The sequence below is a fragment of the Streptomyces hundungensis genome, from assembly GCF_003627815.1.
Classification (GTDB): Bacteria; Actinomycetota; Actinomycetes; order Streptomycetales; family Streptomycetaceae; genus Streptomyces; species Streptomyces hundungensis_A.
In genome coordinates this window covers 1,029,227-1,143,390 of record NZ_CP032698.1, presented here as the reverse complement: position 1 = coordinate 1,143,390, position 114,164 = coordinate 1,029,227, and the positions used below count along the sequence as shown (strand labels likewise).

At 71.6% G+C, this 114,164-nt stretch carries 102 protein-coding genes and 1 pseudogene (2 of these 103 running past the window's edge); 59 read left to right on the top strand and 44 right to left on the bottom strand.

Annotation, left to right across the window (positions count from 1 at the left end; genetic code table 11):
- Both DWB77_RS05175 and DWB77_RS05170 read right to left on the bottom strand, forming a co-directional pair.
- Positions 1-868, bottom strand: the 5' portion of a protein-coding gene (locus tag DWB77_RS05175; protein WP_120727380.1) for a YihY/virulence factor BrkB family protein. Its footprint begins 203 nt before the window's first position; 868 of the gene's 1,071 nt are visible here — the first part of the coding sequence; its start codon is at positions 866-868; its stop codon lies off the left edge, out of view.
- A gap of 170 nt (positions 869-1,038) precedes the next feature.
- Positions 1,039-1,695: a class I SAM-dependent methyltransferase gene (locus DWB77_RS05170; protein ID WP_120720108.1), complete on the bottom strand. Its 657-nt coding sequence runs from the start codon at positions 1,693-1,695 to the stop codon at positions 1,039-1,041.
- Between the two features lie 360 nt (positions 1,696-2,055).
- Between DWB77_RS05170 and proP the strand changes: the two genes are divergently transcribed.
- Positions 2,056-3,615 (top strand): glycine betaine/L-proline transporter ProP, encoded by a 1,560-nt coding sequence (gene proP, locus DWB77_RS05165; protein WP_120720107.1) that lies wholly within the window; start codon positions 2,056-2,058, stop codon positions 3,613-3,615.
- 8 nt (positions 3,616-3,623) lie between these two features.
- Here proP and DWB77_RS05160 read toward each other — a convergent pair whose 3' ends face one another.
- On the bottom strand, positions 3,624-8,381 hold the full coding sequence (locus DWB77_RS05160) for a hypothetical protein (RefSeq protein WP_120727378.1): 4,758 nt from the start codon (positions 8,379-8,381) through the stop codon (positions 3,624-3,626).
- A gap of 202 nt (positions 8,382-8,583) precedes the next feature.
- Between DWB77_RS05160 and DWB77_RS05155 the strand changes: the two genes are divergently transcribed.
- A complete protein-coding gene (locus tag DWB77_RS05155; protein ID WP_120720106.1) occupies positions 8,584-9,774 on the top strand; it encodes an MFS transporter in 1,191 nt (396 codons plus the stop codon).
- 42 nt (positions 9,775-9,816) lie between these two features.
- Here the strand turns inward: DWB77_RS05155 and DWB77_RS05150 are convergent, their stop codons facing one another.
- Positions 9,817-11,553, bottom strand: a complete 1,737-nt coding sequence (locus DWB77_RS05150; protein ID WP_120720105.1) for an MFS transporter — start codon at positions 11,551-11,553, stop codon at positions 9,817-9,819.
- Between the two features lie 253 nt (positions 11,554-11,806).
- Here DWB77_RS05150 and DWB77_RS05145 point away from each other — a divergent pair, with 253 nt between their 5' ends.
- Positions 11,807-12,952 carry a winged helix DNA-binding domain-containing protein gene (locus DWB77_RS05145; protein ID WP_120720104.1) on the top strand — a complete coding sequence of 382 codons (1,146 nt, stop codon included), beginning with the start codon at positions 11,807-11,809 and terminating at the stop codon, positions 12,950-12,952.
- Between the two features lie 74 nt (positions 12,953-13,026).
- Here DWB77_RS05145 and DWB77_RS05140 read toward each other — a convergent pair whose 3' ends face one another.
- The gene (locus DWB77_RS05140) at positions 13,027-13,767 is read right to left on the bottom strand and encodes a helix-turn-helix transcriptional regulator (protein ID WP_120720103.1); all 741 of its coding nucleotides are present in this window, start codon (positions 13,765-13,767) and stop codon (positions 13,027-13,029) included.
- A gap of 141 nt (positions 13,768-13,908) precedes the next feature.
- Between DWB77_RS05140 and DWB77_RS05135 the strand changes: the two genes are divergently transcribed.
- The 8 genes from DWB77_RS05135 (at position 13,909) to DWB77_RS05100 (ending at position 20,320) form a co-directional block, all read left to right on the top strand.
- Entirely contained in the window at positions 13,909-14,790 is an 882-nt protein-coding gene (locus DWB77_RS05135) for an NAD(P)H-binding protein (protein ID WP_120720102.1), read from the top strand.
- Positions 14,791-15,048: 258 nt separating this feature from the next.
- Complete coding sequence (locus tag DWB77_RS05130) at positions 15,049-16,329, top strand: phosphatase PAP2 family protein (RefSeq protein WP_120720101.1); 1,281 nt, start codon at positions 15,049-15,051, stop codon at positions 16,327-16,329.
- A 254-nt stretch (positions 16,330-16,583) separates the two neighbouring features.
- Entirely contained in the window at positions 16,584-17,333 is a 750-nt protein-coding gene (locus tag DWB77_RS05125) for an SDR family oxidoreductase (RefSeq protein ID WP_120727376.1), read from the top strand.
- Between the two features lie 129 nt (positions 17,334-17,462).
- Positions 17,463-17,636, top strand: coding sequence for a hypothetical protein (locus tag DWB77_RS05120; RefSeq protein WP_120720100.1), 174 nt, complete (start codon positions 17,463-17,465; stop codon positions 17,634-17,636).
- Between the two features lie 234 nt (positions 17,637-17,870).
- Positions 17,871-18,128, top strand: coding sequence for a hypothetical protein (locus DWB77_RS05115; RefSeq protein ID WP_246033415.1), 258 nt, complete (start codon positions 17,871-17,873; stop codon positions 18,126-18,128).
- Between the two features lie 397 nt (positions 18,129-18,525).
- A complete protein-coding gene (locus tag DWB77_RS05110) occupies positions 18,526-19,431 on the top strand; it encodes an NAD(P)H-binding protein (RefSeq protein WP_120720098.1) in 906 nt (301 codons plus the stop codon).
- Complete coding sequence (locus DWB77_RS05105) at positions 19,431-19,796, top strand: darcynin family protein (protein ID WP_120720097.1); 366 nt, start codon at positions 19,431-19,433, stop codon at positions 19,794-19,796. Before DWB77_RS05110 ends, DWB77_RS05105 begins: the two co-directional genes overlap by 1 nt.
- 44 nt (positions 19,797-19,840) lie before the next feature.
- Positions 19,841-20,320: an SRPBCC family protein gene (locus tag DWB77_RS05100; protein ID WP_120720096.1), complete on the top strand. Its 480-nt coding sequence runs from the start codon at positions 19,841-19,843 to the stop codon at positions 20,318-20,320.
- 158 nt (positions 20,321-20,478) lie between these two features.
- On the opposite strand, the gene DWB77_RS05095 is transcribed toward DWB77_RS05100, so the two are convergent.
- The 4 genes from DWB77_RS05095 to DWB77_RS05080 form a co-directional block, all read right to left on the bottom strand.
- The gene (locus tag DWB77_RS05095) at positions 20,479-20,994 is read right to left on the bottom strand and encodes a hypothetical protein (RefSeq protein ID WP_120720095.1); all 516 of its coding nucleotides are present in this window, start codon (positions 20,992-20,994) and stop codon (positions 20,479-20,481) included.
- Positions 20,995-21,004: 10 nt separating this feature from the next.
- Positions 21,005-22,156, bottom strand: a complete 1,152-nt coding sequence (locus tag DWB77_RS05090; protein WP_120720094.1) for an ABC transporter substrate-binding protein — start codon at positions 22,154-22,156, stop codon at positions 21,005-21,007.
- A gap of 183 nt (positions 22,157-22,339) precedes the next feature.
- Positions 22,340-25,219 carry a helix-turn-helix transcriptional regulator gene (locus tag DWB77_RS05085; protein ID WP_120720093.1) on the bottom strand — a complete coding sequence of 960 codons (2,880 nt, stop codon included), beginning with the start codon at positions 25,217-25,219 and terminating at the stop codon, positions 22,340-22,342.
- A gap of 248 nt (positions 25,220-25,467) precedes the next feature.
- A complete protein-coding gene (locus DWB77_RS05080; RefSeq protein ID WP_120720092.1) occupies positions 25,468-27,636 on the bottom strand; it encodes a M4 family metallopeptidase in 2,169 nt (722 codons plus the stop codon).
- A gap of 378 nt (positions 27,637-28,014) precedes the next feature.
- On the opposite strand from DWB77_RS05080, the gene DWB77_RS05075 reads away from it, so the two are divergent.
- The 3 genes from DWB77_RS05075 to DWB77_RS05065 all read left to right on the top strand — a co-directional run bounded on the left by DWB77_RS05075 (position 28,015) and on the right by DWB77_RS05065 (position 29,798).
- Positions 28,015-28,497 (top strand): response regulator, encoded by a 483-nt coding sequence (locus DWB77_RS05075; protein WP_120720091.1) that lies wholly within the window; start codon positions 28,015-28,017, stop codon positions 28,495-28,497.
- Positions 28,498-28,582: 85 nt separating this feature from the next.
- Entirely contained in the window at positions 28,583-28,819 is a 237-nt protein-coding gene (locus DWB77_RS05070) for a DUF5133 domain-containing protein (RefSeq protein ID WP_120720090.1), read from the top strand.
- A gap of 124 nt (positions 28,820-28,943) precedes the next feature.
- Entirely contained in the window at positions 28,944-29,798 is an 855-nt protein-coding gene (locus DWB77_RS05065; protein WP_120720089.1) for a GAF and ANTAR domain-containing protein, read from the top strand.
- A gap of 82 nt (positions 29,799-29,880) precedes the next feature.
- Here the strand turns inward: DWB77_RS05065 and DWB77_RS05060 are convergent, their stop codons facing one another.
- Complete coding sequence (locus DWB77_RS05060; RefSeq protein ID WP_120720088.1) at positions 29,881-30,330, bottom strand: SRPBCC family protein; 450 nt, start codon at positions 30,328-30,330, stop codon at positions 29,881-29,883.
- A gap of 192 nt (positions 30,331-30,522) precedes the next feature.
- On the opposite strand from DWB77_RS05060, the gene DWB77_RS05055 reads away from it, so the two are divergent.
- The 6 genes from DWB77_RS05055 (at position 30,523) to DWB77_RS38390 (ending at position 37,240) form a co-directional block, all read left to right on the top strand.
- A complete protein-coding gene (locus DWB77_RS05055; RefSeq protein WP_120720087.1) occupies positions 30,523-30,942 on the top strand; it encodes a phage holin family protein in 420 nt (139 codons plus the stop codon).
- Entirely contained in the window at positions 30,939-31,385 is a 447-nt protein-coding gene (locus tag DWB77_RS05050) for a DUF3618 domain-containing protein (protein WP_120720086.1), read from the top strand. Before DWB77_RS05055 ends, DWB77_RS05050 begins: the two co-directional genes overlap by 4 nt.
- Positions 31,382-31,648 (top strand): DUF4235 domain-containing protein, encoded by a 267-nt coding sequence (locus tag DWB77_RS05045; RefSeq protein WP_120720085.1) that lies wholly within the window; start codon positions 31,382-31,384, stop codon positions 31,646-31,648. The genes DWB77_RS05050 and DWB77_RS05045 overlap by 4 nt, the downstream gene beginning before the upstream one ends.
- 253 nt (positions 31,649-31,901) lie before the next feature.
- The gene (locus tag DWB77_RS05040) at positions 31,902-33,449 is read left to right on the top strand and encodes a hypothetical protein (protein ID WP_246033414.1); all 1,548 of its coding nucleotides are present in this window, start codon (positions 31,902-31,904) and stop codon (positions 33,447-33,449) included.
- A gap of 37 nt (positions 33,450-33,486) precedes the next feature.
- Positions 33,487-35,148, top strand: a complete 1,662-nt coding sequence (locus tag DWB77_RS05035; protein ID WP_120720084.1) for a peptidase M23 — start codon at positions 33,487-33,489, stop codon at positions 35,146-35,148.
- A gap of 115 nt (positions 35,149-35,263) precedes the next feature.
- Positions 35,264-37,240: a glycosyl hydrolase family 32 gene (locus tag DWB77_RS38390; RefSeq protein ID WP_216826832.1), complete on the top strand. Its 1,977-nt coding sequence runs from the start codon at positions 35,264-35,266 to the stop codon at positions 37,238-37,240.
- A 53-nt stretch (positions 37,241-37,293) separates the two neighbouring features.
- Here the strand turns inward: DWB77_RS38390 and DWB77_RS05025 are convergent, their stop codons facing one another.
- The 3 genes from DWB77_RS05025 to DWB77_RS05015 all read right to left on the bottom strand — a co-directional run bounded on the left by DWB77_RS05025 (position 37,294) and on the right by DWB77_RS05015 (position 39,756).
- Complete coding sequence (locus tag DWB77_RS05025; RefSeq protein ID WP_120720083.1) at positions 37,294-37,515, bottom strand: hypothetical protein; 222 nt, start codon at positions 37,513-37,515, stop codon at positions 37,294-37,296.
- A gap of 155 nt (positions 37,516-37,670) precedes the next feature.
- The gene (locus DWB77_RS05020) at positions 37,671-38,603 is read right to left on the bottom strand and encodes a DUF4232 domain-containing protein (protein ID WP_120720082.1); all 933 of its coding nucleotides are present in this window, start codon (positions 38,601-38,603) and stop codon (positions 37,671-37,673) included.
- A gap of 163 nt (positions 38,604-38,766) precedes the next feature.
- Positions 38,767-39,756 carry a hypothetical protein gene (locus DWB77_RS05015; protein ID WP_120720081.1) on the bottom strand — a complete coding sequence of 330 codons (990 nt, stop codon included), beginning with the start codon at positions 39,754-39,756 and terminating at the stop codon, positions 38,767-38,769.
- 473 nt (positions 39,757-40,229) lie between these two features.
- On the opposite strand from DWB77_RS05015, the gene DWB77_RS05010 reads away from it, so the two are divergent.
- On the top strand, positions 40,230-41,078 hold the full coding sequence (locus tag DWB77_RS05010) for a class I SAM-dependent methyltransferase (protein WP_246033413.1): 849 nt from the start codon (positions 40,230-40,232) through the stop codon (positions 41,076-41,078).
- Here the strand turns inward: DWB77_RS05010 and DWB77_RS05005 are convergent.
- From DWB77_RS05005 to DWB77_RS04990, 4 genes are all read right to left on the bottom strand, one after another.
- Positions 41,053-41,571 carry a peptide deformylase gene (locus DWB77_RS05005; protein WP_120720079.1) on the bottom strand — a complete coding sequence of 173 codons (519 nt, stop codon included), beginning with the start codon at positions 41,569-41,571 and terminating at the stop codon, positions 41,053-41,055. The two genes, DWB77_RS05010 and DWB77_RS05005, sit on opposite strands and share 26 nt — an antisense overlap.
- 147 nt (positions 41,572-41,718) lie before the next feature.
- Entirely contained in the window at positions 41,719-43,215 is a 1,497-nt protein-coding gene (locus DWB77_RS05000) for an IMP dehydrogenase (RefSeq protein ID WP_120720078.1), read from the bottom strand.
- 256 nt (positions 43,216-43,471) lie between these two features.
- The gene (locus DWB77_RS04995) at positions 43,472-43,915 is read right to left on the bottom strand and encodes a MarR family winged helix-turn-helix transcriptional regulator (RefSeq protein WP_120720077.1); all 444 of its coding nucleotides are present in this window, start codon (positions 43,913-43,915) and stop codon (positions 43,472-43,474) included.
- Between the two features lie 71 nt (positions 43,916-43,986).
- Positions 43,987-44,916 carry an antibiotic ABC transporter ATP-binding protein gene (locus DWB77_RS04990; RefSeq protein ID WP_342777914.1) on the bottom strand — a complete coding sequence of 310 codons (930 nt, stop codon included), beginning with the start codon at positions 44,914-44,916 and terminating at the stop codon, positions 43,987-43,989.
- Positions 44,917-45,017: 101 nt separating this feature from the next.
- On the opposite strand from DWB77_RS04990, the gene DWB77_RS04985 reads away from it, so the two are divergent.
- Positions 45,018-45,866, top strand: a complete 849-nt coding sequence (locus tag DWB77_RS04985; protein ID WP_120720075.1) for an NAD-dependent epimerase/dehydratase family protein — start codon at positions 45,018-45,020, stop codon at positions 45,864-45,866.
- Positions 45,867-45,905: 39 nt separating this feature from the next.
- On the opposite strand, the gene DWB77_RS04980 is transcribed toward DWB77_RS04985, so the two are convergent.
- Complete coding sequence (locus tag DWB77_RS04980; protein ID WP_162952439.1) at positions 45,906-46,697, bottom strand: NAD-dependent epimerase/dehydratase family protein; 792 nt, start codon at positions 46,695-46,697, stop codon at positions 45,906-45,908.
- A gap of 206 nt (positions 46,698-46,903) precedes the next feature.
- Between DWB77_RS04980 and DWB77_RS04975 the strand changes: the two genes are divergently transcribed.
- Positions 46,904-51,103, top strand: a complete 4,200-nt coding sequence (locus DWB77_RS04975) for a caspase family protein (RefSeq protein ID WP_162952438.1) — start codon at positions 46,904-46,906, stop codon at positions 51,101-51,103.
- Here DWB77_RS04975 and DWB77_RS04970 read toward each other — a convergent pair.
- The 3 genes from DWB77_RS04970 to DWB77_RS04960 all read right to left on the bottom strand — a co-directional run bounded on the left by DWB77_RS04970 (position 51,100) and on the right by DWB77_RS04960 (position 54,535).
- Complete coding sequence (locus DWB77_RS04970) at positions 51,100-52,590, bottom strand: alpha,alpha-trehalose-phosphate synthase (UDP-forming) (RefSeq protein ID WP_120720072.1); 1,491 nt, start codon at positions 52,588-52,590, stop codon at positions 51,100-51,102. The two genes, DWB77_RS04975 and DWB77_RS04970, sit on opposite strands and share 4 nt — an antisense overlap.
- Complete coding sequence (locus DWB77_RS04965) at positions 52,587-53,204, bottom strand: SIS domain-containing protein (RefSeq protein ID WP_162952437.1); 618 nt, start codon at positions 53,202-53,204, stop codon at positions 52,587-52,589. Before DWB77_RS04965 ends, DWB77_RS04970 begins: the two co-directional genes overlap by 4 nt.
- A gap of 263 nt (positions 53,205-53,467) precedes the next feature.
- Complete coding sequence (locus tag DWB77_RS04960) at positions 53,468-54,535, bottom strand: glucokinase (protein ID WP_162952436.1); 1,068 nt, start codon at positions 54,533-54,535, stop codon at positions 53,468-53,470.
- Positions 54,536-55,309: 774 nt separating this feature from the next.
- Here DWB77_RS04960 and rph point away from each other — a divergent pair.
- Positions 55,310-57,907, top strand: a complete 2,598-nt coding sequence (gene rph, locus DWB77_RS04955) for a rifamycin-inactivating phosphotransferase (RefSeq protein ID WP_120720069.1) — start codon at positions 55,310-55,312, stop codon at positions 57,905-57,907.
- Between the two features lie 60 nt (positions 57,908-57,967).
- Here rph and DWB77_RS04950 read toward each other — a convergent pair whose 3' ends face one another.
- From DWB77_RS04950 to DWB77_RS04925, 6 genes are all read right to left on the bottom strand, one after another.
- Positions 57,968-59,029: a serine/threonine dehydratase gene (locus DWB77_RS04950; RefSeq protein ID WP_216826831.1), complete on the bottom strand. Its 1,062-nt coding sequence runs from the start codon at positions 59,027-59,029 to the stop codon at positions 57,968-57,970.
- A gap of 176 nt (positions 59,030-59,205) precedes the next feature.
- Positions 59,206-60,042 (bottom strand): 2OG-Fe(II) oxygenase, encoded by an 837-nt coding sequence (locus tag DWB77_RS04945; protein ID WP_120720067.1) that lies wholly within the window; start codon positions 60,040-60,042, stop codon positions 59,206-59,208.
- Positions 60,043-60,171: 129 nt separating this feature from the next.
- Entirely contained in the window at positions 60,172-60,807 is a 636-nt protein-coding gene (locus tag DWB77_RS04940) for a LysE family translocator (protein ID WP_120720066.1), read from the bottom strand.
- Positions 60,807-61,118 carry a chorismate mutase gene (locus tag DWB77_RS04935; protein ID WP_162952434.1) on the bottom strand — a complete coding sequence of 104 codons (312 nt, stop codon included), beginning with the start codon at positions 61,116-61,118 and terminating at the stop codon, positions 60,807-60,809. The genes DWB77_RS04940 and DWB77_RS04935 overlap by 1 nt, the downstream gene beginning before the upstream one ends.
- A 43-nt stretch (positions 61,119-61,161) precedes the next feature.
- Complete coding sequence (locus tag DWB77_RS04930; RefSeq protein ID WP_120720064.1) at positions 61,162-61,524, bottom strand: hypothetical protein; 363 nt, start codon at positions 61,522-61,524, stop codon at positions 61,162-61,164.
- Positions 61,419-62,477, bottom strand: coding sequence for an MFS transporter (locus DWB77_RS04925; RefSeq protein ID WP_120720063.1), 1,059 nt, complete (start codon positions 62,475-62,477; stop codon positions 61,419-61,421). Before DWB77_RS04925 ends, DWB77_RS04930 begins: the two co-directional genes overlap by 106 nt.
- Before the next feature lie 109 nt (positions 62,478-62,586).
- On the opposite strand from DWB77_RS04925, the gene DWB77_RS04920 reads away from it, so the two are divergent.
- On the top strand, positions 62,587-63,624 hold the full coding sequence (locus DWB77_RS04920; protein WP_162952433.1) for an Lrp/AsnC family transcriptional regulator: 1,038 nt from the start codon (positions 62,587-62,589) through the stop codon (positions 63,622-63,624).
- A 59-nt stretch (positions 63,625-63,683) separates the two neighbouring features.
- Positions 63,684-64,988 (top strand): M20/M25/M40 family metallo-hydrolase, encoded by a 1,305-nt coding sequence (locus DWB77_RS04915; protein ID WP_120720061.1) that lies wholly within the window; start codon positions 63,684-63,686, stop codon positions 64,986-64,988.
- Between the two features lie 28 nt (positions 64,989-65,016).
- Here DWB77_RS04915 and DWB77_RS04910 read toward each other — a convergent pair whose 3' ends face one another.
- Positions 65,017-66,636 carry a hypothetical protein gene (locus DWB77_RS04910; RefSeq protein WP_120720060.1) on the bottom strand — a complete coding sequence of 540 codons (1,620 nt, stop codon included), beginning with the start codon at positions 66,634-66,636 and terminating at the stop codon, positions 65,017-65,019.
- A 190-nt stretch (positions 66,637-66,826) separates the two neighbouring features.
- Positions 66,827-67,624, bottom strand: a complete 798-nt coding sequence (locus DWB77_RS04905) for an inositol monophosphatase family protein (RefSeq protein ID WP_120720059.1) — start codon at positions 67,622-67,624, stop codon at positions 66,827-66,829.
- A 257-nt stretch (positions 67,625-67,881) separates the two neighbouring features.
- Here DWB77_RS04905 and DWB77_RS37620 point away from each other — a divergent pair, with 257 nt between their 5' ends.
- The 5 genes from DWB77_RS37620 to DWB77_RS04875 all read left to right on the top strand — a co-directional run bounded on the left by DWB77_RS37620 (position 67,882) and on the right by DWB77_RS04875 (position 74,005).
- Positions 67,882-69,867 (top strand): hypothetical protein, encoded by a 1,986-nt coding sequence (locus tag DWB77_RS37620; RefSeq protein ID WP_162952432.1) that lies wholly within the window; start codon positions 67,882-67,884, stop codon positions 69,865-69,867.
- A gap of 15 nt (positions 69,868-69,882) precedes the next feature.
- Positions 69,883-70,638, top strand: coding sequence for a DUF4239 domain-containing protein (locus DWB77_RS04890; protein ID WP_246033412.1), 756 nt, complete (start codon positions 69,883-69,885; stop codon positions 70,636-70,638).
- 119 nt (positions 70,639-70,757) lie between these two features.
- Positions 70,758-71,912 (top strand): hypothetical protein, encoded by a 1,155-nt coding sequence (locus tag DWB77_RS04885; RefSeq protein WP_162952431.1) that lies wholly within the window; start codon positions 70,758-70,760, stop codon positions 71,910-71,912.
- 84 nt (positions 71,913-71,996) lie between these two features.
- The gene (locus tag DWB77_RS04880; RefSeq protein ID WP_120720054.1) at positions 71,997-73,529 is read left to right on the top strand and encodes a patatin-like phospholipase family protein; all 1,533 of its coding nucleotides are present in this window, start codon (positions 71,997-71,999) and stop codon (positions 73,527-73,529) included.
- Positions 73,530-73,663: 134 nt separating this feature from the next.
- Positions 73,664-74,005, top strand: a complete 342-nt coding sequence (locus tag DWB77_RS04875) for an SCO0607 family lipoprotein (RefSeq protein WP_428985100.1) — start codon at positions 73,664-73,666, stop codon at positions 74,003-74,005.
- A 60-nt stretch (positions 74,006-74,065) separates the two neighbouring features.
- Here the strand turns inward: DWB77_RS04875 and DWB77_RS04870 are convergent, their stop codons facing one another.
- Positions 74,066-74,734 (bottom strand): type III effector protein, encoded by a 669-nt coding sequence (locus DWB77_RS04870; RefSeq protein ID WP_120720053.1) that lies wholly within the window; start codon positions 74,732-74,734, stop codon positions 74,066-74,068.
- 128 nt (positions 74,735-74,862) lie between these two features.
- On the opposite strand from DWB77_RS04870, the gene DWB77_RS04865 reads away from it, so the two are divergent.
- On the top strand, positions 74,863-75,291 hold the full coding sequence (locus DWB77_RS04865) for an Hsp20/alpha crystallin family protein (protein ID WP_120720052.1): 429 nt from the start codon (positions 74,863-74,865) through the stop codon (positions 75,289-75,291).
- A 151-nt stretch (positions 75,292-75,442) separates the two neighbouring features.
- A complete protein-coding gene (locus DWB77_RS04860; RefSeq protein WP_120720051.1) occupies positions 75,443-75,877 on the top strand; it encodes a DUF2267 domain-containing protein in 435 nt (144 codons plus the stop codon).
- A gap of 52 nt (positions 75,878-75,929) precedes the next feature.
- Here DWB77_RS04860 and DWB77_RS04855 read toward each other — a convergent pair whose 3' ends face one another.
- On the bottom strand, positions 75,930-76,262 hold the full coding sequence (locus tag DWB77_RS04855) for a MerR family transcriptional regulator (protein WP_120720050.1): 333 nt from the start codon (positions 76,260-76,262) through the stop codon (positions 75,930-75,932).
- A 273-nt stretch (positions 76,263-76,535) separates the two neighbouring features.
- Here DWB77_RS04855 and DWB77_RS04850 point away from each other — a divergent pair, with 273 nt between their 5' ends.
- Positions 76,536-77,405: a SigB/SigF/SigG family RNA polymerase sigma factor gene (locus DWB77_RS04850; protein ID WP_120720049.1), complete on the top strand. Its 870-nt coding sequence runs from the start codon at positions 76,536-76,538 to the stop codon at positions 77,403-77,405.
- 292 nt (positions 77,406-77,697) lie between these two features.
- Here the strand turns inward: DWB77_RS04850 and DWB77_RS04845 are convergent, their stop codons facing one another.
- Entirely contained in the window at positions 77,698-77,859 is a 162-nt protein-coding gene (locus tag DWB77_RS04845; protein WP_120720048.1) for a DUF5670 family protein, read from the bottom strand.
- A gap of 225 nt (positions 77,860-78,084) precedes the next feature.
- On the opposite strand from DWB77_RS04845, the gene DWB77_RS04840 reads away from it, so the two are divergent.
- The gene (locus DWB77_RS04840; protein WP_120720047.1) at positions 78,085-78,258 is read left to right on the top strand and encodes a CsbD family protein; all 174 of its coding nucleotides are present in this window, start codon (positions 78,085-78,087) and stop codon (positions 78,256-78,258) included.
- 98 nt (positions 78,259-78,356) lie between these two features.
- On the opposite strand, the gene DWB77_RS04835 is transcribed toward DWB77_RS04840, so the two are convergent.
- Positions 78,357-79,001, bottom strand: a complete 645-nt coding sequence (locus DWB77_RS04835; protein WP_120720046.1) for a carbonic anhydrase — start codon at positions 78,999-79,001, stop codon at positions 78,357-78,359.
- A 78-nt stretch (positions 79,002-79,079) separates the two neighbouring features.
- Here DWB77_RS04835 and DWB77_RS04830 point away from each other — a divergent pair, with 78 nt between their 5' ends.
- The 3 genes from DWB77_RS04830 to DWB77_RS04820 are packed head-to-tail and all read left to right on the top strand — an operon-like array spanning position 79,080 to position 81,498.
- Positions 79,080-79,883 carry an alpha/beta fold hydrolase gene (locus DWB77_RS04830; RefSeq protein WP_120720045.1) on the top strand — a complete coding sequence of 268 codons (804 nt, stop codon included), beginning with the start codon at positions 79,080-79,082 and terminating at the stop codon, positions 79,881-79,883.
- Positions 79,883-81,166 (top strand): PP2C family protein-serine/threonine phosphatase, encoded by a 1,284-nt coding sequence (locus DWB77_RS04825; protein ID WP_120720044.1) that lies wholly within the window; start codon positions 79,883-79,885, stop codon positions 81,164-81,166. Before DWB77_RS04830 ends, DWB77_RS04825 begins: the two co-directional genes overlap by 1 nt.
- Positions 81,163-81,498, top strand: a complete 336-nt coding sequence (locus DWB77_RS04820; RefSeq protein WP_120720043.1) for an STAS domain-containing protein — start codon at positions 81,163-81,165, stop codon at positions 81,496-81,498. The genes DWB77_RS04825 and DWB77_RS04820 overlap by 4 nt, the downstream gene beginning before the upstream one ends.
- A gap of 174 nt (positions 81,499-81,672) precedes the next feature.
- Here DWB77_RS04820 and DWB77_RS04815 read toward each other — a convergent pair.
- The 3 genes and pseudogenes from DWB77_RS04815 to DWB77_RS04805 form a co-directional block, all read right to left on the bottom strand.
- Positions 81,673-82,031 (bottom strand): annotated as a pseudogene (locus tag DWB77_RS04815) (hypothetical protein).
- A gap of 66 nt (positions 82,032-82,097) precedes the next feature.
- Positions 82,098-82,886 (bottom strand): alpha/beta fold hydrolase, encoded by a 789-nt coding sequence (locus tag DWB77_RS04810; protein WP_120720042.1) that lies wholly within the window; start codon positions 82,884-82,886, stop codon positions 82,098-82,100.
- A gap of 43 nt (positions 82,887-82,929) precedes the next feature.
- Positions 82,930-84,147: an MFS transporter gene (locus tag DWB77_RS04805; protein ID WP_246033411.1), complete on the bottom strand. Its 1,218-nt coding sequence runs from the start codon at positions 84,145-84,147 to the stop codon at positions 82,930-82,932.
- A 217-nt stretch (positions 84,148-84,364) separates the two neighbouring features.
- Between DWB77_RS04805 and DWB77_RS04800 the strand changes: the two genes are divergently transcribed.
- From DWB77_RS04800 to DWB77_RS04775, 6 genes are all read left to right on the top strand, one after another.
- Positions 84,365-85,312, top strand: coding sequence for a LysR family transcriptional regulator (locus DWB77_RS04800; RefSeq protein ID WP_120720040.1), 948 nt, complete (start codon positions 84,365-84,367; stop codon positions 85,310-85,312).
- Entirely contained in the window at positions 85,309-85,875 is a 567-nt protein-coding gene (locus DWB77_RS04795) for an isochorismatase family protein (RefSeq protein ID WP_120720039.1), read from the top strand. Before DWB77_RS04800 ends, DWB77_RS04795 begins: the two co-directional genes overlap by 4 nt.
- Positions 85,876-86,052: 177 nt before the next feature.
- Positions 86,053-86,535 (top strand): hemerythrin domain-containing protein, encoded by a 483-nt coding sequence (locus tag DWB77_RS04790; protein ID WP_120720038.1) that lies wholly within the window; start codon positions 86,053-86,055, stop codon positions 86,533-86,535.
- Between the two features lie 96 nt (positions 86,536-86,631).
- On the top strand, positions 86,632-87,087 hold the full coding sequence (locus DWB77_RS04785) for a hypothetical protein (RefSeq protein WP_120720037.1): 456 nt from the start codon (positions 86,632-86,634) through the stop codon (positions 87,085-87,087).
- A 202-nt stretch (positions 87,088-87,289) separates the two neighbouring features.
- Positions 87,290-88,408, top strand: coding sequence for an FAD-dependent oxidoreductase (locus tag DWB77_RS04780; RefSeq protein WP_120720036.1), 1,119 nt, complete (start codon positions 87,290-87,292; stop codon positions 88,406-88,408).
- Positions 88,409-88,457: 49 nt separating this feature from the next.
- A complete protein-coding gene (locus DWB77_RS04775; protein ID WP_162952430.1) occupies positions 88,458-88,868 on the top strand; it encodes a hypothetical protein in 411 nt (136 codons plus the stop codon).
- Positions 88,869-88,885: 17 nt separating this feature from the next.
- Here the strand turns inward: DWB77_RS04775 and DWB77_RS04770 are convergent, their stop codons facing one another.
- Together DWB77_RS04770 and DWB77_RS04765 are read right to left on the bottom strand one after the other, a co-directional pair.
- On the bottom strand, positions 88,886-89,389 hold the full coding sequence (locus DWB77_RS04770; protein WP_120720034.1) for an SRPBCC family protein: 504 nt from the start codon (positions 89,387-89,389) through the stop codon (positions 88,886-88,888).
- A 123-nt stretch (positions 89,390-89,512) separates the two neighbouring features.
- A complete protein-coding gene (locus DWB77_RS04765; RefSeq protein WP_120720033.1) occupies positions 89,513-90,070 on the bottom strand; it encodes a TetR/AcrR family transcriptional regulator in 558 nt (185 codons plus the stop codon).
- Positions 90,071-90,167: 97 nt separating this feature from the next.
- Between DWB77_RS04765 and DWB77_RS04760 the strand changes: the two genes are divergently transcribed.
- Entirely contained in the window at positions 90,168-90,770 is a 603-nt protein-coding gene (locus DWB77_RS04760; RefSeq protein ID WP_120720032.1) for a DUF2867 domain-containing protein, read from the top strand.
- A gap of 426 nt (positions 90,771-91,196) precedes the next feature.
- On the top strand, positions 91,197-91,916 hold the full coding sequence (locus DWB77_RS04755; protein ID WP_120720031.1) for a lytic transglycosylase domain-containing protein: 720 nt from the start codon (positions 91,197-91,199) through the stop codon (positions 91,914-91,916).
- Positions 91,917-91,955: 39 nt separating this feature from the next.
- Here the strand turns inward: DWB77_RS04755 and DWB77_RS04750 are convergent, their stop codons facing one another.
- A complete protein-coding gene (locus DWB77_RS04750) occupies positions 91,956-92,348 on the bottom strand; it encodes a nuclear transport factor 2 family protein (protein ID WP_120720030.1) in 393 nt (130 codons plus the stop codon).
- Between the two features lie 294 nt (positions 92,349-92,642).
- Here DWB77_RS04750 and DWB77_RS04745 point away from each other — a divergent pair, with 294 nt between their 5' ends.
- From DWB77_RS04745 to DWB77_RS04730, 4 genes are all read left to right on the top strand, one after another.
- On the top strand, positions 92,643-92,843 hold the full coding sequence (locus tag DWB77_RS04745; protein WP_120720029.1) for a DUF6229 family protein: 201 nt from the start codon (positions 92,643-92,645) through the stop codon (positions 92,841-92,843).
- Between the two features lie 134 nt (positions 92,844-92,977).
- Positions 92,978-95,809 (top strand): type 2 lanthipeptide synthetase LanM family protein, encoded by a 2,832-nt coding sequence (locus DWB77_RS04740; protein WP_216826830.1) that lies wholly within the window; start codon positions 92,978-92,980, stop codon positions 95,807-95,809.
- A 218-nt stretch (positions 95,810-96,027) separates the two neighbouring features.
- Positions 96,028-96,651 (top strand): ScbR family autoregulator-binding transcription factor, encoded by a 624-nt coding sequence (locus DWB77_RS04735; RefSeq protein WP_162952429.1) that lies wholly within the window; start codon positions 96,028-96,030, stop codon positions 96,649-96,651.
- A gap of 85 nt (positions 96,652-96,736) precedes the next feature.
- Entirely contained in the window at positions 96,737-97,477 is a 741-nt protein-coding gene (locus tag DWB77_RS04730) for an endonuclease/exonuclease/phosphatase family protein (protein WP_162952428.1), read from the top strand.
- Positions 97,478-97,568: 91 nt separating this feature from the next.
- Here the strand turns inward: DWB77_RS04730 and DWB77_RS04725 are convergent, their stop codons facing one another.
- Positions 97,569-98,171: a phosphoribosylanthranilate isomerase gene (locus DWB77_RS04725; protein ID WP_120720026.1), complete on the bottom strand. Its 603-nt coding sequence runs from the start codon at positions 98,169-98,171 to the stop codon at positions 97,569-97,571.
- 166 nt (positions 98,172-98,337) lie between these two features.
- On the opposite strand from DWB77_RS04725, the gene DWB77_RS04720 reads away from it, so the two are divergent.
- Positions 98,338-99,279, top strand: a complete 942-nt coding sequence (locus DWB77_RS04720) for a Rieske 2Fe-2S domain-containing protein (RefSeq protein WP_120720025.1) — start codon at positions 98,338-98,340, stop codon at positions 99,277-99,279.
- 197 nt (positions 99,280-99,476) lie between these two features.
- On the opposite strand, the gene DWB77_RS04715 is transcribed toward DWB77_RS04720, so the two are convergent.
- Complete coding sequence (locus DWB77_RS04715) at positions 99,477-100,838, bottom strand: lipase family protein (RefSeq protein ID WP_120720024.1); 1,362 nt, start codon at positions 100,836-100,838, stop codon at positions 99,477-99,479.
- A gap of 414 nt (positions 100,839-101,252) precedes the next feature.
- Between DWB77_RS04715 and DWB77_RS04710 the strand changes: the two genes are divergently transcribed.
- Both DWB77_RS04710 and DWB77_RS04705 read left to right on the top strand, forming a co-directional pair.
- Positions 101,253-102,023, top strand: a complete 771-nt coding sequence (locus DWB77_RS04710; protein WP_120720023.1) for a polysaccharide deacetylase family protein — start codon at positions 101,253-101,255, stop codon at positions 102,021-102,023.
- 159 nt (positions 102,024-102,182) lie between these two features.
- The gene (locus DWB77_RS04705; protein WP_120720022.1) at positions 102,183-102,506 is read left to right on the top strand and encodes a hypothetical protein; all 324 of its coding nucleotides are present in this window, start codon (positions 102,183-102,185) and stop codon (positions 102,504-102,506) included.
- A gap of 64 nt (positions 102,507-102,570) precedes the next feature.
- On the opposite strand, the gene DWB77_RS04700 is transcribed toward DWB77_RS04705, so the two are convergent.
- Complete coding sequence (locus DWB77_RS04700; protein WP_162952427.1) at positions 102,571-105,339, bottom strand: LuxR family transcriptional regulator; 2,769 nt, start codon at positions 105,337-105,339, stop codon at positions 102,571-102,573.
- 347 nt (positions 105,340-105,686) lie between these two features.
- On the opposite strand from DWB77_RS04700, the gene DWB77_RS04695 reads away from it, so the two are divergent.
- Complete coding sequence (locus DWB77_RS04695) at positions 105,687-107,426, top strand: putative Ig domain-containing protein (protein WP_162952426.1); 1,740 nt, start codon at positions 105,687-105,689, stop codon at positions 107,424-107,426.
- A 131-nt stretch (positions 107,427-107,557) separates the two neighbouring features.
- Here DWB77_RS04695 and DWB77_RS04690 read toward each other — a convergent pair whose 3' ends face one another.
- Together DWB77_RS04690 and DWB77_RS04685 are read right to left on the bottom strand one after the other, a co-directional pair.
- Positions 107,558-108,106 (bottom strand): NIPSNAP family protein, encoded by a 549-nt coding sequence (locus tag DWB77_RS04690; RefSeq protein ID WP_120720020.1) that lies wholly within the window; start codon positions 108,104-108,106, stop codon positions 107,558-107,560.
- On the bottom strand, positions 108,103-108,570 hold the full coding sequence (locus DWB77_RS04685) for a hypothetical protein (protein WP_120720019.1): 468 nt from the start codon (positions 108,568-108,570) through the stop codon (positions 108,103-108,105). The genes DWB77_RS04690 and DWB77_RS04685 overlap by 4 nt, the downstream gene beginning before the upstream one ends.
- 56 nt (positions 108,571-108,626) lie before the next feature.
- On the opposite strand from DWB77_RS04685, the gene DWB77_RS04680 reads away from it, so the two are divergent.
- From DWB77_RS04680 to DWB77_RS04660, 5 genes are all read left to right on the top strand, one after another.
- A complete protein-coding gene (locus DWB77_RS04680; RefSeq protein WP_120720018.1) occupies positions 108,627-109,559 on the top strand; it encodes a helix-turn-helix transcriptional regulator in 933 nt (310 codons plus the stop codon).
- 249 nt (positions 109,560-109,808) lie between these two features.
- The gene (locus DWB77_RS04675; RefSeq protein WP_428985186.1) at positions 109,809-111,455 is read left to right on the top strand and encodes a SpoIIE family protein phosphatase; all 1,647 of its coding nucleotides are present in this window, start codon (positions 109,809-109,811) and stop codon (positions 111,453-111,455) included.
- Positions 111,452-112,621, top strand: a complete 1,170-nt coding sequence (locus tag DWB77_RS04670; protein WP_120720017.1) for a cobalamin B12-binding domain-containing protein — start codon at positions 111,452-111,454, stop codon at positions 112,619-112,621. The genes DWB77_RS04675 and DWB77_RS04670 overlap by 4 nt, the downstream gene beginning before the upstream one ends.
- Entirely contained in the window at positions 112,618-113,013 is a 396-nt protein-coding gene (locus tag DWB77_RS04665; RefSeq protein WP_120720016.1) for an STAS domain-containing protein, read from the top strand. Before DWB77_RS04670 ends, DWB77_RS04665 begins: the two co-directional genes overlap by 4 nt.
- 177 nt (positions 113,014-113,190) lie before the next feature.
- Positions 113,191-114,164: the 5' portion of a diacylglycerol/lipid kinase family protein gene (locus tag DWB77_RS04660; protein WP_120720015.1), read on the top strand. The gene runs 616 nt beyond the window's last position; only the first 974 of its 1,590 coding nucleotides appear in the window; the start codon lies at positions 113,191-113,193; the stop codon falls past the right edge of the window.

Sequence of the window (114,164 nt, the reverse complement as noted above, 5' to 3'; positions counted from 1 at the left end):
TGAGGCCCGCCAGCGTGCCGTACGTCTTGTTGTACGAGCCGAAGTTGGCCACGTACAGCGCGAAGCCGCCCGACGCCGCCAGCCACAGCAGGACCGCGAGCAGACTGCCCGGGCTCAGCCACCGCAGGCCCTGGCCATGGACGTTGGGGGCGCGCCAGAACAGCAAAGCCACCATGAGGACCACCAGGACCAGCAGCACCGGCCACTTCGCGATGTTCCACGTCATGACCGCGGCGCCGCCCACTCCGATCGCGTCCCCCGCGCGCTGCGCCAGGGGTCCCGTAAAGACCACGATCACCGCGCTGATCGCGAGCAGCACCATCAGCGTGACCGTCAACGCCAGCCGCAGCGGCGTCAGTTTCCACACCGGTCGGCCCTCCGGCAGGTCGTACACGGCGTTCGCGGCGCGGATGAACGCGGCGACATAGCTCGAAGCCGACCAGATCGAGGCGAGCAGGCTCACCACCGCGATCACCCCGCTGGTGCCGCCGTTGTCCTGCAACTGACGGACGGCGCTGTCGAGCAGATCGTGCACCGGGCCCGGCGTGAGATGGCCCAGGTTGTCCAGGAGCGACTGCGTCGCGCTCCTGCCGACGACGCCCAGCATCGACACCAGCACCAGCAGCGCGGGGAACAGGGACAGCACCCCGTAGTAGGTGAGCGCGGCCGCCCGGTCGGGAAGGTCGTCGTCGAGGAACTCGCGGCCGGTACGGCGCAGCACCGCCCCCCATGACCGGGCCGGAAGATCGGTGGGGGCGCCGGGTTCCTCCTCCGGCTCCGCCTCCGCCGTGTCCCGTGGCGCGGTGCCGGCCAGGTGGGAGCGGAATCGGGTCCAGTACGAACTCCGGGTGTGCGAGGTCTCTGTCATGAACACCGAGTCCCCTGGAAGACGCCGCTCACGCGCCCCAGGGCCCGACCACCGCTCGCCCGGCTCGGATGGGGGTGGCGTCACGGCCGCGGGGTAGGTTGACCGGCGCCGTCAGGGTGCGCCCGCCGCTCGGGGGCGGATGAGGTTCCGGCCCGCGCCCCCGCTCCGGGTCAGCGGTTGTGCCACACCAGCGTGTAGCGCCAGAACAGGCGCCGCCGCAGACGGGCTCCGGGCAGCACCGCGCGTGCCTCGTCGACGATCTCGGCGAAGGTCATGGTCGCCGGGCGGGTGGCAGCGGTCATGGAGGCCGGCCGCGCGGCCCTGCGGCCGCCGTGCTTGAGCCAGGCCATGACGACGTTCATCACCAGGGCGGCGACGCCCAGCAGATGGTCGCCGGGTGACTGCGCGCGGGCGAGCCCCACGACGACCAACGTGCCGCCGGGGGACAGGTGGTGGCGAAAGGCGGCGAGGGTCTCGGCGAACGGCAGATGGTGCAGGGTGGCGACGCAGGTGATGACGTCATAGGGGCCCGGTGCGATCGCGCCCGGCGCGTCGCCGACGGCGAAGGTCACCCGTGACGCCGACGGGGTGAGCTCACGTGCTCTGTCGACGATCTCGGGGTCGGCGTCCAGACCCCGCACCGAGGCGGCGCGGCCCGCCAGGAGCCGGGCCAGATCGCCCGTGCCCGAACCGACGTCCAGGGCGCTGGCGAAGCGCCGGGGGAGCTGTCTCATGATCCATCGGTGGTAGTGGGCGTTGTGGTCCCACGGGCGGGCGGCGTGGAAGCGGTCGAGGGCCTGGAAGAAACGGACCGTCAGAGTCGTCATGGCGCAACCCCATCATTCCCGGCTCGGGGTGCCGGAACGGGGGCGCGACCACAGACCCCCCTGCCAACGATCGCGGCGGCGGCGCCGCGAGCCGGCGCGTCGGCCTGCGTCCGCGCCGACACGCCCACGCCGCCCCGCTTGCGCTGCGCGCACCGTGTCCGCGGGGGAGAGTTGATGTACGTATGCCGGGTACGGGACACGCGGTCCGGGGGCCCGGCAGCACTCCGTACATCGCACCAGGCCTGGTGTGCAACCACCGACGACGACGCACAGGTGCCCATGAAATCAAGCAGGCGGGGGCCCACACCCCCGGGTGATCGAGGTCGCGGGTTCGGCTCGGGAAGCCCGCAGACCGAACGCATGGTCCGGACGCTGCTGCGCCGTCGCAAGAAGAGCCTGAGCGCGGACGACGTCAAGGTGGCCGACAAGCCCGCCGTGCGCCGGGCCGTGTCGGCCGCCGCGCTCGGCAACACCATGGAGTGGTTCGACTTCGGTGTCTACGCCTATGTCGCCGCCACCCTCGGCAAGGTCTTCTTCCCGTCGAGTTCGCCGGGCGCCCAGGTCATCTCGACGTTCGCGACGTTCGCCGCCGCCTTCCTCGTCCGGCCGCTCGGCGGGCTCGTGTTCGGCCCGCTCGGCGACCGCGTGGGACGCCAGAAGGTCCTCGCCGTCACCATGATCATGATGGCGATCAGCACCTTCGCGGTGGGCTTCCTGCCGGGCTACAAGTCCATCGGCCTCGCCGCGCCCATCCTGCTGCTGGCCTGCCGACTGGTGCAGGGCTTCTCGACCGGCGGTGAGTACGCCGGTGCCACCACGTACATCGCCGAGTACTCGCCCGACCGGATGCGGGGCTTCCTCGGCAGCTGGCTCGACTTCGGCACCTTCGTCGGCTACTCGCTCGGCTCCGGCATGGTGACCGTTCTGACCGGGCTCCTGACCGAGGACCAGATGGTCGACTGGGGATGGCGGATCCCGTTCTACGTCGCCGGGCCGCTCGGGCTCATCGGCCTCTACATGCGGCTCAAGCTGGACGAGACGCCCGCGTTCCAGGAGGCCGAGGAGCGAGGACGGCGGGAGTCCGCGCGGGGCGGCGTCACCCCCGAGGAGCAAGAACGCCTGGAACAGGCACGCATGTCGGGCAAGGGCCGGCTCAAGGAGGTCTTCACCCACCACTGGCAGGCCATGCTCGTCTGCATCGGCCTGGTGCTGCTCTACAACGTCACCAACTACATGGTGACCTCCTATCTGCCGACCTACATGAGCACCACGCTGGGCCAATCCGAGCTCACCGCGCAGCTCCTCGTCCTCGGCACGATGGTGTTCGTCGCCCTCACCATCACGGTCGTCGGCCGGTCGTCGGACCGCTACGGCCGCCGCCCGCTCTTCCTGTGGGCCGGGGCCGCGATGGTCGTCTTCTCGGTGCCCGTCTTCCAGCTCATCCGCCAGGGCGGCGTCGTCCTGCCCGCCATCGGCTGCGCCGTCCTCGGGCTGTTCCTGGTGTGCTTCGCCGGGACCAGCGCGGCCACCCTGCCCGCGCTCTTCCCGACCCATCTGCGCTACGGCGGGCTGTCCCTCGCGTTCAACTTCTCCGTGTCCCTGTTCGGCGGCACCACCCCGCTCGTGGCCTCCGCCCTCGTCGACGCGACCGGCAATGAACTCGTGCCCGCCTACTACCTCATGGCCGCGGGCGTGATCGGCGTGATCTCGGCCCTGTTCCTGCGCGAAACCGCGGGCAAACCGCTGCGGGGATCGTCCGCGATGGTCGAGACCGAGGAGGAGGCCCGCGAGATGGTGGCCCAGAGCCGCACCCATGCGGGCCGCCGGGCCCGCGACATCTGGCTCCAGCTGCGCCAGGGCCACCTGCCGCACCTGCCCCACCGCTCGGACGGCCGCGACCGCAAGGACCGGCGCGGCTGACGCCCCTCCTACGACGGCGCCATGTCAGGAGCGCCCACCCCGCCGGCCATCGCCAGCCGCGCCCACGCGTCAGCGAACATCTCGTGAAGCGGCGCCGTCGGCAGGACGCGGCCGAACGGGGCGAGGATCTGGTTGCCCCACAGCGGGCGCACCGCGTGCGGGGCAAGCTTCGCGGTCTCCAACGGCAGGTGCGGGGCCTTGAGTTCGGTCCATGGGCCGGGCAGGAACAGGCTCCGGCCGGCCCGTGCCCGCTTGGCCTGAACCACCCTGCCCGTGCCGAGCACCTCGGCGCACACCTCCCTGTGGCGCTTGGCCGACCAGCCGTTCCAGCGCCGCACGGCGCGGTCGGTGGGTGCGGCGAGCGTCGCCAATTGGAGGTAGAGGGCCGCGGCGTCCCCACCGACCCCCAGCTCCCGCGCCACCTCGGCGACCAGGCCCGGGCAGGACTGGCGCGGATCCGTCTCGTACGCCCCGACCGGCACCGCTCCCGACCGCGACCGCCGCATCATCCGCTCCAGAGCGCCACCGGCCAGCAAGGGGGCCACCCGGTCGAGTTCCTCGGCGAGATCGGTGACTTCCCCGACCCGCTGCCACACCTCGGGGTCGGCGGCGACCGCGGGCCGCAGGAAGCTGTCGCCACCGGGTGCGCACACCACCAGCGGCCCCCAGTCGTACGCGGTCGACGGGACCGGGCCCTGCTCCTTACGGGTGTCGGCGGCCACCGGCAGCCGCGCGGGGCCGAACCGCTCCGCGATCCGCTCCGGCGTGTCCTTGACGCGCCCATGGGTCAGCGCCATCAGCAGCTCCGGACGATCCAGCTCGGCCCGCAGCCGCTCGTACAGGGCCGTCGCCCCCGCCACCGCGGGATCGCCCACCGGCCGGTCCGTCCACGCCCACACCAGCGCGCTCGCCAGGTCCCGGTACGCCACGCCCACCCGGGTGCCGTACGGCAGTTGGCGCCCGGCCGGCGGTACGGCCCGCACCTCGACGCCCGTGCTGTACGCCGTCGCCGCCAGCTCCCAGCCGGCCGCTTCCACGGTGGCGTCGGAGGCGGCCTCATACCCGCCCGCGAGGCGACGGGCCCACACCTCACCGAGGCCGAGGGCGCCCTCCAGGGTGTCGGCCGCCTCGTCGTGCACGGGGGGCAGCGCTCCGACCAGCTCCCGCCACACCTCCGCCATCCGCTCCGCGGCCGCCTCGACCCCGCCCGGTGCCCACAGTTCCGCGGGTTCCTCGGGCAGGGCGGCGGCGAGCACGGCCCGGGGACCGGCCGGGCCGAGCCGGGCGCGGAGACGGTCGTACGCGGCGGCCGTCAGCGGCGTCGCCCGGTAGGGAGCCTTGCGCACCAGGGCGGTGTCCTCCTCCCGGTCCGGCCTGCCGACGAAGCCGGCCAGCACGAGCCGGGCCACCGGGCGCCGTACGCCCGTGAGTTCGGCGAAGCGCGCGACCGCCGACTCGGGCACCGGCACCGGGCCGTGCGTGCCGACCGCCGCCACCAGGGCCCGCAGCCGCGCGGTGTCGTCCCGCTCCACCGTGACCAGCCGTGCCTGGACGGCCGTCGGCACCGGGTCGTCACCCGGATCCTTTGACGCGGGCGCCACGAACCAGCGCTGCGCGCCACCGGCCCGAACTCCCGCCGAAGTCACGGGAGTTCCGGCCGCCCGCCATCCGTCCAGGGCTGCGGCATCGGAGGTGCGGCCCACCCACCACCGGCTGCCCGCGCGGGCGAAGGGCTGCTCGGCCCAGGTGTCGAGGAGCGCGAGCAGCGCGGCACGCTCGGCCTCGGGGGTCGGCGCCACCCATGCGCGCCACGCGGCGGCGTCGATGGCGCCCAGCAACTGCGACCAGTCGCACGGCGGCGCGGGCGGCGAAAGCCGGCGCACCTCCTCGGTGATGGTCCCCGCCAAGCAGGCGCCGTCGGCGGCCAGCGCGTTCAGCGTCGCGGGCCGCGTACTGTCCGGCTGCCGCCGCCAGGGGTCACGCTCGCCGTCCTCGACGAGCCCGAAGAGCGCCGGCATCAGCTCGGTGTCCGGCGCGGAACCGCGCGGCAGGGCCGGGGGCGCCTCGGCGAGCACCACGGCCCGCCGGTGCAGCGCGCGCCGACGCTCCTCCACCCGGGCGGCCCGCGAGGCCACGGCCGCGACGGCCCCGGCGAGCACCGGATCCGTGATCCCCGGCAACTCCCGGGCCACCGCCGCGTGCAGCGCTTCCGCGCCGTCGAACGCGGCCGTCAGCAGGGCGTCCCCCGTCTCGTGCCGCACGGTTCTCAGCGCCCGGGAACCGGCCGCGTCCCGGGTCACCAGCAGGTACCAGAACGCCGGGGGCAGGGCGACGCCCGTCGACACGGTGACCCGTCGGGCGGGCCGCCCCTCGGGGTGGCGGGGTGAGCGGTGGCCGTCGAGCTCCCACAGCAGCACGCCGTCGGCCGCGTACGCGCGCACCCCGGTCCGGGTCTCCGCCTCGGCCAGCACCACGTCCTCGGCGGCGCCTTCCGGCGGCGCCCACAGCCCCCAGGGCGACTGTCCCGGGCGGTCGATGTCGAAGCGGGCGGTGCGTCCGTCCACGCTCTCCACCAGGAAGTGATCGGGCGCGTGGTCGCGGTGCCGGGTGCGGAACAACACCCGTGTCCCGACAAGCCCGTTGCGGCAGCCCAGCGGCGAGTCCGTCAACTCGGCCGGGAGCAGCGCCAGTTGAAGGGCTTCTCGCGCGAGAGTCATGCCCTCCTCCGAGGGGTCGTCGGCCACGGCGCGGCCCGGGAAGTCGGGCAGCGGCGCCGGACCCCGGCGCTCCCCGGTGGCCGGGTCCACCACCTCCCAGGCGCGGCCCCCATAGACGGCGTTGGTCCACACCCGGGAGCCGTCGCCGAGCTGCAACTCGTCCCGGTCGATGCCCTCCGTGCCGCCCGCGCGCAGCACCCGCAGGCCGCCGTGCCGGCCGCGACCGTCGGCGGTCTCGAACTGGAAGCCGTACGCCCCGTCCAGCCGGCCGCCGAACGGCACCAGGCCCCCCGTCTCGTCCGGGGTGAACGGCTGGCCGGGGCGGTCGGCCCAGAAGGCGGTGTCGCAGTGGTAGGGGTTGGGCCGTGTCGTCCAGCTCACCAGGAACGAGCCGCCCACGTAGTGAACGGCGAACATCGTCGCGTCCGACGGCACGGTGAAGCGGCACGAACCGCGCTCCCCGTCGGGGCCGACGGCGACCGCCCGGTCGGACCCGAAGACCGTCAGGACCGGCCAGGTGGAGGTCACCCCGGCCACGCCGGGCAGAGCCCGCCCCGCCTCCTCGGGCCCGGCCTGCGCCGCGAACCGCGCGTACACCGTCTCCAGGGCCGGCCAGGCCAGTTCCTCGGGCAGGCCCGCCGCCAGTGAACGGCGCAGCGCGCCCGCCGCGCCCGCATCGGCGAGGGCGTCGACGATCCCGCCGAGCGCCCCCACCGTCGGCCGGTCGAGCAGGGTCTCCAGCTCGGCCACCGCCTCCTCCGCGCCGGCCATGCCACCGCCCGCCACCGTGTCGACGAGCTTGCCGACCCGGGCGGCCACCCCGTGCGCGATGCCCTCGTTGCCCGGAAGCAGCGTCACCGCCGATCCGGGCCTGCGGTGCGCGGACGACCAGTTCGGCAGGAGACCTTGGTGGACGGTCCCCTCGAGGCGGGGGCCGAAGACCGGGTCGGCGGCCAGTGCGGCGAGGTCGCGCCGGGACCGCTCGCCCCAGAACCGCATGCGGATCTCCGGACCCGGATCGACGACCGCCACCCCCGCCGCCAGCAGGGCGTCCAGCACGTCCGCGTCGACGCCCTGGTGGTGGTGGCGGGTGGTGTGCACCGTCACCGGCGCGCCCGCCGCCCGAAGCCCGGGCCCCAACCGGCCGACCAGATCGAGGAATTCGACGGGCAGCGGCTGCCGCGCCACCCCGCCGCCCGGCTGCGCGGCGTACTGGTACATGTGGAGGAACATGCCGACCCACTGGTGCGGACCGCCCTCGGGGACGACCCGGCCGTCCTCCAGGGCCCGCGTCGCGCCGCAGCCGATGAGCATCCGCAGCCACGGCCCGCCGTCGGTGGTCCCGGTCGGAAACATCTCGATGAGACCGGCCGCGACCGTGTCCGTCGGCTGATGGTTCGTCAGAATCGGGAGCGCGGCGGTCAGGAGGGCGTCGGGCACCGACTTCTTCCGGGTGACGGACAAGATCGCGCCGACCAGTCGTGCCACCTCCTCGTCCCCGTGCCCGGCCGCCTTCGCCGAGGCCCGTATCCGGCGCACCAGATCCGCCGGCAGGTCGGCGGCGGAGCTCGCCCACGCCGTCAGGAACGCGTCCAGCGCCGCATGGGCCGCGGCCGGCTCCAGCGTCTCGGCCAGGAAGCGCTGATGCGCCCCGAACTCCTTGGCGGGCATGGCACCGCCCGCGGCGAACAGCAGCGCGTTGGCCCTGCGGTAGCCCGGATCGACCGGCAGCCCGTGCTCGGCCTCGGCCGCTCGCGCCGCCGCGTAGGCCCGCCCGCCCGGGCGGCTCCCGTAACCGATCAGGCGGTGCCCCACCGTGTCCCAGAACCACGGCAGATGAGCCGGCGGCAGCCGCCGTGCGCGGGCCGTCATGGTGTCGAGGAACCGGCCGGGCTTGTCCCAGGTCCGGCCGAGCTCGCGGGACATCTCCTCGACCAGGCCGCGTGCGGCCCCGGCCGCGCCCGGGTCGTGGGCCGCGACCCAGTCGGCGTACGTGGTCGAGACATGCGTACCGGCGGTCGGCACCAGGGAGTCGAGCGAGACGATCATGCACTGGATGGTCGCACGCGCCACTGACAACGCCTCGGGGGAGTGCGAGCGGCAGGCCGACCGGCCGTGGGCGTGGCGACCCGCCTGCGCAGTGCGCGGATACGTCGATCCACACGATGCGGCACGCCCGGGCGAACCCCCCGTCGGCGCGCCCCTCCCGCCGGACCGGAGCGGAGCGGTTCGCGGCGCTACCTTCGGTGGCATGGACGGTGATCTTCGAGGATGGCGTCAATGTCTGCTCGGCGGGGTGGTGTTCGCCGTGTGCATGACCGGCACCACGCTGCCGACCCCGCTGTACGGCCTCTACCAGGACAAGTTCGGGTTCTCCGAACTGACCGTCACGGTCGTGTACGCCGTCTACGCCTTCGGGGTCATCGGCGTGCTCCTGCTGGCGGGCAACGTGTCGGACACGGTGGGCAGGCGCCCGGTGCTGCTGTGGGGCCTGGGCTTCGCGGCCGCGAGCGCGGTCTGCTTCCTGTGCGCGAACGGACTGGGCTGGCTGTACGCGGGCCGGCTGTTCTCGGGACTCTCAGCCGGCCTGTTCACCGGCGCGGCCACGGCGTACGTCATGGACCTGGCGCCGCGCGACGGCGCCGCGCGGGCCACGTTCGTGGCGACCGCCGCCAACATGGGCGGCCTCGGCTGTGGCCCGCTGCTCGCGGGCCTGCTCGCGCAGTACGCCGGCCGGCCGCTGGTGCTGCCGTTCGTCGTGCACCTGGCGCTGGTGATCGGCTCGGCCGCGGTGGTGCTGTGGCTTCCCGAAACCGTCCGCGAGCGACAGGCTCTGAGCAGCGCGCGGGCCCAGCGCCCCGGGCTGCCCCCGCAGGTGCGTCCGGTGTTCGTGCCCGCGGCGATCGCCTCGTTCGTGGGGTTCGCGCTGTTCGGGGTCTTCACCTCGGTGAGCCCCGCCTTCCTCACCGAGTCGCTGAGCGTCCACAACCATGCCGTGACCGGGCTGATCGTCGCGCTCGCCTTCTTCGCCTCGACCGGCGGGCAGTTGGCCGTCGGGACGGTGGGGCTGCGCCGGTCCCTGCCCCTGGGCTGTGTCGCCCTGCTGCTCGGACTCGCGCTGCTCGCGGGGGCCCTCCGCTGGGACCTGCTGCCGCTCATCGTGCTGAGCGCGCTGGTCGGCGGCTGCGGACAGGGCCTGACGTTTCGCGCGGCCCTGTCCGCGGTGGCCGAGGCATCCCCCGAGGGCCGGCGCGCCGCGGTGATCTCCACGCTCTTCGTGGTGGCCTACACGGGCATCTCGGTGCCGGTGATCGGGGTGGGCGTACTGGTGGGGCCCCTCGGCCTGGAAGGGGCGGGGCTCGCCTTCATCGCCTGCATGGCGGTCCTGGCCTCGGTCGCGGCCGTCTACCTGCTCCGCAGGCCGGTCCGGGAGAACGCATGAGGACGATGTCCTGAGCGCTCGCGGGCCGGCCCGAAGCGTCGCCTAGAGAGCGGGCATCGGCAGCGCCAGGTCCACCGTGACCGGGCCGTCGCCCCCATGGTGGGTGGCCGAGGACGCCCGGGGCGCGTGGCCCGCGGCCGTCGCGGCCAGCACATAGGCGCCGCCCCGGGGCACCGGCACCGCGTACCGGCCGCTCCCGTCGGTGTGCGCGGCGCCGGCCTGGCGGCCGTGGTGGTCGATCAACGTGACCTTGGCGTGGGCCACCGGAGCGCCGGACGCGCCGACGACCTGGCCGTGGAAGGCGGCCAGCGCCTCGGTGACCCGCTCCAGGACCGCGTCCTCCTCGCTGCTGGCCCGCAGTTGCGGCTTGAGGGCGGGGCGGCCCTTGGGCAGGAACACGGCGAGCAGCAGGCCCCCGGCCACCGCGCCGGTCGCGATCAGGAACGAGACACGGAAGCCGTGCATGGTCGGGAGCGGGACCGGACCGAAGTTCTCCGAGGTGTTGGCGAGCACCATGCCGATGACGGCGCTCGACACCGACGTGCCGATCGAGCGCATCAGGGTGTTGAGGCCGTTGGCGGCGCCCGTCTCGGACGGGTCGACCGCTCCGATGATCAGCGCCGGCAGGGAGGAGTAGGCGAGACCGATGCCCGCGCCGACGATCACCGAGATCACGATGGTCTGCCAGGCGGCGCTCATCAGGCCGAGCCCCGCCCCGTATCCGATCGCGATGATCAGCATGCCGAGGATCAGCGTGGTCTTCGGGCCGTACGTGGCCGAGAGCCGGGCGTAGATCGGGGCGGTCAGCATCATCGTCACACCGAGCGGCGCGACACACAGACCGGCGACGACCATGGACTGGCCGAGCCCGTACCCGGTGGCGGTGGGCAGTTGGAGCAGCTGGGGCAGGACGAGCGAGATGGCGTAGAAGGCGACTCCCACCATCGTCGAGGCGAGGTTGGTGAGCAGCACCTCACGCCGGGCGGAGGTGCGCAGATTCACCAGCGGCGCCGCGACGCGCAGCTCCATCACGCCCCACAGGACGAGCACGAGGACGGCCGAGCCGAGCAGGCCGAGCGTGGTGGCCGAGCCCCAGCCCCAGTCGCTGCCCTTGGTGATCGGAAGCAGCAGCAGGACCAGACCCGCGGAGAGGCCGAGCGCGCCGAGCACATCGAAGGTGCCCTGGGCCTTCACAGTGCTCTCCGGTACGAAGAGGAGGGTGAGCGCCATGGCCACCACGCCCAGGCCCGCCGAGGCGAAGAACAGGGCGTGCCAGTCGGCGTGTTGGGCGACCAGCGCCGCCAGCGGCAGGGCGAGCCCGCCGCCGACGCCTATGGAGGAACTCATCAGGGCCATCGCCGAGCCGAGCTTCTCTCGGGGCAGCTCGTCACGCATCAGGCCGATGCCGAGCGGGATGGCGCCCATGGCGAAGCCCTGGAGGGCGCGGCCGCCGATCATCACGAGGAGCTCACTGGTGAAGCCCGCGATCAGCGAGCCCACGACCATGATGGCGAGGCTGGCAAGGAGCATGCGGCGCTTGCCGTACAGGTCGCCGAGCCGGCCCATGATCGGGGTGGATACGGCGCCGGCGAGCAGCGTCGAGGTCATGACCCAGGTGGCGTTGGAGGGTGAGGTGCCGAGCAGCGTCGGCAGGTCCTTGATGACCGGCACGAGCAGGGTCTGCATCACCGCGACCGTGATACCTGCGAAGGCCAGTACGGGGACGACACCGCGTACGCCGCGCGGTGCGGTCTGCTGGTCGGTCGTCGGCTGGGACATTACGGAGCCTCCGGAGGCGGGGAGAGGTCGGCGGCGGCCCCCGAGAGGGGTACGGACGAGTTGAACCCGTTTCCCCAGGCGACTATTCCGGGCGAGCCTCGATGATGTGCCGACGAGAGTGAAGCTTGACCTGGATGAGAAACGCTTGACTGTTTCATTGCGCTGCGCTGCGCTGCGCTGCGCTGCGCTGCGCTGCGGCGCGGCGGCGGTCGGCGTTGGCGGGTGGGGTCGGGCTCGGGCAGAATCCGGCGCCATGAAGATCACCGAGCGGGAGCTCAACAGGGCCGGTCTGAGCCGCCAACTCCTCCTGGAACGAGCGCCGTTGACGGTTGCGCAGGGCATGAGGCAGGTGGTGGCGCTCCAGGCGCAGCAGCCGGCCTCCCCGTACATCGCGCTGTGGAACCGCCTCTCCGGCTTCGACCCGGCCGCGCTGGACGACGCCTTCGCGCGACGCTCGGTCGTCAAGGCGACGCTGATGCGGCTCACCCTGCATGCGGTGCTCGCCGAGGACTACCCGGACCTCCGCGCGGCGCTGCAAGCGACGCTGTACGGGTCCCGGCTCGGCTACCGCTTCGCCGCGGCGGGGCTGACGCCCAAGGACGCCGAGGCGCTGGTGCCGGAGCTGCTCGCCTTCGCCGACCGGCCGCGGACCATGGCTGAGATGCGGGGATGGATCGAGGAGCGGGTCGGAGCGGAGAAGCGGGACGGGTGCTGGTGGGGGCTGAGGGCGTACGCGCCGCTGCTCCACTCCGCGACGGACGCGCCCTGGTCCTTCGGACACCGGCCGTCGTTCGTCGCGTCCGGCACCGGCGCCGCCCCCACCGGGCGGGCAGCGGACCCGGACGCCCTGAGGACGCTGATCCTGCGCTATCTGGCCGGGTTCGGGCCCGCCTCCGTGGCGGACGTCGCACAGTTCGCGATGGTGCAGCGCTCCCTGGTACGCGAGGCCCTGCGCGCCCTGGAGGACACCGTCGAGCACCTCCAAGGGCCGGACGGCACCGCGCTGTTCGACCTTCCCGACGCGCCCCGCCCGCCCTCGGACACCCCGGCCCCGCCCCGGCTCATGGCCATGTGGGACAGCGTCCTGCTGGCCTACGCCGACCGTGGCCGGGTGATCCCGCCGGCGTACCGCCCGCTGGTGATCAGGAATAACGGCGACGTGCTGCCGACCCTGCTGGTGGACGGCTATGTCGCCGGGGTGTGGCGGCCACTCGCCGACGGCATCGAGGCGACGGCCTTCCACCCCCTCTCACGGGCCACGTGGAAGGGGCTCGCCGAGGAGGCCCGGTCCCTGGGCGTCCTTCTCGCCGATCGCGAGCCGACGCCCTACAGCCGCTACCACCACTGGTGGGTCAAGCTCCCCGAGGGTGACGTACGGCTGCTGCCCACCGCGCGGTGACCACGGATGCGCGCGTCGGGGCCGCGGGGGAGCGGCCGTTCTCCCGCGGGCAAAGTGCCCGGCTCTCGACGGCTCTACTGTTCCGGCGGCGCGACCGGCCCCGACGAGGACGCGGGCGCCCGGCCGAAGTCCGTAGTCAGCCAGTGCTCGATGGACGCGTCGGGGAACGCATGGGGCTGATACGTGCCCGCCACCGTGGTGATGTCGGTGATCCGGTCCAGGCGGAACGTCCGCCAGTCGTCCCGGTCGACGTCGAAGGCGATGAGGTACCACTGCCCCGCGCGCAGGAAGTGCCGATAGGGCTCCACCAGACGGGTCGAGTGCCGGCCGTGCCCGTCGGCGTACCGGAACCGCAGCCTCCCGTCCGAGGCCACCGCGTCGGCGATCACCCCGACGGTCGCCGCCGCGAGCCCCGTACCGGGCTGCTCAAGGACCTCCGTCGCGAAGTCGGTGGCGGCGGCGCGTCTGCGCAGTGGGCGGGGCAGGACCTGGTCGAGCTTGAGCAGGGCACTCGACGCGACGGACTCCTGGGGGAACCAGGCGCGGATCAGATGCAGCCCCGCCACCATCGCGGTGACCTCGTCGGCGGTGAACAGCAGCGGGGGGAGCGCGACTTCGGGGCTCAGCCGATAGGCGCTGCCCGGCCCTGGACGGGCCTCGACCGCGTACCCCAGACGACGCAGCCGCTGGGCGTCGCGCCGTACGGTGCGGACGCTGGTCCCCAGCCGCTCGGCCAGGTCGGCGGCGGTCCATTCGCCCCCCGAACGCAGCAGGGTCAGCAGGGTCAGGGTCCTGGTCGCCGGATCGAGGTCCATGGGTCAAGCCTCGCAGGAGAGGAGGACAGGTATCGGCCGCCTCTGCTCTTAACCTGGGGCCGAGTCCCCGAAGGGATGCGTCGGCCCCGCGCGAGGCAGGCGGGTCCGCGCCGGGGTGTGTCCGTCGCATGGGAGGCAGTCATGCAGATCGCCGTCACGACACCGACCGGCAACGTCGGCCGCCATGTCGTCTCCGCACTGGTCCGGGCGGGGGTGCGGCCGCGCGTCCTGCTGCGCGATCCGAGCCGTCTGGCCGCCGGGATCACGGGGGAGGTGGACGCCGTGAAGGTCGACCAGTACGACGCCGATGCCGTGGTGGCCGCCACCCGCGGGGTTGACGCCCTGTACTGGGTGGACCCGAGCACCGGCGGCGAGGACCCCCTCGCCGACTACACCAGGGCCACCACGAGCGTGGTGCGCGCCGTCACCGAGAACCGGATCGGCCGGGTCGTCTTCCAGAGCAGCGTCGGCGCCGAGAAGCGTCGGGGGGCCGGCGAGATCGACGGTCTCGCCCACACGGAGCAGGCCCTGGACGACACCAGCGTGGACGTCACCCATCTTCGCTGCGGCTACTTCTTCACCAACCTCGAACTGCAACTGGACGCCGTACGCGCCGGGCTCCTCCAGGTGGTCCTTCCGCTCGACCAGCCGATGGCATGGGTGGCGCCGCGCGACATCGCGGAGGTGGCCGCGGGCCGCCTGCTGTCCTCCGCGTGGTCGGGCCGATGCGTCCAGGCGGTGCACGGGCCGGCCGACCTCAGCTGGCGTCAGGTGGCGAGCATCCTCACCGCGGCGACCGGACGGCGAATCGGCGTCGAGCGGATCACGGACGATGACATGCGCGCCCGACTGCACGAGGCCGGGATGCCCGACGGGATGGTCGAGGCCGTGCTCGGAATGTCGACGGGGCTCCGCGAGGAGTTCGTCCCCGAGCAGCCCCGCACCGTCAAGACCACCACCCCGACCACGCTGGCGGCCTGGGCCTACGACCACCTCCGTCACCGCCTCCGGGACGCGTCCTGAGCCTCCGCCCGGTGGGCCGATCGGTATGTGCTGCCCATGACAGGGAAACCCACCCGGATCGCTCGGATAACATGATCGGCGCTGATGACAACCGTCATCGGCGCCGCCCTTCACCGGAGCCACGCAATCCAACACGAAGAGTGACCCTGTTACTCGACAATCTTCTAGCAATCGGCCAATCAATTGACATCGATATCATCGCGAAACCCTTCGCGAATAAACGGCAGAATTTCTTCCGTGTGGCGTCAACCACGGGCGATGCTGTGGACTGCGGCGGCTGTGGTGGCCCTGGGGTTCCTCGTCGCGCTGGAAATCGCCGCGCGTCATTACGGCCTGCCAGGGCCGATCACCAACCAGGCGAAAGAGGTGATATTCGCTCCGAAGTCCGGGCCCCTCCTTTACGCCAGCATGGCATTGATGATGGTTGTGCTCACCTGGCGGCAACGCTTCATCGCGATCGCCGCCGCCATCGGCATCGACATCGTTTTCTTCCTGGTGCGCTGGGCCGTCGACGCCAAGATGATGTTCGGCAATGGCGCACTGTGGGTGATTTTGGCCTGCGTGGTCATCGCGGTCACCCGCCGCACGGGCCAGGAACGCGTCCTGCTGCTGAAGGGCGTCGGCCTCGGGCTGCTCCTCGTGGCCGGCCGTAAGACGGGCGACACCTGGCTGCTCATCACGTCGAAGACCCGCCCGACGGTGCTCGACCAGTACGTGGCGACCGCCGACCACGCCCTCGGCAACCCGTCGTGGCTGATAGGTCGATTCGTCCGGTCCACCGGCCCGATCGGCGCCCACGTTCTCGACTATGTCTACATCCAGCTCGCCGTGATGGCGGTCATCGTCGCCCTGTACCAGCTGCGCAACGTATCGACCGAACGCCGTTTCCCGGCCCACCACTTGGTGCGTACGTTCCTGGTGATCGGCCTTCTCGGGCCGGCCTTCTACATGATTTACCCGGTGGTCGGACCCATTTTCGCCTATGGCGCCGACGGTGGGCACTGGGCGGTCGCCAATGTCTGGCCGAACTCGGCGTCGATCAGCGTCCCGCACCACATGCCGTTCAATGAGTTCACCCCGCGCAACTGCATGCCGAGCCTGCACACCGCGTGGGCCACCACCATTTTCATTCACTCCCGCAAGGGCCCCCGAGCCCTTCGCTACGCGGGCGCCTTCTGGTTGATCGCCACCCTCGGCGCGACGCTCGGATTCGGCTATCACTACGGCACGGACATCATCGCCGGAGTGGTCTTCGCGCTCACGATCGAGGCCGCCCTGCGCTCGCTCGCCCGTGGCTGGGACCGGTCGGGAACGCAGCTGGTCGCCTACGGTGCGACGGTCTTCGCCGCGCTCCTGCTGTCCTATCGCTATCTGTCGATGCCCATGGCCGAACACCCCTGGGTGTTCGGACCGCTGCTGATTCTGGCGATGGTCTCCGTGATCCATTACTTCGTGCGGACCACCAGGATGTGGGAGCCGCAGGCCGAACCGGTACGGCACCTGGAACCGCAGGCAGGGCCGCAGCCCGAACTCGTCTGAGTCGCCGGCCGACTCCGCCGCCCGGCTCTCTGCCGGGCCACCCCGCCCCGACCGTCCCGCATCCGGCTCCTCGCCGCACATGCCGCCCGGTCGACGGCGGGGTTTTCGCATGCTCAGCCGTCCGGCTGCCGGGGTGTGGGGCACCCAGTCGGGACACGTCCTGGTCCGGGGTCTCCCACCGGCCCAGACTCGGTCGGGTCAACCAGGCCGTACCGAGAGGACAACCACGCATGACAGCACGCATGACGTCGCGCATGACAGAACGCAGGGCGGGGACGACGGCCAAGGCCGTGGCCGTCACCGGGGCGAGCAGCGGGATCGGCGAGGCGACCGCGCGCCGCCTTGCCGCCGAGGGGCACCGCCTGTTCCTCGGAGCGCGGCGCACCGACCGCCTCGATGTGCTGGCCGAGGAGATCAACGAGGCAGGCGGAACAGCGGTGTTCCAGCGGCTGGACGTGACGGACGCGGCCGATGTACGCAGCTTCGTGCACGCCGCCCGCGAGCGCTACGGCCGACTGGACGTGCTCGTCAACAACGCCGGAGTGATGCCGCTCTCGCCGCTGGACGCCCTCAGGACCGACGAGTGGGACCGCATGCTCGACGTGAACGTCCGCGGAGTCCTGCACGGCATCGCCGCCGCCCTGCCCGTGATGCGCGCACAGGGCGGGGGCCACTTCGTGAACATCGCCTCCGTGGGCGCGTACGAGATCTCGCCCACCGCGGCCGTCTACTGCGCCACCAAGTTCGCCGTCCGGGCGATCTCCGAAGGGCTCCGACAGGAGTCCACCGGGGACATCCGTGTCACTCTCGTCTCCCCTGGAGTGACCGAGTCCGAACTGGCCGAGCACATCTCCGACCCGGCCGCCCGCCAGGCCATGAAGACGTACCGCGCCGTGGCCCTGCCCGCTTCCGCCATCGCCGACGCCATCGCCTACGCCCTTGCGCAGCCCCCGCAGGTCGACGTCAACGAGATCGTCGTCCGCCCCGCCGCCAGCATGCAATGACCCGACAGGGAGCGCCGGTTGGAGCCGCGACCAGCCTTCGGCGAACTCTCGAACGCGGCGGGGTTCCCGAGGGTTCCCGCTGGTGACGTGGGGGTACTCGGCGAGCACCAACCGGATAGGGGAGATGCCATGCTGGCCATCGGCGCAGCCGTTCTGTTCGCGATCGCGTTTCTGATCAACGCCGCGGACATGTCGACCAACGATGTGTTCACGTCCACGAACGTCATGCTCATCGGGCTGGCCCTGCTGGCTCTGCACGTAGCGGGGATCGGCAACGGCTGGGCGGGCCGCCGTCGCCGCTAGGCGCGCCCGCGCGGCATCGTTCCGGCAGCCCCGCCACAATGGGACACGGAATCGAAGTGAACCCCCAATAGGACCGCTCTTTTCCGGGGGCGTGCGTGGTTTAACTCGCAACTGCTTAATGCTCCCGCGCGCCCGATCGGCACCCACATTTCATCGGGACATCAGTGATAAAAATGTCCCTGTTCAAGTCGTCGGGTGCTGAAAAAGCAGAATGGTGGGGTCATGATTCAAGGCGTGAAGCGCGTGATCGCTCTGGGGGCCGCTACTGCCGCACTGGCCGGAGGAGTCGCCTTCTCCTCCGTCGGCGTCGCGGAAGCGGCTTCGCAGCACACGGTCGCGGTCGCGGATCACGGCGGCAAGCACCGGTGCCACGTGGTCAAGGGGCACTGGACGAAGACCTGGCACAGGGCGACGCGCGACCGGCACGGCAAGGTGCACCCGGGGTACTGGACCAAGACCTGGCACAAGGCGCACAAGGTCTGCGACCGCTAATACCGCGGGCGGGCTCGCGCAAAGAGTCCCTGACGCCTCGATAAAGAGGTCCTAAAATACGGCGCGGCGCCATCTCCGTCGGAAAATCCCGACGGGAGGCGCCGCGTCGTATTTCACGTACGCTCGGCCATCGTATTGCTTTTCCGCCGAATGTGATGTGGTAAAGAGAGGCGCCCTGAAATCCGGTGCGCAATAGGCGAATGGCTCGCGCGGACGCCCGGGGCGGGGGGCGACCCTTGGCGGACGGACCGCCCGGCCTCCGTCCTCCCCGTCCGGCCTGCTCACCAGGGTTATTCCGTTTCCGGCAATGATTCCGTGCCGAAGTTCCCCTTGTGGCAGTGCTGTTGACCTCCGCAGGATGAGGGACGTACCCAACAGCACGAGCCACGAGGTTTTCATGATCGTCATCACCGCTCCCACCGGGAACATCGGCAGTCATCTGCTCACCAGCCTTCTCGACACCGCGCCTGCCGCCGGCGAGGAACTGCGCGTCGTCGTGCGCGACCCCGCCCGGCTTCCGGACCAGGTGCGCGAACGAGTCGAGGTGGTCACCGGATCGCACGGGGACGCCGACGTCGTCGACCGCGCCTTCGAGGGTGCGGACGCCGTGTTCTGGCTCGTCCCGCCGGATGCTTCCCGGACTCCGCAGGACGCGTACAGCACGTTCGCCCTCCCTGCCGTCAAGGCGTTCGCCGCCCATCAAGTCGGCCATGTCGTGGGCGTTTCCGCGCTCGGCCGTGGCACGCCGGTCGCCGAGCGGGCCGGTCTCGTCACGGCTTCCCTCGCCATGGACGACCTCATCGCGGAGAGCGGCGTGGCCTACCGGGCCTTGGCTTGCCCGTCCTTCTTCGAGAACTTCCTGGAGGAGGCCGCTTCGATCCGTGAGAAGGGCGTCTTCACGGACGTCGTGGCCCCCGACCACAAGGCCCCGCTCGTCGCGGTCGCCGACATCGCGGCCGTCGCGGCCGGACTCCTCCTCAAGCGTTCCTGGACCGGCGTCGACAGCGCGCCGGTCCTCGGCCCCCAGGACGTGTCGCCCAACGACCTGGCCCGCATCATGACCGAGCAGCTCGGCCGTCCTGTCCGCTACGAACGCCAGCCGTTCGACGAGCTGTACACCGCCCTCATCGGATACGGGCTCAACGACGCGTTCGCCCAAGGGGTCGTCGACATGAAGCGGGCCAAGGACGACGGCCTCGACGCCGGCGTCACCCGCACCCGGGCCACGGCGACGCCCACCACCTTCGAGCGCTGGTGCGCCGAGACCCTCAAGCCCGCCGTCCTTTCCGAGGTTGCTTCCTGATGTCCATCGAGGAAACCGAACCGCCCGTCACAGCATTCATGCTGGTCAAGACCACGCCCGAGTGGCTCGCTCTCACCGTCCAGGAGCGGGTGGATGCCTTCACCACCCAGGTCCTGCCCGTGATCAAAGCCAGGACCACCGGTGTCCGATCACGCTTCTACGACACGGAGTTCTACTCCGCGCGGGTCACCGACGTCTGGGTGTGGGAGGCGGAGAGCCACCACGCCTACCGGCTCCTGATCGACGCGCTGCGCGAAACCCCGTTCTGGGACCGCTACTTCGAGGTGGTGGACCTCCTCGTCGGGACCGAGAACGGCTATGCCCGTACATACGGGGTCGAGGCCGTCACCACGATAGCCACCTGACACATCAGACCCGGCGAGGTGGGGCCCCGGCCTAGACTCGGCCCATGAGCAGGACAGACCGCGGCTCCCGGGTGATCGCCGCGCCGGCGGAGACCGTGTACCGTGCGCTCCTCGACCGCGAGGCCCTGGAGAGCTGGCTGCCGCCGGGCGGCATGCGCGGGCGGATCGAGCGGTGGGACCCGCGTCCCGGCGGCGGGTTCCGGATGGTACTCACCTATCTCGACCCCACCGACAGCCCGGGCAAGACGTCCGGGGCGACAGATGTCGTCGAGGTCGCCTTCGCCGCGCTGGTGCCGGGGGAACGCGTGGTGCAGCGTGCGGAGTTCGCCTCCGACGACCCGGCGTACGCGGGCACCATGACGATGACCTGGGACCTCACCCGGGCCGGCGCCGGAACAACAGAGGTGACCGTGACCGCCACGGATGTACCGCCGGGTATCGACCGGGCCGCGCACGAAGCGGGCATCGCCTCCTCGCTGGCCCACCTCGCCTCGTACCTCGAAGTCACGGAATTCAAGGGGTGAGCGGTGCGGCGGCGCTCCGGTGGGGTGGCCGCCGCCTCACGGGCCCTCCGGGACGAGCGGGAGCCGTTTCATCGGTCCGGCGGCGCGTTCCCGGCGTTCTGAGGCGTACCTCAACTGGCGCTCGCGCAGGGCCCGTTCGGGCTCGCCCGTCGGCCGTCTCAGCTGTCCTCGATCCCCAGGTCCTTCCTCATCAGCGTCCGCATGGCCACGAGCCGGGGCTCCGCATGCCGCATCATCACGATGAGGCGCGCGGCGCTCTCCCCCTCCTCGGCGAGGCCGCGGTCCAGGCGCTTGGCCGCCGCGTCGACCTCCGCGAGCACCTTGTTCAGCTCCCGCGACGCCTCCATGATCCGCAGCGGGACGATCATCTGAGCCGCCGCGTAACGGTCGCGGTACTCCCGCCGCGACTCCTCCAGACGCGTGCGGTCGTCCGCGGCGTAGACGCCGTCGCGCATCCGGTGCAGGGCGTCCTTGAGGAGCGTGTTGAACTGCTCGGACGCCCGGTTCATGGCGGTGTACGCCTCGCGCCGCTCGTCGAACGACCGCCGCAGCGCGGCGAGTTCGGCCTCGGCGGCTCGTTCCCGGGCGTTGAAACGCTGCGGGAGCACGGCGCCGAGGAGCGCCCCGCCGAGCCCCGCCGCGGCGGTGATGGCGGTCGCCAACGCGTCTGACATGCGGGTGACCCTACCGCCCTGGGGCGAGGGGCGGTCGGGGGTGTCCGCGCTCCTCGTGCAGGACTCTGAAGCGGTCGGTCGCGCTCGGGTCCCGGTCCACCACCCGCACCGGCGCCCAGCCCCACTGCCACACGTCGATGCCCGCCGGACGGGAGAACCGGATCGTCCCGCGGGTGCCCTCGACCGCGATGCCGGGCCATGACGCGGCGATGCGCGCCCGGTCCGTGCCGTGCGTGCGCAGCGCCTCGGCGAGGACGGCGATCGTGTCGTACCCCTCGAAGGCGACGAAAGAGGGCGCTGCGCCCAGCCGTTCACGCAGCGCCGCCTCGACGCGGGTGCCGAGGGGGCCGAGTCGCTCGGGCAGGTAGCGCAGGAAGGGGATCGAGGCGCCGTCGGTGCCGAGGAGCGTCGCCCACTCGGGCAACTCCGGCTGCCCGGCCGGAGCGCCGATCAGCATCCCGCTCAGGCGCCGGTCGCCGCGGACGGATTCGACGATCGGTACGGCCGGCTCCGGGTGGCCGACCAGGAGGAGGAGAGCCGTGGCACCCTCCTCGGCGAGCCGGTCGGGGAGCGCCGAGGGAGTGAGTGCGCTCATGTCGAGCTCGATGACCTTGCCGCCCCGCGGCGTGAGATGGTCGCGCAGGATGCGGGTCCCCGACGCCCAGTAGAGGCTTGGCTGTGTCGCTACGGCGACGCGGGTGTGGCCCGCGCCGAGGAGGAAGTCGGCGTACAGCCGCCAGCCGTGGGACTGTGCCGGGGCGATCCGCGCGACCCACTCCGTCGGCCGGTCGGTCAGCCCGTCGAGAACCGCAGAGGAGCAGAGGAACGGCACGCCGAGGGCGTCGGCCCGGGCGGCGACGGCGCGAGCGACGACGCTGTGGTACTCGCCCGCCAGGGCCGCAACGCCCAAGAGGGCCAGTTCGTCCACGGCCGCCTCGGCCTCGCGGGGGTCGGCCGCGGTGTCCCGGACCACCAGTTCAAGAGGCCTGCCGCCAACCCCGCCCGCCGCGTTGACGTCGTGTACGGCCAACTCGAGCCCGGCGAGCAGGTGGTGGCCCGCCTCGGCCCAGCCGGGTCGGGTCAGAGGTGCGAGAGCTCCGATCCGGACGGTCGGGGTGCCCGTCCGGTGGTCGGCCGCGGTGGGCGAGGGTGGCGCAGTCATGGGTCGACGTCTCCTGGACGGTGCTTCGGTGACCGCCGGACCGAATCGATGGAGTGATCTTCAGTGGCGCCGAGGGTAGTCGAGGCGAAGCCGGTCGGTGACGGCGGCCCTTGGCACCGCGCGCGCCGCCGCGTGGCATGGCCGGGCTTCCGGGGAACGGACGTCGGTGAGAGCGTCCCGTGTTCAGGACGTGGGCGGCGCCATCACCATGCGGGTGATGTCCACCCGCGATTTCGCGCCCAGCTTGCGGTAGGCGCGGGTGAGAGCCGCTTCTACGGTCTTGACGCTGAGGACGAGACCTGTGGCGATCTCGCGGTTGGTCGCGCCCTGCGCGACGCGGGCGACGACGCTGCGCTCCGTCGTCGTGAGGGGATCCGACCACGAGCCGCCCTCGGGCGGGCGAAACGTGATGTCCTCCGCGCGGTCGCGTTCGGCTCGGGTCATCGCGATCCACGGTCGGGCGTCGGCCCTGGTGAAGAGGCGCAGGGCGGACGCGAAGGCGGCGCGGGCGCCGGGCTCGTCTCCGGCGCGGCGCAGGACCCGGCCGAGGACCGCCCTGGTGCGGGCCTCTTCCCACGGGTATCCAGCGGCCCGCAGGCGTACCGCCGCACTCTCCAACTTCTGTGCTGCCAGGGCGAGTTCACCTCGGGACGCGTCGACCGCCGCGGACGCCCGGCCGAGTACGGCCAGGACGCCGGGCCGCCCGAGCCGCTCGGCCTGGTCGCGGGCGTGAGCGATGACCGCCGCCGCCTCGTCCGGGGCGCCGTCGGCGGCCAGGGCCTCCGCGAGGTCGGCGTGCCACCGTCGGGTCGCGGGGTCCCGCTGTCCCTGCGCGGTCTCCAACCGGCCCGCGCGGCGCAGGAGTTCGACCGCCGCGCCCGTCTGCCCGGCGAACAGTCTGATCCTTCCCTCGGCGTGCAGCGCCCGGGGCAGGAAGAGCCTGTCGTCGTCGTCCTCGCTGTGCCGTCCGGCCGCCTCGGCCGCGGTGAGCGCCTGGCTCAAGCTGCCGCCGGCGGTTTCGGCGAGCGAGACCGCGTACCAGGCGGGACCCTGGCTCAGGCCCGCCTCTTCGATGATGCGCAGGCTCTGCCGGGCGAGGGTCAGGGCCGGCCGGCACCGTCCGCGCTGAATCTCGACCTGTGCGAGACCGATGAGGCACTGGCTCAGGCTGTCGGCCGATCCGCGCTGTCGCAGCCGGTAGACGAGGGTGCGCAACTCGGCTCTGGCTTCGTCCAGTTCGTCGCGCACCAGATGGAAGCGGTGCTTGAGGTAGAGGGGGCCGTTGTGATGGGCCATGGCGTGTGGATCGTGCGGCGCGGCGAGGGCCGCGGCCAGGGTCGTCTCCGCTTCGGGCAGGCCCAGGAAGAGTTCCAGGGAGGCCTGTTGGGTGAGTGCCATGAGCTCGGTGCGCCGGTCTCCGGTCCCCGCCGCGAGCCGTGCGGCGCGGACGGCGTGGTCACGGGCTCGTGCCGCGGACCCGCCGACCATCCACGCGCGCCAGCTCATCCGGTAGTGCAACTGGGCCAGCAGTTCGGGGTCGCCCGCCGCGTCGCGCACCGCCTCCGGGAAGACGTCCGCGATCTCGGCCATCGCCTGCCCGCAGGAGTCGATGACCACGTTCCAGGCGCGCACCCGGTCGGCCGGCCGGTCGGCGTCGCCCAGCACCTGGTGGGCGAGCTGCCGCGCGAAGTCGAGGTCACCGGCCTCGATGCCGTCCTCGGCGGCGGTGAGCCTGCGCTCGACGTCGACGTACGCCTGACCGGCCGGTGTGTACTCGGCGGCCAGCCGGCCGAGTCTCGCCGCGGTCCTGGGCGCACCCCGGCGCCGGGCGGCCGAGGCGGCCGCGACGAGCCGGGTCGCCACCGCCGGATCGGGCCCCGCCGACAGGCGGGCGATGTGGTGCGCGCGCTCGACGGGGTCGTCGGAGGCGTCGGCGAGGGCCTGGTGCGCGTCCACCAGATGTTCGTACGGGGTCTCGGCGCACAACACCATCGGCGTCAGCGGATCGAGGAACCTGATGGTGTCGTGGTCCGAGGCCGCGAGGGCGCGAATGATGCCCTGCCGAGCACAGACGTCGAGGTCGACCGCGGCATGGGGGCAGCCCGCGCGGCGCAGCAACTCCACCGTGGGGCGCGCGGCGGTGGCCGCGACGACCAGCGTGTGACGGGCCCGCGCGGGCAGGACGCCGAGCCGGTCGAGGATCGGCCGCCGCAGGGAGTCCGGCACGGGAAGCGGCTCGGCGCAGTCGGGCACGTCGGCGCCCTCCACTCGGACGCGCTCGTCGAGCGCGGCGCTGAGCTCCAGTGCGGTACGGGGGTTGCCCCCGCTCATCCGGTGCAGCCGTGCGACGAGCGCGCGGGGCCAGGACGGATGGTCGTGCCGTTCCAGGAGCTCGGCCACCTCGTGGGCCGTCATGGGCGGGACCACGACCCGGCGGACCGGACGCGGGCACAGTTCCAGCGCCCCGACCGGGTCGACGAGGGAGGGCTCGGGGCCCTCTCCCGAGCACAGGGTGGCCAACACCGACAGGCCCGGATCGCCGCGCCGCGCAAGGTACTTGAGGATTTCCGCCGTCGGCTGGTCGAGCCACTGCGCGTCGTCCACGACCAGCAGGAGCGGACCGGCGCCGCGCAGCACCGCGAGCACCTTGCGGACGGCGATCCGCAGGACCAGCGCGTCACGCCCGGCCGCCGGACCGCCCTCCGTGCCGCTGCCGCACTCCAGGGCGCGGGCGCTGCGCAGCAGGGTGTCTTCGAGTACGGCCCTCTCGTGGGCGGCCAGGACGTCGAGGGCGGTGTCGGGGAGATCGGACAGCAGGTCGATGAGCCCGATGAACGGGGTGTTCCTCTCGGTGGGGCAGGGCGAGCAGCGCATCATGGTCTGCCCGAAACCTGTTAAGTCCGCGGCGAGTTGGGACACGAGCGTGGTCCTGCCGATGCCCGCGGGGCCGGTGAGCAGGACACCGCCGCCGCGCGCCAGCTGGGCCCGTACGGTGTCGAGAATCCCACCGCGCTCGACGGTGAGCGGCCGTGTGCCGGTCGGCAGGGTGGACGGCTCGGTCATCGCAAGCCCCTTTGGACGCAACCTCGTTCACGCCCCGGACATCGATCGTGAACCTGCCCTTGGTGGTGCCGCGCCGAATGTAGGACCGCCGTCGGCGAAAGGTCAAGACCAATCGAGGATCCGGCGGCCCGGTCCTCCACATGAGCACGCCGGGCGCCCACGCACGGAACCGGGCCGCCGGTCGCAAGACCAACGGCCCGATTCCCAGCGGGAGTTACTAGCGGGCGATGAGCGGAGTCAGAGGAGACTCAGCAGGCTCCCGCGTCCTTCCAGACGGCCCAGGAACCGGGCGCGCCCGGCTCGGCGCCGGTCGAGTACCACTGCGAGGACCACTTGTGGCCGTTGTACGCGACCTGGTCGCCCGGCACATAGCTGCGGGAGGCGCTCCAGGCCGGCAGATCGCCACAGCCCTGGGGCGGCGTGCCGCCGTCGGTGATCGTCCAGGTGAAGGAGGCCGTGCCGGTGGCGTTGTCGGTGTTCTTCGCCGTGACGGTCACCGACGAGGTGCCGGCGGTCGTCGGAGTACCGCTGATGAGACCGGTGGAGGAGTTGATCGAAAGACCCGCGGGCAGGCCGGTCGCACTGTAGGTGAGCGTCTGACCGCCCGGGTCGCTCGCCTGGATCTGCACGGAGACGGCGGTGCCGACCGTGCCCTTCTGGTTGCCCGGGTTGGTCACCGAAGGCGAACCCGGCTGGCTGTTGCAGCTGCCGGGAACGGGGTCGGCGCCGGTGACGCTGACCGCCGCCCAGGCGGCGTCGATGGTGTTGTACTCGGTGCAGTGCGTGCCGTAGAGGTCAGCGGCGGCGCGCAGCGAGTCGGTGCGTGCCTGGTGGTAGTTCTCGCTGCTGTTGGCGTAGGAGGCGAGCGCCTTGTACCAGATCTTGGCGGCCTTGTCGTTGCCGATGCCGGTCACCGTCGAGTTGTTGCAGGTGGGGCTGGAGCCGTAGCCGTGGTCGCCGCTGCCGACGGCCGCGAGGAAGAACCAGTGGTTCAGCGGGCCCATCGAGTAGTGCGGGTCGAGACCGCCGTTGCTGCTGTTCCAGCAGTTGGGGGACTGGCCGTCGAGTGAGGGGTTGTACATGTAGCGCAGCGGCCGGTTGTCACCGTTGATGTTGATGAGCTCGCCCATGGTGTAGTCGGGCGTGTCCACCGGGTTGTTGGCGTAGAACTCGACCATCGTGCCGAAGATGTCGCTGGTGCCCTCGTTCATGCCGCCGGTCTCACCGGTCTCGTCCCAGCCGGTGAGCGCGCCACTGACACCGTGGCTCATCTCGTGCCCCGCGACGTCGAGTTCGACCAGCGGACGCGCGTTGTTCTGGCCGTCGCCGTACGTCATCTGGGTGCCGTCCCAGAACGCGTTCACATAGGCGTTGCCGTAGTGCGTGCGGGACGGCACGCCCCGGCCGTCGCCGAAGATGCCGTTGCGGCCCTGCACGTTCTTGTAGTAGTCGAACGTCTTCGCCGCGCCGTAGTGCACATCCGCGCCGGCCGAGGCGGGGTCGCTGGTGGAGCCGTTGCCGAAGGTGCCGCTGGAGCTGGTGAAGACCGAACCGGTGCCGCTGGTGGCGTGGTTGAGGTTGGTGGTGTAGCCGTTGCCGTGCGCGGGGTCCGTCATCGAGTAGCCGCTGCCGCTCTGGGTGACGTCGAGCGCGACCTTTCCGCTGTAGATCGACTGGCCCGTCCCGGCGGCCGTCGGTGCGGCGGCCCGCGCCGCCGCACCGACCTTCGAGGCGGTGGCGCGCGCGGCCCCCTCGACCGCGAACGTGCTCACCTCGTCACTGGTCCGTACGACCTTGCCGGTACGGGCGTCCACCAGGACGTGCAGTCGGCTCGGCGTACGGTCCGGGCGCACGCCGCTGACGACCGTCTCCCACACCAAGGTCGCCCCGGTGCCTTCCATCCGCACCGCGAGGTGCGCGGCGGACACCGACTCGACCTGTCCCCTGAACACGGCCTTCGAAGCGTCCACGGCGCTGGACGCGGCCAGTTGGGGCTCGGTGGAGACCGACGCCGAGGTCCCCGAACCGGTGGCGAGCGACCGGTACGTACCGTCCTTGTCCAGGCGCACGACGACGTCGCCGCCATAGGTGGGAAGGCCCTTGTACGTGCGGTCGAAGCGGACGGAGGCGGAGCCGTCCCGGTCCACGATCAGGTTGCGGACGAAGAAGGCGTCCCCGTCGGCCCGGTGTGCGGCGCCCGCGTGGGCCGCCAACGCCTTCTGCGCGGCGTCGACGACCCGGCTGCGAACGGCGGGTGTCGGGTCGGCCGTGAAGGGAGCGGCGGCGAAGGCGACCGGGCCGGCCGGTGGCGCGGGGTGCGGCGCCGGGGCCGCGGTGGCGGCGGGCAGGGCGACGGCGGACGCGGACAGACAGGCCAGCGCGACCGTCAAGAGTCTCGCGGCTCTTGGTATCTCCATAGGAGTGGGGGTTCCTTTCGCTTCAGGCGCGGGGGCGTCCACCGCTGACACGCGAGGGCGTCGGGGAGGCAGCGGACAGGTGCGGGTGTGCGGGTGTGCGGGTGTGCGGGTGTACGGGTGTGCTGACGGCGCCGCTCGTGGCGGGAGCCGCGCCAACGCATGAGTGTCCGCAGCCGCCTGCGCGCCCGACAGGCACTGGAGCGAGTGCGAGGGGTTTCCCTACCCCCCGTTCCCGGCGCCTTCGCCGCGGATCGATCGACGGACGGATCACCGATCCCCGCCCGGCACGCGGCCGGATCTGGCTATGCTCGGATTTCGGAGGAGTCAGGCAGCGGCTCTCCCGCTCATCGCCCAGTGACGATCAGTGGAGAGACGCCCATGCCCGCGCCATCGCCCGCAGTCGGCCCGCCCGGCTCCCCGCCCACTACCGAACGCGCGCTCCTCCTCGTCGACGACCACGAGGACAACCTCTTCGCGCTCGAACACGTACTGGCTCCGCTGGGCCGGAGGCTGCTGCGGGCCACCAGCGGCGAACAGGCCCTCAAGACCGTGCTGCGCCATCCGGTCGCCGCGGTGGTGATGGACGTCGCGATGCCCGGCATCGACGGCCTCGACACCCTGTCCTACCTCTCGCGCCTGGATCTGACGCGCGAGGTGCCGGTGCTGCTCATCACCGGCACCGGCCGCGACGACCGCCTCGCCGAGCGCGCCTTCCGCATGGGCGCCGCGGGGCTGCTGATCAAGCCCGTCGATCCCTGGGCGCTGCGCTGCCATGTGCGCGGTCTCGCGGACCTGTGTGCCGGTACGCGGCCCACCGCTGCCGGGCTCGTCCCGTCGGCCCGTAACGGGCCCCGGGTGTAGGACCCGCAACGGGCCCCGGGTGTAGGAATCGTGACTGGGGGCAGCAGAGACCGTGTCCAGACTGCCCCGACCGGAGGTTCCCCCCATGCTGCTGGCCCACCCCGCCGTGCTTCGCGAACTCCTCGACGAATACACCGCGCTCAGCGCGCTGGAGGCGAGCGAAGGAAGCGAGGCGACCCGTCAGCGCCTGGGCGACGTGGCGTACACCCTGTGCGTGTCCACGGGCACCCGGGACATCGACGCCGCCGTGATCGCCGCCCGGCACGGGCTGCCCGGGGCCCGGACCTTCGACGACTCCGTGCTGGAGAGTGTCGCCGGTTGAGCGTGAGCCCTTCTCGCCAGAACGACATGGGTGATGTGCAGGACGCGAGTTTCGACACAATAGTTTCGACACAACAGTGGGGAACAGCCGACCCACGCCGGCCCTCACCCGGAGGAACCTCCGCATGACGGACAAACCCGCCCCCGACACCCGGGACGTGGCGGTGCTGCGGGAGGAACTCGCGCGGCTGCGCGAGGAGGCCCACCATCTGCGGGCCCAGGTCCGCACCCGGCCGCTGATCTCGCAGGCCCAGGGGATCCTCGCGGAGCGCTACCGGCTGCCCGACGCCGAGAGCGCCTTCGCCCTGCTGCGGCTCGCCTCGCAGCACCACAACGTGAAGCTCCGGGTGCTCGCGGAGGCGGTGACCCGGGCGCCAAGACCCCAGGGCCGGGGAGGCCCATGGCTTCCCCGGCCCTCGCAGGAGCCACCGCCGCTCGAATCGATCGGGGTGGACACCCCCGACGCGGTCGACCGCGGCAGGGTGCTGCGTGAGGTGCTCTCCCAGGCGCTGGCCGTCACCGGCGCGGGCATGGGCAACGTACAGATCGCCGACCCGGCCGCCGAAGAGCTGCGCATCGTGCAACACACCGGCCTGGACGCCCAGTTCATCAAGCACTTCGCCGTCGTTGGCGCCGGAACCACCTCATGCGCCCAGGCCGCCGAAGGCGGCGAGCTGACCACCGTCCACGACGTGGCCACCCACCCCGTCTTCAGCGAACGGGACCGGCGCGCCATCCTCCTCGCGGGCAGCCGCGCCTGTCACAGCGTTCCGCTCCTGGACGAGGACGGCGTGTGCCGAGGCGTCGTATCCGCGCACCTCGAACGTCCCGCCAAGGCATTGCACCCCGCCCAGGTCGCGGCGCTCGGCGCCGTTGGACAGGAGGCGGGCCGGTGGCTCGGCTGGCAGGAGCGCGGCCTGATCCGCGAGGCCCTGGAACACCTCCACGCCCTGGGACGTCAGGGTTCGGGGAACTCGTAGCCGAAGCCCACGGCCGACGGGGCGGGACGCGGTCGCGCGGGGTGGGACGCGGTCGCGCCGACGCCCACCCCGCGGCGCCGCCTCACACCTGGCCGCGCCAGGCACCGGTCTCCGTACCCCGGCTCTCGATGAACGTCTTGAACCGCTTCAGGTCCTGGGTGACCTGGTGCTTGACCAGACCGAGCTTCTCGCCCGCGTTCTCGACGACTCCGTGGGGCTCGTGCTCCAGCTGCAACATCACCTTGGTGTGGCCGTCGTCCAGGCGGTGGAAGGTCACCACACCCGCCTGACGGACGTCGCCGCCCACCGAGGTCCACGCCACCCGCTCGTCCGGGATCTGCTCGACGATCTCGGCGTCGAACTCCCGGGACACGCCGTCGACCTTGGTCACCCAGTGGGTCAGGGTCGGGGTGCGCTGCTCGATGCGCTCCACTCCGCCCATGAACTGCGGGAACTCCTCGAACTGCGTCCACTGGTTGTACGCGACGCCGACCGGGACGGCGACCTCAACGGATTCTTCGACCTTCGACATGGTTGCGCTTCCTTTCGACGTGTTCGGCTGCGGTGCCGACCCGCGTACCCGAGTCACGAACACGTACACACCCAGCGGCGACGCCCGCCTCGCCCCGGCCCAGGAACGGCTTGTTGTACGCGTTCCGGGATGGCACGGCCGCATTCGGGTACTCGCGCGACGCAGGGCCGAGGAACCAGGAGGCGACACACCATGACCACCCCACCGCCCCGGCGCGGCACGGACACCCCGCCCGAGCCGGTCAACGAACTCGTCCAACGCGCCTCACATCAGCTCACCGAGCTGGTACGGGCCGAAATGCGGCTGGCCCAGGCCGAGTTGAAGGAGAAGGGCAAGCGGTACGGCAAGGGCGGCGGCCTGTTCGGCGGAGCCGGAGTGACCGGCTTCCTCACCTTGCAGGCTCTGGTCATCACGGCCATCTGCGCCCTCGCCGTCGCCCTCCCGGCATGGAGCGCCGCGCTGATCGTGACCGCCCTGCTGGGCCTGATCACCGCGCTCCTCGCCCTCAGCGGCAAGAAGGAGGTCAGCCGGGGTGGCCCGCCCACGCCCCAGCAGACCGTCGAGAGCGTCAAGACCGATGTGGCGGAGATCAAGGAGAGTGCACGGCGATGACCCAGTCCCCGCAAGAGGGCCCCAACGCCCCCACCCGCGAGCAGATCGGCCACGAGGTCGAGGAAGCCCGCCAGGAACTCGGCCGGACCGTCGAGGCGTTGGCCGCGAAGGCCGACGTCAAGGCGCGCGCCCACGACCGGGCGGCCGAGCTCAAGGAACAGGTCGGCACCCGGGTCGCCGTCCTGTCCGACGAGGTCAAAGCCGCGGCGCAGGTAGTGCAGGAGAAGGTGCCCGCACCCGTCAGGGAGCGGGTCGCGGTCGCCGGTGGACAGGTGTCCGCCGCGGCCGGACGGCTCTGGCGGGACAAGGCGCCCGAACCGGTGCGCCACACGGTTGCCCGTGGCGCCCGTTCCGCCCGGGAACACTCGACCATGCTGTTCGCCGTGGCGGGCGCGACCGGCGCCTGGCTCCTGCTGCGCCGCCGTGACCGGGGGCGCCGATGAACGCGGTCAAGATCGCCTACAAGCCGGTCGGTTTCACACTCGGCATCCTCAGCGGCGTCCTCGCCCAGCAACTCTTCAAGCGGGCCTGGAGCCTGATCGACGACGACGGGGATTCGCCCGACGCCACCGACGAGAACCGCACCTGGCAGACGGTGCTCCTCGCCGCGGCCCTCGAAGGCGCGATCCTGGCCGGCGTCAGGGCCGCAGTCGACCGCGCCGGCGCCACGGCGACCCGCCGAGTGACGGGCACCTGGCCGGGCTGACTCCGAGATCGGCCCGGGTGACGGGCAGTTGGCCCGGCCGGCGCCGAGGAATGCCTGGATGACGGCCGGTTGGCCGGGTCGACTCCGAGAACGGACCGGCTGATGGGCAGTTGGCCCGGCTGACGTCGCGAGCGGGCCGGCCCGTCGTCTCGGCCGGTCGGCCTGCCCGGGCACCTGGCCGGTCGCCGCCCCATTCCATCGCCATTTCATCGAGCCTCTCTACCGTCGGTCACCGACGAGCGGGGAGGCTCACATGACGTCCTTCAGATCAATGCTCGGCAGGTTGCTCCTGCTGTTGCTGGTGGGCGTGGTCACCCTGGGTGTGACCACGCCCGCCGGCGCGAAAACGGCCGACTCCTCCGACCGCGGCGGCCCCATCACCCGGAGCGAGGTGATCTGGCGCGCCCAGTACTGGGTGGACCAGGCGCCGTCGTACGACCAGCACGGCAAGGCTCCGGGCCCCGGCGGCGACTACGACTACCGCACCGACTGTTCCGGGTACGTCTCCATGGCCTGGCACCTCGACGCGGCGCCGAACACCCAGGGGCTGCCCGGCTATGCGCGTCCGATCGGACGGGACGAGCTGCGTCCCGGGGACGTCCTCAACTCCTTCAGGGACCACGTCCTGATCTTCCACGAGTGGCTGGACGACCAGGGCGGCTTCTCGTACTACAGCTTCGGTGGGGGCAGCAGCGGGGTCGCGCCGCCCGGGCACTTCCGCGCCAACATCAACAACGCCTCGCTCGACGGCCATCCCAACGGCGACTACCAGGCGCTCCGCTACGTCAACATCATCGAGGAATCCGCGGCGCGCCCGCACCCTTATGCCTCGGGTCGGGTGGTGTCGGGGCGTTCGGCGGATGGTCGGTTGGAGAGTTTCGCGGCGGGTGCTGATGGGGTGTATCACGCGTGGCAGACCGAGGTGAATGGTGGGTGGTCGACCTGGCGGTTCGAGGGTGGGCCGCGGAACGCGCAGTTGGCTGTGGCGGTGAATGCCGATGGCCGGCTGGAGTTGTTCGCGCTCTCGGACAGCACGTTGGATCACATGTGGCAGACGGGTCCGAGTGCGGGTTGGTCGGGTTGGGCGAATTTCGGGACCGGGGGGTATCGGCTGGCCGCGGGTAACAACGCGGATGGTCGTATCGAGGTGTTCGCGTCCAACTCCACTGGTGTGTATCACCGTTGGCAGACCGCCCCGAGTGGTGGCTGGGACCAGTGGAAGGGCGTTGCCGGCGCCCCCACCAACGCGCGTCTTGCGATGGAGAACGCTCCTGATGGGCGACTCGAAGTGTTCGCGCTCTCGGACAGCACCTTCGGGCACCTGTGGCAGACCGAGGTCAACGGAGACTGGTCGGCCTGGGACAAGTTCGGCGACGGCGGCCACGATCTGACGGTCAATCACAACACCGACGGCCGACTGGAAGTGTTCGCGTCCGGCCCCGCCGGCGTCTTCCACCGCTGGCAGACCGGCGCCACCACCTGGTCCCCCTGGACCGGGACGGACGGGCCCGCCAACGCCCAACTGGCCTCGGACCGCACGCTCGACGGCCGCGTCGAGGTGTTCGCGATCAACGGCAGCATCGCCGCGCACATGTGGCAGACCGACCCGAACGCCCCCTACTCGGCGTGGGACCACTTCGGCGACGGCGGTACGGGGATCAGCGCGGGCCACAACGCCGACGGGCGCATCGAGGTCTTCGCGACCAACAGCACCGGTGTCTTCCACAAGTGGCAGACGGGGTTCGCCAGTTGGTCGCAGTGGGGCTGGGTGAACGACTCCGCGGGCCCCGGCATCGGATGAATTCCGCACACTTCCCTTCAGAGCAGAGAGTCTCACCATGGCCAGAAGAAATTTACGTCGCATGCTCAGCAGACTGGCCCTGGCGGTCGGTGTCTGGGTGTCGATCATCGGGCTGACCGCGTCCATCGCCAGTGCCACACCCTCACCCGTGCCGCCCCCCGGAAACGACCGGTCCGGCGTCTCGCGGTATTTCAGCGGTCCGCAAGGCTTCGCCATTCCCACCGTGCCCTGTGACCCGGCCGGACCGTCGGCCACCGACGGCATCATGGCCGACCAGCTCGACCCACAGCTGCACGCGAAGATGGCCGGCTATCTGGACGCGTACAAGATGTCCTGCGCGCGCATGGTGGTGCAGGCGGTGAAGGACCGGGGACTCAACCAGAGGGCCGCCGCCATAGCCATCGCCACGATCATCGTCGAAAGCAGCATGAACAACTACGCCCAGGCCGTCGACTACACCAGCCTCGGGCTCTTCCAGCAGCAGGAGTGGTGGGGCTCCCGGGAGGAGCGCCTCAACCCGGCCCACGCCACCAACACCTTCCTCGACCACATGGAACAGCAGTACCCGAACGGTTCCTGGAACAACGAGGAGGTCGGCGAGGTGTGCTGGCACATCCAGCAGCCGAGGGAGGACCTGCGCGGGTTGTACGCGCTCCAGGCGGACGACGCGACGATCATCGCCAACGCGCTGTGGTCCGGGATGAGCAACAAGACCAAGCATCCTTACGCTTCGGGTCGGGTGGTGTCGGGGCGTTCGGCGGATGGTCGGTTGGAGAGTTTCGCGGCGGGTGCTGATGGGGTGTATCACGCGTGGCAGACCGAGGTGAATGGTGGGTGGTCGGCGTGGCGGTTCGAGGGTGGGCCGCGTAACGCGCAGTTGGCTGTGGCGGTGAATGCCGATGGCCGGCTGGAGTTGTTCGCGCTCTCGGACAGCACGTTGGATCACATGTGGCAGACGGGTCCGAGTGCGGGTTGGTCGGGTTGGGCTAATTTCGGGACCGGGGGGTATCGGCTGGCCGCGGGTAACAACGCGGATGGTCGTATCGAGGTGTTCGCGTCCAACTCCACTGGTGTGTTCCACCGTTGGCAGACCGCGCCGAGTGGTGGCTGGGACCAGTGGAAGGGCGTTGCCGGCGCCCCCACCAACGCGCGTCTTGCGATGGAGAACGCTCCTGATGGGCGACTCGAAGTGTTCGCGCTCTCGGACAGCACCTTCGGGCACCTGTGGCAGACCGAGGTCAACGGCGACTGGTCGGCCTGGGACAAGTTCGGCGACGGCGGCCACGACGTCGCCGTCAGCTACAACCAGGACGGCCGCCTCGAAGTGTTCGCATCCAACTCCCGCGGCGTGTTCCACCGTTGGCAGACCAGTCCCAGCGCCTGGTCCGAGTGGACGGGTACCGACGGGATCGTCAACGCCGAACTGACGACCTCACGCTCGGTCGACGGGCGGGTCGAGGTGTTCGCCATCAACGCCGACGCCGCCGGGCACGCCTGGCAGACCAGTCCGAACGCGCCGTACTCGGCGTGGGAGAACTTCGGCGGCGGGGGTACCGAGATCGGCGCGAGCAACAACGCCGACGGCCGCATCGAACTGTTCGGTACCAGTCACGCCGGCGTCTATCACCGGTGGCAGACCGGATTCGCCACGTGGTCCGAGTGGGTCCATCTCAACGACGCCGGACCCGCGATCAACTAGCCCTCCCGGCAAGGGACTTCGCGACCACGGGGTCGGCGGCGCCAGTAGGGGGCGCCGGCCCCGGCGGTCGCGGGAGGTTCCCTGCCTGGTTCTCCCGAGCGGAAACGGATGCGTCGTGCGTAGTTCCCGAGCGTTGTGGGTCGTCTTCACGCTCCTGTTCCTGTGGGGCGCGGCCCTGCCTATCGTCTCGACGCGGACGTTCGCCGCGAGTGAGGTGGGGCAGGCGAGCCCCGGCCCGTCGGGGGGTGGGCACGTGGGGGCCACGCCCTTCGTCCAGGTCTATGACCCGAGCGTCGGCGAGGCCGGCCCCTGGTACCTCAACGACCACACGTTCGTACAGGACGACGGGGGCCTCTGGCACCTGTTCGGCATCACCCACCCCGAGCCCTCGAACGATCAGGACGAGACCACCTTCGCGCACGCCACCGCACCGAGCCCGCAGGGACCGTGGACGAAACGGGCCCCGGCCCTCACCGCGGACCCCGCGTACGGGGAGACCCATCTGTGGGCACCGCATGTGATCAAGGACGGGTCCACGTACTACATGTTCTACGCGGGCGGTGGACCCGATGCCGCCAACTCGGCCATCAGCATGGCCACTTCGACCGATCTGTACACCTGGGTCCGGCATCCGGGCGGCCCGCTCTTCCGTGATGGCTACGAGGCGCGCGACCCCATGGTGGCGCGCGTCGGAACCCAGTGGGTCATGTACTACACCGCCACCTCGGAGCCCGGCGGCGGCAACCACGTCGTGGCGTACCGCACCAGCACCGACCTGGTGCACTGGAGCGCCCGGTCGGTCGCCTTCACCGACCCGTCTAGCGGACGCGGCGCGGGCAACACCGAGTCGCCGTTCGTGGTGTTCGCGGAGGGAACCTGGCATCTGTTCCTCGGACCGCGCGGCGGATACGACGACACGGACGTGTTCTGCGCCCCCGACCCGTTCCACTTCTCCGCCGACCAGCTCTGCGGACACGTCTTCAGCCACGCCGCGGAGGTCGTCCGCGCCGAGGGACGGTGGTGGATCAGCCAGGCGGGGTGGGGCCGACGCGGGGTGTGGCTGGCCGGGCTCGACTTCGCCGCGGGCAGTCGGCAGTACGCGGTGGAAGCGGCCTCGGACCCCGGTGACCGGGTGGTGATCGTGTCCGGCGCCGACGGGCGGCAGGAGGCGTTCGTCGGAGGACCCGACCAGATCTGGGGGCGCTATCAGACCGTGAACAACGGGCCCTGGTCCGACTGGTATCCGTTCGGGGGGCCGAAGTCGGCGGTGCTGTCCGCGGCGCGTGACCTCGACGGCCGGCTCGAACTGTTCGCAGCCGGCGAGGGCCGCCTCGACCGCCGGGCGCAGTCGGCGCCCAACGTGTGGCAGGACTGGGAGAACTTCGGCACCGCGGCCCACGACCTGACCGTGACGCAGAACGCCGACGGCCGCTGGGAACTCTTCGCCAGTGGATCTCAGGGCATCTACCACCGCTGGCAGACCGCGCCCGGCGGAGCGTGGGCGGGCTGGGAGCCCTTCGGAGGCCCCGCGGACGCGGTGATCGCCACCGGGCGGGACGCCCGCGGCCGGATCGAGGTGATCGCCGCCGCGAACGACACGGTGCACCGGCGCCTCCAGAGCGCGCCGAGCGGCGGCTGGCCCCCGGCGTTCGAGGAGTTCGGCGCCGTGCCGGGCGTCCAGCACCTGTCGGTCAACAGGCGCCCCGACGGCTCGCTCGACCTGGTGGCCGGCGGCTCGACCGGAGTGTCCCGCAGGGTCCAGTCCGGGCCCTCGGGCACCTGGTCGGGGTGGGACGCGTTCGGCGGGCCGCCCAACGCACGGGTCCACCTGGGCCGCAACGCCGACGGCAGGATGGAGGTCTTCGCCGCCCGCGGTACCGGCACGGCCCACCGCTGGGAGAACGGCTCCGGCTGGTCGGCGTGGGAGGGCTTCGGACCGGGCGCGTCCGGCATCGGCTTCGGCACCAACGCCGACGGGCGTACGGAGATCGTCGCCGGCACCCCCTACGGCCCTCTGAGCGGCCGCTACCAGCTGGCTCCGAGCGGCAACTGGTCCCCCTGGGCGTCCATCGGGGGGCCGCCGTTGGCGTGAGCGCGGTGGGCGGGCCCGTCGTGGGGCCGCGACACGGCAACCTCGTCCGGGTGTCAGGCCGCTCCGTAGTGGTGGGCGGGGGCGCCGTGCCAGGCGATCTCGGGGGAGTCCCCGTCGACCATGGCTTCGGCGTCGCTCTCGTCGATTCCCGACTGGCGGAGGAATTCGATGACGTCCCTGTCGGAGTACGCCACGCCGATGTCCTGGCCGAGGGCGGTGACATGTCGGCCTCCGCGCCCCAGGGGCCGGTGCACGACGATGGGCGGCTCGATCATGCCTCCCACCCTGGCCCGCCCACCGGCCCTCCGCACGCCGGGACCCCTCAAGGGCGGTTCGGCGGAACGGGCTCGCCGCAGCTGTAACCGGCCCACAGGGGCCCACCGGCCCGGTGCAGGATCTCGTCCACATGGCCAGCAGCGGTGAATGACGCTCAGCCGTTCGCCTTCACCCAGGGACTGACGCCGAGCTTGCCAGTCGTCCCGAGGTCGAGGTGCGGGGTCACCGTCACCGGGTCGGCACCGGTCTTGGCTCGAACGCGTACATAGGGCACGTCGACCGCCGTACCGGCCTCCGTGGTGTTGCGCCACACCAGGCTCGCCCGCGCCGCCTCGCCGGGCTTGAGGAGCACGCGCCGTGGCTGCTCGTCGGGTCCGGCGCCGGTGGTGATCCCGCCGCTGCCGTGGAGGATCCTGATGCCGTCGACGGGCCCGAAGTCGTCGTCCAGGAGCTCCAGTTGGGGGTAACCGTCGACGGTGTAGTCGCGTGTGCCGCAGTTGTCGAGGTGCAGGCCCACGATGCGCAGCCCCATCGCCGCGTCGCCCTTGTCCGCGCTGACCCGAATGCCGGAGGCCGGGCAGGTGCCCGGCTGGGCCGGTGCCTCGCCCGCGGGGACCTTGGTCACGTCGAGCACCTTGACCCGTGTGATGCGCGGGGCGGAGGGCGGCAGCTTCCCGGCCCGCACCGTCCCTCGCACCGTCTTCCCCGGCCCGACGTCACGCACGGTCGCGCTCTGGCCGGACATGGCGCCGCCGTCACTGCTCATGAAGGTGAAGTCGATCGAGTAGGTGAGGGTCTTGGTGCCGCTGTTGGTGACGTCGAAGGTCGCGGAGATCCCGGAGTCCCCGTCGAGGGGGAGGGTGTCGGCGGAGACGGACGTACGACGTGTGGGGGAGGGGGAGGCGGTCGGGAGGGTGAGTGAGGTGATCCGTACGCCGTCCTTGCCCGGGTCGTCCACGCGCGTGGTGGACGGCCGTCCGGTGGGGCCGGTGCCCGCGTCGGCGGAGTTCGCGCGTTCGCTCCCGCACGCCGTGAGGAGCAGGGCGGTCGCGGCCAGAACGGGCAGGAGGGAACCAGGACTTCGCATGGGTCCCACCCCATCAGGGCGCGGCTCGGCCGAGTGTGGTGGAGGCCATAATTCCGGTCACGGGAGGGTCACAAGTCGTGCCCCGGCCAGGAGTGGCCACGCAGGGAAGGGGCCCGGATCCTGGTCTGGATCCGGGCCCCTTCCCTCGGCGGTGCCGGGACGGTCAGGCCTTGTCCGCCGCCCGCTGCCCGGGCTTGCGCAGCAGTACCGTCGCCGCCAGTACGGCGGCCACCACCGCGCACAGCACCGCGAGCGTGGTCGCGCCCGTGAACGTGCTGCCCAGGCTGTCCCTCAGCAGGTGTACGGAGTTGAGCCCCGCACCCACGGAATGGGCCGCCGCGGTGGCGACGGCGGCAGCCGCGCCGAGCGCCCACGCCCAGACCGTGTCGTACAGCGCCAGCAGGAACGCCAGGGTCAGGCAGATGGCCGCGATGACCACCGAGGCCTGCGTCGTCGTGCTGCCGGAACGCACCGCCATGATGTCGGTCGGCAGGTGGATCACGCCGACCAGCAGCAGCGCGGCCGCGGCCGGCCAGCGAAGTACCGACCGCAGAGCCGGCGTCCTCGACGCCGCCGGTGCCGTCGCCTCGCCCGGCACGGGGACCTGCCCGCGATTGCCGGGCGCGGACGACGGAGGCGGCGGCGCCGGTGCTGCCGCCGGGGCCGTGCCCGGGCGGGGAGGGAGCTGCGCCGCGTTCGGGGGCGGGGGCGCCGGGGCCGCGTCGGGGGACGGCGGCGCGGCGGCCGCCGGTCCGAAGCGGGCCAGGGACACCGCCTGCGGCGGCCGGGGTTCGGCTCGTGACACGTCCGCCTCGGGGCGGAGGCTGGCGATGAGCGCCGCCACCTCCTCGACGGGGCGCTCCGTGGCGGCCGCGCGCAGGGCCATGTCCGCTTCCTCGTCCGTGTGCGGAGGCTTCTTGAGGAGTGAGATCAGCTCGCGGACTTCGTCCAGGGGACGGGACACGGCGGCCATGTGCAACGCCTCGTCGCCCGGTCGCGGTTGTTCGCCGGTCTGGTTGAGGAGGTGCGCCAGGGAGGCGACCTCGTCCAGGGGCCGGGACATGGCCGCGATGCGGAGCACGTCGAGGTGCGACTTGTCGCTCGGATGGTCCGGATGTGATTCGTCCGGTATGGGGCTGAGATCAGATGCCATGAAACGATTCCTTTGCCGAGGCTCCGGGATGGACCACTGCGGCAGTCCCTGTGTGCTGTCTGATGCACACATCTGGTCTCATACCAGCCGACACGGGTCACCCCCGCCATTCCTGCCGAACCCTCCCCGGGCATCTCGCGGCACGCCTTCGAGGCCCGGGCCCAGGCTTCGTTCGCGCCCTGCGCGCCCCGTCTCCGCCCTGCGCCGCCAAGGGATGCGCGGCACTTCGCGCGCTCCGCCCCGCGGCCTTCGCGCCGGGCGCACAAGGGTCTCGGCGGCTGCGGCCGGTGCTCGGCCGAACGAGTGGCGGACAAGTGGCGGGCGAGTTGCTGACGAGTTGCTGACGAGTGCCGGAAGATGCCGGCTAGGGCTCGTCGCCGACCCGTAACCTGGTGCGGTCGGCGCGTTGATGAGCGCGGCCACCCCCGGGCGGCCGTCTCGCGCGGGCCGGCTCCCCACCACGGAGGTGCGCCATGACGCAAGGTTCCGCAGCGAGGCCGCCCACGGACTCCTCGATGCCGCCCGCGGTGCGGGAGACGTACGGTCCGACCGATCTCGGTTCCCTCCCGCTGTTCGGCGGGGGCTTCATCAACTTCGGCCACTGGCAGGGCATCGACCTCGACCGGCCGCTCGGCGAGGGCGACCGCGTCAGGAGCCAGCAGGCGATGTATCACCACGTGCTCGCCACCCTGGCCCCCACCGAGGGACAGCGGGCCCTGGAAGTCGGCTGCGGCCTGGGCGCCGGCGCCGCGGTGGCGGTCGAGGAGTACGGCTTCGCGCACATCACCGGCATGGACATCCACCCCGAGCAGCTCGCACGGGCCGAGCGGCGCCACCGCGGTCTGCTGGCCCGCAGCCCCGAGCGGCTGCGGTTCGCGCGGGGGGCCGCCGAGTCGATGCCGTTCGGCGACGCCGAGTTCGACTGCCTCTACAGCATCGAAGCCGCCCAGCACTTCCAGGACCTCGGCGCGTTCGCGAGCGAGGCCGCCCGTGTGCTGCGCCCCGGTGGCCGCGCCGTCGTCACCAGCTTCTTCGTCCCGGACGCCGACCCCGCCCGGGTCGATCGGCTGGCCGGGCTGCTCGACACCTTCGCCACCGGTCTCGACGTGGCCCACTCCGTGCCGGCGCTGGTCGCCCGTCTGGAGGGAGCCGGCCTGACCGGCGTACGCGCCACGTCGATCGGCGCGTCGGTGTGGCCGGGCTGGGACCGCTGGCTCGCCCCCCTGTGGGAGCCCGGCACCTGGCCCCGCAACTTCCTGCGGGCCTTCGACGAAGGCAGCCTCGACTACTACACCGTCACGGCGCACCGTCCCCCGTCCTGACGGCGAGGGGCGGTACGGGATGGGGCGGCTGTTCCGGCCCGGCCCTGTGGGCGGCGCCGATCGACCGCGCCCGCTCGACGCGTCGGGCGAAGACGCCCTCGATGAGATCGTCCATCTCCCGTAGCGCGGACCGGCGTTGACGCTTCGTCAGACGATCGGTGTACAGTAGCCCGTTGAGGTGGTCGGTCTCGTGGAGGAGGCAGCGCGCGAAGTACCCCGAGCCTTCGATCACCACCTCGTTCCCTTCCTTGTCCAGACCGCGCACCACGGCCTTCTCCTCGCGGTGTACGCCGACGCGCGGGCCGGGCACGGACAGACAGCCCTCCTCCGCGTCGAGCAGGCGGCGCCCGTCCGGGGCCGCCGGCTCCACCACGGGGTTGAGGACGTGGCCGACATGGCGCACGCCGTCGTCGTCGTAGCAGTCGTAGACGAACAGGCGCAGATCGACGTCGACCTGGTGGGCGGCCAGGCCCGCGCCCTCGGCGACGTACATGGCACCCCGTGGCTGTCACGGATCGATGGAGCCCTTCGAGGTGCGTGGTGCTGGGACCGCGAGCCTACATTCGCCAAGTCGACGGATTCCAGGGCGGTTTCGGCCCCCTGCCGGACGCGGAGGTGGGTCGGCGTCCGGCGGTGTCGGCTAGGCGAGGGTCGCCGGGGCTTCCCGCAGGGTCACGTTGGCGTGGCTCTCCTGGAAGCTCTGGTCGGAGACCAGGGTGAGCCGGGCCGTGGACTGGAACTCGCCGAGCGTGGTGGAGCCGCAGGAGACCATGGTGGTCTTGAGCTTGGCGATGGTCAGGGCGAGCCCCTCGTTGAGGTCGCCGGCGTAGGGAACGTATCCGTCGACGCCTTCCTCGAAGATCAGCCCCTGGCCGCCCTGTCCGTACCGCTGCCAGTTGCGGGCCCGGTTCGATCCCTCGCCCCAGTACTCCTTCACGAAGCCGTCCCGGGTGGGGAGTTTGGCGCCGGCCGCCTGGTCGAAGCGGGCGAAGTAGCGGCCCATCATGACGAAGTCCGCGCCCATCGCCAGCGCCAGAGCGACGTGGTAGTCGTGCACCAGGCCGCCGTCCGAACAGATCGGTACGTACTGACCGGTGCGCTCGCGGAAGGCGTCCCGGGCCGCCGCGACATCCAGGACGGCGCTGGCCTGGCCGCGCCCGATGCCCTTCTGGTCGCGGGTGATGCAGATGGAACCGCCGCCCACGCCGACCTTGACGAAGTCGGCGCCGGCCTCGGCGAGGAAGGTGAACGCATGGCCGTCGACCACGTTGCCGCCACCGATCGGGATCTCCGGGTGGTTCTTCTTCACCCAGGTCAGCGCCTGCGCCTGCCAGTCGCTGTAACCGTCGGAGGAGTCGAAGCACAGGGCGTCCGCGCCCGCCTCCACCAGGGCGGGGACGCGCTCCTGGTAGTCGTGGGTGTTGACGCCCGCACCCACGCGCAGACGCTTGGCGGCGTCCACGGCCTGGTGCGGGAAACGCTTGTTGTCCGCGTAGTCGGAGCGGAACACCAGATGCTGGAGACGGCCCTCGCCGTCCAGGACCGGCAGGCAGTCCAACCGCTGGTCCCACAGGCGCGCGTTGGCCTCGGAGAGCGTGATGTCGGCCGGGGCGTAAGGCAGTTCGGCGATGGCGGTCATGCGACCGCTCACCGGGCCGTCGAGGTCGTGGCGTTGGGGGTGGAAGTCACGGGAGGTCACCAGGCCGAGCAGGCGGCCGCCGGAGCTGCCGTCGTCGGTGACCGCGGCGGTGCTGTGACCGGTACGCCGCATCACGGCGACCAGGTGGCTCAGGCTGTCGTCCGGGCGGACGTTGGTGTCGCTGGTGACGAACCCCGCCTTGAAGTTCTTCACCTGGCGCACGGCCGCGGCCTGGTCCTCGACGGACTGGTTGTGGTGGAGGAAACTCAAGCCGCCGTTGCGCGCGAGCGCGATCGCGAGTTCCGGAGTGCTCACCGCCTGCATGATCGCGGACGTGAACGGGGAGCCGAGCTCGATCGCCGACCGCTCGCCCTGGACGTGCCGCACCAGAGGCGTGCGCAGGTCGACCGTCGCGGACGAGCAGTCGGTGCGGGTCCGGTTCGGCAAGAGCAGAAACTCGTTGAACGTCCGTGAGACCTCGGCGATGATCTGTGCCACTCGTTCCTCCTGGCCCGTCGGCCGGGGCCGACTGCCCCGCCGTGAAGAACGCCCCCGTTGTCCCAGGGCGCGGGCAGGCAGGGGGCCGGCGCAGCGGTCGTCGAGTGTCGCGAACCACGGCGGAACCCTGACCGGCCCGCGGATCGAACGGGGTGCGGTCGTGACCCGGAACCCTATCGACTCCTCGCTCACTGTACGAATCGGCTCCGGCCGCCCGCGTCGGGTAGGCCCAGGACGCACGGAAGATGACGCTCCGTCAGGTGAACGGCCCTTCGGTGACGAAGCGGTGGAGGAGGCGGGCGAAGGCGGCGGCTTCGCCCGGCGGCCAGGAGGCGAGGCTGCCTTCGATGTGGTCGGAAAGCCGCTGACGCAGCGCTCTCACCGTGCGCTCGCCCTCATCGGTGAGGGCGAGCAGCGTCGCCCGGCGGTCGTGCGGATCGGGTTCGCGGCGCAGGAGCCCGGCCGTTTCGAGCTGGGAGGCGCGACGGGTGACACCGGAGCGGTCGAGGCCCACCTCGGGGGCGAGGTCGGCGGCGCTGCGCGGGCCGCTTCTGGCGAGCCCGCTGAGGATCGGGTAGGTCAGTTCGTCCACGCCGTCGCCCATGCCGGCGGTCAGGGTCCGGTACAGCTGCGTACGGGTGCTGCGCTTGAGCAGGATGCCGAGGGCGTCGGAGATCGCGTGTCCTGTGCTGGTGTCCACACCCTCAGGCTAGCGTGCGTGACGCACGCAAGCGAGGGTGGTCCGGTGCGTGCGGCCCTTTGCGGTCCGGGTCAGAGGGCCAGGCCGTCGGCGATGGCCTTGCCGGTGACGGGGGCCGTCAGATAGCGGTCCATGGAGTGCATCTCGACGCCGTTGTCGATCTCGCGGTCGTCGACCCCGGAGCCGAAGCGGGGGGCGAGGTCCTTCACGAGGGCCACGATGTCGCCCGCGTCGGCGACGTTCGTCCAGGCGCGCACTCCGAGCGGCCAGGAACCGCTGCCCGACAGGGGAGTGGGCAGCAACCGGTCGAAGACGAGGCCGCGCAGCCCCAACGGCGAGCCGAGGGTGACGAGGGCGGGGATCTTCCACTCCGGGTGGGAGGCCCGCAACGCCTCGTTGCACAGGACTTCGTAGGCGGCGACGGTGCCCAGCGAGTGCCCCACCAGCACGCGGGTGTCCGGCCCGATGGCGCGGGCCACCGCCTCCTGTACGCGCTCTCGCAGCCCGGGCTCGGTGAAGTACCGGCGCACCTGCTTGAGGCCGAAGATCAGCAGGGGTTCGGCGACGCGGGCGAAATAGGGCGCATGCGTCAGCGCGTTGAGCGCCCGGCGCACCAGGGGGCGCTTCAACGGGAGGCTGGCCGCGTATCCGGCCACGCCACGGGTCCTCGCGTCGGGGCCGAGCACCTCCGGGCAGACCCGTGCCGCCTCGAGCCACCACTCGAGGAGCAGCTCCGACTCGTAGTCGGACTCGACGTCCGCCTCGTCGTAGGCGGGCAGTGTCGTCGCCCGCGTGCCGGGCCGCACGAACGCGTCACCGTAGAAGGCGCAGGCGATGTCGTCGTCGCCCAGGTCCGGCCCGGTCCCGTCGGCGGACGCCGCCGTCACCCCGTCGCGCAGCGCGGGTGCGACCGAGGCGAGCAGCGTCTGGGCCCCCTTGAACTGCTGGGCGATCCCGTGCACCACCACGATCCGCGCCATGTGTACTCCCGGGATACGCACCGAAGTGGTCACCTTACGAAGCGGCCAGCACAACGACTATAGTCCCTGCGCCAGGCCCACGTGGCGATCCGTCAGATCACTTGGCCAGTAAGGGAGTTGAGATGCGGATAGCGGTAACCGGCGGGCTGGGCCGGATCGGTCGTGCGGTGGTGGCGGAGCTCGCCGGACACGGGCACGACACGGTCCGGGTCGATGTCGCGCCGATGCGCGGGCAGGGCCCGGGCTATCGCCGGGCGGATCTGCGGGAGCTCTGGCAGGCCGTGGATGCCCTGGACGGGGCGGACGCGGTGGTGCACCTCGCCGCGACGGGCGTGCCCGACTCGCACACGCTCCACCCGGAACTGGCCGAGGGCGCGACGTACACGGCGAACGCGACCTCCACCTACAACGTGTTCCAGGCGGCGGCGGTGCATGGCATCGACCGTGTCGTCTGGGCCTCCAGCGAGACGGTCCTCGGTCCGCCCTTCCGGATCGCCGACCCCGTCCAACTGCCCCTGGACGAAACGCATCCCGTGCGTCCCGAGACCTCCTACGCCCTGTCCAAGGCGATGGGTGAGGGGCTCGCCCACCATTTCGCCCACCGCCATGGAATGACCCCGGTGGCCCTTCGCTTCTCGGTCGTCATGGATGAGGAGGAGTACGCGGCTCTGCCGCAGTACTGGGCCGAGCCGGAACGCGGCCGATGGAACCTGTGGAGTTATGTGGACCTCGCGGACGTGGCGGTGAGTTGCCGGCTGGCCCTGACGGCTGAACTCGTAGGGGCGACGGCCCTGATGATCGCGGCGCCCGACACCTTGTCGGACAGGCCGACCGCGGAACTGCTCGACGCGTTCTGCGAGAAGGTGCCCGTCACCAGGGCGCTGGGTGCCTTCGAATCCCTCCAGTGTTCCGCGAAGGCGGTCGAGTTGCTCGGGTGGCGTCCCGCCCGTTCCTGGCGGGACGCCGTCTGAGCCGGGACCGGCCGCCCCTGCGCGAGCACCGTCCGGGGCTCACTCCGCGGTGTCGCCGGCGCCGGAAGGGGAGGGGCTGTGGCCGTGCGGGAGATCGGTGAAGAGTTCTTTGAAATGCGGTGAGAGCCGCATGAAGTCGTGCGCGGGCTCGTAACCGAGGAGTTCGCGGGTTGCGGTGATGTCCAGACGTTTGAACCAGTTATCGCTGACCGCGTGGAAAATTCCGAAGCGAATTCCCTGGATTCGGATGGCGCGTTCCAGGACGTGGTACAGATCCTGGTCCGCCACGAAGGTTCCGATCATCCAGTCGGAATCCGGTTCCCGCGCCGCTTCGGGTTTTTGGAAGGCGCCGATGCGTACCGCGAGGACCGTGAGCCCCTCGCGCTCGGCCATGTAGCGCCCCAATGCCTCGCCGAAACATTTGGAGACCCCGTAGAGATTGCCCGGGTTCACCGGTGCGTCCGGCGTGATCTGACGGCCGGGGGCGTAACCGGAGACGGCGTGCACCGACGAGGCGAAGACGACCCGAGGACAGCGGGCCCGTTTGCCGGCGGTGAAGACGTGGTAGGTGCCCACGATGTTGCTGGCGAGCACGCTTTCCCATGCGGCGGCCGTGTTCGAATCCGCCGCGAGGTGCAGCACACAGTCGGCGCCGCGGCACAGTCGCGTGAGCCGGGGGAGGTCGGCCAGGTCGCAGTGGTCGGTCCGCCCGTACGCGTCGAGTCCTGAGAGGTCGACCCCCGGGCGGTCCAGGAGGGTCAACTCGAAGCGGCTCGCGGCGAATTCGGCGAAGCCCCTGCCGACGCGTCCCGCCGCGCCGGTGATGATCACTTTGAGGCGCCCCTCCGTGAATGGCAAAGGTGTTTGAATGGAGACCGCGTCGCCCATTTCCGTCCCAGCTGTTGGTGCCGATCCTGGATCGGTGTCTTCCCGTAGTCGGCGAAATGCTACCGATTCGAACGCATCGCGCGTAAGGTACGGGCTCAAGACGTGGGTTCCGAGGGGGCGGACGCAGTCGAATGATGGCGCATGAGTCAATGGGAACCGAAGGCGAGGAACCCCGCAGATTCGTGATCGCGGCGGGGACGGGCAGCTACTCGCAACCAGGCATCGACGACCTTCCGGGTGTCGAGAGCGATGTCGACATCATGGCGAATCTGTTCGATTCCCTCGGCTATGAACGGGTGCTCCGGGACCGGAGCAGGAATCCGACCGCCAGGGAGTTGATCTCCGGTCTGGAGGAGTGGCTGGGGTCGCCCGAGCGCCGACCGGACGACATCATCGTGCTCTACTACGCGGGCCACGGCGTGCGCGCCAGCGGCGGACGCCACTATCTGCTCTGCTCGGACAGCGTCGAGAACCGCCTGGTGTCGACCGCCATCAGAACCGACGACCTGGCCCTCATGTTCGCCGACGAGGCGGTGAGCGCCCGGGTGCTGATCGTGCTGGACACCTGCTACGCCGGGGCCGGGACGACCGACATCGCCATGGTCGCCAACCAGTTGGCCGCCGGACGCACCACGGTGGCCGGGAACCTGTGGCTGCTGGCGGGCGCCCGGGCCCGGGACGAGGCGGGCGAAGGAGTACTGACCGGCGCGTTGACCGGCACCCTCGCCGCGCCCAGAGCCGGCGCCCACCAGCAGTACATCGACCTGTCGGAGATCACCGAGCGCGTGAACGAGCACTTCCGCGAGCACCATCCGTACCAGCACGCGAGTTGCACCTCGGTGGACACGGCCGGAGTGCCGCCGTTCTTCCCCAACCGCAACTTCGTTCCCGGCCTGTTCGGCGGCGAGTTGGACGTCGAGACGCTCACCAGGATGCGACGGGAGCGATCCGCCCACTTCGACCCGCGCGCCCGCGGAGTGGAGTACGTCGGGGAGGTCGGCTCGTACTTCACCGGCCGGGTCGCCGCCCTCACGGCGCTGTCCCGCTGGCTCTCCGCGCCCTCCCACGACCGTCGCGCGCGGGTGGTCACCGGCGGCCCCGGGTCCGGCAAGTCCGCCCTGCTCGGACGGCTCCTGTACCTCGCGGACACGCCGGACGCCGACCCCCGGACACCCCCCGAGACCGTGCCGCCCACCGGATGCATCACCACCCACCTCCATCTGCGCCGCCGCACCCTCGACGACGTGGTCGCGGAACTGGGCCGCGCCGTGGGCTGCGTGGCGGCCACCCCGGACGACCTGCTGGGCTTCCTGCGGGACCGGTCCGCCCAATTCACCGTGCTGCTCGACGCGTTGGACGAGGCCGGCATCGTCGGCGACCAGGCCGAGGCTACGCTGATCGCCCGGGCACTGCTGCGGCCGATGTCGACGATGGCGCAGGTGCGGCTCATCGTCGGCACCCGGCGGGACCCGATCGACGCGCTGGGCACCGCGGTCGACCTCATCGACCTGGACCGGCCGGCCTACGCGGGCCACAAGGACGTGGCCGACTACGTGGCGGCCCTGCTGCTCGCCGAGGACGATCCCGACAGCCTCTCTCCCTACCGGGGCCATGCCTCGCTCGCCGCCGCGGTGGCCGACGGGGTCGCGGTCCGGGCCGGGCAGTCCTTCCTCGTCGCCAACATGACGGCACGCTCGCTGATCAACCGTCAGGTGAAGGTGGACCCCACCGAGGACGGCTGGCACCGCCGGCTGCCCAACGAGGTCAAGGACGTCTTCGCCGCCTATCTGTCCCGCTTCGGAGCCAACGAATGGCGGGTGCGCAGGCTGCTCACCCCGCTCGCCTACGCCGAGGGCCAGGGACTTCCCTGGGACAACCTGTGGGCGCCGCTCGCCTCGATCCTGGCCGGGGTGCGCTGCTCCGACGAGGACATCAACTGGCTCCTCGGGAACGCCGGGGCGTACATCGTCGAGGTACGAGTGGGCGACCGGTCGGTGTTCCGGCTCTACCACGAGACGCTCGCGGAGTTCCTGCGGGATGCGCGCCGGGACAAGGAGGCCCACCGCCGGATCACCACCACCCTGCTGGAACAGGTGCCCATCTCGGCCGGGCGCCGCTCCTGGGGCGACGCCCACCTCTACATACGCAGCCACCTCGCCAGTCACGCCGCGATCGCCGGCAGCCTCGACGAACTGCTCGCCGACGCGGAGTTCCTGGTGCACGCCGACCCGGGCGTCCTGGCCCCCGCACTGCGCTGGGCCGGCAGCGAGCAGGCGCGCAAGGTGCGCTCGATCTACCGCTCCTCGCTCACCCTGCACCGCCAGTCCGACCCCCTGACCCGCCGGCAGATCCTGGCGTTCGACGCGGCGAGCCATCAAGTCAAGTGCCTGGCAAAGGAGTTGAGCGCGAACCTGCCCTGGCGGGTGCGGTGGGCCACCGGCTCCCAGGTCAACCCCGCTCTCCAGATGTCGTTCGTCGACCACTCCCACGGAGTCAAGAGCGCCGACTGCTTCGAGCTCGACCAGCAGCCCTTCGCCGTCACCGCGGACACCGACGGGATGTTGCGCCTGTGGGACCTGAGCAACGGCAACCTCCACGGGATGCTGCGCGGCCACATGGCCGAAGTGAACTCCGTGAGCTATCTGCGGTTCGAGGGCGAGCCTCTCGGCATCAGCGCGAGCAGCGACGGCACGGCCCGGGTGTGGAACTTACGGGACGAGAGCGAACGCGCGGTGTTCAGCGGCCATGTGGGACGGGTGGGTGTGGCGATCGGGCTCGTCGACGCGGGCCGTCTGCTGCTCGTGAGCGGCGGAGACGACCGCACCATCCGGCTCTGGGACTTCGCCGGCGGACGGGAGGAGCAGCGCCTGATCGGCCACACCGGGGCCGTGCGGGCGCTGGCCTGCGGAGCGATCGACGGCATGCCGATCATCGCCAGCGGGGGAAGCGACGGCCGGGTACGCCTGTGGGAGCCGTCCGCGACCGCACCCGAGGAGGCCGGGTGGGGAGGTGGCCGTTGGCGGGAACGGGCCGTTTTGAAGGGCCATTCCGGCGAGGTGAACACGGTGGCCTTCGCCGAGCTGGCCGGATCGCCCGTGCTGATCAGCGGGGGAGACGACCGTACCGTCCGCATCTGGGACGTGCGGGACCACGAGCAGAGGTGCCTGTTCTCCGGCGACATGGGCTGGGTACGGGCGGTGGCGTGCATGACGCTCGACGGTCGGAGCGTCGTGGTGTGCGGCACCGACAGCGGCCACGCGCACATCTGGGACCTGGAGCGCGAGGTCGAACTGAGCGTGCTGATCGGCCACACCCACTGGGTGCGGGCCGTCGCGGGCGTGGAGATCGAGGGACGCACCGCGGTCGTCACGGGCGCGAGCGACGGCACCATGTGTGTGTGGGATCCCAGCGTCGAGGCCAGGTCCAGGGACGTGGTGGGGCACGCGGGTGGAGTCAACGCGGTCGGCGCCATGAGCGTGGACGGCTGTCCCCTCGCCGTGAGCGGCGGTGACGACCGCACTGTGCGCGCCTGGGACATCGAATCCGGACGGCAACGCGGGATCATCGAGGGCCACACCGGATTCGTCCGCGCGGTGGCCTGTACCGAACTGGGCGGGACGCCCGTGGTCATCAGCGGCGCCAGCGACGGCACCGTCCGCGTGTGGGACCTCAAGAGCCAGCGCCGGCGCGCGGTGCTCACCGGACACACCGACTGGGTCAGCTCGGTGGCCTGTACGCAGATCAGGGGCAGGCCCGTGGCCGTCAGCGGCAGCGACGACTGCACCCTGCGGGTGTGGGACCTCCAGAGCCATGCCGAGCGGGCCGTGCTGTCCGGCCACACCGGCGGCATCAACACGGTGGCGTGCACCTCACTGGACGGCCGCCCGGTCGCCCTGACCGGGGCGTTCGACGGCTCGATCCGGCTGTGGGACCTGGAGACCGGCCGGGTCTCCGCGGTGTTCACCGGCCACACCGGCTGGGTTCGGGCCCTGGACTGCGCCACGCTCGACGGGCGCCCGGTCGTGGTCAGTGTCGACGACGACGGGGGTGTGTTCGTCTGGGACCTGAAGGACCGCAGGAGGTGTCTGCGCCTCAGCGACGCGGGGGCCGGCACCAACGCCATCGCCTGTATGCGGCTGCGTAACCGCACGGTGGTGGTGACGGCCGGGGACGACCGGATCGTACGGTTCTGGGATCTGCACACCCGAGAGCGCCAGGCGGGTTTCGTCCTTCCCGCGCCGGGCTGGTCCCTGGCCGCCGCGCCCGACAACCGGCTGGTGGTGGGCACGGGGCGGGAGGTGTGCGTGTTCGACCACTACGGCGAACCGTCGCCCGGCACGATCGGCTAGACCACCCCCTCCCGGACCAGCCCCTCCAACGCGTCGACCTGCCCCGCGAGCCAACGCACCGGGTCGCCGCCGGCCACGGCCGCCCGCAACCGCACGGCCCGTCGTTCGCGTTCGTCGAAGGGGAGGGCGAGGGCGTTGCGCAAGGCTCTCGCGGTCGCCTCCACGTCCCGTGGATCGTGCAGCAACTCGGCGTGGCCGCCCAGCAGATCGCTGCTTCCCGCGCCACGGGAGAGCACCAGCGCTCCGTGGCGCGTGTTGAGCAGCGGCCCCTCCTGGGACACCAGGTTCATGCCGTCGCGTACCGGATTCACCAGGAGTACGTCATAGGACTTGAGGGCCGCGAGACACCGCGACACATCATGTCCCAGCTGTATGTCGAGACACCCCGGAAACCGGTGGTTCAGCTGCTGCGCCAGCTGCCGGATGCGGTCGGCGTGGGCGCGATACTCCGGGATGCGTTCCCGGGACGGGGTCAGACAGGCGGTCAGGGTGACCCGGCCGCGCAACTCGGGCGAACGCTCCAGGACGACCCCGTACGCCTCCAGGCCCCGCAGTACGTTCTTGGACGGGTCGATCCGGTCGACCTTGACGATGTGCTGAACAGCCGGATCCAGCGCGAGCTCCCGCTCCCAGACCCCGACCGCGGGGCTCTGGGCGTTCGCCGTGAGCAGCGCCGAGTCCGCGGGCACGGGGTGACAACTGACGGTGGTGGTACGGGTGGTGTGCGCGCTGCCGGGGGACCGCGCGGGGCACGCGCTTTCCACGGCGCCGACCGGGTGGTTGCCCGGCGCGGCTCGGTGGACCCGGTGGCCCCAACTCTCGCAGCAGTCAAGGAAGTTGGCGGCCCAGCGAGGGGACTGGAAGCCGACCAGGTCGGCGGCGAGGATGCCGTCGAGGAGGGCGCCGGAGACGGACGGTGGGAGTTTGGCGAGTTCCTCGGGGGTGCTGAACGGGGTGTGCAGGAAGAGTCCGATGGGTTGCCGCGGTCTCAGGGCGCGGATGAACCAGGGGGTGGTGGCCAGTTGGTAGTCCTGCACCAGGACCGGAGTCCCGGTCCCCGTCCGCCGCACGATGTGCTCCGCGACGGCCCGGTTCACCTGTTGGTAGGAGCGCGTGAAGGTGGCCGGATCCGGTGCGGGGGCGCCCGTGTCGGCGACGTCCGCCCACAGGCCGTGCAGCGCCAGCCAGAGCATGCGCACACCCACGTCGTCGTAGTACTCGCGGTAGTGGTGCTCGCTGACGGGCGCGGGGGTGTAGTCGTAGCCCAGGTGCCGGGTCAGGCGTGCCCGGTCCGTGGCGTCCAGGCCACTCCGTTCGGCTTCCGCGTCGGAGGGCGCGACCCACAGCGTGCGCCGGGCCATTCCTCGGGCGGCCGTGTCCAGGAGGGCGGTGACGCTGCCGGGGCGGCGCTCCATCCGTAGGTGCGGCCCCGCGCCGGAGAGGGCTACGGGGCCGCGGTCGGACGCGATCGCGAGGGTGTCCGTCACGGCGGGGGGCCGATGGCGAGGTCGACCGCTTCCGCGGTGACCGCCCGTGGCGCGGTCAACGCATGGCCCCGTAACGCGTTGGCCAGGGCGTGCACCAGTCCGAGGTGGACCGTTTCGACCACCCCGTAGTCCCAACTGGGCACGTGCAGCGCCACATCGACCCGGTGCAGGGCGCGCCCGCCGTCGGAGCCGAGCAGTCCGATGGTGGCGGCGCCCAGTTCCCGCGCCGTCTCCAGGCCCGCCAGGACGTTCGGCGAGTTGCCGCTGACGCTGACGGCGATGACGACGTCCTCCGGGTCGAGCAGGGTGTCCAACTGGCGGGAGAACCCCTGGGTGTCGCCGTTGTCGTTCATCCAGGCGGTGAGCGTCGCCGTGTTGTCGGCGAGTGCCATCGCGCGCAACCGCTCGTGTCTGGTGCGCCCGATTCCCTTGGCCAGGTCACAGGCCATGTGGCTGGCGGTCGCTGCGCTTCCGCCGTTGCCCATGACGTAGACCCGCGCCCTGCGGCGCCGGGCCGTGTTGAGGAGTGACACGGCCTGACTCACCGCACCGGGGTCGACCGCCCCGAAGCCGGTGCTGGCGTCCCGCAGGAAGAGCTCGTAGGTGTGCGCCACGGAACGACCGTGACGGCTGGGTGGGTGGTGGCCGGATGGTGCTGGTGTGGTGCGTGCCTGACCGCGTCGGAGAACTGTCGGGTCATCCGACACGTTCGGCAGTCCCTGTTCGGAAACGGCGGTCGCGGGTTGCGCTCTGGCGTCGGATTACCCAAGACATCGGCGGTGAGCTCCTAGCGCGCGACGACGATGACGTGCGAACTTGCCTTGCGTGCCAAGGATGTTAGCCCAGCGGTCACGCATCCGCAGGGGTGTTGGCGGCTTTAGTGGAGTACGGCGGGCTCCTGTTCGGCGGCCTGACGGGTGAGTGCGAACGCCCCGCGCACCGCGACCTGACGGTCCGTCACGGCGAAGAGGGGGATCTCCTGCATGAGCTCGGCGTGCTCCGCGCCGGTCGCGATGAAGCGCTCCAGGAACGCCGTGTCCGAGATCAGGAGGTCGCACACGCCCGGGGCCTGCAACACCCCACTGGTGAGCCACACGGAGCCGCCCTCGCTCATGCACATCAGCACGTTGCTGCGGAGGAACTGCCCCAGGATGGCGCCGAAAAGCCGCATGATCTCGCGGCAGCAGGCGTCGCCGCCGACGGCCGCCGCGGTGATCACCGGGCCGATGCCGCGGTGCTCGCGGCGGAAGCGGTCGACGTGCTCCTGGATGTAGGGGCCCGGCTTCTTCCGCGTGGTCATGAAGTCATACATGTGGTCGATCCCGCGCAGGCCGCCGATGGACAGCTCGACCGAGATCGGAATGCCCGGGCGGAGCCGCTGCAAGGACCGGAGGTACTCCTCCTCGAGGACCGTCACAGGCTGCCAGGCGATATGGCCGGATTCCGCCGGGTGGGCCTGCCCCTCGCGGTCCACCGAGGCGCTGCCGACGCCGGTTCCGACCGACACGGCGAGCAGGGCGGGGCCCGGGTGGGGTGCCACGTCCGGGGTCAGCGCCACCCAGTCGGACTCGTCGAGGTCGGCGACTCCGGCCGTCGTGGCGACCATGTCGTTGATGGTGACGAGTGACATCTCCAGGTCCGTGGCGAAGGCTCGCCGCCGGAAGGTGGGCCACTGCGGGTGGTTGGTGATCCTGACGTCGCCGTCGCGCCCGGGCCGGCCGGCCACGCCCGCGACCAGGGACCGCGGCAGACAGCCGGCCATGTCGAAGCAACCGTAGAAGAGGTGCTCAAGCGAGTCGTAGTCGGCTGATCGAGCCTGAACGTGCCTGATCTCTCCGGTGACCGGATCCAGGAAGCGCATGTGTGTCTTGGTGCCACCGGCGTCGATACCGGCCATCTCGGTACGGGGAAGACCGATGATCCGCTCTCGGGAAATATGCGGCATTGCATTCCTCATTTGTAGGTGGCCGGATGAATCGGGCCACGCGAGTCGGGCGGTTGGCGGCAAACTAGTGGGCGCCGCAGCCGCCCGGTGCCGAAGTGCCCGTGGCCGTAACGGTGTTCTCACTCGTGCCGACGGGCGTAGAGGATCGTCAGGACGCCTGCATCAGGGAAGCAGGTTCGGGCCGTGGTCGTGGGAAGGTTCTCCATAACCAGAGTAGGGTCCGAGGCGTCTCTCGCAGAATCCCTCTAATTGGCGAACTTTCCTACGGGCGACGGCTTTACGCGCCACCATGTCCGGCATCACAAGGACGACGGTCCCTGAGATTCCGCAGGGGCACGAGCGATGCGTTTCGCCTTCGAAACTCCGCAGCAGCGTCGCCGCCCTGACCCGGGCCGCTCACGGCTGCGCCTCGGGCTCAGGGTCAAGAGCGGGTGGGGGCGCCACCCCTTCATGAGGGGGCCGGCCATGTCGTCGGCGGGCAGGGCGGCGGCCCACGACAAAGGGCAAGGAGAGTCATCTCCTTGCCCTTTACAACTTATAGCGCGATGGGGGGCTTGCCGCAAGGCCCCCATCGCAGCGCAGAATCGTCCGCCGTGGCCACCACCGGGAGAGGTCGTGGTCGTGGGGTGCGTCAGCACGAGGGGTGCGACGCACCGCAGAAGGACAACCGGGGATGAGGACGTGCGCGACAACAGGTTCGACAGAGTGGAAGGCGCCGGTGTTTCCATCGGCCACCGCAGGGCGACGGAGCACGGCTGCCTCGGAGGGACCGCAGTGACTGAGCAGTATGTGAGGGACCTGGAAGAGGTCGACGAGACGCGGATCGCGATGGTCGGCGGCAAGGGGGCGCATCTGGGGGCGCTCTCCCACATCGAGGGCGTCCGGGTACCAGGTGGCTTCTGTGTGACGACGGACGCCTTCCGGCGGGTCATGGCGGAGGAACCGGCGATCGTGGATCAGCTGGAGCGGTTGTCCCAGGTGGACCCCGACGACCGGGAGGCGATCCGCGCGCTGAGCGCGGAGATCCGCCGGACCGTCGAAGGGATCGCGATCCCGCAGGACATCACACGGACGATCACCCACGCGCTGGCGGAGCTCGGTGAACGAACCGCTTGTGCCGTACGGTCCAGCGCCACGGCGGAGGACCTGCCGACGGCTTCCTTCGCCGGCCAGCAGGACACGTACCTGAACGTGGTAGGGGCGCCGGAGGTCCTCCGGCACATCAGCCGGTGCTGGGCGTCGACGTTCACCGAGCGGGCCGTGACCTACCGGCTGCGCAACGGCATCGACCATCGCACGGTCCACATGGCCGTCGTCGTGCAGCGGATGGTCTTCCCGCAGGCGTCCGGGATCCTGTTCACGGCCGACCCCGTCACCGGCGACCGGAAGGTCGCGACCGTGGACGCCGGGTTCGGTCTCGGCGAGGCGCTGGTGTCCGGTCTGGTCAACCCGGACGTCTTCGCGGTGCGCGACGGCGCGGTGGTGGCCCGGACGATCGCCGCCAAGCAGCGGGCCGTCGAGGCACTCCCGGACGGCGGAACGCGGGAAGTGGCGGTCGCCCCGCAGCGGCAGGAGGAGCCGGCCCTGACCGATGCGCAGGTGCTGCGACTCGTGGAGCTCGGGCGGCGGATCGAGGCGCACTTCGGCCGCCCGCAGGACATCGAGTGGTGCCTGGTCGACGACGACTTCCGGATCGTCCAGAGCCGGCCCATCACGACGCTGTTCCCCGTCCCCGAGGCCGGTGACGACGAGAACCACGTCTACCTCTCCGTCGGGCACCAGCAGATGATGACCGATCCCATGAAGCCCCTGGGGCTTTCCGTATGGCAGTTGACGGCCATGGCACCGATGCAGGAGGCCGGCGGGAGGCTGTTCGTCGACGCCACGCGGCGCCTCGCCTCGCCCGCGAGCCGCACGAGTCTCCTGGACATCGTGGGCAGGGGGGACCCGCTGACGAGGGACGCGTTGGAGACCCTCCTCGACCGTGACGACTTCATCCGCTCCATCCCGGACGCGACCCCGGGCACCCCGTCGGCCGTCCTGCCGACCGCCACCATCGAGACCGATCCGGCCATCGTCACTCAGGCGATCGAACGCACCCGGGCAGCTCTCGCCGTGCTTGAGCGGGAGATTCGGACGAAGACCGGACCGGCCCTCCTGGACTACCTCCTGGAGGCCTTCCAGGAGCACAAGCGCGTGCTCGGTGACCCCCTCAGCCTTCAGGTGATCATGGCGGGCATGGAGGCCACCTGGTGGCTCAACGACAACCTGCTGGAGTGGCTGGGCGAGAAGAACGCGGCCGACACACTGACCCTGTCCGCCCCCGACAACATCACGTCGGAGATGGGCCTCGCGCTGCTCGACGTCGCCGACGTGATCCGCCCGCACCCCGAGGTGGTGGCGTTCTTGCAGGGCGTCGAGGACGACCTTTTCCTGGACGAGCTGCCCAAGTTCGCGGGTGGCGCCGAGGCGCGCGACGCCATCGAGGCCTACCTCGACCGGTACGGCATGCGCTGCGCCGGCGAGATCGACATCACGCGGCCCCGGTGGCGCGAGAGCCCCCGCACGCTCGTGCCCGCCCTCCTCGACAACGTCAGGAACTTCGAACCGGGGGCGGCTGAGCGGCGTTTCGCGCAGGGGCGTCAGAAGGCGTGGGAGAAGGAACAGGACGTACTGTCCCGGCTGCGGGCCCTGCCGGACGGGGAACGCAAGGCCGACGAGACCAAGCGGATGATCGACCGGGTCAGAACCTTCATCGGCTACCGGGAGTACCCCAAGTACGGCATCATCAGCCGCTTCTTCGTCTACAAGCAGGCCCTGATGGCGGAGGCCGAGCGCCTCGTGGGGGCCGGCGTGGTGTCGGCGGCGGAGGACGTCTTCTACCTCACGTTCCAGGAACTCCACGAGGTGGTGCGCACGCACGAGGTGGACGAAGGGCTCATCGCGCGGCGCAAGGACGCGTACCGGTCGTATCTCGCGCTCACCCCGCCCCGCGTGCTCACCTCGGACGGCGAGGCCCTGAACGGGGCGTACCGGCGCGACGACGTGCCGGCCGGTGCGCTGGCGGGTCTGCCGGTGTCGGCCGGGACCGTCGAGGGCAGGGCCCGCGTCATCCTCGACATGGCGGACGCCGAGCTCGAAGCGGGCGACATCCTGGTCACCACCTTCACGGACCCCAGCTGGTCACCGCTGTTCGTGGGGATCGCGGGACTGGTGACGGAGGTGGGTGGTCTGATGACCCATGGCGCGGTGATCGCCCGCGAGTACGGGCTGCCGGCCGTCGTGGGCGTGGAAGGGGCCACCCGGCGGATCGTGGACGGGCAGCGGATCCGGGTGCACGGATCGGACGGGTACGTCGAGATCCTGCCCTGACCGGCCAGGGGGGTCGGCCCTGGCCGGCCACGGGGTCCTGCCCTGACGCGGGCGCCGAGTTCACGCTGCCTTCGGGACGCGGCCCACCAGGTCGGACGGGTCCGTGTTGGAGCCGCAGAGGATCACCGCGACCTTCTCCCCGGGGCGCGGCCGATAGGCACGGCCGAGGGGCCCGCCGTCGAGCGACGGCGGGCCGCTCTCCTCGTCCTGGGAGGCCAGCAGCGGTGCCAGGGCGGTCGCGGCGGCGTGTTCGACGGCGATGCGACGGCTGTCCCACAGCGCTTGCCGCGCGGCGACGATCTCGGCGTCGGTGACGAGCACGGAGTGGACCAGACCGTGCTTGGCGGCGTCGAGCGCCCCCTGCCAGGTGCGGCGGGCGCCGAGCGAGTCCGCGGCCACGGAGGCCACCTCGACGTCGACCGGGCGGCCCGCTTCGATCCCCGCGTTCCAGGCCCGGCAGTTCTCCGGCTCGGCGCCGACGGTGCGGATTCCGTGGTGCTGTGCGGCGACGGCGACGCCGGCGAACAGACCGCCGCCCCCGACCGACACGACGACGGTGTCCAGGTCGGGGACGCGCGCGAGGACCTCGTCGAGCAGGGTTCCCGCTCCGGCGCCGATGAGCGGATGCGCGTAGGCGTGGCTCGCCAGAGCGCCGGTGGCGGACGCGAACTCCTCGCAGGCCGCGAGCGCCGCGGCGTACTCACTGCCCGTCAGACGGACCTCCGCTCCGTACCCGCGCAGCCGCTCCACCTTCACCCGCGGCGCGGTCTCGGGCAGGAACACCGTTGCCCTGACGCCGTGTTGCTGGGCCGCCCACGCGCAGGCCAGTCCCGCGTTGCCGCCGGAGGCGATGGTGAGACCGGCGTCGGGCAGGGTGCCCGCCTCGCGGTGGGCCAGCAGGAAGTTCTGCGCGCCGCGCGCCTTGAAGCTGCCGGTGTGCTGCATGTACTCGTGCACCAGCCAGACGCGACAGTCCTGGCGCCCGCTCGCGTCCAGCGGGCCGCCTGGGGCGGTGGGGACCACGCCGCGATCGACCTCGGAGACGACGGCGGGCCGGGTGCGGCCGGCGACGCGGGCCGCGGCGGCCCGGACGTCACCATAGGTGAGCTGCTGCACGCGCATTCCTAACGAACGGGTTCAGGGGGTCGCAGCGTAAAACGTCGTGGGGGCGCGGTGCGAGCGGCGTCCGGGAAGGGAGCGACGCGGTGCTGGGCGCTGTGCAGCCGCATCGGCGCGTACCGGCGCTCCCAGTCGGTGTGTCCGGCGGCCCGGGCACCCGCGCACAGCGGGTCGCCGGTCTAGGACCAGAGCACGAGCTTGTTCTCCGGGGTGACACCGCAGAAGAACGCGATGGACAGGCGGCGTCCGGCGGTGTTGGGGGTGATGGAGTGGAAGTTGCGGGAGTCGAACCAGACCGAGTCGCCCACCCCCGGTTTGACCATCACCCGGGGCTCGTCGGCCGCTATCCGTTCGGACCAGCCGTAGCCGATGCGCTCGCGCTCGTCGCTCGGCTTCCAGCGGCGCCGGTAGACGACCAGCTCGCCGCCCTCCTCGGGCACGCTGATGTAGCAGTTGAAGCCGAACTGGGCCACCAGCTCCTGGTCCACCACGCCGGGGAACTCGCGCATCAGCTCGTCGAAGTGCATGCGGGCCCCGCCCGTCAACTCGCGCACCATGCCCACGAACAGCTCCCGGCCCCCCACCGTCGCGGCCTCGACCGGGCCCTGCCAGATCAGCCGCAGCTCGGATATGAGCGTGTCCAGGGGGTCGTTGTCACCGACGATCCGCTTCCAGGTGCGGCGCGACTGCTCGGCGTGCTCCCAGTACTCGGCGCGGATGGCGTGATCGAGGTAGTAGTCGAAGACGGCGGGGCCGAGCTTGGTGACCGGAGGGAAGATCCGCCGCTCGTCGTAGGTGTCGAACTCGCAGTCATCGAGCGCCCGCACCAGTTCGGCGCACCACTCGGCGGGCAGGTGGGACGGTAACCGCACGGCGGCCAGGGTGCCCGCCGCCAGCCGCACGAGGTCGGAACGGTAGGGGACGGTGCTCGACAACACGTCGAAGAGCGGGTCGATCTGCTGGATGACATCCGTGTTCTCGGCGACGAGGGAAGCGTCATGAAGGGTGCTGGACATCGGTGCTCCTGGCTGGTGAAGCGGGGATTTCGCTGAGCGTGGGTGAGGAGGCCACGGGCGCGCAACGACCGCTGCTGCGACGGGAGTTGACGGCTTCCGGGACGGGCGCGGCACGGTCGGCGTGGGAGGTCAGGACACGACGACGAGGAATGCCGCGATGGAGACGAGGACGAGACCGGTGACGGCGTTCAGGGCCCGTCGCGCGGCCGACTTCTTGAAGACGGCCTGGAACGCGCCGACCGCCAGCGACACCGCGCTGAACCACGCCAGCACGGCGAGCACCGTGATCGCCCCGAGGACCGCCTTGTCCGCCCACGTCGAGCGGTCGGTCAGGAACTGGGGGAGGAGCGCGATCAGGAACACCACGGACTTGGGGTTCAGGACGTTGGTGATCAGCCCCTGCCGGAACGCGACCCACGGTACGGTCGCGCGCTGCGCCTGCGGCTCGCTCTGCGGAGCGGCGGCGTCGTCCCGCCGGCGGGCGGCGAGCAGCGCGCGGACCCCGATGTAACAGAGGTAGGCGGCGCCCGCCAGCGTGATGGCACGGAAGACGGCCGGGGAGGCGGCGAGGGCAGCGCCGACCCCGCACACGGCGGCGATCGTGTTGACCGCCATCCCCGCGGCGACACCGGCCGCGGCGCCGAGTCCCACGAGCCGTCCCTGGAGCGCCGCGAAACGGCTGACCAGGGCGAAGTCCGGGCCGGGCGACATCGCGCCCAGCAGGGCCACGACCGAGTACGACGCCACCACGCCCGCGCCGATCATCACGCCCGGACCCCGCGCGCGATCGCCGGCGAGTGGGGGAGGGTGCCCCGGCAGTCGGTCAGCAATAAGTTGGCCAGCGCGATGCCGGTCGGGCCGAGGCTCGCGGCGTAGCGCTCGATGATCCCGCGCTCCCTGGCGAGTTCGGTACGGGGTCCGCCGCGGTGCAGCCGGCTTGCCTGCACCGCGTGCGAGTACGCCCGGCGTTCCGCGACCAGGCGGGTGATCTCCGCGTCGATGGCGTCGATTCTGCTGCGCAGGCTGGTGATGTCGTTCGGGGCCACGGCGGGCAAGGACATGTCTGTCTCCGGCACGGATTGGAGGGTGGGGGGTCGACGGGACGGACGGCCCCTCCGGTCAGGGCATGCTGAGGCGTTCGGCGTGTGGCGCCGCGCCCGGGGCGGCACGGCCGCGACCGCGGTCGAGCGTGCGCCAGGCCACGGCGAAGGTGAGCACGCAGAGCAGGGCGACGTAGACGGGGAAGGTCGCCTTGGGGCCGTGGCCGTCCATCCGCATGCTCACATAGGGCGCGGTGCCACCGAAGGCGGCCACGGTCGCGGCGTAGGGGAGCCCGACCCCGATGCCGCGCGCTCCCAGGGGGAACAGCTCGACCATCACGAGCGCGGCGGTGGCTCCGTACCCGCTGAACAGCAGGAGGCCGACGACCTCGGCGGTGAGCAGGCCCGTGAACGAGACCCGGGCCAGTGCGTAGAGGGGCACGCACAGCAGCGCCAGCCCCCGGAGAAGGCGAGGATCAGGCGGCGCGGCCCGACGCGGTCGGCGAGCATCCCGACGAACGGCAGCGCCGCCAGAAGGACGGCCTGGGCGATGGTGGCGGCCAACAGGGCCTGGCCCGGGCCGAGTTGGCCACCGGCGACCGCATGGCCGGGCAGCGCCACGATCCAGGTGTAGTAGGCGACGGTGGCTCCGGCGGTGATGCCGCACAGCACCAGCGCGGCCGGAGCGTTCCGCCGCAAGGGGGCGAGGATTGCTTCGCCGGCGGTGTTCCGCCGCACCGACGGGGGCAGCGTCTCGTCCATCTGACGTCGCATCAGGCCGATCAGGACGGCCGCCACTCCACCGACGAGGAAGGGCACGCGCCAGCCCCACGCCGTCATCGCGTGGTGATCGAGGAGCAGCGCGAGCAGGGCGCCGAGCCCTGTCGCCAGGAGGGTGCCGACCAGGTTGCCCGTGTAGAGGAAGCTGGAGTACAGCCCCTTGCGGCGGTCGGGGGCGGACTCCACGAGGTAGGCCGCCGAAGCGGCGAACTCGCCGCCTGCGGACAGGCCTTGGACCAGCCGCGCGAACACGAGCAGAAGCGGCGACAGCACGCCGATGGTGTCGTGCGCGGGGGTGAGCCCGATGAGGAGGCTTCCCGCCGCCATGAGCGCGATCGACCACAGCATCGCGGTCCTGCGGCCGCGCCGGTCGCTGATCACTCCCATGACCAGGCCACCCACCGGGCGGGCCACGAAGCCCACCGCGAAGACCGCCAGGGAGGAGAGCAGGGCGGTGGTGGCGCTTCCCGCGACGAAGAACCGCGTCGCGAAGAAGGGCGCCATCAGCGCGTAGACGTTCCAGTCGTACCACTCGAGGGCGTTGCCCACGGTCGCGGCAACCAGGTTGCCGCGCCCCGGAGTCGGGGCGGCTGCTGTCCTGCGTCCTTCGTCCACGGTCTCCCCCCGGCCACCTTCCGTACTGCGTCAGTCACTGTGGCAGTACTGAATGGAACCGTCAAGGCTGTATCTGCCCCTGCATTGTTCCGCCATAATGGCGCCAATTATGAGTAAGAATGGCATCCCAGATGCGACCGACAAGCGTATCGCCTCGGCCCTCCAACTCCACGGCCGCGCGCCGTGGGACCAGATCGCCCAGGTCCTGGGGTTGTCCGAACGGACCACCGCACGCCGGGGCCAGCGGTTGCTCGACGAGGGGATGATCCGTGTCATCGGCGTACTCGACACCCAGCTCATCGGCCGTCCCGCGCCGGTGCTCCTGGGGCTGCGGGTGGAGACCGGGAGCGCCCGCGCGATCGCAGCCTCGCTCTCGGGCTTGGCCGAAACCCGCACCGTCATGGCGCTGTGCGGCTCCATCGACCACTTCGTCGAGGTCATCCCCGAGAGCCAGAGCTCGTTGCGGACCTTCCTCTTCGACCGGCTCCCGGCCCAGGTGCGCAGTTCGTCCTCGTATCCGGTACTGCGCTTCTACACCGGCAGCCACGAATGGAACGGCGGCGCGCTCACCGAGGACGAGGAGCGGGCGCTGCGGCAGGAGCCGCGCTCGCCGTTCGGCGGCCGGTCCGGCGTCGTCGACCTGCACACGGAGGAGCACCGCATCACCCAACTCCTCGCGCGCGACGGGCGGATGTCCACGACCCGGCTCGCCGGTGAACTCGGGGTCAGCCAGGCCACGGCCTCCCGCCGGCTCGCCGCCGTACTCGAACAGGGAGTGGTGCGCATCCGCGCCGACGTGGCGCCCTCCCTCTTCGGTCTGACCACCGAGGCGCTGTTGTGGCTGCGCGTCTCCTACCGGCACCTCGACGAGGTCGGCCGGACCCTGTCGGACCGGCCGGAGGTGATGACGCTGGTCTCGGTCAGCGGGTCGTACCAGATCTGCGCACACGTGGCCGTGCGGGACACCCACCACCTCCAGGCCTTCCTCACCGATGTGGTGGGGGCGCTCGACGCCGTCTCGGACATCGACGTCTCCATCCTCCTCGAAACGTTCAAGCGCGGGGGCTTCACCCTTGCCGCGCCCTCGCCGGCGCAGGTACCGACCCCCGATGCGCCCGACTGCCCCCCTGCTGCCCCGGAGAAGTGAGCGACGCCTTTTCGCCACGCCTCAACCCCCACGCGCCCTCGGGCGGAAGGAGAACGGACATGAGTGTCGCCACCGAGGCGGTCAGCACCACCTCGCACGTCGTCCAGTACTGCTCCGACCTCATACGGATGGACACCACCGTGGGGCGCCGACCCGAACGGGAGGCGGCCGAGTACGTGGCCGCCCGCCTCGCCGAAGCGAATCTCGAACCGCTCCTCCTGGAGGGCAGTCCCGGACGCACCAACGTCGTGGCACGCGTCCCCGGCCGCGAACAGGACCTGCCACCGCTGCTGATCCACTGTCACCTCGACGTCGTGCCCGCCGACCCCACCGGGTGGTCGGTGCACCCCTTCTCGGGGGAGGTCGCCGACGGGTACGTATGGGGCCGGGGCGCCGTCGACATGAAGGACATGGTCGCCATGACGCTGGACGTGGTGACCGGCATGCACGCCGCGGGCCGCGCCCCCCGCCGCGATCTGGTCCTCGCCTTCGTCGCCGACGAGGAGGACGGGGGCGGCCACGGGGCCGGCTGGCTGATCGAGCACCATCCGGAACTCTTCGCCGACTGCGAGGTGGCCATCGGAGAGGTCGGCGGATTCAGCGTCCCCACCCCCAGAGGCTTCCTCTACCTCCTGGAGACGGCCCAGAAAGGGGCGTTCACCCTGGAGCTCACCGCACGCGGCCTGGCCGGTCACGGCTCCATGCTCAACGACCGCAACGCCGTTCAGGCCCTGGCCCGTACGGTCACCGCCATCGCCGACCATCCCTTCCCCTTGCGTCTCACCGACACCACCCGTGACTTCCTTGACCAGTTGGGGGAGGCCTTCGACCTGGACGACGCGTCCGGCGACCCGGACGAGGCGCTGGCGGCGGTCGGCGCCGTGGGCCGCATCGTCGGGGCGACACTGCGCCACACGGCGACCCCCGTGGTGCTGCGGGCCGGCGGCGCGCCCAACGTCGTTCCCTCCGACGCGCACGCCCAGATCGACTGCCGCAGCGTGCCCGGTTACGAGGACGAGTTCCTCGCCGCGCTGCGCCGGCTGATCCCGCCCGAGGTCCACTGGAATGTGATCCCGCGGGGCCAGGGACATGAGAACGGCCCCGACGCCGCGCTCACCGAGACCATCGCCGCCTCCCTCCTCGCGGAGGACCCCACCGCCCGGCTCGTGCCGTTCTGCATGTCCTCGGCGACGGATGCCCGCCACTTCTCCCGCCTCGGGATCCGCTGCTTCGGCTTCGTCCCGCTGCGCCTGCCCCACGACAGCGACTTCGTGTCGATGTTCCACGGCGTCGACGAACGGGTGGCCATCGACTCCCTCACCTTCGGCACCCGGGTCCTTGACCGCTTCCTCTCCGCGTACTGAGTCACCGGACCGCCTCGGTTCAAGGCGCCTAGGAGACGAGCCCGGCCAGCGGCAGGACGCGTTCGGTGAGACGGCCGCGCAGGGTGCCCGCGCTGGTGTCGACCTCGGAGAGCCAGTCGGCCGCCTCCAGCAGCGCGGCGTGCTCGACGATTTCGTCGGGGGACACACCACAGAACAACGCGGCCTGTTCCAGGGGCAGTTCACCGCTTCCCGGCCCGGCCAGCGTGCCGTCGGCGCGGGCGTGGGCCGCGGTGTACAGGGCGAGCAGCCGGGTGGCGGCGCCCAGCTTGCTCTTGCGGATCTTCCGGTCCCCGACGGCCTTCTGGGCCCAGCCGGAGATCCTGGCCCGGCTGGTCTTGCCGAAGTCGAAGGGCCGGGGCTGCTCGGGCAGCAGCGCGGGAACGGTGATCGCGGTGGGGTCCTCCGGCTGGGAGGCCAGCGCCTCGGTGACGGTGGCGGGCAGACGCAGCCAGTCGGCCGCGACCAAACTTTCCAGTACGTGCTCGGCGTCGCACCCCAACCAGCCGGTGAGGTCCTGGCCTGTGATGTTGCCGGTGCCGGCGCGGGCTGCCCGCAGGGTGAGCATGAGGACCGCCAGCCGCACCTCGGGCTCGGGGCCGGGGGCCTGGGTCCGGACGTACTCCAGCACGCTGCGCGCGTGTGTCGCCTGCTTCGGGGTCAGCAGCCGCTCCGGCGCCGCGGATCCGTCCCCGGGGCCGCCGGTGCGGTTGTGGTGCATCTCCAGGGTGGTCTGCGCGGCCTTCTCGGCGCGCCGGGCCTCGTGGCGCAGGTCGCCGTCGCCACTGACGTCGGCCCAGAGCGCGAACGCCCGGGCCTTGCGCTCGTGGAGCTCGGCCAGGAGGACGAGGTCGGGTTCGGTGCGCTGCTGGTAGGCGCGGAACGCGTCGCCCAGGTCGATGAGTTCGACCCGCAGGACGTCGGGCTGGAGGTCGGCCGGCACGATCCGCTGCGCGATCTTCCCGCGCTGGCCGGCCCGCCCGGACGCCGTGCCGGGCGGGGCGACCCGGGCGCGCGGGACCGGGGCCGCCCCGGTGGCGGGGACCGGCGGAGCCTCACCGGCGGGGGAGGGGAGCCGGTCGGAGAACACCGGCGCCACGCTCTCCCCCGCCGTACCGCCCGAAGGCTCCGGCGCCGACACACGCTCGTCCGCGATCCGGCCCGGCTGCGCCGGGGGCGGCGCGGTGTCCAGGGCGCGGCAGCCGGGGGTGGCGGCGGCGCAGCGCGCGCACGTCTCCGCGATCCGCCACAACCGCCCGGCCCGGTCCGCGTACACCGTCAGGACCACCGGGCCGCCGCACCGAGAGGTGCCCACCGTCGGCGGAGCCTCGCGACGCCGAACGGCGGGGTCGGGGGTGTGCCAGGCGCAGTCGGCGGCACGGCAGGCGCACCAGGCCTCACGGCGAGGCCCGCCGCTCGTGCGGATGTGGGCCAGGTGCATGTTGACGTGCGCGACCGCCGCCTTGCGGCCCGCCGCGGCGCCGCCGGGGAAGCGCTGGTCGGCGCAGGCCGGACGCGAACAGGAAAGGGTCACCGCCCCGGCGGAAGGTCGGCCGTAGGGGGCCAGGCGCACCGTCCACACCCGGCCCGGAACGCGCTCCTCCTGCCGTGTACCGGCCTCCATCGTCATGTGCGTACTCCCCGTCCTCCTCGATGCGTTGCCCGGGCGGTCCTCATCATCGGGGATGGAGCGGGCGGCCTCCGGATGAAGCGTGACTTCGGGCCCGGCGTGTCTGGCCGCACACAGTTTCGGGTGGCGAACTGCCTCGTAAAACGCGGGGTGGTGGGGGGTTGCCACGGCCGGTGGGGCGGGGCGCGCCCTACCCCTCCGGCCGGATCATCGACATCAGGAGCTCATGGGTATCGGCGTCCGCCGCCGCCACGACACCGAGCCCCCCGTCCCCGATCGGCGCGCCGTTGACGCCGGTGACCACGCAGCCCGCGGCCCGGCACAGCGCGATGCCGGCGGCGAAGTGCACGCTGTCGGAAAGGTCGGCGCCGTCGGTGACATAGGCGGCCCGTCTGCCCGCCGCGACCCAGGCGAGGGCGAGCGTGGTGGACAGGACGCGGGGCCGGAAGCGGGCGATGAACGTGGGGTGACCGAGCAGGTCCGTGGCTTTGAACGCGGGCGCGTTGGGGAAGGGCGGATCCAGGTTGACGTCCACGAGCCGCGTCGCGGCCGTAGGCGTCAGGGGAGTGTCCTTCCCGTCCTGACGGACCCGCGCGGACACGCCGTCGGTGAAGAAGACCTCGCCGCTGAAGGGGTCGGCCACCGCCGCGGGGCCGCCGCGCAGCGCCACGTTGACGGCCACGAGCATCGTGCCGACGGCGTAGTTGAGCGTGCCGCAGAGAGGATCCACCAACCACTGGCGGGACGAGTCGAGGGAGCCCTGCTGCCCGCCCTCCTCGCCAAGTACCGCGTCGTGGGGGCGAGTTGACCGGATGACGTCGAGGATCGCCCGCTCGGCCTCCAGGTCGGCCGTGGTCGCGAAGTCCCCGGCGCCCTTGTCGATACGGGCGAGGCGCTGCCCGTAGCTGTTGCGTACCACTTCGGCGCCGGCGCGCACGGCGGCTATGGCGACCTCGGCGTCCTCGGAGCTCGGGTAGGTGTTGATCATGCCGCGCAGGTTATCCGGGCCGCCCCCGCCGCTGTGCGGAGCGTCGGGCACCGACTCCCTTGAGCGAGCCCGGGCACCCATAAGGGTTGTATTTGTAAGATTATCGGAGCATTACGGCACGCCTGAAGGCCCCACCGCAGTCCCGTCGGTGACCATCTGTCCGCAAGACGCGTCTTCGGCGGAAGGGAATCGGGATGGGGCTCCCGCGCGGTCGTCCGACCGCCCGGCGAACGGCGTTCGTTGTCGCGTTCACGGCCGTGGCGACCCTGCCCGGGGTGCTCGCCGGAGCCGTGCCGACCGCTCGCGCCGGCGGAACGAGCACGCACAGCTTGCAGTTGACGGTCACGGTGAACACCCGCCCAGGGGTCGGGGCGCTGCGGCCCGGCATCAGGGTGGGCGCCCCGGTGGTCAAGGTGTACCGGCTGACCAATCTCGGAGAGGCGGACCTGTCCGATGTCCGGCTGACCGACCCGGCGGTGCCGGGTGCGCTGATCCGGTGCCGCGAAGGCGCCGGCCGGCCCGGCCGGCTGCCCGCGCTGTCCAGCACCACCTGCACGGCCGAACTGCCCGCGGACCCCGGGGCACACACCGCCTGGGTCGTGGCGACGGGCGAGATCCCGTCACTCGACATGCGGATCCGGGCGTCCGCGCGGAGCGGGTACGAAGGGGTGACCGGCGGCCTCGCGCTGTCCGAGACCGCCCGGCTCATCAGCTTCAACGAGGCCGAGATCCGCTACGTCCTGGCCAACCCCGGCAACAGAACGGTGTACGACATCCGGCTGACCGACCCCCTACTGGCTTCGAGCCGCGGCGCGGTGGCACATCCGACCGTGGCTTCGGGCCGTACCGGGGTGGTCCATCCGGCGCTGGCCGCGGGCCGTAGCGGGGCGGCTCATGCGGCCTTGGCTTCGGTCCGTAGTGGGTTGGCTGACGCGGTTCTGGTTTCGGCCGGTGGTGGGGTGGCTGACCCGGTCTTGACTTCGGCCGGTGGCGGGATGGCTCATGTGGCCCTGGCTCCGGCCGGTGGCGGGATGGCTGACCCGGCCCTGGCTTCGGCCGGTGGCGGGATGGCTCATGCGGTCCTGGCTTCGACCAGTACGGGGATGGCTCATGCGGCGCGGGCCTCGGACAGTGCCGAGGAGGCGGATTCGGTTGCGGCTTCGGCGCCTACGGGGTCGGCCGTTCCGGCCCTGGCTTCGGGGGACGCCGGGGCGGTTGAGCCGGGCGTGGCTTCGGGGGGCGCTGGGGCGGTCGACCCGGCCGTGGCTCGGGCGGGCGGATTGTCGGCCGAGCCGGCCCCGGCTCCGGCTCGTATCGACTGCTCGGGACGTGACGACGTGCCGGAGCTGGCGCCCGGTGCGTCCGTCGTCTGTACCGCTCAGGTGCGGCGCGATCCCGGCACCTACGTGAGCGCGGCGAGCGCCACCGGAACCGACAGGCTCGCCACCCTGGGGCCGGGCGGGCTCGGCGTGGACCCACCGGTGCTCGACGCCCGGGCCACGGCCTCGTTCGTCCTGCCCGAGTCCCCGACGGTCGCGCCCCCGTCCTCACCCGCGAACCCGCCCTCGTCCGACGTGCCCGGCGCCGGGCAGCAGCCCCGTAGGCCGCCCGGCGCGGCGAGGCCGCCGAACAGACGCGCACCCGGCGCACGCCCGGCTCCCGGAACGCCCCCCGGGTTCGGGTTGCCGGGTGCGCCACCGCCGCTCGGCGCCCCCGGCTCAGCGGCAGGACCGGGCGCACCCGGCACCCAGCCCGGCGCGACCCAGCCCGGCACGACCCAGCCCGGCACGACCCAGCCCGGCACGACCCAGCCCGGCACGACCCAGCCCGGCGCGACGCAGCCCGGCGCGCAGCCCGGCGAGCAACCGCCGGGGGAACCGCCCCCCGGTGCCGCACCCCCCGGTGCCGCGCCGCCCGGCGCACCGCCCGCCGTCGCTCCGCCCCCCGGTGCCGCGCCCGCCGCGCCGCCCGCACCTCCCGGCGCGCCACCGCCCCCGGGCGACAACCCGGCGGCGCAACCGCCCGGAGAGGGCGTCGTGGGCCCTGCGCCCGTACAGCGCCCGGCAGTTGAGAACCCGGCGCGGCCGAAAGTCGCCCAGCCGCATGAGCAGTCGACGTCGATCCTCGGCAGGCTGCGCCACCACGCCCAGGAGCACCGCGCCCTGTCGATGATGGCGCTGCTGCTCCTGTTTCTCATGCCCGCCGTTCTGGCGGCGCTGCTCCTGGGCTCACGCCGGCCATAACCCCGAGGAGCTCCCGTGTCCCCTGCCATGCAGGCGCTTGCCATCACCCTCGCGGTGGCCCTGGTCGCCGCCGCGACCGTGGTGGCCAAGCACCGTTTCTTCCCCCCGGATCCCGACGACGAGCCACGCGAGGACGTCGCCGAGTACATCTCGATGATGGTCGGCGTTCTCTACGCCCTCGTGCTGGGGCTCGCCCTGGTGTCCGTATGGGAGACCTCCGACAACGCCTCGTCCCACGTACAGGCGGAGGCCGGCGCCCTGCACCAGACGTATCTGGTGGCGGACGCCCTGCCGCCCGACGAGCGGAGCCGGGTCAGGGCCATCTCCGAGCAGTACGCGCGCCATGTCGTCGACAACGAGTGGCCCAGGATGGCGGCCCGCGACGACCTCGGCTCCGAAGGCTGGACCATGCTCGATCAGTTGCGCGCCGCGGCGCGGGTACCGGCCACCGCCACCCCGGCGCAGCAGATGGCCGCCCAGGAGCTCCTCTCCCAGTTGGGCACCCTCGACGAGGCGCGCCGGGGCCGGGAGGGGGACGCCCAGAGCAGTCTTTCGCCCGTGCTGTGGCTCGGGTTGATCCTGGGCGGCGTACTGACGGTGGCCTTCATGTTCCTCTTCGGCATTCAGCGCAACCTCACCCACATCGTGATGGTCATGGGCCTCGCCGCGCTCATCACCTTCCTGGTGCTGCTCATCCACGAATTGGACGCGCCCTTCGGCGGCTATCTCGGCACGGACACCTCCGCGTTCAGCCGCTACTTCAAGGTGTGAACGCGGCGGTGGAACCACGTGGGTTACGGCCGATCGGTCGCCGCGGAGCACCGGGACGGCGGCCCGCGCGAGGGGCGACCGGCTTGCGATGGTCTGTCACCTATGAGACCCAATTGTCCATGAACCCCATGGAGCAGGGAGTCGGCCCGGTCATACCGGAGGCGGTCTGCCAGGTGCCCGCGCGCGTGGCCCGTGATGGTCCTGATGGCGGCCTGCGTGCCGTGCTGAGGGTGCTGTACACCTGCTGTCGGCTGGCCCTTCTCGTGGCGTGTGTGGCCGTCGTCCTCGTCCTGTCCCCGCTGCTTCTGCTCCTGGGAGCGTGTGCCCGGTGGCTGCCCCTGCCGGTGCGGGGCGTGACCCGACTGGCGCTGCTGTACGGGACGTACCTGCTCACCTGCGAGGTGAGCGCGGTCGTCAATGACGTCGGCTTCCACGTGTCCCGGCGGCGCACCCCCCTGGACCCGTCCGAGCACCGTGCTCGGTGTACCACCCTGGTGCGACGATCGACCGGCCTTTTCTTCGGCCCCGGTCTCCGTGCGATCGGCGTACGGGTGCACTGGCCGGAGCCTCCGCTCCTCGACCCCGAGCGGCCTGTCGTCATTCTTCTGCGCCACGCCGGGCTCCTGAACATGCAGCTCGGCATCCATCTGGCCACCGACGTGCTGCGGCGCCGCCCGTACGGGGTGTGCAAGAGCGCGGCCGCCTGCCTTCCCGGGGCGGCGGCGCTGCTCCGGCTCACCTCCGTGATCCCACTGCGGTGGAACGCCGAAGGGCGGGCCAGGGCCGCACGCGAATTCGCTTCCATGGGGCCCCGGTTGGGCCGTGACGCGGCGGTCATCCTGCCCGAGGGCACGAACTTCAGCACCCGGCGCCGATGGGCGCGCATCGCGTATCTGCGTCGCTCCGGCCGGCACGACCTGGCGATCGCGGCGGAGGCGATGCCGCACGTCATGCCGCCGCTCGCCCGCGGTGCGGGTGCGCTGCTGGCCACCGCCCCCGACGCCCAGGTTCTGGTGGTCGGACACACGGGTCTTGAGGACGTGCTGCCGTGGCGTCTGGGCCCGGGCTACTCCTCGCACGACGAGGCGGCCCTCCACGTCTCCTGGCGGAGCTTCGCACCCGAAGAGGTGCCGCGTGACCCGGAGGGTTTCGAGGCCTGGCTGTACGAGCGCTGGCGAGAGCTGGACGCCTGGGTGCTGGCCACCCGCAGGGGCCGCACCGCCAAGCCCGGTCGGACCGACCGGGTCGACTGGGACGACCCCCCACCCCGCTGAGAGAGACCACCCGCTCGGCGGAATCCGCCGGGACAGCGAACGGCCGGGCCGCCAGGGCACGGAGAGCGTCATCAGGAGGAAAGCATGGCCGCAGCGGACATCTCCCCGACGGCTTCGTCCGAAGCCGCTCCCCGTACCGCGTTCGTCCTGGGCGGCGGCGGCAAGCTCGGCGGCTACCAGGTCGGCATGTTGCGCGCGCTGTTCGAGCGGGACATCGTCCCGGACCTGGTCTTCGGCACCTCCGTCGGCGCCTTGCAGGGCGCGCTGCTCGCCAAGAACCCTACCCCGGCCGTCTGCGACCAACTCACCGAGCTGTGGCGGGAGTTGCTCGGCAAGCGTGTCATGGCGGTGACGGTACGGAGCGTGCTGTCCAACGCGTTCCGGCGCCACCCGGCGTTCGCGTCCATGGACGCCCTGCACGGTGTGGTCCGCTCCTATCTGGGCGAGCGGACCCGGATCGAGGACCTGGCGCTGCCCTACCAGTGTGTCGCCAGCTCCATCGAGCGCGCCGCCGCCCGCTACTTCGACTCCGGCCCGCTCCTCCCCGCCGTCCTGGCCTCCTGCGCCATCCCGGGGCTCTGGGCGCCCGTGCGGATCGGCGACGAGCACTATGTGGACGGCGGCATCGTCGAGACGGCGCCCGTCAGCAGGGCGGTCGCCTACGGCGCCACCACCGTCTACGTCCTGCGGATGCGGCAGCGCGAGCGGCCGCTGCGGCCCGCTCGGTGGCCCTGGCAGATCGGGCCGACGGTCTTCGAGATCTCCCGACGCCACCGGCTCGCCCAGATCCTCAGCAGCCATCCGCCCGGCGTCCGCGTGCACATCCTGCCCAGCGGGGAAGCGGGCGCGGAGGGCTCGGACGTCGCGCTGCGGGCCGGCCCCCGCGAAGAGCTGGCCCTCAACCAGCGCCGGGCCGCCGCCGGTTACCGGGCGACGTGCGAGTACCTCGACGCCCTCGACCAAGGACGCTCGCCCCACCTCGCGTCCTCGGCCAACCCTGTCGCGCGCTCGTACCTCACCACCACCAACGCGACGCTCCTGTCGTCCACGGCGTCCTCGGACCGAGCCGTCACACCGTTCCTGGCCACCAAGTACCGCACCCTTTTCGGCCTGTTCGACAAGGACCAGGACGGGCTGATCGCCGAGGCCGACTGGCTGGGTGCCGCCGACAACATCACCGCGGCCTTCGGGCACAGCCCCGACTCGTTCAGGGCGGCCACCCTCGGCAAGGCGTTCCAGGAGTCCTGGGGCCGTCTGTGCGAAGCGGCCGGCGCCGAGCTCTCGGCCTCGCTGGACCGTGACACCTTCGAGGGGGCCGTGGCTCGGCTGGTGGGCACCCCGCACGCCTATCTCGCGAACTTCCTGCCCATGGTGGTGGCCTTCCTGGCCACGGCGGACACCAACGGAACCAACATGCTGGAGGCGGAGGAGGCCCAGCGACTGCTCCAGACCTTCGGGGTGGACCCGGCGGACGCGCTCACCGTGACCCGCCGGCTCGACACCAACGGGGACGGCGCCGTCAGCCTCGACGAGCTCAGCGAGGCCTTCCAGGCCTACTTCACCAGCGACGAACGCGGCTGCGCCGGCAACATGATCTTCGGCTCGCTCCCCGACTGAGCCGCCGCCCGCGCCGACCCCGCTCGCGCCGACTCCGTACACGCCGACTCCGTACACGCCGACGCAACGCGTCCACGTGCCCGGCGACATTCTGGGCAGGGTGGGTAGCAGCGACTACTCACCGGGAGCTCACCGTGCGCCAGCCCCTGTCTCCTCCGGCCCTCCGCAAGGCGTCGTTCGCCGGCCCGCGGCGTCGTCGCACCCCGCTGTGGTGTGCGACGGCCGTGATCGTTCTCCTGTCCGCCCTCACGGGCTGCTCCTCGCAGGATGCGATCTGCGGAGGCGGCGAGTACCCCGTCCACACCGTGGGCTCCACCGGCAGCGCCTGCGTGGACGACGATCAGCCGCCCCCCAAGGGCTACACCCGCTACCCGGAGGGCAAGGTCCCTCGACATGTGGGGGACGAATGGGACCAGTACTGGCAGACCCACACCGTCGACGAGAAGGGGCGGATCATCCAAGTCCCCAAGAGCTGACGGGTGTTGGGCACCGATCAATGGTACGCGGCGATGTGGCCTCAGGCCCGGCGCCCGCCCTCAGGACTTCCTCTGGGGTGAAGTGGCCCTGGACGTACGGGAGTTGAGTAGATCGTCGAGGCGGGCGGCGAGGTCGGGGTGGGTGTTCGCCAGATGGGGGCGGGTGGCGCCGAGGGGGCCGACGAGGGCCGTCGGGTCGTTGTCCCCGAGCGCCGCGTCGAGCCGGGTGAGCGGGCCGCGGGAGGCCGGGGCCAGATCGCCCAGGGTGGAGATCTGACTCGCGATGCGCCGCAGCGCGGCCGCGTTGTCGCGGGCCCAGGCGGCCGTGGTGCGGTCGGCCGCGCGGCGTTCCCGGGTGGCCTGTACGCGCTGCTCGCCGGTGGAGCCGTCGGGGCCTGGGCGGTTGCGCAGATAGCGGCGCTCGGCCGCCTGGCGGCTCGCTACGCCCAGGGGCTGGGCGAGCTCCGCCCAGCTCGCGCCCGCCTCGCGGGCCGATTCGATCAGCCCGGTCTCCCATCCGGAGAGCTCCTCGCGGATCTGCCGGAGCAGCAACAGGCAGGCCAGCGCCTGCTCCGGGCCGTCGGCGGGGGCGCCCCGGGCGGCCGAAGGCCCGCGCTGGGCGGCGCGCAGCTCGCCCTCTATGGCTTCCAGGGCCGCCGCGGCGGCGAAGAACGAAGCGGGGCTCTGGGCATCGGTGCGGGCAGGGGACGGCTGGTCGGCTGCTGTCAAGGGACGCCTCCTTCCGACTGTCATCCGATCGATGACATCTGGCTTGTCATCCATTGGATGACATGTTACAACGGTTTCAGTGAAGCGCATTGGCAGGTACTGCCCGAACTTTCTGGAGGTGTTTCGCGATGTTGATGCGCACCGACCCGTTCCGCGAACTCGACCGGCTGACGCAGCTGGTGGCGCCGGGTACGTGGACTAGGCCGTCCACCATGGCGATGGACGCGTACCGCGAGGGCGACGAGTATGTGGTGGCCTTCGACCTCCCCGGTGTCAGCGCGGACGCGATCGACATCGATGTCGAACGGAACATGCTGACCGTCAAGGCCGAGCGGCGTCCTTCGCCGAAGGCCGACGACGTGAAGATGGAGCTGTCGGAGCGTCCCCTGGGCGTCTTCTCCCGCCAGATCGTGCTCGCCGACACGCTGGACACCGAACGCATCAAGGCCGACTACGACGCGGGTGTCCTCACCCTGCGCATCCCGATCGCCGAGCGTGCCAAGCCCCGCAAGATCTCCATCGGCGTGGGCTCCTCCCACCAGCAGATCACCGGCTGAAGCCCCCTTCAGCAGCGGCAGCAGGCGCCGACGCGCGCGGAGGGCGGGCACCACGCCCCCGGCCCGCCCTCCGCGCGTCATGTGCGCGACCCCGTCACACCCGACGCCCCATCACACCCGACCCTTGTCACGAGAAAGGCGACAGCGCTCCATGTTCCACGCCAGCGACCCGGCCCAGCACGTCCCCGTGACGACGTACGAGCAGATGCTGGAGAAGGTCCGTTACGAAGGCGCCTATCCCACCCGGGAGCAGGCCGAGCAGGCCATCCACACCGTACTCGCGGGCCTGGGGCGCCAGTTGACGGGCGACGAACGGGTCGAGCTCGCCGCCCGTCTGCCCGTCGAGGCCGCCCTCGTGCTCACCGCGCAGATCCCGGTCGCCGAGCCGCTCACCGGATGGGCCTTCGTCAAGGACCTCGCCGCCCGGACGGGCGCGAGCATGGCCACGACGCGCTGGGACACGGGCGCGGTGCTCACCACGGTCGCCGCGCTGGCGGGGCCCGACCTCCTCGCCCGCATCCTCGACCAACTCCCCTCCGGCCACGCCCTCCTGTTCGGCCGCGCCGAACTCACCCAAGCCGCTTGACCGTTGGGGGCGATGTCCCCAGGCCGGCTCCCTCCTGGGCCCGCGTCCGCGGTTACCTCTGCGGCTCGCGGTCCCGGGTGCGCAGCTCCTCGTTCATGCGTCGCGCCTCTTCGAGTTGGTCCTCGAGGATGACGATGCGACAGGCGGCCTCTATCGGGGTGCCCTGGTCCACCAGTTCGCGGGCGCGGGCGGCGATCCGCAGCTGATAGCGCGAGTAGCGGCGGTGGCCGCCCTCGGAGCGCAGGGGCGTGATCAGGCGGTGTTCGCCGAGCGCGCGCAGGAAGGCGGGGGTGGTGCCGAGCATCTCGGCGGCCCGGCCCATGGTGTACGCGGGGTAGTCGTCGTCATCGAGCTTGTCGATGGGGCGGGGTTCGACAGCGGGCATAGACCTCTTCTTTCGGGGACGCATCGAGGGGCCCGGGCGCCGTACTGGCGACCCGGGCCCCGAGCTTTCAACCGCGAACCCCCGCCCTCTCGGACGGCGGCTACGGAGACAGGGCGGTTCAGGTCTGCCCTGCCTGTTGTTCTCGACCTCTGATTACAGCAGAAACCATAACCCTCCGGCCATCCAATGTCTACCCTGGCCATGATAGTTTTTCTGCATCGAAGCGTCGTCGGGACAAGGAGGGGACTGGGCGTGACTGCCGTGGCGAGCCGGATGAGGATCACCGAGCCAGAGGTCGGGCACGAGGTGCGGGTTCTTCCGTCGATCGAGGCGCCGACCCGGGTGGCTCCCCGTGATGCGCGGGCGTTGTCGCGCCAGTTCTTCGAGCGTCTGGCCGTGCTGGAGGAAGGCACGGCCGAGTACCAGTACGCGCGGAACACGCTGATTGAGATGAACATGTCCCTGGTGCGGTTCGCCGCGCGTCGCTTCCGTAACTTCGCGGATGAGATGGAGGACGTGGTCCAGGTCGGCATGATCGGTCTGATCAAGGCGATCGACCGGTTCGAGCTGTCGCGGGAGACCGAGTTCGCCACGTTCGCCGTGCCGTACATCGTGGGCGAGATGAAGCGGTTCTTCCGGGACACCACGTGGGCGGTGCATGTGCCGCGCCGGCTTCAGGAACGCCGTAGTGAGCTGGCCCGGGCCCGTGAGGAGCTCGAAAGCCGTCTTGACCGCTCGCCCACGGTGAAGGAACTCGCGGCGCTGATGGACCTGAGCGAGGACGAGGTCGTCGAGGCGCAGGTCGCCGCCAACGGCTACAACTCCGCCTCCCTGGACGCCGCGCTCTCCAGCGACGCCGAGAACGGCGAGGCGGCCCTGGCCGACTTCATCGGCGCCGAGGACCCGGCGATGAACCTCGTCGAGGACTTGCAGGTCCTGGCCCCTCTGGTCGCCCAACTCACCGACCGCGAGCGCCTGTTGCTCCAGCTCCGCTTCGGTGAGGAACTCACCCAGAGCCAGATCGGCGAGCACCTCGGCGTCTCCCAGATGCAGGTCTCCCGACTCCTCACCCGCACCGTCGCCAAGCTGCGCGAGGGCATGCTCGACACCTCGGACGCCGCTGAGGTCACCTCCGTCGCCTGAGCTCCGTACGGGAGCACTACGCACTTGAGCTCCGACGGGAGCATTACGTAAGCGTGGGCACGGGCTGCGTGGCTTTTTCCGTGCTGCCCCGCCCCGGCTCTCCATTTCCCTCGTGGTCGGCCCGACGGTGTCACGAAAACGTTATGCAAAGGCGCGCGGATGACGTCGGGGTAAACGGACGGCTGCGAGCCAATTCGGCGTCGGCGGTATACGCGACGCGGCGACCCGCACGCGACATGGCAACGGGGCCGAACCCTATGGGTCCGGCCCCGTAACGCTGTTGGGATGCGGTTTACCAGCGATACCAGCGGGCGCTTCCGCCGCGCGGGCGGGCCACGAAGCCGATGAGCCACAGCACCAGGACCACGACGGCGATCCACCACAGGGCCTTGAGGGCGAAGCCCGCACCGAAGAGGATCAGGGCGAGCAGCAGAACGAGAAGCAGGGGAACCATAGTTATCAACCTCCAGTCCGCCGTGTGCCCCGGAAGGCACCCGTCATACATTCGAATCAGCACGACCCCTGTGCCCCGTCCCGGGCAGCTGTAACTCCCTGATCCGAAACGAAAAAAGCGCGGACACCGGGCGGCCGGTTTTCACGTCGGGGGGTTTGGGTCGGGAAATCGGGGTGAGGCGGATGGATGTCCACGGTGGGACATCGATTTTGAGGAGTGATGGTTGTGTCGGGTGACGAGAAGACGCAGTCCAAGGTCGACCAGGCCAAGGGCAAGGTCAAGGAGACGACCGGCCGGGCGGTCGGCAATGAGCGCCTCGAGGCCGAGGGGAGCGCCGAGAAGACCAAGGGCGACGCTCGCGAGGCCAAGGAGAAGATCAAGGACGTCTTCAAGGACTGACCCGGCCTCGGGACATGCGAAGGGGCTCGACCGACACCGGTCGAGCCCCTTCGCTGTGGTCGTCGCCGGATCTCGCGCCCGGCGTGGAGGTCCCCGCGTTACCGGACCGAGCCGTCCGACGCCTCGTAGAGACCGCGTGCGGTGACCAGGCGGGCCGTGCCGTCGGCCAGCCGGTACGACAGCCCCACCACCGCGAGCCGGCCGGCCTCCACGGCGTCGGCCAGGACACGGGAGCGCTCAAGGAGCAGATCCACGGTGTGCCGCACGTGCTCGGCGACGAAGTCCGCGTCCTCGGTACGCCCGGCGGCCCTGGCCGCAAGCACGCTGGGAGTCACCCGCTCCGTCACGTCCCGTACGTAACCGGAGACCGGGGTGCCGTCCTCCACTGATGAGCGGGCCGCCGCGACCGCGCCGCAGGCCTCATGGCCGAGAACCACCACCAGGGGAGCTTCGAGCACGCTCACCCCGTACTCGATGCTGCCGAGCACCTCGGCGCCCGCGACGTGCCCGGCGGTGCGCACCACGAACAGGTCGCCCAGACCGCGGTCGAAGATGATCTCGGCCGCGAGGCGGGAGTCGGAGCATCCGAAGAGCACGGCGAACGGGTTCTGGGCGAGGACGACCTCCGTACGGCGGGCGGCGTCCTGGTTCGGGTGTTCCGGCGAACCGGCGACGAACCGCCGGTTGCCGTCCATTAGCGTGTCGAAGGCTTCGCGAGGTGTGGGAGTCGGAGTGTCGGCCATGGGAAACACCCTATGTCGCGCCTCTCAGGGCGGGGGCCCGGGGTGGGTCCCGGAAGGAACCCTGAGAGACTGACCGGTATGGACATCGCACGCAGGAACAACGTCACCGTCACCGGAAACCCGCAGGGGCGCGCGGTGGTGCTGGCGCACGGCTTCGGCTGCGACCAGAACATGTGGCGGCTCGTGGTGCCCGCCCTGGCCAAGGACCACCGCGTGGTCCTCTTCGACTACGTCGGCTCGGGCCGGGCGGACGCGACCGCCTTCTCGGAGGACCGCTATGCCTCACTGACCGGCTACGCCCGGGACGCGGTGGACGTGTGTGAGGCGCTCGATCTGCGGGACGCGGTGTTCGTGGGCCATTCGGTCAGCGCCATGGTGGGTGTGCTGGCGGCCGAGATGGCGCCGGAGCGCATCGGCGCGCTGGTGATGGTGGCGCCCTCCCCGCGCTACATCGACGACGAGGGCTACCGGGGCGGCTTCAGCGCCGAGGACATCGACGAGCTCCTGGAGTCGCTGGAGTCCAACTACCTGGGATGGTCGGCGGCCATGGCCCCGGTGATCATGGGGCACCCGGACCGGCCGGAGCTGGGGGAGGAGCTGACCAACAGCTTCTGTGCCACCGACCCGGACATGGCGCGCGTCTTCGCCCGGACCACGTTCCTGTCCGACTCGCGGCAGGACCTCAAGGGCGTGCGGGTGCCGACGCTGGTGCTGGAGTGCACCCAGGACGTCATCGCCCCGCGCGAGGTCGGCGCCTACGTCCACCGGACGATCCCCGGTTCGACCCTGGTCACCCTGGACACGACCGGCCACTGCCCGCACCTGTCCGCGCCCGAAGCCACCAACGAAGCCATTCTGGGCTTCCTGCGGGACTCACGGTGATGTCCCGCACGGGCCGACAGCCCGACCCTCACGGGGACGACGAGAAGGTCTCCACCGCGGCTTTTGCGGCGCTGCTCGAGGACAGCGCCGAGGAACTGTACGAACACGCGCCGTGCGGGTATCTGTCCACCTTGATGGACGGCACCATCGCGAAGACGAACGCCACCCTCCTCGACTGGCTCGGCCTGGAGCGCGAGGCGGTGGTGGGCCGAATGCGGTTCACCGATCTGCTGACCGTGGGCGGCAAGCTCTACCACGAGACGCACTTCATGCCCCTGCTGCGGATGCAGGGCGAGATCAACGGCATCGCCCTGGAGATGAAGCAGGCGGGCGGCGGCCGTATGCCGGTGCTGGTCTCCTCCGTGATCAAGCACGGCACCACCGGCGAGCCCCTCCTGGTCCGCACCACCGTCTTCGACGCCCGGGACCGCCGCGCCTACGAAGAGGAACTCCTGCGCGGCCGGAGGGCCGCCGAGGAGGCGCGCAAGCGGGCGGAGGCCGACCGTGCCAGGCTCCAGGACGCCCTGGCCGTGCTCCAGCAGTCGCTGCTGCCCGACACCCTGCCGCCGGTGACCGGTGTCGAGACGGCCGCCTACTACCACACGGCCCACCCCGAGCGGCTCGGCGGCGACTTCTACGACGTCTTCCCCATCGACGGCGGCCGCTTCGCCTTCTTCCTGGGCGATGTGTGCGGCAAGGGCCCCCAGGCCGCCGCCGTCACCTCGCTGACCCGCTACACCCTGCGGGCCGCGGCCATGCACGACCCCGACCCGGTAGCGGCCCTCACCACCCTCAACAAGGTGCTCCACGGGCGGTACGCCAGCGGCGGGGACCCGCGTTACTGCACCGCCGTCTTCGGCACCCTCGAACCCGACCCCGCGACCGGCCGGGTGGCCGTACACCTCGCCTCGGGCGGCCACCCCCCGGCCATCATCACGCGCGCCGACGGAAGCGCCGACTTCGTGCCCACCCCCGGCGGTCTCCTCGTCGGCATCCTGCCCTCGGCGCCCTTCACCTCCGCCCGCAACGTCCTCGAGCCGGGCGACACCCTGTTGCTCTACACCGACGGCATCACCGAGGCCCGCACCGGCGAGGACCGCACCAGCCTGTACGGAGACGAGGCCCTGCTCGGCTTCGCGGCCGGCCACGCAGGCAAACCCGCACCCGTCCTGATCCAGGCGCTGACCGGCCTGCTGACGGGCTTCGGCGACGGCCTGGACGACGACACCGCCCTGCTCGCTCTCAGCGTCCCCACCTCCACCCCCGAGACGAGAAACGCATGAGCCCACTGAAGATCACCACCCGAGACGCAGCGCCCGGTCCCGTTCTGGAAATCTTCGGCGAGCTCGATTACGCGAGCGCCGGCGAGTTGCGCGAACGGATCCTCGCGACCCCCCTGCGGCCCGGCCAGCGCCTCGTGCTGGACCTGGGCGGCATGGCGTTCTGCGATTCCAGCGGCCTCAGCGCGCTGATCGTCGCCCACAACCACGCCCGCGCCGCCGAGGCGGACGTGGCGCTCGCCTCCGTACCCTCCAACACGCTGCGCATCCTGCGCATCGTCGGCCTGGACCAGATCTTCCCCGTCTTCCCGGACAGCGAAGCCTCCTGTTCCTGACCCCCGGCGTCCGTCGCCGAAGACGCCAACGCCCCGTTCCCGTACGGAAGTTGGCGCGGACGCGACGCGGGATCGCCGGGGCCGCTACCGTCCTCGCTCAGCCGCGAGGGCCCGACCGGAAGCGCTCCGGTCGGGCCCTCATCGCGTAACGGACGGGTCGTGGGCGACCTCGGTTCAGTGGTCGGAGTAGCTGAAGTCACCCATCGTCCAGGCGCTGACGTCCTTGATCGCCACGCGGTACATCCCGCCCGTCTCCGGGATCCCCACCGAGCCCTGCAAGATCCGGGCCACATGGAAGTGCAGATACTTGGGCGGCCCCTCGTCGCGCGGGGAGGCGGTGAAGGCGGTGGAGAAGGCGCTCAGGTGGTCCGAGTCCGCGAGGACCTCCGACACCCGCTGGCGCCAGGCCTTTTCGGGGCCAGCCGTCCCGTGATGACAGCACCACCGGCGACCACGGTCAGAGACATCTGATTGCTGTGCCCGGACTCCACCAGGGCAGCGACGTCAACAAGCAGTTCGTCAGGCTTCGACATGACAGAGGATTCTAATCACCAGCCGCACCGTCGGCCTCAGCGGTGGTCCCGGGGGCGGGGCGACCGTCACCGATGGCCCACCGGCTCGGACCGCTGGACGACCGCCGCGAGGGCGGCGACCACGACCTCGGGATCCTTGGCGAGGGGCTGTGTGGGGTCGCGTCGCCCGGTGGGCAGCGCCATGACAGACGGGTTGTCGACGACGGCCCTGCCCACGGCCGCGCGTATCGCGGCGGCGTCCCGGGGCGAGGTGTCGGCGCGGCCCCCGATGTCCGTCACGAAGACGGCCGGACAGCGCAACGCGGCGAGGTCGGCCGCCAACTCCCCGTTGACGGCGTCCATTTCGATGATGACCTCCGCGCACTGTTCGGGCGTCATCCGTACGGAGCGGCCCAGCGGAGCCAGGCGCCGGGTGACCCGTCCGCGCCGGCGGAAGTGACGGCGTACGTCGTCCTTGCGTGCTCCGTCGAGCAGCGACACGGGGTGGGCGCCGTCGATGAGGACGAGCCCGCCGACCTGGTCCGGGTACTCGGCGGCGTAACAGACGGCGAGCGTCGCGCCGTAGGAGTGACCGACCAGGACAGGGGGGCGCCGCACCGCCGCCGCGTCGATGACCCGGTCCGTGTCGTCGATGGCGCCGCGGAGCGAGTAGTCGGACGAGCGGCCCGATCTTCCGCGCCCCCGGGCGTCGAAGGTGATGGTGCGATACCTGGCGTCGAGCCGTTCGACGACGCGCCTCCAGGACTGCTGGGTCGCGAAGGTGCCGTTGAGGAAGAGCAGCGGGGGAGCCTCGCCGCGGCTGTCGACGCCGTACAGCAGGGTGTCGGCCGCTGTGACCGTGAAGGGAGAGAACATACGGATTCCTTTCGTGGCTGCACCGCGTCGTCGGCGGGCCTCGTCACCGGGGGAGGCTCGCGTCGGGGCGCTGCTGTGCGCTGCGGGCGCTCCACAGCGCCAGGGAGGTGAGGACGGCGAGAACGGCCCCGGTCGTCAGGACACCGGTGAGCGCCATGTGGTCGGCGACGATGCCGCCGAACAGGGCGCCGAGCGCGATGGCGAGGTTGAACACCGAGGTGTTGAGCGCGGTGGCGGCCTCGGTGGACTCGGGTGCCGCCTTGAGGATCCAGGTCTGCACGCCGACCGGCACACCGCCGAAGGCCAGCCCCCATCCGATGAGCAGGACCGCCCCGCTGACCGGGGTGCGGCCGATGAGGGGGAACAGTGCGAGGACGGCCGTGAGGAGAACGCTGATGGTCACGATGGTGGCGCGGATGTCGCGTTCCGCGGCGGCGCCGGCGAGGAAGTTGCCGAGGACACCGGCGGCGCCGAACGCCAGGAGGAGCGGGCCCACCGTGGTCGCGTCGATGCCGGAGACCGACTGGAGCAGCGGGCTGATGAAGGTGAAGGCGGCGAAGTGACCGCTGACCAGGAGGAAGGTGGTGAGCACGCCGGCCCGGACGACCGGGTTGCGCAATTCCCTTGGCAGAGCGCGCAGTTGGACCGCCTGCTGGGCCGGCATGGGCGGCATCAGGACGAGCAGGGCCACCAGGACGAGGAGACCGAGCCCCGCCACCGCCACGAACGCCACCCGCCAGCTGGTGAATCCGCCGATCAGTGTTCCGGCCGGGACGCCCAGCACATTGGCGGCGGTCGCACCCGCGAAGACGACGGAGATGGCACGGGGGACGAAACGCTCGGGGACCAGCCGGACGGCCAGCCCGGCCGCGAGGGCCCAGAACCCGCCGATGCTGACCCCGATGAGGAACCGCGAGCCGAGCAGGACCGCGAAGGTGGGCGCCGTCGCGGACAGCGCGTTGGCCGCCACCATCAGGACGATGAGCCCCATCAGGACGGCCCTGCGGTCCAGGCGCCGGATCGCCACCGGCAGCAGGGGCGCCGTGGCGGAGGCCACCAGGCCGGGGACGGTCACCATCAAACCGGCCGTCCCCTCGGAGACATGGAGCGAGCCCCCGATGAGCGGGAGCAGCCCCACGGGCAGCGACTCCACGGTGACCAGGGCGAAAGTGCCGACCGCCATCGTGACGACGGCCAGCCAGCGGCGGAGCGGCACTGGTTCATCGACGGATTCGGCGACGGCTTTTCTCGAATCGAGCAAGGACATGATGATTCCGATCTGGAAGAACTCATCTCGCGGTGAGGGCGGTAGGGCAGAGCGAAGCCCGTCGCCTGCCGGGGGTGGTGGTCATGGTCACGCATCGGCGACCGCGCCGCGCGGACGAACAGCCGCGGGCCAAGACTGCAACGCGGCACAGGCGTCAACAAGATGAGATAGTGCAGCGATCGTTTAATCGGGCTCAACCGAGGGGGAAGCGGTGCTCGAACGGCTGGAGCTGGAGGCGTTCCTGACCCTGGCCGAGGAACTGCACTTCGGCCGGACCGCGGAACGCCTGCACCTGACCACCGGCCGGATCAGCCAGAGCATCAAGAAGCTGGAACGGCACATCGGGACGCCCCTGTTCGAGCGCACGAGCCGTTACGTCCGCCTGACCCCCGCGGGCCGGCAGCTGCACGAGGACCTCCTGCCCCCGTACGAGCAGTTGAGGGCCGGCCTGCACCGGGCGGTCGACGCGGCGCAGGGCATCCAGAGCGTGCTGCGGGTCGGGTTCGTGGGAGCCGCCTCGGGACAGCTCATGGTGCACGCGGCGCAGCTGTACGCCGAACGTCATCCGGGCCACCGGGCCCAGCCCAGGGAACTACAGATCGCCGACAGCTACCCCAGGCTGCGCGACGGGGACGTGGACCTGCTCATCGTGTCCCTGCCCCACCAAGAGGCCGGCACGGCGGTGGGACCCGTGCTGTACTCCGAGCGCCGCATGCTCGCCGTCTCCCGCGAACACCCCCTGGCGGGGCGGGAATCGGTCTCCCTCGAGGACCTCACCGCGGTCAAGCTCCTCCAGGCCAGATCGGTCCCCACCCACTGGCGTACGGCGCGCACCCCCCTGTACACGCCCGCGGGCCACCCCGTCGAAGCCGGCCCGGAGTTCGAGACCTTCCAAGAGGCGCTGGCGCTCATCGGAGCCGACCAGGGCGCGTTCATCGTGGGCGCCCAGGCCATGCACTACTACGCGCGCTCCGACGTCGCCTACCTCCCCTTCAGCGACGCCCCACCGCTCGAATGGGCCCCGGTCTGGCTCACCGCGCGGGCCGCGCCCCGCATCCACGACTTCAACCGCGCGGCCCTCGACGCCGCCACCCGTATCCACCTCGCCGCGGCGAGGGAACCCCAGCCATCAGCAGCAACCCCGAGGGAAGTGCCATGACCACGCTCGTCAACCGTCCGAACACCGCCGTGCTGGTCATCGATGTGCAGAACGGCGTGGTGGCGCAGGCGCACGACCGGGACGGTGTCGTCGCGAAGATCGCCACCCTGATCGACAAGGCACGCGCCGCCGACGTGGACGTGATCTGGATCCAGCACAACGACGAGGAGTTGGTCACCGGTACTGAGCCGTGGGAGTACGTGCCCGAGCTCGTGCGGCGCGAATCCGAGCCGCTGGTGCAGAAGGCGTACGGCGACTCCTTCGAGGAGACCGAACTGGAGTCGGTGCTGGCCGCGCGCGGCATCGGCCGCCTCCTGGTCGCCGGCGCCCAGACCGACGCATGCATCCGCTCGACGCTGCACGGCGCGATCACCCGCGGCTACGACGCGACGCTCGTCGGCGATGCCCACACGACGGACGACCTGTCGCGTTTCGGTGCGCCGTCGCCGGCCCAGGTCATCGCCCACACCAATCTGTACTGGCGCTCTCACTCGGCCCCCGGCCGCACGGCCGGGACGGTCGACACCGCGGACGTCGACTTCGCCCCACATTCCCGCGCCTGAGGTGGGGGCGCGCACCGCGCCGCGACGGCCAGCGGTGTCCTGACGGGCGCCCGCCAGGCACCTTCCGTGCCCAGGCGATGGCGGAGGGTAGCCCTCGCGCCCATGACGTGTGGGCGTCTGTTTTGCCGGGTATCGGCCTGTTACGGAAGTGAGTCCTGAGCCCCCGGGGAGCTGCCCATGCCCACCAGCGACGCGATCGTGATGCTGCGGGAAGGCCACAAGGAGATCAGGCGGTTGATCCGCTCCTACCGCCTCGGAGAGGATCCCGAGGCGGTGGATCAGCTCCTGCGTGCGCTGGCCGTGTACACGTACATCGAATGCGAGGGCATGTACCCACGGGTCTCCGTCTTGGCGCCCGAAACCGAGCCGACCATCCTGGCTCTGCGGGAAGAGCACCACATCGCCGAAGTGCTGGCGGCCGAGCTGCACGAGATGCGTCCCGAGGACATTTCCTACGACCCGAAGGCCCGCCTCCTGATGGACATCGTGGAGCGGCACATGGACACCGAGGACAACGCGTTGTTCCCGCACGTCCGGGCCGCCGTGGGCCGGAGGGAGCTGAGGGAGATCGGCGCCTGGATGTCCACGCTCTCCGAGCGGGCTCCGCTGCGCCCGCACCGCCCCAGCCGCCAGCAGATCTGGGACGCGGTGGCCGCCTGAGGCGCCCCCTCCCCACCGCACTGACCTGAGCGCGAAGACGCGCCACATCGGTCTGGCCGGGTGCGCAGTCGCCCGCCAGGAGGAGGGAGCAGCAGCATGGCACCCCCACGTCATGAGCTGGACCGGGCCTGGGAGTTGGCCACCAGCGTCACGAGTGACGTGCCCGAGTGGCGCCCCGAACCCCAGCCCCTGGACGTGTATGCGCCCTGCGGCTCCACCGCGTGGGCCTGCGGTACTCGGCGCCAGATCCTGTGGCGTCTCCCGCTGACGGCGCGGGACCGGCGTCCGGTGAGCCTGAAACTGGTCACCGCCGACCAATGGCGCGGCGCGGTCTCGCAGTTGGCGGCCGAGGTCGACCCGGACCGCGGCGGCGCGACCGTCACCGTGCCCCATGTCCCCCGGGGCACGTACTGGATCCAGGTCTCCCGTGGCAGCCGACTCCTCGCCACCAGCCGCCCGTTCGCGATCGGCCCCGCCCAAGGACCCCGGCCGACCTACGGCTACCGCCGCGCACGGACGACCCCGCCCCGAGCCTCGGGCTACCGGGCCTGAACCGCGGTCGGGCGACTGTCGGTAAGGGGTAGTGAATTGTCGGTGGTTTGTCGGTGGCCGCCGGGACATTGGAGCTGACGGCGCCGGGAAGCAACGGCGCCGCCCACCAGCTCGCACCGTCCCGGCCCACTGGAACGGCGCCCCCGGCGTGACCTGCCGGGGCCGCCCGGCCGGGGTGCCCGACCCGAGGGGGACACCCCGCATGACCACTCCCGTCACGATCATCGGCGCCGGCCTCGGCGGCCTCACGCTCGCCCGCGTTCTGCACCTCCATGGGATACCCGCGACCGTCTATGAAGCGGAATCCTCACCGACGGCCCGCTCGCAGGGCGGCATGTTCGACATCCACGACTACAACGGCCAACTCGCCGTCGAGGCAGCCGAGTTGATGGATGAGTTTCGCGGCCTCATCCTGGAGGGCCGTCAGGCGATGCGGGTCCTCGACCCGGACGGAACCGTCCTCCACGAGATCGCCGACGACGGCACGGGCGGCCGCCCCGAGGTGCTGCGTGGCGAGCTGCGACAGATCTTCCTCGACTCACTGCCCGCCGGCACCGTCCAGTGGGGGCGCAAGGTCAGCGGCACGCGTGCCCTCGGCGAAGGACGCCACCAAGTGACGTTCGCCGATGGCACCACTGTCGACACCGCTCTGCTGGTCGGCGCGGACGGCGCCTGGTCACGGGTCAGGCCCCTGGTCTCCGCCGTCACACCCGAGTACATCGGCAAATCGGTCGTCGAGACCTATCTGTTCGAGGCCGACACCCGGCATCCGCGTGCCGCGAAGACGGTCGGTGGCGGTGCGATGATCGCGCTCAGGCCGGACCGGGAGATGTTCGCCCACCGGGAGAAGGGCGACACGCTGCACGCCTACCTGGGTCTGTACGAGCCGCAGGAATGGTTCGACGCGATCGACTTCGCCGATGCCACCGCGGCCCTCGCAGCCATCGCGCGGGAATTCGACGGCTGGGCGCCGGAACTCACCGCCCTGATCACCGAAGCCGACACCGCACCGATCCTGCGCCCCCTGTACGCCCTGCCGATCGACCACCGGTGGGACAGGGTGCCCGGGGTGACCCTGCTCGGCGACGCCGCCCACCTGTCGGTCCCGAACGGCGAGGGCGCCAACCTGGCCATGCTCGACGGAGCCGACCTCGGCCTCGCGCTCGCCTCGCACCCCGGCGACATCGAGGCCGCGCTCACCGCGTACGAGCAGGCCATGTTCCCCCGCAGCGCGGAGGCCGCCACCTTCGGGGGACCCGACTCCCACGGGCCCGACGCGGAGGTCAACGGGGGGCCCCCGCTCAGCCAGTCCACCAAATGAGCGCGTGGCGTCGAGGCCCTCGGGCGAGGCGGCGTTTACGTTGCGTTGCATGACGGCAGAGACGGAACGCAGCGGAGATGAGTCGGCCGACGTCCACGAGGCCCGCCTCGCGATCGACGCCTACATGCGCCGGACATCGGCACGTACGCAGCAGGAAGGCGCGGCCGGCCCGCTCGCGGATCAAGGCGCGGAGGCGGGCGGAGGCGAGCGGCCTGGGCAGGACGACGACCGGGTGGACGACCGGGTGGCGGAGTGCGTCGCGCGCGAGGCGTGGGACGCGGTGCAGGACGCCACTCCGCCCCCGCCCGACCCCGAGGCGGGCCCCTCCGAGAAGACCACCCAGTCTCCGGAGCGCGCGGAACTGCACCGCAGGGCCGTCGCCATCGCGCGCGGCTTGCAGGCACTCGGCTACCACTTGGACGAGACCCTGCTGCCCGGCCCGGACATGGCCGCGGGGTGACGAGTCCGCCGCCGGCCTTACCTGCTGCCTTCCAGCTCCCGCTTGAGATTCCGCAGCGTCGCCTTGATGTTGCGGGACTGGAAGGCGGCGAAGGTGCTGCCCGAGGTGGCGAGGCGGTCGAAGACGTTGGCCACGGAGTCGGGCCAGGCCTTGCGGTCGTCGACCCAGGTCTCGGTGATGCGCGTGCCTCCTTCGACCGGCTCGAAGCGGTACTCCCAGGTGGCGATCGGGCCGCGCAGCCGAGGCCGGCTCAGCCCGATGGCATGGACGCGGAACGCGAACCGGCGCCCCGGATCGGCCGCCGTGACCGTGCACCTGGTCACCCAGCGGAACATCCCCCGCTTGTTGCGCCCGACGAACTCCGACCCGAGCTCGGCCGGTTCCCTCGCCGCCCCATCCGTGGTGCCGAGGTTCTCCGGGCTCCAGCGGCCCATGTCGGCCGGGCAGCTCACCGCCCGGTAGACGACCTCGGGCGACACGCTGACGACGATGCTGTGGCTGACTGTGACGACCCGCGCCATGACCACTCCTTCTCTCCGGACCTCTTCGGACCTCTTCGGCCCCACGAAGCTACTGGCCGGTACTGATCCTGGCACGTCGCGGGCCACGACTCCCGGTCCCCGCTCTCACTGACGGCTGCGCGGCTACTCCAGGAGCCGCCGCCTGATGAGTTCCATGACGTCCGCTCGGCTGCGCTTGCCGTTGTCTGCCGCGTTGAAGTGGTTACCGATGCGCACGGAGACGGTCAGCAGGCAGCGGACCTCGACCTCGTCCTCGTCGGAGCAGAACGAGGAGAAGAGGGACCGCAGATAGTCCATGCGGCGGTTGTCGACGCGGCGCAGGCGCTCGGCCACCTCCGGGTCGCGGCGCGCCCAGTCGCGGATCGCGATGTCCGCCGCGGCGCCGCGTGCGGGGCCCTCGACGGCGTCGGCCACGTCGAACAGCCTCGTCAGCCTGGCCCTCGCGTCTCCTCCGTCCCGCTCGACCTGCTGGATCACGCTCTCGGCGACCTCGTACTCCCAGGTGTCGAGCATCTCGGTGAGCAGAGCTCCCCGATTGCGAAAATAGCCGTAGAAGCCGCCTTTGCTGACCCCGAGCGCCTGCGCGAGCGCCTCGATGCGGACGGCGTCGGGACCGCCCGCGACCAGGGCGCGCAGGCCTTCCTCGATCCATTTGTCGCGTGGCGTGCGAGTCGCGCCCATGTCGTGTGTCTCCTCACGTCGCCAACGAGTATACGGGGGCGTATAGATGGGGCTATGCTCGATCTATACGCAGCCGTATAGATGTGGGGGACTGCTCATGCGACTTCTCCGTACCGCACACAGCGAACTGCCGTGGCGGATCCACGAGTTGACCCGCGACTTCACCGTTGAGGACGTGTGGGCGCTGCCCACGCCCGGCGGGCCCGACGACCTGAAGTGGCTGGTGGGTCAGTTGGCCGAGGGGATTCGAGGGGGGATGGGCGGGGACACCCCGCTCTCCCGGCTGCTCTTCGCCGTCCGCTGGAAGCTCGGGGCTCTGCTCGGCTGGGACAAGTCCGACGCCGGCGTCGGCTCCCGGGTCCCCTCCTTGCGGGACCGTCTCCCGGCCGACCTGCTCGAGGGGCTCCGGGGCCCCGACCTCGGCGCGAACAAGTTCAGCTCGCTCTATCAGCGGCAGGACGAATGGGCGGCCGAGATGGCCAACCGAACGGTCCACGCGGTGCTGCACATCGGCTGGGTGCCGGACGGCAGCGGCGGCTACCACGGCCAAATGGCGGTCCTGGTAAAGCCGAACGGCCGGTTCGGCGGTCTCTACATGGCCGCGATCAAGCCGTTCCGGTATCTCGGCGTCTACCCGGCACTGATCCGCGGCATCGGCCGCGAATGGCAGGCGAGCCGCCCCGAGCGCAGCTCGCACTGATCGCGGGCGGATGCCGGTGAGTCGCCGCGCTGGGTCGCGGCATTGGTGCTGCGGTGTGTTGGGGCGGTGTGCTGGGGCGCGCACCATATCTCGCGTAGTCCCCCTGCGGAAGGGGTGGGAAGGACAGTCGGGAACCTGGCAGGTGTGAGGTTTGACACGCTGTGAAGAATTGCCCGGCGGCGTCGACTTCGAGCAGAGTCTGGCTTCCAGAAGGCCCCACACACGGCTCTCCCGCAACTCCCGTATCGAGGTACGCTCTCAACTCCGTAACTGAGCCGTGTGTCACCCGAGCACCAAGCGACGCCTTCCGTAAGGGAGTTGTCCGACGGGCAATCCCTTCCGTGACCTGACGGAGGGGAGGGGCGGGCCACGGCAATGATTGCGTCCGCGAGGTCAGCCGTGCGGGTGCCGCTGGAAGGAAAGCGTGTGAGTCGGATATCGGCACGGGGATTCGCGGTGGCGTCCGCCACCGCGGTCACCACTGTGGGCGCCGTCGTCGGCGTCGCCGGGGGCGGCGCTGCGGTCGCTTCGAACGACAACGTCGAGGCCACGGCCTCCGATTCGACGCTGCTCGCCGACATACCCGCCGGCCAGCAGGCCCAGGTGCAGACCGCGTCCCTGGCCCAGCAGGCGGACGCCCAGTCGGCGCAGGCCAGTGCCGCGGCGAAGAAGGCGGCCGAAGAGGCGGCGCGCCTCAAGGCCGCCCAGGACGCCAGGGCCAAGAAGGACGCCGCCGTCAAGGGCAAGGCCGACAAGGACAAGGCGGACAAGGCGGACAAGGAAGCGAAGGCTCGCGACCTGGAGACCCAGTCCGCCAGCCGTGCGTCGAGCCGAAGCACCTTCCAGGTGCAGAGCTCCTACTCGGTCTCCGACGTCCAGGCGATCGCCCGCCAGATCATCCCCGCCGATCAGTTCCAGTGCTTCAGCAACATCGTGAACAAAGAGTCCAGCTGGAACTACACGGCCTCCAACGGCGCCGCCTACGGGCTCGTTCAGGCGCTGCCCGGTTCCAAGATGAGCTCCGCGGGCTCCGACTGGCAGACCAACCCGGCCACGCAGATCAAGTGGGGCCTCAACTACATGAACGGGCGCTATGGAAGCCCCTGCGGCGCCTGGTCGTTCTGGCTGACGCACCAGTCGTACTGACGGCTGAGCGGCGCGTCCGGCCCCGGGGGAGCCGGATGGTCAGCGGGCGCTGCCGAGATCGCGGTCGGCGTCGGTGCCCTGGAGCATGAGGGTGGTTTCCTCGATGCGGCGAAAGCGGCCGTCTGCGGCGAGGTCGGCGAAGACGTAGACCTCCATGGCGACGGTGGTGCCGTCGACCTTGGTGACGTGGCAGGTGTGCCGGTCGGCGTACTTGTCGCCGTCGTACAGCTCCTCGTGTACGTCCACGTGACCGCCGGCGATGATGCCGCGGAGGTGGCCGATGTGGTCGAGGAACGCGCCGCGGTCGGCCCACTCGTCGTCCGTGCGCTGGCGGTAGTCGGGCGTGAAGTGACGGTCGGCCGCCTCATCGAGCGTGATGTCACGGTTGAACAGCAGGTCGTTGAGGGCGGCTTCGATGCCGGTGCGCGTCATGGCGAGTCCTTCGGTGGTCGATGGGCGTGAGAAGCGAAAGCGATGCGTGCGTTGCGCACGCTTCGCTTTTACGGTAGCACCGGATGCGTGCGTTGCGCACGCTATTCATGCGTGCGTGACGGCTGCGTGATGGCTGTCTGGCGTGCGACCGATGCAGGCGCGCTCGCCCACCCGTCCGCTGGGCGGTCTTCGGCTGAAAACGAATTTGGCCGGATTGTGCGTCTGACGGGTGTTCAGGCATCGCCATACTCAGGCCTGGGCTGTTCGCCCCATCCCTCTGTTCGGAGGCCGCCGATGTCGCAGAACGGTGTTTTCGCAAGCACGGTGCTCCACGCCTGGCTGTCGGGCGCCGAGAGCGCGTACGGCCAGCTCAACCCGGCCGGTCCGCTCTATGTAGGGGGGACCGCCGCCGAGGCGGCGCTCACCGACCCGAGCGATTCCCTCTACGGCTTCTGTTCCAGCCCGAGCGGGTCGCGCGGGAGTTGGTGCTGCTGATCGTCGCAGCCGACCAAAGGGCCCTTCGTGGAACGACGTCCCGCGAGGGGCCCGTCGCATGACCGACGCCCGCGTCGCGGGCTCCTTCAGGGCGCCCCGCAGGGCGCGAACTCGCGGTGGAACGGGGACGGTTGATGGCGAGCGGATCCATGCCGGGGACGTCGGACGAGACCGAACACTTCGCCCGGCCCGTAGGCACCATCGCCCGCCCCTGGCGGGACGAACTGGCCCGGCGGCTCGATGCGCTGGGATCGCTGGGGCGGCACGAACGGGACGTACTCCTGGACGCCGGCCACCAGGCGCTGCTCCGGTCGCTGCACGCGAAGCTGTCCCGCCTGTTCCTGATCGAACTGCACGCCCTGCGCCTGGCCGACGGTGGTGAGCAGGATGCCTCCGCCGCCCGGGACTCCACGGCGACGTGGGACGCGTTCATCGAGCGGGCCTGCGAGGAGGGCTACCTCGCCCAGCTCGCCGACCGGTACCCGACGTTGAACTACCGCGTCGCGGAGGTGGCGCGGCTCTCGGTGGCGGCCGTGGCGGGTTTCGCGGAACGCCTCGGCGCGGACCGGGCGCTGCTGAGCCCGCTGCTCGGCGCGCCCGCCGGCGAGTTGCGGGCCGTCGAGTTCGGGGCCGGCGACTCCCATCGCGGCGGACTCACCGTCACCCGGGCCGACTTCGCCTGCGGGACCGTGATGTACAAGCCCAGGCCGTCGGAGGCCGACGTGGCCCTCGGCGCGCTCCTGGACGACCTGTTCGCCGACCTCCCCGAGGCCCCGGCGCCGGACCAGCGCATACGTGTGCCGAGGACACTGCCTCGTGACGGCTACGGCTGGGCCGAGTTCATCGGCCACCGCTACTGCGCCGACGAGGCCGAACTCGGCGTGTTCTACCGGAACATCGGGCACTGGCTGGCCGTGCTGCGGTTCACCGGCGGCACGGACATGCACGCCGAGAACATGATCGCCGCGGGGCCCGTACCGGTGATCGTGGATGCCGAGACGCTCTTCGACGCCCCGGCGCCCTTCCCGCCCAGCGGCCGGGGCGACGCGGTGGACGTGGCCGCCACGGCCATCCGCCGCACCGTGCTGCGCACCGGACTGCTGCCCGTACGCGGCACCGGCTTCGCCCTAGGCGGCGTCGACATCTCCGGGATCGGCGCGCTGCCCGGTCAACAGCCGCTGATCCCGCACCCGGTGATCGCCGACGGCGGTACCGGCGCGGCGCGCTTCGAGGTGGGCCTGGTGGCCATGCCCGTCGCGGGCAACCATCCGGCCGCCACACCCGTCCTCGCCACGTACTGGGACCGGGTGCTGGCCGGGTTCCGTGAAATGACCGCGCACCTGCGGCGCCCCGGAGTCGACCCGTACCGGCTGCTGCGCCGCTTCGAGGGCGTCCGGGCCCGGCGGATCCTGCGGCCCACCCAGGCCTATGTCGACATCGGCCGGATGCTGTGGCACCCGGCCTCGCTGTACGACGAGGCGGCGGCTGTCGAGCGCGCCCGCGACATCCTGCGCCGCAACGCCGACGTGTTGCCCGGCGCGCCGACCGACCGCGCACCCATCGACGCCGAGATCGCGGATCTGCTGCTCGGCGACGTGCCGATGTGCGGCTTCACCGTGGACACCTCCGCCGTGCGCGCCACCGTCGAGGACTGGCGTACCGCCGACCTCGCCTTCGAGGAGTCGGTGATCCAGGACGCGCTGGTCGGCGCGTACCTGAACGAGCGCTCGCTGCCCCCGCGGGTACAGGCCACCACGCGCGAACCGCACGCCCGCGACCGCGAGCGCCGGCGCCGCGCGCTGGCCGCCCAGATGGTACGGCGGTTGTGCGACGGGGCGGTGCGTGGGCAGGACGGCACGGTCACCTGGATCAGCCCCGTCTTCACCCCCGCCGGGTGGTCGATCAGGGTGCTGCCCGCCGATCTCTACACCGGGCAGGGCGGAGTGGCGCTCACGCTGGCCGAGTACGCGAGCGAGGTGCGGGCGGGCCGGGCCGACGAAGTGCCGGGCGTGGCCGAGGTGTTCGAGGGCGCACTCAGGGTGCTGCTCGCCACCGAGGACAAGACGCCGACCCCGTCGGCCGGGGCGTTCAGCGGCGCCGCCTCACAGGTGTGGACGTGGCTGGCGCTGCACCGCGTCCTGGGCGAGGACCGGCTGCTGGAGCGGGCCGCCGAGCGGGCCTCGCTGCTCACCGAAGGCCCGCTGATCGACGACGACATCGAGGTGGACCTCCTCAACGGCGCGGCCGGGGCGATCGTCCCGCTGCTCGACCTGGCCGCCGCGACCGGGAAGGCCGACTGGCTGGACGCGGCGGCACACGTCGGGCGGCGGCTAACCGGCCTTGCCGTGATCGACGCGGCGGGCGCGCGTTGGCCCACTCGTCTCAACCCCGAGGGCATCGGGGGCTTCGCGCACGGCGCCACCGGCATCGGCTGGGCGCTGGCCCGGCTCGCCCTCACGGACGCGGGCACCGGGGCCGAACGCCGCGACTGGAGCCGCCTCGCCGCACAGGCCTTCGCCTACCAGGAGTCGCTCTACCGTCCCGGGGACGGCAACTGGCTCGACGTCCGCGTCGGCGCGGAGGAGGACTTCTTCACCAGCTGGTGCCACGGCAGCGCCGGCGTCGGCATCGGGATGCTGGACCTCCACCGCCGCACCGGTGACCCCGGCCACCTCGACATGGCCCGACGCGCGGCCACCGCCTGCGCCGCCGAAGGCTTCGGCTGGAGCCACACCCTGTGCCACGGCGACCTGGGGCTCTGGGAGTTCCTGACCTCCATGGGACACGGCGACCGCGCCCAACTGGACGGTGAGATCCTCACCGGCCTCGAACAGCGTGGCCCGGTCGGCGGCCTGGCCCGCGAGGCGTTCTCGCCGAGCCTCATGTCCGGCCTCGCCGGAGTCCTCCACACCCTCCTTCGCATGCACCCCGCCGCCGACCTTCCCAACCCCCTCCTCCTCGACTGACGCCTCCCCGTGTCGCGGACCTCCGGCACGACGGGTGCCTCCACTCGGCCCGTCGGCGGCCCCGTGCGGCCCGGAATATCTTCGGCACCCTCCCAGATGAAGCGGAGCCCGTCCGGTGGTGTGACACGAACGGGGCCAAGAACGCTGTCCGGGAGAAAGGGTGAGGGCGACCCGAGCGCGCTCCCACCCGCGGTGTGACAGAGCCGAGGGAGTCGTACGTGAAGCAGGAGCGTGCCGTCCAGACCCGCCACACGCTGATTCGTGCCGCAGCACGGGTCTTCGAGGAACGGGGCTATGCCCAGGCGTCCTTACGGGAGATCAGTGCCGTCGCCGGAATGAGTGTGGGGGCGCTGCACTTCCACTTCGCGTCCAAGGCGCACCTCTTCGAAGAGGTGGAGGCCGCGGGGCGGGCGAGCCTGCACTGGGCGGCCCGACAGGCCGAACGACCGGGCATGGACGCCTTGCAGAAGCTGACCGCGATCTCGAACGCCCTGGCCGTGCAGATACGTACCGACGTCGTGTCCAGGGCCGGATTCCACCTCAACAGCCAGAGCGAACCGGGCTCGCCGGGACGGCTCCAGGACGAGTGGCGCGCCTGTGTGGGCCACCTCCTGAAGGAGGCGGCCCACCAGGACCTGCTCGACGCGGACCTCGACGTCACCGACCTCGCCGACGCGTACTTCGCCGCCACGCTCGGCATGGAACTCCTCAGCCGCAAAGCCCACCGTCCCTTGTCCTGTCACGCCTTGGCCGGCTTGTGGCAACTGACGCTGCCCTCCCGCAAGTCCACCCCACGACACACCCCGACACCCGAGACCGCCCGGTTGCCCAGCCGCCGCTGATCTTGAACACCGCACGGGACGGGTGGGCGTCCCGGAGACCTCGGGGCACGGGGGGCCCGCTGGGTACGGTGGGGAGGTGGATACGGTGCGTGCTGCCACGCTCAACATCTGGGGCCGGGGCTCGGCCTGGCGTCGGCGACTGCCCCTGATCAGGGCCGAGCTCGTCCGCCTCGCCCCTGATGTCGTCGGGCTGCAAGAGGTGTGGCGGCGGGGGTCGAGATGCCAGGCGGAGCAGATCGCCGACGACCTGGGGTACCACGTGACGTATGCCCGGGCCGTGGCGCGCGCGGGGTTCAGCCAGGGCAACGCGCTGCTCACCCGGGTGCCCGTCGAGCGGTACGAGGTGCTTGCGCTGCCGACGCCGGGCGTCGAGCCCCGGTCCGTGCTGTGCGCCGAGGTGGGCTCGACGACCGTGCTCGTCACCCATCTGACCTGGGAGTGGGAGCACGCGCACATCAGACACCAACAGGTCCGGTTCCTCGCGGAGCTCGCGGACCGGCACGCCGACCGGGGGGTGGTGATCTCGGCCGACCTGAACGCGGCCCCGGACACCGAGGAGATACGGTGGCTGACCAGCCGGATGCGGGACGCGTGGGCGGACGGGGGCCAGGGCCCGGGCCACACGTTCACGCCCGACAACGCATTCGCGCGCAGGGCCCGTGAACCGGCGCGGCGCATCGATTTCGTCCTCACGAACGGCCGACTCCGAGCGGCACGCGCGGAGTTGGCGTTCACCGCGCCCGGCCGCACACGCCGTCGGCCACTGTGGCCCTCCGACCACTTCGGCGTGGTCTGCGACCTCACGCCGGCGCCGCCCCCGTCGTAGACGTACGGGTCAACACGCTTGGCGGGCACGGCAGTTGCGGCACCTCATGCCGGTGCTCGCGGGCCGGGCGGCAGGTCGTGTCCCGGTGCGGCTATCGGCGTGGGCGGGCCGCCTCGATGAACGCACGGATCAAGTCGCCCGATTTGACGCCGCGTTCGCTCTCCACGCCACTGGAGACGTCCACTCCCCAGGCCCCGGTGGTCTCGATCGCGTGCCGGACGTTGCCGGGGTGCAGACCGCCCGCGAGGAGCCAGCGGCCGGTCGGTGCGGCGAAGTCGGGGGAGGCCCAGTTCCACGGCTTGCCCGAGCCGGGCTCCGGCGCGTCCAGGAGCAGCAGGTCCTCGCCCAACTCCCCAGGAACGACGCGGGGTTGGGATGTGGCTCGGATCAGCGTACGGCCCGGGCCCCGCAGCGCCTCGTAGTACTCCGGCCCTTCGTCCCCGTGCAGCTGAACCGCGCCGATGCCGCACTCCTCCGTGAGCCTGCGCACCTCGGTCAGCGGCTGGCCGCGAAAGACGCCTACGGTCAGGACGTGGTCCGGCACCCGGCCCGCCAGCCGCCGCGCCGTGGCGGCGTCCACCGTTCGCGCGCTGGGCGCGAAGACGAAGCCGATCGCGTCCGCTCCGGCCTCGACGCAGGTGTCGACGTCCCGCGCGGCCCGCAGGCCGCAGATCTTGATGAAGAGATCGCTCATGCCCCGAGTCAATCAAAGGTCGGCCCGCCTCTGGGCCGGCCGCCGCGTACCAGCTCCTCGGTGAACCCACCACCGGGCGGGGGCCGGTGCGCCGACGCGGCTCGTGTACGGGTACAAGCGGCGCCCGGGCCGTTTGGGGTCGGGCCGCAGGGGTTAACCGGATCCCATGCGATTCCTGTCAGCGAAGTCGGTGCCGGCCGGGGCGGGCTCCCCGGGACGAGGCGTGGGGGAAGGGTGTGATGCCGCGGCCCGGACCCTGCTCAAGGGGCTCGACGCGCTGGGCGGGCTCAAGCAACTGGACAAGGTCACCGGTCCCCTCCAGAAGGCCGTCCGCGCCCTGCCGCTGGGGCCCTACCGTGCCGTCCTCCAGGGTCGGCCGATCGGGCATCCGTTGCACCCCGTGCTGGTGCAGGTGCCGATCGGGGCGTGGACCTCCGCGGCGGTGCTGGACCTGCTGCCCGGCGGCGGGCGCCACGCGCGCCTCCTGGTGGGCATGGGTGTCGTCTCGGCCCTGCCCGCCACCTGGGCGGGATGGGTGGACTGGGCGGAGCAGCCCGAACGCCAGCTGCGTACCGGAGTCGTGCACGCGGCGTCGAACGGCGTGGCCATCGGTCTGTACGCCGGCTCCTGGGTCGTACGGGGCCGGGGCAGGCCGTTGCTCGGTCGCGTGCTCGGGTTCGCCGGGCTGACCCTGGCGAGCGTCGGCGGAATGATCGGCGGTCATCTCGCCTACCGCCAGGGAGTGGGGGCCAACAAGACGGAGCCGGTCGACCACCTGGTGGAGCCGGGCTGGCACCCGGTGGGCAGGGCCGCGGAGTTCACCGAAGGGCAGGGGGTCCGGCGGATGCTGGGCGAGGTTCCGCTGCTCGTGGTGCGGGAGGCGGACGGCGCGTTCCGCGTACTGGTCGACCGGTGCAGCCACATGGCGGGACCCCTGTCCCAGGGCAAGGTCGCCGACGGTTGCGTCGAGTGCCCGTGGCACGGGAGCGTCTTCCGCCTGGCCGACGGCGAGAACGTGGGCGGCCCGGCCACGGCACCCCAGCCCACCTTCGAAACCCGTCTGACCGACAACGGCGTCCTGGAAGTCAGGCTTCCCGGCGCGGTCTGAGTCTTTCCCGCAACGGGACCGAACGGGACTGAAGCGGCCCTGACCGAACCGGCCCTGTCCGGACCGGACTCGGACCCCGGCGTGAGCCGGGGTCCGGCCGCCCCGGCGCGGGGGCTCGTGACGCGCGATGGCGTCACGAGCCGTCTCCACCCCGGGGAGCCGGGGGAAGCGCGGGCCGTCGGGGGAAGCGCGGGCCGTCAGGAGGCGGACGTCGGCTTCTCCGGCGCGAGCGAGTTCCCCGCCGGGATCCGGCCGCAGTCGGAGGGCGCGGTCTTCCCCGCGAAGCGGTCGTTGAGCCAGCTCAGTGCGGCCGGAGCCCAGGGGACGATGGCCCCGACATGGCTGAGCACGCCGTACTGCTGGTACTTGATCGACGTGTTGCCGGTGGCGCAGTACTGCCTGGCCAGCGTGCGCACATCGCCCGCGACCATGACCCCGTCACCGGTCCCGATGCCCGGAAGGTTGCTGAAGGTCCCCTCCAGTACGCCACCGTTGCCCTGGGCGATGAACCCGGGGACGGTCGGGGTGGCGGCCGAGCCGAGGTTCAGCTTGTTGACGGCCTCGATGAACTCGGGCACGGAGTTCGGGTTGGCGTACTCCGGCTTCGCCAACTTCTTCCACGTCAGACCCGGGTATTGGGCCAGGGCATTGACGATGGAGCCGTTTTCGAGCTTCTTGTACACCTCGAGCCCGTAGCTGTTCATATAGGGCTTCAGGTCGATGCCGAACGAGCGTGAGGTGCCGATGAGCGCCATGGGAATGACACCGGCCCACACCACGCTGCCGTCCACGTACTTGAGGTTGTGCGCCGGGTCGACCAGCAGCCCTCCCTCGGTGAAGCCCACCAGGTTGCGGTTGACGTCCGGCGCGTAGCTCGGCGCGAGAGTGGCCGCCCACTGAGTCGCGATCGCGCCGCCGGAGTAACCGATGAGCCCGAAGCGGGTGTTGGGGCTCATGCCGGTCTCGGGGGATCTGCCGACCGCCCGGATGGAGTCCAGCGTAGTGGTGCCGTACTCGGGGCCGGCCGCGAAGTCGGCGCTCTGCCCCTCGGTGTCCGGGACGACGACGTCGTAGCCCTGGAGCAGGAACGGCACCAGGACGAGCGATTCGGCGGTGGGCAGCAGGCCCCCGAGGCTGACGTTGCCCGCGATCGCCCTGGACGGGCCGTCCGCGGGATTGAGGGAGTCGTACGCGGACTGGTAGGACACCGCCTTGGTGCCGTCGCCGCCGGGGCTGCGCACCACCGAGGTCACGCCGACGGAGGGGCGGCCCTGGGCGTCGGTGGTGCGGAAGAGCAGCTGGACCGCCTTGACCGGCGTGGGGATACCGGCGAGGTGGTAGGGGAGGGTTCGCGTCTTGAGTACGGTGCCGGGCGCGAACGAGGACAGCGGTTCGCTGCCGTCGTAGGCGTAGAACGGATCGTCGTGCGCGGCCTTGGTCGCCACGGACGGGGAGGAGGGGGCGGACGGCGCGGCCACGGCGGTCGCCGCCGGAGCGGCGGTGAAGGCCAGCGCGGTGGCGACCGCGGTCGCCAGGTGTCGTACGGCGGTGGTGGGCATGGATCCCTCGGCTCACTAGGTGGATCTCGGGGATGGGCGACGCACGTGTTACTTGGGGTAATAGCGTTGTAAGTTACCAAGAGGTAAGTCCGTTGCCCAGGGATGCGGCAACACTTTGTGAGGCGACGGCACGGACCCCGCTCACCAGGGCCCGGAGGCGTGGGACGCCCTGCGGCGGAGTCGGTCGCGTCGGGCTCGGAGGCGGATCCGGTCATCGGAAGTGACGCGGGATCATCAACCCGACCGGCCCATAATTCGGTTGATTCCGGACGTAGTTCGCAGAGGTTGTCTTCGAGCTCCAACGACTGTGTCCGTGATTGGTAACAGAGGCAGCCCCTGATGTGAACGCGTCGTCCTGACGGGTGGTCGCAAGGCGACCGGAGATCGTCGAGGGACTGCGTGGAAGGGGCGGGCATGGCACGGCACGTCGGTGGGCGGGGTTGGTACGGCAAGGTGGCAGGCGCGGCGGTAGGGGTGACGATGCTCGCCACGGGTGCCTCGGTGTGGACCGCGCAGGCGGGTTCCGCGGACACGCCGTCGCCCAAGGAGTCCGCGTCCGCGCCCGCCAGTGACCTCGAGCCCGTCGCGGACACCATCGCCCATACCTCGGAGGCCGGGCCGCGCGGCATCAACATCACCATCGACGACGGGCCCGACCCCAAGTGGACCCCCCAAGTCCTCGACCTGCTGAGGCAGTACGGAGTGAAGGCCACGTTCTGCATGGTGGGGACGCAGGCCCAGGCCCACCCGGACCTCGTCAAGAAGGTGGTGGCGGCCGGGCACCGGCTCTGTGACCACACGGTGTCGCACAACACCGCCATGGACAAGGCGTCCGAGACCTACCAGTCGCAGCAGATACTCGACGCCGAACGCATGATCACCAAGGCCTCCGGGGGCGTACGCCCGATGTACTACCGGGCACCCGGCGGGGCCTTCACCCCCTACAGCCGTCAGCTCGCCGCTTCCCGGGGCATGCGGCCGCTCGGCTGGAACGTGGACAGCAAGGACTTCGAGCGTCCGGGTACGGACGCGATCGTCGCCACCGTGCAGCGCGAGGTGCACGGCGGACCGACGCTCCTCTTCCACGACGCGGGCGGTGACCGCGCTCAGACCGTCGCGGCGCTGCGGCGTCTGCTGCCCTGGCTGAAGAAGCAGGGATACACCTTCGGATTCCCGACGCACTGAGACCCGTGTGGCCGTCGCAAGGTCGGGCACGCTCCGGGCTGTGCACCCGTCCGTGGGGGGAGTGGAACTCCGCGTACGGTTCGGTGCGTTGACCGGAGAGCAGCAGAACGGTCCTGTCCGTACCAGGACCCCGAAACCCAGCAGAGAGCAGGCCAGCACATGACGTACGAGCAGCCGCTGCCCGAGCCCGACCCCGAGGCGCAGGGCCCCACGGAGGCCGAGCGGGCCGGGCGCGAGGCCGTGCGCCGGCAGGCGCAGGGGATGGGACACCGCGAGGCGGTTCACGCGTTCCGCCGCCTCGCCGACGCGCCGGACAGCCCCTCCGAGGACGAGGCGGACGCCGCGGACGACCGCGGGGACGGCGGTCGGCGGCTGGCCGAACTGGCCGAGTGGGAGCGGATCGTGGAGCAGCTCTCCCTGCACGCGGGCACCTACGACGTCGAGACGGACCCCTATGTCCAGGGGGAGCGCGCGGCACACTGACGTACCGTCAACTCAGCTCATCCACAACGCTTTTGTGCACGGCCGGAACCGTCCGTGCGACCCGTCAGGCGCCGGTGGGCGGCGGCAGGGCGGCGGTGAGTTGGGTGCGGTTGCGGACGCCGAGCTTGCGGTAGATGCGGCTGAGGGTCGACTCCACCGTCTTGCGGGAGACGAACATCTGCTGGGCGGCTTCCTGATTGGTACAGCCCGAGCAGATCAGTCCCGCGAGACGCAGTTCATGGGCCGTCAGGCTCGTGCCGGGCGCCCGCGAAGCGCTACCGCCCGGACCGGGCGGCAAGCCCGTGAGCCGGCTCAGATGCTCGTCGGCGAGGGCGATCCAGGGGTGGGCCTCGGCGGCCTCGAAGATCGTCCGGGCCTGCTCCCAGGCGGTGCGGGCGGCTGCGGACCGACGCCGGCGTCGTTCCACCCGGCCGCGAACGAGCAGGGTGCGCCCCTCTTCGACGGGCGTGCCGAGCGTCGCGAAGGCGCGCGCGGTGTCGTCGAGGAGCTCGACGGCGCCCTCGCTGTCTCCGTCCTGGTGCACACACACGGCGCGCGAACGGGTCAGTGCGGCCCGCAGCAGGGCGTGGGAGGCGTGCGGCTTGACCGTGTGCTGCATGCGGTCGAGCAGGGCGTGCGCGCGAGCCGTCTGCCCCGCGCCGGCGAAGGCTTCGACGGCGTCGGCCTGCCAGCGCAAAATGGCCGGGTCGTCCGCGCCCGGGCGTTCCTCCGACTCGGCGACCTCGGCGAGCGTCGCGGCCGCCCGGTCGACGTGCCCGCCGTGCAGGTGGACGGCGCCCAGGATCCACAGGCTGCGCGTGGTGTGCAGCGCGTCGTGCTCCGCGCGGGAGGCGCCGAGCGCCCGGGTCGCGTACCCCAGCGCCCGGTCGAAGGAGCCTCCGTGGCTGTGGACCAGCGCGGCCGTGTACCACGCGGGGCCCGGTGACAGATCCGCGGTCGCGGTGATCGACAGGGCGCTGTCCGCCCACCGCAGGGCGCGTGAACACGCTCCGAGCGCGGAGTCGACCTCGGCCAGGCTGCGCCATATCTCCGCGAGGTCCTCGGCGCCCCCGCTGCCCAGCGCCACCGGCAGCAGATCCATCAGGGCCGCCCGTGCCTCGGTGAACCGGCCGTCGAACACGGCGTGGCGGGCAGCCAGGTATTCGGGGCTGTTACGGATCCCCATGCGCGGCGGCGCGACGGCCAGCGCGAGGGCCGCGGCCAAGGTGGCGGGGGCCGACTCCAGGCGCCCCAGGACGCGTTCCATGCGGGCCGCCATCGTGAGGGCGGCGGCCTCCAGGACCACGTCCGCTCCGGTGTGCGCCAGTGCGGCGGCCGAGCGCGCGTGCCGCAGGGCGCGCGCGGAGTCGCCCGCCGCGACATTGGCCTGGACGGCGGCCCGCAGTTCAATGGCGGCCAGCAGGGCGGGGTCCTGCCCCGCAGCCCTGCGGGCCGCCGTGAAGAGCGGCTCCGCCCCGGTCAGATCCTGACCGCAGGCGTCGATCACCGCCAACACGGCGCTGACCTGCTGGGAAGGCGTTCCGTGAGCCTCGGCGATGTCCTGGGCCGCCCGGTGCGCCAGGTCGCAGGCGCCCGCCACCGCCGCGTCGTGCGCGGCTTCGGTGAGCCGCTCCAGCCGCACTTCGCCCTGGTCGACCGGCGTGAGGCGGGCCGCACACCACATGAGTTCGGCGGCGAGTCCGCTCTCGCCCGCCGCGCGCGCCGCGACGGCCGCGCCCGCAGTGTCCCGCGCCGTGGCCGGGTCCGTGCCGTCCTGGGCCATGGCCCGGTGCCAGGCCGCCCGGATCGGATCGCGGACGACTTCCGCGAGGGCGTGATGGGTACGGCGTCGGGTGCGGGCGTCCATGGTGACCGCGGCGACGCGGGCCAGTGCCCCGGCCGCGAACCGTACGCTGGAGTCGGCCAAGTCCCGCTGATCCGGTGGGAGTTGGGGGACCAGCAGTCCGGCTCGCAGCGCGTACCGCACATGGTCGTCGGCGTCGGGGCAGCCGGCCCGCCGCAGCAGATCGGCATCGGGGCGGGTGGTCAGGGCCGCCGTGCGAAGCGTGGCGAGAACCTCGGGGGGTGCCGTGTCCAGCCAGGCGGCGGCCAGGTCCTCGGCCCGGCGCAGCCGCACCGGAGGCAGCCGGCCGGTCAGGGCGCCCGGGTCCGGGGAGGCGTCGGCCAGGTCGTCACAACAGGCGGCCAGCAGGGCCCGGTGGCCGCCGCTGTACCGGTGGACGGCCGTGGCCCAGCGGGCCGGCAGGCCCAGAGCGTCGAGAACCGCCGCGGTCTCGTCGAGGCTCGCGGGCTCCATGGAGAGCAGGGGCGGATAGCCGCCCAGCAGCCCCGCCGCCCGGGCGGGCCGCCGCACGGAACGCTCGGCCACCACCATCGGGAGCAGATCGGACGGCAGGGCCCGTGCGCAATGCCCCAACACGTCGGCGCTGACCGGGTCGAGCCACTGGGCGTCCTCCACGACCAGCAGCGACCCGGGGTGGTCCGCCAACGCCCGCGCCGTCGCGGCGCGCAGTCCCAGCCGTGCGGCGGGATCTTCCGGCGGTACGGAGCCGGTGAGGAGCGCTCCGCCCCAGAGTTGGGCGAGGCCCGAGCAGGGCAGGTGCTGGTCCTCTTCCCGGGCGTGGACGCGGAGCGCGGGGCCGGCGGCCCGGGCCACCAGTTCGTCCACCAGGGTCGACTTGCCCGAGCCCCAGGGGCCGTGGACGGCGAGCCGTCCCTGCCGCTCCAGCGACGCGGTGCCCGAGGCGACGAGGGAGTCCCACCCTCCGACGCCTCCGCTTCCCCGCATCTCGCCGCGTGCTTCTCCGCTCACCTCCCGCACGCTAGGCCCCCCTTCGAGCATCGCCAAGGGTGCGATCGCGTCGGGCGTGGGTGCAAGGGAGTTCCCTGATGCTCGTAACTCCCTTATCGCGCGCCCGAGTTGGGCGTAAGGTCCGAAAATCCCGGTCGGGGGCACGGTGCTCATCCCGACCGGCCGCTCCCACCTCCAGCAGTCCCGTCCGGCCGTGAGTCAAGGGAGCTGCCGGATGGCCAAGTGCCCCTGTGGGCGGTGAAGTTGGGCCCATCCCAGTGGCCGGCGCTCGTACTTCCGCGGCGCGATCCCCGTCTCTTCCGCGCCCGCTCCGGTCTCCACCAGCACCGAAGGAGTGTGCTCCCCCCATGCGTCCTGCGAGAAATCCGCGCATCGTCACCACGGCCCTGGCCGTGCTCACCTTGGCCGGTCTGGCCGCGCTGCCCGCCCGGGCCGCCGCTTCCGACCCCGCGCCGGGACCGTCGGTTCCGGCGGACGTCCGGGCGGCCATGGCCCGCGACCTGGGCCTGACCCCTGAGGGGGTGCTTCTGCGTACAGCAGCCGAGCGGAGGGCGAACGCAGCCGCCACCACCTTGCGTGCGAGCCTCGGTGACCGGCTCGCCGGCCTGTGGTTCGACGCCGCGGACGGCCGCCTTCACGCCAACGTCACCGCCGTCGACGACAGCGCCGCGGTCGAACGCGCCGGTGCCGTCCCCCGACTGGCCCGCCACTCGACGGCCCAACTCGACGACACCACCCGCCTGATCAGCACCTGGGCCGCCGGTGTGGCCGGCGTTTCGTCCTGGGGACCCGACATACGGACCGACCGGGTCGAGGTCGTCCTGGATCCCGGTCGGTCCGACGCCACGACTGCGGCGCTCCGCGGTCGACTGGCCGGACTGGGCGATCTGGTGGAGGTGACCGAATCGCGTGAGGTACCGCGTCAGCAGGGCGGGGCCGTGGTGGGCGGCGAGAAGTGGGTGCCGGGCACGGAGAGCCCGTGCTCCATAGGCTTCCCCGTGACCCGTTCCGGCGGGGCGAAGGCGTTCCTCACCGCCGGTCACTGCACCAACGACGTCGATCAGCCCGCGTACGGCAAGGACGGCAGCCGCCTCGGCACCTCCAACAGGAACGGCAGCGGCAGCGTCGACTCCGGCGACGGCGACTTCGGCCTGGTCGACGTCGACCAGGCCGGATGGGACCTGTCGTCCAAGGTGTCCGGCTGGGGCAAGGGCGATGTGACCCTCACGGGATCCGAGGACGCCCTCGTCGGAACCGCCGTCTGCCATTCCGGCCAGACCACCGGCTTGCAGTGCGGTGAGGTGACGAAGGTCGACCAGACCGTCGACTACGGCAACGTCGTCATCAACGGGCTGTCCTACACCAGCGCCTGCTCCGCCGGCGGCGACTCGGGCGGTAGCTATGTCACGGCGACCGGAGGCAAGGCGGTCGGCCTGCACTCCGGTGGGGGCAGCGCCACCTGCTCCAGTGGCAGCGGCGAGAAGTTCACCATCTTCCAGCCCGTGAACGAGGCCCTCGCCACGTTCGGCGTCACCCTGTCCACCGCGTCGCCCCAGCCGGGCGAGGTCACGGTCACCGCCGTCTCCTCCAGGACCAGTCCCACGGGTGGCCCGGTCGAGTTGAAGAACAGCGCCGAGGGCGGCACCGCCCCGTACACGTGGAGCGCGACAGGACTGCCCCCGGGCTTGACCATCGCCCCCGCGACGGGCACCGTCTCGGGCACCCCGACGACCGCGGGCAGCCACACCGTCACCATCACCGCGACCGACAGCGCGGGGAAGACGGGTTCGACCACCTTCACCTGGACCGTCACGGCTCCCGGGACCGGCAGTCCCACCCTCACCAATCCCGGCAGCCAGAACGTCTATGTGGGCCGTCCGGTCCGCCTCGTCCTCCATGCCTCCGGCGGGACCGGCCCGTACACCTTCACCGCCGCCAACCTCCCCACCGGGCTGAGCGTGGGCGCCGCCGACGGCGTCGTCTCGGGCACCCCCACGACCTGGGGTTCGCGCACCGCGACGCTGACCGTCACCGACGCGACGGGCAAGAAGGCCTCCGTCACCGTCTCCTTCACCGTCTGGTTCTGACGGACGACCAACCACTGGATGCCTCAAGTCGGCGCAGGGGACGGCATGGTGACGCCCCCTGCGCCTTCTCGGCTGCCCGGCCCGGCGGCGCGCCGGGCCTCTTTGCTGCGGGCGCCGGTCGCGCGAGGCCCTCAGCCGGTCACGGAGCGCAGCCGCAGTTCCTGGACGGGCCAGGGCGGCGGCTCGGCCGGGCCGAACCAGACCCGGACGTCCCGTCCCGTGCGCACCGGCAGCAGGGGGTAGTCGTTCTCGGCGTGCTCCGTGCGGTGCGGCGCATGGTCCGGGCCGAGGTGTCGAGCCGCGTACGCGGCGAAGGCGGCGGCGTCCGGCGGCTGACAGATCGTGGCGCCGACCTCGCGGGTCCCGGGGCTCGGCGTGAAGCCCGGGCCACGCAGCAGCAGGACGTCATCGCTGTCGACCATGGTGGCGTTGGCCGCGTCGCGGTGCGCGCGCCAGACCGGGCCGGTGTAGAACGCCTCCAGCGAACTCCGGCGCCGTCTCATGTCGGGGAACGAGCGGAGCCAGACGAACCGGTCGGGATCGTCGAGGTCGCGGAAGCGGCCGCCGACGCGGATGCCGACCGCTTGCTGGCCGGTCACGAACTCGCGCTCGAACAGCTCGATCAACGTGTCCCGAGCGCCGGGCCGCAGGGTGTACTGGCGCAGTTCCACGATGCTCATGCGCCGTGCTGCCCGGTGCGCGTGAAGTCCATGGTCCAGTTGAGTTCCCAGGTGCGGCCGCCGTCGGCGGAGAACTCCTGCTCCCAGCGGGCCGTGTCCGGCCCGAGGCGATACCAGACGAAATGCACCTGTATCGGGCGGCCGCCGTACGTGTCCACGCCGTGGAAGTCGCCACGGTCACCCGCGAAGCCGCCGACCACCGGGGGATCGAGCCGGCCGGTCCTGCTGTCCGCCCAGTGGATCGACCAGCGCTCGCTGTCACGGTCGAACAGCCGCAGGGTGACGCCCTGGCGGCCAAGGGTCGGAAAGGTGATCTCGTCGATGTTGCCCGCGCCCCCGAACAGTGGCCGGACCACCGCATGCCCCGGGAACTCCACCCAGGTCCCGGGGCCCGGGTCGAGCGGTGCGGTGAGTCGGCGATTGGCCACGTCCCAGGAGCCGTGCAGAAAGTCGAAAGCGTTCATGCGGCGCAGGTTAAGGAGCCTTCACTGACATCTTCTGTCAGTGAATACTGAGCGGCATGCGCGCGAGTCGGCTGGTCACCCTGCTTCTGCTGCTCCAGAACCGGGGCCGCATGACGGCCAAGGAGCTGGCCACGGAGCTGGAGGTCTCCGTCCGTACCGTCTACCGGGACGTCGAGGCGCTCGGCGCCGCCGGCATCCCGCTGTACGGCGACTCCGGGCACGCGGGCGGTTACCGACTGCTCGACGGCTACCGGACCCGCCTCACCGGACTGACCGCGCAGGAGGCGCAGGCCGCGTTCCTCGCCGCGCTGCCCGCCACCGCCGCCGAACTGGGTCTGGGGGAGGCGCTGGCGAACGCCCAGCTCAAGCTGCGGGCGGCGCTGCCCGCCGAGCTGCGCGAGCACGCCGGCCGGGTCCAGGCGCGCTTCTTGCTCGATGCGCCCGGCTGGTACGGCGACGCCGACGACACCCCGTATCTGGCGGGGGTCGCCGCCGCGGTGTGGGAGCGGCGTGCGGTGGTGCTGCGCTACCGGCGCTGGCGGGCGCCGCAGGAGATCGAGCGGCGGGTGGAGCCCTATGGGCTCGTCCTCAAGGCGGGCCGCTGGTATCTGGTCGCGGCGGGCGCGTCCGGCACCCGCACCTACCGGGTCGACCAGATCGATCAACTCCGGCCGCTGGACGAGGAGTTCACCCCTCCGGACGGGTTCGACCTGCGCCGGTACTGGGACGACTATCTCGCCGACTTCCGGGCCCGGCTCCACACCGGGGAGGCTGTGGTGCGACTCACCCCGGAAGGCGCGCGCCGACTGGGTGTGACACCCCCGCTCGCCGGGGAATGGGCGGAGGTCCGGGTGCCGATCGAATCCATCGCCCATGCCCACGGGGAGTTTCTGCGGCTGGGCGCCGACATCGAGGTCCTGGCACCACCCGAACTCCGCGACCGCATCGCGGAGACCGTGCGCACCCTGGCCATCCGATACCCCCGGTGACCGGGTGACGTTCGCCTCAGCGTGCCGGGGGCCGGTCGAGGTCATTCCCCCGGGTGCCAGGGGCTGTTGCGCCGTTGATGCGGGGGTCCGGACGAGGGCCGGATGGTGCCGCCACCGGCGTCGAGGTGGGTCGCCGCCAGGTGGGGACGTGGTTGCCATGGGCCGGTGGATGCGGGATGGTTGCCGTACGGCAACGTTTCCAACAAGGGTGTGAGGTGAGGGGTTCGCCCAGCGGATCCTCGACAATTGGTGTCTTCGACCGACGCGGCAACCGACGTCAACGCACAGGCGGGCTCTCTGTGGAGCAAGGCTCCCTACCCTGTCCTGATAGCTGATGCGCACGGCGCGATCGTCCTGGTCAACGAGGCCGCGGCCGCGCTTCTGCCGAAGGCGTGCCCCGGCGCGCGGATGAGCGACGCCGTCCCGGAATGGCTGGCGACGGCGCACACCGCGCTGCGCGTGCCCCACCAGGGTGACGGCTCCGCCATCCGTTCCGGTCCCGTGGACGACCGGATCTTCGAGGGCCACCCCACCGTCGAGGACGGCGGCACGGTGTTGTGGTGGCTGGTCGACGCCACCGATCACCTGCTGGCGCAGGAAGCGCTGCGGCGCGAGCGCGAACGGACCGCGTTCCTGGGCAAGGCCTCCAATTTGCTGCTCTCCTCCCTGAACGTGGACCGCTGCACCCATGTCACCGCGCAGATGGCGGCCGAGCACCTCGCGGACGCCGCGCTCGTCGTCGCCCCGGCGCGCGGCGACCGGCTGCCCCTGGTGACGTGTCTGCGCGGGGGCGCCCCCGTCACCTCGACGCCCACCGTCGACCCCGAATCCGTTCCCGGCCTCGCCGAGGCGTTGCAGGGTTTCCCGCCCGTCGCCACCCGGTGGGTCGAGCCCTCCACCGTCCCGGAGTGGGTCCTGCCCGAGGGGTTCGGGCAGGCCGGCTCGATAGTGGTCACCCCGCTGCCCGGATACGGCGTACCGGCGGGAGCCCTGATCCTGCTGCGGCGCGCGGGAAGCGCCGGGTTCACTCCCGAGGAAGAGGTCTTCGCCCGGCTGTTCGCGGCCAGGGCCGGCGCGGCGATGGCGGCCGCCCGCCTCTACGCGGACCAGTCGGCGATCACCGACGTCCTGATGCGCGAACTGCTCCCGCCCGCCCTGCACCAGGTGTCCGGCGTGGACTTCGCGGGCGGATACCGCCCCTCCGAGGACCACGAACGGATCGGCGGCGACTTCTACGACGTCCACCCCGCCATCACCGAAGGCGCGCCGTCGCTGGTGGTGCTGGGTGACGTGTGCGGCAAGGGGCTGGAAGCCGCGGTGCTGACGGGGAAGATCCGCAACACGCTGCACGCCCTGCTCCCCCTCGCCGACGATCACCAGCGGATGCTGCGCCTGCTCAACATGGCGCTGCTCAACTCCCATCACACCCGCTTCGCCACCCTGGTGCTCGCCTCGGCCGTACGGGAGGGCAGCTCGGTGCGGATGAGGGTGACCAGCGCCGGCCACCCCGCCCCCTTGATCGTGCGCGCCACCGGTGAGGTGCAGGAGGCCGACACCCGGGGCACCTTGATCGGCGCGATGCCCGACGTCCACGCGGAGACGGCCGAGCTGTTCCTGGCGCCGGGGGAGACCTGCGTCCTGTACACGGACGGGTTCACCGAAGCGCGCGGCGGCCCGATGGGGGACGCCCTGTTCGGCGAGGAACGGCTGCGGCGCGTGCTGTCGGAGTGCGCGGGTCTGCCCGCCGAGAGCATCGTGGAGCGCGTCCAGATGGTCGCCGCGCAGTGGCTCGGCAAGGGCCGGCACGACGACATGGCCATCGTGGTGGTCTCCGCGCCCCGCACCCACCACCTCAGCGCGGTGAACGGCCGCACACGGGGCAGGTTCACCGCATGAGTACGCGACTGCGCACGGCGGCCCCGGACACGCTGACGCCGGACGCGCCGGCCCCGGCCACGGCGCGCCCGCACGCGGCGCCCCCGCACACGGTGCCCCCGGCCACGGCGCCGCTGGAAACGGCGCTGTGGGAAGCCGCCTTCGCGGGGGACGAGTACGCGGCGACGGGCCTCGTGCGGCAAGCACTGGACGAGGGGCACGACCCCGAGAGCGTGCTGCTCGACGTGATCGCCAGGGTCCAGGTCAAGGTCGGCGAGGAGTGGGCCGCCAACCGGATGAGCATCGCCCAGGAGCACGCGGCGACGGCCATCAACGAACGGGCCGTGGCCGCCCTTTCGTTGCACCCGGCCGCGCGCACCGTCCCCGACCGCGGACGGATCACCGTGGCCTGCGTGGACGGCGAGTGGCACGCGCTGCCCGCCCGACTGCTGTCCGAGGTCCTGAGACTGCGGGGCTGGCACGTCGACTACCTGGGCGCGCAGGTTCCGGTACCGCACCTCATAGGCCACCTTCACCGCACCGGCCCCCAACTGGTCGCGCTCTCCGGCTCGATCGCGACCCGGCTGCCCGCCGCACACGCCACCATCACCGCCTGCCAGGCGGCGGGCGTACCCGTCGTGGCGGGCGGGGCGGCCTTCGGGGCGGGCGGGCGCTACGCCCGGTTGCTGGGCGCGGACGCCTGGGCCGCCGACGCGCGCTCCGCCGCCGACCGCATCCAGAGCAGCCCGCCGGCCCGTCCGGACAACGGCCATCAGCCGCTCGACGACCTGCCGCACCTGGACGATCAGGAGTACACGATGGTCACGCGGACGAGGACCGCCCTCGTACGCAGCGTGATGCGAGGTCTCGACGAGGCCTTCCCGGCCGTCCGGCAGTACGACGATCTCCAGCGCGAACGCACCGCCGAGGACCTGGCCCACATCGTGGACTTCCTCGCCACCGCCCTCTACCTCGACGACCCCGAGCTGTTCACCGACTTCATCGCCTGGACCGCCTCGATCCTCACCGCGCGCGGCGTGCCCGTACACAGCCTGCCGCCCGCACTCCACATCCTGGCGGGCGAACTCAAGGACTTCCCGCGCGCGCGGCGCATACTGCACCTCGGCACCGACCGGCTCGGCGCCGCTTCCACCGTCCCCTTCGCCCCCGCCAGGAACCACCCGTGAGCACCCTCCCCTCGAGCCACCTGAGACTGACGGCCATCGACACCGAGACGACGGTGCGCATAGAACTGCGCGGAGACCTCGACTACGACAACGCGGACGTCCTCCTGGAGGCCGTCACCGACAAGCTGACGGCCCACCCCCGGCTGCGCGATCTGCACCTGGGCTGCGCGGGCCTCGGCGCCGTCGACTCGACGGGACTGTCGATCCTGCTGATGATCCGCCGCCGTACCGACGCCGCGCACGTCTGTCTGCACCTGGAGGACCGCACTCCGGCGCTCGACCGGCTCCTGACGATCACGGGCAGCATGGAGTACCTCACGGCGCTCCCCGCCGACGCCGCCGCCCGCGAGAGCGCCGGCGCCAAGGAGCTCCGGGCGGACACGGAGGAATGACCGCATTGGCTCGCGGGTCCTGGGCACACTCGATGGAAGCCATGCCCCAACAGAACACCGCCGTCTCCCGGCCCCGGGACGTGCCGAGCGCCGTCGGCGCGCCGGTAGCCTGAACGCGTGACGCGGCCCGCCCCCGTCCCCAGCGGCGGATCCCTAGATACCGAGGTGTGAAACCGCATGAAGCGACGTGGACGGCTGCCGAGAGCGCTCGGGCCGCAGGGCACGACAGGACTGGGCAACCGCCTGACGGCGGCCCTTGCGCCGTCAACTCCCGTACGGGGAAGCTCTGTTGTGCGGTTCCTGCGCAAGACGGCCGAGCACGACGCCGTATGGCTGGGCGCGGCAGCGGTGCTGGGTCTTTCGGGCGGACGGGGCGCACGTCGGGCGGCGTTGCGCGGCGTCGGCTCGGTGGCGATCGTCGCCGCGATCAATCACGCCCTGGCCAAACCGGCCGCCCGTAGTTCCCGTCCCGTCCTGGACGCCCTGCCCGGGATCTTCCCCCGCCCGAGCACCGCCTCCCTGCCGTCCAACGCGACGGCGTCGGCCGCCGCCTTCGCCGCGGGAGTCGTCCTGGAGTCCCCGCGCTACGGCCTGGCCGCGCTGCCCTTCGCGACAGGGCTCGCCTGCATACGCGCGCAGGGCGGCCTTGACCATCGTCGCCGTGCGGCGGCCGGGGCGCTCGTCGGCATCGGAGCCGCCCTGCTGACCTGCCGATGGTGGCCGGTGAAGCCGGAGGCCGCGGCGGCCGCCGCACCGCCGCGCCGGCCGGCCCCCGCGCTCAAGGAGGGCAAGGGCCTGCATCTGGTGGTCAACCCGTCCTCGGGCATCGCCTGGTCCAAGGACACCGTGGACACCCTGCGCACCCTGCTCCCCGAAGCCTCGATCACCCTCTTCGAACCGGGCGACGACCTGCTGGCCCTGCTCGACGAGGCGGCGGTGCGCGCCGTCGCCGACGGCGGGGCGCTCGGCGTCTGCGGCGGCGACGGCTCCGTCAACGCCGGCAGCGCGACCGCCGCCCGCCATCGCGTCCCTCTCGCGGTGTTCCCGGGCGGCACCTTCAACCACTTCGCCGGGGACCTCGGAAACCAGACCATGGAGGACGTGGCCCGAGCGATCAGGGCAGGTGACGCGGTCACCGCCGACGTGGGCCG

Coding starts and splice junctions, on each gene's coding strand:
- DWB77_RS05170 (WP_120720108.1), bottom strand. CDS start 1,695: ATGACGACTCTGACGGTCCGTTTCTTCCAGGCCCTCGACCGCTTCCAC.
- proP (WP_120720107.1), top strand. CDS start 2,056: ATGGTCCGGACGCTGCTGCGCCGTCGCAAGAAGAGCCTGAGCGCGGAC.
- DWB77_RS05160 (WP_120727378.1), bottom strand. CDS start 8,381: ATGATCGTCTCGCTCGACTCCCTGGTGCCGACCGCCGGTACGCATGTC.
- DWB77_RS05155 (WP_120720106.1), top strand. CDS start 8,584: ATGGACGGTGATCTTCGAGGATGGCGTCAATGTCTGCTCGGCGGGGTG.
- DWB77_RS05150 (WP_120720105.1), bottom strand. CDS start 11,553: ATGTCCCAGCCGACGACCGACCAGCAGACCGCACCGCGCGGCGTACGC.
- DWB77_RS05145 (WP_120720104.1), top strand. CDS start 11,807: ATGAAGATCACCGAGCGGGAGCTCAACAGGGCCGGTCTGAGCCGCCAA.
- DWB77_RS05140 (WP_120720103.1), bottom strand. CDS start 13,767: ATGGACCTCGATCCGGCGACCAGGACCCTGACCCTGCTGACCCTGCTG.
- DWB77_RS05135 (WP_120720102.1), top strand. CDS start 13,909: ATGCAGATCGCCGTCACGACACCGACCGGCAACGTCGGCCGCCATGTC.
- DWB77_RS05130 (WP_120720101.1), top strand. CDS start 15,049: ATGCTGTGGACTGCGGCGGCTGTGGTGGCCCTGGGGTTCCTCGTCGCG.
- DWB77_RS05125 (WP_120727376.1), top strand. CDS start 16,584: ATGACAGAACGCAGGGCGGGGACGACGGCCAAGGCCGTGGCCGTCACC.
- DWB77_RS05120 (WP_120720100.1), top strand. CDS start 17,463: ATGCTGGCCATCGGCGCAGCCGTTCTGTTCGCGATCGCGTTTCTGATC.
- DWB77_RS05110 (WP_120720098.1), top strand. CDS start 18,526: ATGATCGTCATCACCGCTCCCACCGGGAACATCGGCAGTCATCTGCTC.
- DWB77_RS05105 (WP_120720097.1), top strand. CDS start 19,431: ATGTCCATCGAGGAAACCGAACCGCCCGTCACAGCATTCATGCTGGTC.
- DWB77_RS05100 (WP_120720096.1), top strand. CDS start 19,841: ATGAGCAGGACAGACCGCGGCTCCCGGGTGATCGCCGCGCCGGCGGAG.
- DWB77_RS05095 (WP_120720095.1), bottom strand. CDS start 20,994: ATGTCAGACGCGTTGGCGACCGCCATCACCGCCGCGGCGGGGCTCGGC.
- DWB77_RS05090 (WP_120720094.1), bottom strand. CDS start 22,156: ATGACTGCGCCACCCTCGCCCACCGCGGCCGACCACCGGACGGGCACC.
- DWB77_RS05085 (WP_120720093.1), bottom strand. CDS start 25,219: ATGACCGAGCCGTCCACCCTGCCGACCGGCACACGGCCGCTCACCGTC.
- DWB77_RS05080 (WP_120720092.1), bottom strand. CDS start 27,636: ATGGAGATACCAAGAGCCGCGAGACTCTTGACGGTCGCGCTGGCCTGT.
- DWB77_RS05075 (WP_120720091.1), top strand. CDS start 28,015: ATGCCCGCGCCATCGCCCGCAGTCGGCCCGCCCGGCTCCCCGCCCACT.
- DWB77_RS05070 (WP_120720090.1), top strand. CDS start 28,583: ATGCTGCTGGCCCACCCCGCCGTGCTTCGCGAACTCCTCGACGAATAC.
- DWB77_RS05065 (WP_120720089.1), top strand. CDS start 28,944: ATGACGGACAAACCCGCCCCCGACACCCGGGACGTGGCGGTGCTGCGG.
- DWB77_RS05060 (WP_120720088.1), bottom strand. CDS start 30,330: ATGTCGAAGGTCGAAGAATCCGTTGAGGTCGCCGTCCCGGTCGGCGTC.
- DWB77_RS05055 (WP_120720087.1), top strand. CDS start 30,523: ATGACCACCCCACCGCCCCGGCGCGGCACGGACACCCCGCCCGAGCCG.
- DWB77_RS05050 (WP_120720086.1), top strand. CDS start 30,939: ATGACCCAGTCCCCGCAAGAGGGCCCCAACGCCCCCACCCGCGAGCAG.
- DWB77_RS05045 (WP_120720085.1), top strand. CDS start 31,382: ATGAACGCGGTCAAGATCGCCTACAAGCCGGTCGGTTTCACACTCGGC.
- DWB77_RS05040 (WP_246033414.1), top strand. CDS start 31,902: ATGACGTCCTTCAGATCAATGCTCGGCAGGTTGCTCCTGCTGTTGCTG.
- DWB77_RS05035 (WP_120720084.1), top strand. CDS start 33,487: ATGGCCAGAAGAAATTTACGTCGCATGCTCAGCAGACTGGCCCTGGCG.
- DWB77_RS05025 (WP_120720083.1), bottom strand. CDS start 37,515: ATGATCGAGCCGCCCATCGTCGTGCACCGGCCCCTGGGGCGCGGAGGC.
- DWB77_RS05020 (WP_120720082.1), bottom strand. CDS start 38,603: ATGCGAAGTCCTGGTTCCCTCCTGCCCGTTCTGGCCGCGACCGCCCTG.
- DWB77_RS05015 (WP_120720081.1), bottom strand. CDS start 39,756: ATGGCATCTGATCTCAGCCCCATACCGGACGAATCACATCCGGACCAT.
- DWB77_RS05010 (WP_246033413.1), top strand. CDS start 40,230: ATGACGCAAGGTTCCGCAGCGAGGCCGCCCACGGACTCCTCGATGCCG.
- DWB77_RS05005 (WP_120720079.1), bottom strand. CDS start 41,571: ATGTACGTCGCCGAGGGCGCGGGCCTGGCCGCCCACCAGGTCGACGTC.
- DWB77_RS04985 (WP_120720075.1), top strand. CDS start 45,018: ATGCGGATAGCGGTAACCGGCGGGCTGGGCCGGATCGGTCGTGCGGTG.
- DWB77_RS04975 (WP_162952438.1), top strand. CDS start 46,904: ATGGGAACCGAAGGCGAGGAACCCCGCAGATTCGTGATCGCGGCGGGG.
- DWB77_RS04960 (WP_162952436.1), bottom strand. CDS start 54,535: ATGCCGCATATTTCCCGAGAGCGGATCATCGGTCTTCCCCGTACCGAG.
- DWB77_RS04950 (WP_216826831.1), bottom strand. CDS start 59,029: ATGCGCGTGCAGCAGCTCACCTATGGTGACGTCCGGGCCGCCGCGGCC.
- DWB77_RS04945 (WP_120720067.1), bottom strand. CDS start 60,042: ATGTCCAGCACCCTTCATGACGCTTCCCTCGTCGCCGAGAACACGGAT.
- DWB77_RS04940 (WP_120720066.1), bottom strand. CDS start 60,807: ATGATCGGCGCGGGCGTGGTGGCGTCGTACTCGGTCGTGGCCCTGCTG.
- DWB77_RS04920 (WP_162952433.1), top strand. CDS start 62,587: ATGAGTAAGAATGGCATCCCAGATGCGACCGACAAGCGTATCGCCTCG.
- DWB77_RS04915 (WP_120720061.1), top strand. CDS start 63,684: ATGAGTGTCGCCACCGAGGCGGTCAGCACCACCTCGCACGTCGTCCAG.
- DWB77_RS04910 (WP_120720060.1), bottom strand. CDS start 66,636: ATGACGATGGAGGCCGGTACACGGCAGGAGGAGCGCGTTCCGGGCCGG.
- DWB77_RS04905 (WP_120720059.1), bottom strand. CDS start 67,624: ATGATCAACACCTACCCGAGCTCCGAGGACGCCGAGGTCGCCATAGCC.
- DWB77_RS04885 (WP_162952431.1), top strand. CDS start 70,758: ATGAACCCCATGGAGCAGGGAGTCGGCCCGGTCATACCGGAGGCGGTC.
- DWB77_RS04880 (WP_120720054.1), top strand. CDS start 71,997: ATGGCCGCAGCGGACATCTCCCCGACGGCTTCGTCCGAAGCCGCTCCC.
- DWB77_RS04865 (WP_120720052.1), top strand. CDS start 74,863: ATGTTGATGCGCACCGACCCGTTCCGCGAACTCGACCGGCTGACGCAG.
- DWB77_RS04860 (WP_120720051.1), top strand. CDS start 75,443: ATGTTCCACGCCAGCGACCCGGCCCAGCACGTCCCCGTGACGACGTAC.
- DWB77_RS04855 (WP_120720050.1), bottom strand. CDS start 76,262: ATGCCCGCTGTCGAACCCCGCCCCATCGACAAGCTCGATGACGACGAC.
- DWB77_RS04850 (WP_120720049.1), top strand. CDS start 76,536: ATGAGGATCACCGAGCCAGAGGTCGGGCACGAGGTGCGGGTTCTTCCG.
- DWB77_RS04845 (WP_120720048.1), bottom strand. CDS start 77,859: ATGGTTCCCCTGCTTCTCGTTCTGCTGCTCGCCCTGATCCTCTTCGGT.
- DWB77_RS04835 (WP_120720046.1), bottom strand. CDS start 79,001: ATGGCCGACACTCCGACTCCCACACCTCGCGAAGCCTTCGACACGCTA.
- DWB77_RS04830 (WP_120720045.1), top strand. CDS start 79,080: ATGGACATCGCACGCAGGAACAACGTCACCGTCACCGGAAACCCGCAG.
- DWB77_RS04825 (WP_120720044.1), top strand. CDS start 79,883: ATGTCCCGCACGGGCCGACAGCCCGACCCTCACGGGGACGACGAGAAG.
- DWB77_RS04820 (WP_120720043.1), top strand. CDS start 81,163: ATGAGCCCACTGAAGATCACCACCCGAGACGCAGCGCCCGGTCCCGTT.
- DWB77_RS04810 (WP_120720042.1), bottom strand. CDS start 82,886: ATGTTCTCTCCCTTCACGGTCACAGCGGCCGACACCCTGCTGTACGGC.
- DWB77_RS04795 (WP_120720039.1), top strand. CDS start 85,309: ATGACCACGCTCGTCAACCGTCCGAACACCGCCGTGCTGGTCATCGAT.
- DWB77_RS04790 (WP_120720038.1), top strand. CDS start 86,053: ATGCCCACCAGCGACGCGATCGTGATGCTGCGGGAAGGCCACAAGGAG.
- DWB77_RS04785 (WP_120720037.1), top strand. CDS start 86,632: ATGGCACCCCCACGTCATGAGCTGGACCGGGCCTGGGAGTTGGCCACC.
- DWB77_RS04780 (WP_120720036.1), top strand. CDS start 87,290: ATGACCACTCCCGTCACGATCATCGGCGCCGGCCTCGGCGGCCTCACG.
- DWB77_RS04775 (WP_162952430.1), top strand. CDS start 88,458: ATGACGGCAGAGACGGAACGCAGCGGAGATGAGTCGGCCGACGTCCAC.
- DWB77_RS04770 (WP_120720034.1), bottom strand. CDS start 89,389: ATGGCGCGGGTCGTCACAGTCAGCCACAGCATCGTCGTCAGCGTGTCG.
- DWB77_RS04765 (WP_120720033.1), bottom strand. CDS start 90,070: ATGGGCGCGACTCGCACGCCACGCGACAAATGGATCGAGGAAGGCCTG.
- DWB77_RS04760 (WP_120720032.1), top strand. CDS start 90,168: ATGCGACTTCTCCGTACCGCACACAGCGAACTGCCGTGGCGGATCCAC.
- DWB77_RS04750 (WP_120720030.1), bottom strand. CDS start 92,348: ATGACGCGCACCGGCATCGAAGCCGCCCTCAACGACCTGCTGTTCAAC.
- DWB77_RS04745 (WP_120720029.1), top strand. CDS start 92,643: ATGTCGCAGAACGGTGTTTTCGCAAGCACGGTGCTCCACGCCTGGCTG.
- DWB77_RS04740 (WP_216826830.1), top strand. CDS start 92,978: ATGGCGAGCGGATCCATGCCGGGGACGTCGGACGAGACCGAACACTTC.
- DWB77_RS04725 (WP_120720026.1), bottom strand. CDS start 98,171: ATGAGCGATCTCTTCATCAAGATCTGCGGCCTGCGGGCCGCGCGGGAC.
- DWB77_RS04720 (WP_120720025.1), top strand. CDS start 98,338: ATGCGATTCCTGTCAGCGAAGTCGGTGCCGGCCGGGGCGGGCTCCCCG.
- DWB77_RS04715 (WP_120720024.1), bottom strand. CDS start 100,838: ATGCCCACCACCGCCGTACGACACCTGGCGACCGCGGTCGCCACCGCG.
- DWB77_RS04710 (WP_120720023.1), top strand. CDS start 101,253: ATGGCACGGCACGTCGGTGGGCGGGGTTGGTACGGCAAGGTGGCAGGC.
- DWB77_RS04705 (WP_120720022.1), top strand. CDS start 102,183: ATGACGTACGAGCAGCCGCTGCCCGAGCCCGACCCCGAGGCGCAGGGC.
- DWB77_RS04695 (WP_162952426.1), top strand. CDS start 105,687: ATGCGTCCTGCGAGAAATCCGCGCATCGTCACCACGGCCCTGGCCGTG.
- DWB77_RS04690 (WP_120720020.1), bottom strand. CDS start 108,106: ATGAGCATCGTGGAACTGCGCCAGTACACCCTGCGGCCCGGCGCTCGG.
- DWB77_RS04685 (WP_120720019.1), bottom strand. CDS start 108,570: ATGAACGCTTTCGACTTTCTGCACGGCTCCTGGGACGTGGCCAATCGC.
- DWB77_RS04680 (WP_120720018.1), top strand. CDS start 108,627: ATGCGCGCGAGTCGGCTGGTCACCCTGCTTCTGCTGCTCCAGAACCGG.
- DWB77_RS04670 (WP_120720017.1), top strand. CDS start 111,452: ATGAGTACGCGACTGCGCACGGCGGCCCCGGACACGCTGACGCCGGAC.